General features: G+C 55.6%; 103 protein-coding genes, 3 tRNA genes, 1 other RNA gene and 1 pseudogene (1 of these 108 cut by a window edge). 76 read left to right on the top strand and 32 right to left on the bottom strand.

Going from position 1 to position 114,281, the window contains the following annotated elements:
- The 5 genes from pgk to Q3V30_RS04055 form a co-directional block, all read left to right on the top strand.
- Positions 1-466 carry the 3' end of a phosphoglycerate kinase gene (gene pgk, locus Q3V30_RS04035; RefSeq protein ID WP_306210704.1) on the top strand. It extends 695 nt beyond the left edge of the window, so the window shows 466 of its 1,161 coding nt (coding positions 696-1,161); its start codon lies off the left edge, out of view; its stop codon occupies positions 464-466.
- Between the two features lie 94 nt (positions 467-560).
- Positions 561-1,640, top strand: coding sequence for a class II fructose-bisphosphate aldolase (gene fbaA, locus Q3V30_RS04040; RefSeq protein ID WP_306210706.1), 1,080 nt, complete (start codon positions 561-563; stop codon positions 1,638-1,640).
- Positions 1,641-1,820: 180 nt separating this feature from the next.
- Positions 1,821-2,726 (top strand): small-conductance mechanosensitive channel MscS, encoded by a 906-nt coding sequence (mscS, locus tag Q3V30_RS04045; protein ID WP_306210708.1) that lies wholly within the window; start codon positions 1,821-1,823, stop codon positions 2,724-2,726.
- Between the two features lie 242 nt (positions 2,727-2,968).
- On the top strand, positions 2,969-3,589 hold the full coding sequence (gene argO / locus Q3V30_RS04050; RefSeq protein WP_306210711.1) for an arginine exporter ArgO: 621 nt from the start codon (positions 2,969-2,971) through the stop codon (positions 3,587-3,589).
- Between the two features lie 155 nt (positions 3,590-3,744).
- A complete protein-coding gene (locus Q3V30_RS04055; protein WP_306210712.1) occupies positions 3,745-4,470 on the top strand; it encodes an oxidative stress defense protein in 726 nt (241 codons plus the stop codon).
- Between the two features lie 87 nt (positions 4,471-4,557).
- Here Q3V30_RS04055 and Q3V30_RS04060 read toward each other — a convergent pair whose 3' ends face one another.
- Positions 4,558-5,454, bottom strand: a complete 897-nt coding sequence (locus tag Q3V30_RS04060) for a LysR family transcriptional regulator ArgP (protein ID WP_306210714.1) — start codon at positions 5,452-5,454, stop codon at positions 4,558-4,560.
- A 194-nt stretch (positions 5,455-5,648) separates the two neighbouring features.
- On the opposite strand from Q3V30_RS04060, the gene rpiA reads away from it, so the two are divergent.
- Together rpiA and serA are read left to right on the top strand one after the other, a co-directional pair.
- Positions 5,649-6,308, top strand: a complete 660-nt coding sequence (rpiA, locus tag Q3V30_RS04065) for a ribose-5-phosphate isomerase RpiA (RefSeq protein WP_306210716.1) — start codon at positions 5,649-5,651, stop codon at positions 6,306-6,308.
- A 304-nt stretch (positions 6,309-6,612) separates the two neighbouring features.
- Entirely contained in the window at positions 6,613-7,848 is a 1,236-nt protein-coding gene (gene serA / locus Q3V30_RS04070) for a phosphoglycerate dehydrogenase (protein ID WP_306210718.1), read from the top strand.
- 107 nt (positions 7,849-7,955) lie between these two features.
- On the opposite strand, the gene Q3V30_RS04075 is transcribed toward serA, so the two are convergent.
- The 3 genes from Q3V30_RS04075 to zapA all read right to left on the bottom strand — a co-directional run bounded on the left by Q3V30_RS04075 (position 7,956) and on the right by zapA (position 9,246).
- Positions 7,956-8,543, bottom strand: a complete 588-nt coding sequence (locus Q3V30_RS04075) for a 5-formyltetrahydrofolate cyclo-ligase (protein ID WP_306210719.1) — start codon at positions 8,541-8,543, stop codon at positions 7,956-7,958.
- A gap of 147 nt (positions 8,544-8,690) precedes the next feature.
- A non-coding RNA gene (gene ssrS, locus Q3V30_RS04080) (6S RNA) lies at positions 8,691-8,874 on the bottom strand.
- A gap of 42 nt (positions 8,875-8,916) precedes the next feature.
- Positions 8,917-9,246: a cell division protein ZapA gene (gene zapA / locus Q3V30_RS04085; RefSeq protein ID WP_306210720.1), complete on the bottom strand. Its 330-nt coding sequence runs from the start codon at positions 9,244-9,246 to the stop codon at positions 8,917-8,919.
- A gap of 170 nt (positions 9,247-9,416) precedes the next feature.
- On the opposite strand from zapA, the gene Q3V30_RS04090 reads away from it, so the two are divergent.
- Genes Q3V30_RS04090 through ubiI form a run of 4 tightly spaced genes read left to right on the top strand, consistent with a single transcriptional unit; the run spans position 9,417 to position 13,726 of the window.
- On the top strand, positions 9,417-9,995 hold the full coding sequence (locus Q3V30_RS04090) for a YecA/YgfB family protein (RefSeq protein WP_306210721.1): 579 nt from the start codon (positions 9,417-9,419) through the stop codon (positions 9,993-9,995).
- Between the two features lie 23 nt (positions 9,996-10,018).
- Complete coding sequence (gene pepP / locus Q3V30_RS04095) at positions 10,019-11,332, top strand: Xaa-Pro aminopeptidase (protein WP_306210723.1); 1,314 nt, start codon at positions 10,019-10,021, stop codon at positions 11,330-11,332.
- Positions 11,332-12,510, top strand: a complete 1,179-nt coding sequence (gene ubiH / locus Q3V30_RS04100; protein WP_306210725.1) for a 2-octaprenyl-6-methoxyphenyl hydroxylase — start codon at positions 11,332-11,334, stop codon at positions 12,508-12,510. Before pepP ends, ubiH begins: the two co-directional genes overlap by 1 nt.
- 13 nt (positions 12,511-12,523) lie before the next feature.
- Positions 12,524-13,726, top strand: a complete 1,203-nt coding sequence (gene ubiI, locus Q3V30_RS04105) for an FAD-dependent 2-octaprenylphenol hydroxylase (RefSeq protein WP_306210727.1) — start codon at positions 12,524-12,526, stop codon at positions 13,724-13,726.
- A 28-nt stretch (positions 13,727-13,754) separates the two neighbouring features.
- Here the strand turns inward: ubiI and Q3V30_RS04110 are convergent, their stop codons facing one another.
- Positions 13,755-15,044 carry a hypothetical protein gene (locus Q3V30_RS04110; RefSeq protein WP_306210728.1) on the bottom strand — a complete coding sequence of 430 codons (1,290 nt, stop codon included), beginning with the start codon at positions 15,042-15,044 and terminating at the stop codon, positions 13,755-13,757.
- Positions 15,045-15,450: 406 nt separating this feature from the next.
- Here Q3V30_RS04110 and gcvT point away from each other — a divergent pair, with 406 nt between their 5' ends.
- The 4 genes from gcvT (at position 15,451) to Q3V30_RS04130 (ending at position 20,712) form a co-directional block, all read left to right on the top strand.
- Positions 15,451-16,545, top strand: coding sequence for a glycine cleavage system aminomethyltransferase GcvT (gene gcvT, locus Q3V30_RS04115; protein ID WP_306210730.1), 1,095 nt, complete (start codon positions 15,451-15,453; stop codon positions 16,543-16,545).
- 29 nt (positions 16,546-16,574) lie between these two features.
- Complete coding sequence (gene gcvH / locus Q3V30_RS04120) at positions 16,575-16,961, top strand: glycine cleavage system protein GcvH (RefSeq protein ID WP_306210732.1); 387 nt, start codon at positions 16,575-16,577, stop codon at positions 16,959-16,961.
- A 71-nt stretch (positions 16,962-17,032) separates the two neighbouring features.
- Positions 17,033-19,906, top strand: coding sequence for an aminomethyl-transferring glycine dehydrogenase (gcvP, locus tag Q3V30_RS04125; RefSeq protein ID WP_306210734.1), 2,874 nt, complete (start codon positions 17,033-17,035; stop codon positions 19,904-19,906).
- 62 nt (positions 19,907-19,968) lie between these two features.
- Complete coding sequence (locus tag Q3V30_RS04130; RefSeq protein ID WP_306210737.1) at positions 19,969-20,712, top strand: SDR family oxidoreductase; 744 nt, start codon at positions 19,969-19,971, stop codon at positions 20,710-20,712.
- A 141-nt stretch (positions 20,713-20,853) separates the two neighbouring features.
- Here the strand turns inward: Q3V30_RS04130 and Q3V30_RS04135 are convergent.
- Positions 20,854-21,363: pseudogene (locus tag Q3V30_RS04135) on the bottom strand (family 1 glycosylhydrolase); the annotation flags it as partial.
- A 62-nt stretch (positions 21,364-21,425) separates the two neighbouring features.
- Positions 21,426-22,034 (bottom strand): HD domain-containing protein, encoded by a 609-nt coding sequence (locus Q3V30_RS04140; RefSeq protein WP_306210739.1) that lies wholly within the window; start codon positions 22,032-22,034, stop codon positions 21,426-21,428.
- Positions 22,035-22,282: 248 nt separating this feature from the next.
- On the opposite strand from Q3V30_RS04140, the gene trhA reads away from it, so the two are divergent.
- On the top strand, positions 22,283-22,942 hold the full coding sequence (gene trhA, locus Q3V30_RS04145) for a PAQR family membrane homeostasis protein TrhA (protein ID WP_306210741.1): 660 nt from the start codon (positions 22,283-22,285) through the stop codon (positions 22,940-22,942).
- A gap of 29 nt (positions 22,943-22,971) precedes the next feature.
- Here trhA and ygfZ read toward each other — a convergent pair whose 3' ends face one another.
- Positions 22,972-23,955 carry a tRNA-modifying protein YgfZ gene (ygfZ, locus tag Q3V30_RS04150; protein WP_306210743.1) on the bottom strand — a complete coding sequence of 328 codons (984 nt, stop codon included), beginning with the start codon at positions 23,953-23,955 and terminating at the stop codon, positions 22,972-22,974.
- A gap of 217 nt (positions 23,956-24,172) precedes the next feature.
- On the opposite strand from ygfZ, the gene sdhE reads away from it, so the two are divergent.
- Positions 24,173-24,439: an FAD assembly factor SdhE gene (gene sdhE / locus Q3V30_RS04155; protein ID WP_306210745.1), complete on the top strand. Its 267-nt coding sequence runs from the start codon at positions 24,173-24,175 to the stop codon at positions 24,437-24,439.
- Complete coding sequence (locus Q3V30_RS04160) at positions 24,420-24,818, top strand: protein YgfX (RefSeq protein ID WP_306210747.1); 399 nt, start codon at positions 24,420-24,422, stop codon at positions 24,816-24,818. Before sdhE ends, Q3V30_RS04160 begins: the two co-directional genes overlap by 20 nt.
- 70 nt (positions 24,819-24,888) lie before the next feature.
- Here the strand turns inward: Q3V30_RS04160 and fldB are convergent, their stop codons facing one another.
- The 3 genes from fldB to Q3V30_RS04175 all read right to left on the bottom strand — a co-directional run bounded on the left by fldB (position 24,889) and on the right by Q3V30_RS04175 (position 27,090).
- A complete protein-coding gene (gene fldB, locus Q3V30_RS04165; protein WP_306210750.1) occupies positions 24,889-25,407 on the bottom strand; it encodes a flavodoxin FldB in 519 nt (172 codons plus the stop codon).
- A gap of 70 nt (positions 25,408-25,477) precedes the next feature.
- Positions 25,478-26,524 carry a phage integrase gene (locus Q3V30_RS04170; protein WP_306210751.1) on the bottom strand — a complete coding sequence of 349 codons (1,047 nt, stop codon included), beginning with the start codon at positions 26,522-26,524 and terminating at the stop codon, positions 25,478-25,480.
- Positions 26,521-27,090 carry a phage repressor protein CI gene (locus tag Q3V30_RS04175; protein ID WP_306210754.1) on the bottom strand — a complete coding sequence of 190 codons (570 nt, stop codon included), beginning with the start codon at positions 27,088-27,090 and terminating at the stop codon, positions 26,521-26,523. The genes Q3V30_RS04170 and Q3V30_RS04175 overlap by 4 nt, the downstream gene beginning before the upstream one ends.
- A 141-nt stretch (positions 27,091-27,231) precedes the next feature.
- On the opposite strand from Q3V30_RS04175, the gene Q3V30_RS04180 reads away from it, so the two are divergent.
- The 7 genes from Q3V30_RS04180 to Q3V30_RS04210 all read left to right on the top strand — a co-directional run bounded on the left by Q3V30_RS04180 (position 27,232) and on the right by Q3V30_RS04210 (position 29,918).
- Entirely contained in the window at positions 27,232-27,501 is a 270-nt protein-coding gene (locus Q3V30_RS04180; protein ID WP_306210756.1) for a hypothetical protein, read from the top strand.
- A gap of 31 nt (positions 27,502-27,532) precedes the next feature.
- Positions 27,533-28,042, top strand: a complete 510-nt coding sequence (locus Q3V30_RS04185) for a phage regulatory CII family protein (RefSeq protein WP_306210758.1) — start codon at positions 27,533-27,535, stop codon at positions 28,040-28,042.
- 7 nt (positions 28,043-28,049) lie between these two features.
- Positions 28,050-28,241, top strand: a complete 192-nt coding sequence (locus Q3V30_RS04190; RefSeq protein ID WP_306210760.1) for a phage filamentation protein Fil family protein — start codon at positions 28,050-28,052, stop codon at positions 28,239-28,241.
- Positions 28,205-28,546: a DUF5347 domain-containing protein gene (locus Q3V30_RS04195; RefSeq protein ID WP_306210762.1), complete on the top strand. Its 342-nt coding sequence runs from the start codon at positions 28,205-28,207 to the stop codon at positions 28,544-28,546. The genes Q3V30_RS04190 and Q3V30_RS04195 overlap by 37 nt, the downstream gene beginning before the upstream one ends.
- 66 nt (positions 28,547-28,612) lie before the next feature.
- Entirely contained in the window at positions 28,613-28,840 is a 228-nt protein-coding gene (locus Q3V30_RS04200) for a DUF2732 family protein (RefSeq protein ID WP_306210764.1), read from the top strand.
- The gene (locus Q3V30_RS04205; RefSeq protein WP_306210766.1) at positions 28,840-29,067 is read left to right on the top strand and encodes a TraR/DksA family transcriptional regulator; all 228 of its coding nucleotides are present in this window, start codon (positions 28,840-28,842) and stop codon (positions 29,065-29,067) included. The genes Q3V30_RS04200 and Q3V30_RS04205 overlap by 1 nt, the downstream gene beginning before the upstream one ends.
- The gene (locus Q3V30_RS04210; RefSeq protein ID WP_306210768.1) at positions 29,064-29,918 is read left to right on the top strand and encodes a DNA adenine methylase; all 855 of its coding nucleotides are present in this window, start codon (positions 29,064-29,066) and stop codon (positions 29,916-29,918) included. Before Q3V30_RS04205 ends, Q3V30_RS04210 begins: the two co-directional genes overlap by 4 nt.
- Here Q3V30_RS04210 and Q3V30_RS04215 read toward each other — a convergent pair.
- Positions 29,913-30,509 carry a hypothetical protein gene (locus tag Q3V30_RS04215; RefSeq protein WP_306210770.1) on the bottom strand — a complete coding sequence of 199 codons (597 nt, stop codon included), beginning with the start codon at positions 30,507-30,509 and terminating at the stop codon, positions 29,913-29,915. The two genes, Q3V30_RS04210 and Q3V30_RS04215, sit on opposite strands and share 6 nt — an antisense overlap.
- 20 nt (positions 30,510-30,529) lie before the next feature.
- On the opposite strand from Q3V30_RS04215, the gene Q3V30_RS04220 reads away from it, so the two are divergent.
- From Q3V30_RS04220 to Q3V30_RS04240, 5 genes are all read left to right on the top strand, one after another.
- Positions 30,530-32,809, top strand: a complete 2,280-nt coding sequence (locus tag Q3V30_RS04220; protein ID WP_428979248.1) for a replication endonuclease — start codon at positions 30,530-30,532, stop codon at positions 32,807-32,809.
- 103 nt (positions 32,810-32,912) lie between these two features.
- Positions 32,913-33,101, top strand: a complete 189-nt coding sequence (locus tag Q3V30_RS04225) for a hypothetical protein (protein WP_306210772.1) — start codon at positions 32,913-32,915, stop codon at positions 33,099-33,101.
- Positions 33,102-33,109: 8 nt separating this feature from the next.
- A complete protein-coding gene (locus Q3V30_RS04230) occupies positions 33,110-33,367 on the top strand; it encodes a hypothetical protein (protein ID WP_306210774.1) in 258 nt (85 codons plus the stop codon).
- 225 nt (positions 33,368-33,592) lie between these two features.
- Positions 33,593-34,321: a hypothetical protein gene (locus Q3V30_RS04235; RefSeq protein ID WP_306210776.1), complete on the top strand. Its 729-nt coding sequence runs from the start codon at positions 33,593-33,595 to the stop codon at positions 34,319-34,321.
- Positions 34,322-34,323: 2 nt separating this feature from the next.
- On the top strand, positions 34,324-34,941 hold the full coding sequence (locus Q3V30_RS04240) for a TIR domain-containing protein (protein WP_306210779.1): 618 nt from the start codon (positions 34,324-34,326) through the stop codon (positions 34,939-34,941).
- A gap of 38 nt (positions 34,942-34,979) precedes the next feature.
- On the opposite strand, the gene Q3V30_RS04245 is transcribed toward Q3V30_RS04240, so the two are convergent.
- The gene (locus tag Q3V30_RS04245; protein ID WP_306210781.1) at positions 34,980-36,020 is read right to left on the bottom strand and encodes a phage portal protein; all 1,041 of its coding nucleotides are present in this window, start codon (positions 36,018-36,020) and stop codon (positions 34,980-34,982) included.
- A gap of 69 nt (positions 36,021-36,089) precedes the next feature.
- On the opposite strand from Q3V30_RS04245, the gene Q3V30_RS04250 reads away from it, so the two are divergent.
- The 10 genes from Q3V30_RS04250 (at position 36,090) to Q3V30_RS04295 (ending at position 47,169) form a co-directional block, all read left to right on the top strand.
- Positions 36,090-37,865: a phage tail tape measure protein gene (locus tag Q3V30_RS04250; protein WP_306210783.1), complete on the top strand. Its 1,776-nt coding sequence runs from the start codon at positions 36,090-36,092 to the stop codon at positions 37,863-37,865.
- The gene (locus tag Q3V30_RS04255; RefSeq protein WP_306210785.1) at positions 37,862-38,347 is read left to right on the top strand and encodes a phage tail protein; all 486 of its coding nucleotides are present in this window, start codon (positions 37,862-37,864) and stop codon (positions 38,345-38,347) included. The genes Q3V30_RS04250 and Q3V30_RS04255 overlap by 4 nt, the downstream gene beginning before the upstream one ends.
- Positions 38,344-39,429 (top strand): phage late control D family protein, encoded by a 1,086-nt coding sequence (locus Q3V30_RS04260; RefSeq protein WP_306210787.1) that lies wholly within the window; start codon positions 38,344-38,346, stop codon positions 39,427-39,429. Before Q3V30_RS04255 ends, Q3V30_RS04260 begins: the two co-directional genes overlap by 4 nt.
- Before the next feature lie 78 nt (positions 39,430-39,507).
- A complete protein-coding gene (locus tag Q3V30_RS04265; RefSeq protein ID WP_306210789.1) occupies positions 39,508-39,726 on the top strand; it encodes an ogr/Delta-like zinc finger family protein in 219 nt (72 codons plus the stop codon).
- 210 nt (positions 39,727-39,936) lie between these two features.
- A complete protein-coding gene (gene xerD / locus Q3V30_RS04270) occupies positions 39,937-40,863 on the top strand; it encodes a site-specific tyrosine recombinase XerD (protein ID WP_306213064.1) in 927 nt (308 codons plus the stop codon).
- A gap of 33 nt (positions 40,864-40,896) precedes the next feature.
- On the top strand, positions 40,897-41,607 hold the full coding sequence (gene dsbC, locus Q3V30_RS04275) for a bifunctional protein-disulfide isomerase/oxidoreductase DsbC (RefSeq protein ID WP_306210790.1): 711 nt from the start codon (positions 40,897-40,899) through the stop codon (positions 41,605-41,607).
- Complete coding sequence (gene recJ / locus Q3V30_RS04280; RefSeq protein ID WP_306210793.1) at positions 41,607-43,325, top strand: single-stranded-DNA-specific exonuclease RecJ; 1,719 nt, start codon at positions 41,607-41,609, stop codon at positions 43,323-43,325. The genes dsbC and recJ overlap by 1 nt, the downstream gene beginning before the upstream one ends.
- 180 nt (positions 43,326-43,505) lie before the next feature.
- A protein-coding gene (gene prfB, locus Q3V30_RS04285) for a peptide chain release factor 2 (RefSeq protein WP_306210795.1) occupies positions 43,506-44,604 on the top strand; the annotation gives its coding sequence in 2 pieces (ribosomal slippage) (positions 43,506-43,580 and positions 43,582-44,604; 1,098 coding nt in all).
- A 9-nt stretch (positions 44,605-44,613) separates the two neighbouring features.
- A complete protein-coding gene (gene lysS, locus Q3V30_RS04290; RefSeq protein WP_306210797.1) occupies positions 44,614-46,134 on the top strand; it encodes a lysine--tRNA ligase in 1,521 nt (506 codons plus the stop codon).
- A gap of 396 nt (positions 46,135-46,530) precedes the next feature.
- Positions 46,531-47,169: an acyl-homoserine-lactone synthase gene (locus Q3V30_RS04295; RefSeq protein WP_306210799.1), complete on the top strand. Its 639-nt coding sequence runs from the start codon at positions 46,531-46,533 to the stop codon at positions 47,167-47,169.
- Between the two features lie 6 nt (positions 47,170-47,175).
- Here Q3V30_RS04295 and Q3V30_RS04300 read toward each other — a convergent pair whose 3' ends face one another.
- Complete coding sequence (locus Q3V30_RS04300) at positions 47,176-47,892, bottom strand: LuxR family transcriptional regulator (RefSeq protein ID WP_306210801.1); 717 nt, start codon at positions 47,890-47,892, stop codon at positions 47,176-47,178.
- Between the two features lie 309 nt (positions 47,893-48,201).
- Between Q3V30_RS04300 and Q3V30_RS04305 the strand changes: the two genes are divergently transcribed.
- Positions 48,202-48,714 carry a cupin domain-containing protein gene (locus tag Q3V30_RS04305; RefSeq protein ID WP_306210803.1) on the top strand — a complete coding sequence of 171 codons (513 nt, stop codon included), beginning with the start codon at positions 48,202-48,204 and terminating at the stop codon, positions 48,712-48,714.
- Between the two features lie 7 nt (positions 48,715-48,721).
- Here the strand turns inward: Q3V30_RS04305 and Q3V30_RS04310 are convergent, their stop codons facing one another.
- Positions 48,722-49,345: a serine protease gene (locus tag Q3V30_RS04310; protein WP_306210805.1), complete on the bottom strand. Its 624-nt coding sequence runs from the start codon at positions 49,343-49,345 to the stop codon at positions 48,722-48,724.
- Between the two features lie 476 nt (positions 49,346-49,821).
- Between Q3V30_RS04310 and Q3V30_RS04315 the strand changes: the two genes are divergently transcribed.
- Positions 49,822-50,985, top strand: coding sequence for an MFS transporter (locus Q3V30_RS04315; protein ID WP_306210807.1), 1,164 nt, complete (start codon positions 49,822-49,824; stop codon positions 50,983-50,985).
- On the opposite strand, the gene Q3V30_RS04320 is transcribed toward Q3V30_RS04315, so the two are convergent.
- Positions 50,961-51,902, bottom strand: coding sequence for a LysR family transcriptional regulator (locus Q3V30_RS04320; protein WP_306210809.1), 942 nt, complete (start codon positions 51,900-51,902; stop codon positions 50,961-50,963). The two genes, Q3V30_RS04315 and Q3V30_RS04320, sit on opposite strands and share 25 nt — an antisense overlap.
- A 120-nt stretch (positions 51,903-52,022) precedes the next feature.
- Between Q3V30_RS04320 and lysA the strand changes: the two genes are divergently transcribed.
- Positions 52,023-53,276 (top strand): diaminopimelate decarboxylase, encoded by a 1,254-nt coding sequence (gene lysA / locus Q3V30_RS04325; protein ID WP_306210811.1) that lies wholly within the window; start codon positions 52,023-52,025, stop codon positions 53,274-53,276.
- 154 nt (positions 53,277-53,430) lie between these two features.
- Here lysA and Q3V30_RS04330 read toward each other — a convergent pair whose 3' ends face one another.
- On the bottom strand, positions 53,431-53,739 hold the full coding sequence (locus Q3V30_RS04330; RefSeq protein WP_306210813.1) for a PTS lactose/cellobiose transporter subunit IIA: 309 nt from the start codon (positions 53,737-53,739) through the stop codon (positions 53,431-53,433).
- 189 nt (positions 53,740-53,928) lie between these two features.
- Here Q3V30_RS04330 and Q3V30_RS04335 point away from each other — a divergent pair, with 189 nt between their 5' ends.
- From Q3V30_RS04335 to Q3V30_RS04355, 5 genes are all read left to right on the top strand, one after another.
- On the top strand, positions 53,929-55,263 hold the full coding sequence (locus Q3V30_RS04335) for a PTS sugar transporter subunit IIC (RefSeq protein WP_306210815.1): 1,335 nt from the start codon (positions 53,929-53,931) through the stop codon (positions 55,261-55,263).
- A 9-nt stretch (positions 55,264-55,272) separates the two neighbouring features.
- Entirely contained in the window at positions 55,273-56,700 is a 1,428-nt protein-coding gene (locus Q3V30_RS04340) for a glycoside hydrolase family 1 protein (RefSeq protein WP_306210817.1), read from the top strand.
- Between the two features lie 9 nt (positions 56,701-56,709).
- Positions 56,710-57,027: a PTS sugar transporter subunit IIB gene (locus Q3V30_RS04345; RefSeq protein ID WP_306210819.1), complete on the top strand. Its 318-nt coding sequence runs from the start codon at positions 56,710-56,712 to the stop codon at positions 57,025-57,027.
- 94 nt (positions 57,028-57,121) lie between these two features.
- Complete coding sequence (locus tag Q3V30_RS04350) at positions 57,122-57,895, top strand: FCD domain-containing protein (RefSeq protein WP_306210821.1); 774 nt, start codon at positions 57,122-57,124, stop codon at positions 57,893-57,895.
- A 26-nt stretch (positions 57,896-57,921) separates the two neighbouring features.
- Entirely contained in the window at positions 57,922-58,356 is a 435-nt protein-coding gene (locus Q3V30_RS04355; protein ID WP_306213067.1) for a GNAT family N-acetyltransferase, read from the top strand.
- Between the two features lie 53 nt (positions 58,357-58,409).
- Here Q3V30_RS04355 and galR read toward each other — a convergent pair whose 3' ends face one another.
- Positions 58,410-59,414 (bottom strand): HTH-type transcriptional regulator GalR, encoded by a 1,005-nt coding sequence (gene galR / locus Q3V30_RS04360; RefSeq protein WP_306210823.1) that lies wholly within the window; start codon positions 59,412-59,414, stop codon positions 58,410-58,412.
- A 206-nt stretch (positions 59,415-59,620) separates the two neighbouring features.
- On the opposite strand from galR, the gene Q3V30_RS04365 reads away from it, so the two are divergent.
- From Q3V30_RS04365 to lplT, 8 genes are all read left to right on the top strand, one after another.
- Positions 59,621-61,900 carry a molybdopterin guanine dinucleotide-containing S/N-oxide reductase gene (locus Q3V30_RS04365; protein ID WP_306210825.1) on the top strand — a complete coding sequence of 760 codons (2,280 nt, stop codon included), beginning with the start codon at positions 59,621-59,623 and terminating at the stop codon, positions 61,898-61,900.
- A 339-nt stretch (positions 61,901-62,239) separates the two neighbouring features.
- Entirely contained in the window at positions 62,240-63,961 is a 1,722-nt protein-coding gene (locus Q3V30_RS04370; protein ID WP_306210827.1) for a penicillin-binding transpeptidase domain-containing protein, read from the top strand.
- A 279-nt stretch (positions 63,962-64,240) separates the two neighbouring features.
- Positions 64,241-65,473 carry an MdtA/MuxA family multidrug efflux RND transporter periplasmic adaptor subunit gene (locus tag Q3V30_RS04375; protein WP_306210829.1) on the top strand — a complete coding sequence of 411 codons (1,233 nt, stop codon included), beginning with the start codon at positions 64,241-64,243 and terminating at the stop codon, positions 65,471-65,473.
- Complete coding sequence (locus tag Q3V30_RS04380) at positions 65,470-68,634, top strand: multidrug efflux RND transporter permease subunit (RefSeq protein WP_306210830.1); 3,165 nt, start codon at positions 65,470-65,472, stop codon at positions 68,632-68,634. The genes Q3V30_RS04375 and Q3V30_RS04380 overlap by 4 nt, the downstream gene beginning before the upstream one ends.
- A complete protein-coding gene (locus tag Q3V30_RS04385) occupies positions 68,631-71,723 on the top strand; it encodes a multidrug efflux RND transporter permease subunit (protein ID WP_306210833.1) in 3,093 nt (1,030 codons plus the stop codon). Before Q3V30_RS04380 ends, Q3V30_RS04385 begins: the two co-directional genes overlap by 4 nt.
- A 5-nt stretch (positions 71,724-71,728) precedes the next feature.
- Positions 71,729-73,135 (top strand): efflux transporter outer membrane subunit, encoded by a 1,407-nt coding sequence (locus Q3V30_RS04390; RefSeq protein WP_306213069.1) that lies wholly within the window; start codon positions 71,729-71,731, stop codon positions 73,133-73,135.
- Between the two features lie 215 nt (positions 73,136-73,350).
- Entirely contained in the window at positions 73,351-75,510 is a 2,160-nt protein-coding gene (gene aas / locus Q3V30_RS04395; protein ID WP_306210835.1) for a bifunctional acyl-ACP--phospholipid O-acyltransferase/long-chain-fatty-acid--ACP ligase, read from the top strand.
- Entirely contained in the window at positions 75,503-76,708 is a 1,206-nt protein-coding gene (gene lplT, locus Q3V30_RS04400; RefSeq protein ID WP_306210838.1) for a lysophospholipid transporter LplT, read from the top strand. The genes aas and lplT overlap by 8 nt, the downstream gene beginning before the upstream one ends.
- Before the next feature lie 72 nt (positions 76,709-76,780).
- On the opposite strand, the gene Q3V30_RS04405 is transcribed toward lplT, so the two are convergent.
- From Q3V30_RS04405 to mutH, 4 genes are all read right to left on the bottom strand, one after another.
- A complete protein-coding gene (locus Q3V30_RS04405) occupies positions 76,781-77,821 on the bottom strand; it encodes an NADP(H)-dependent aldo-keto reductase (protein ID WP_306210840.1) in 1,041 nt (346 codons plus the stop codon).
- Between the two features lie 194 nt (positions 77,822-78,015).
- Positions 78,016-78,231 (bottom strand): YgdI/YgdR family lipoprotein, encoded by a 216-nt coding sequence (locus tag Q3V30_RS04410; RefSeq protein WP_306210842.1) that lies wholly within the window; start codon positions 78,229-78,231, stop codon positions 78,016-78,018.
- 167 nt (positions 78,232-78,398) lie between these two features.
- Positions 78,399-79,109, bottom strand: coding sequence for a TerC family protein (locus Q3V30_RS04415; RefSeq protein WP_306210845.1), 711 nt, complete (start codon positions 79,107-79,109; stop codon positions 78,399-78,401).
- 80 nt (positions 79,110-79,189) lie between these two features.
- On the bottom strand, positions 79,190-79,876 hold the full coding sequence (gene mutH / locus Q3V30_RS04420; RefSeq protein ID WP_306210847.1) for a DNA mismatch repair endonuclease MutH: 687 nt from the start codon (positions 79,874-79,876) through the stop codon (positions 79,190-79,192).
- A 686-nt stretch (positions 79,877-80,562) separates the two neighbouring features.
- On the opposite strand from mutH, the gene rppH reads away from it, so the two are divergent.
- From rppH to recD, 12 genes are all read left to right on the top strand, one after another.
- Complete coding sequence (gene rppH / locus Q3V30_RS04425; protein WP_306210848.1) at positions 80,563-81,090, top strand: RNA pyrophosphohydrolase; 528 nt, start codon at positions 80,563-80,565, stop codon at positions 81,088-81,090.
- 12 nt (positions 81,091-81,102) lie between these two features.
- On the top strand, positions 81,103-83,349 hold the full coding sequence (ptsP, locus tag Q3V30_RS04430) for a phosphoenolpyruvate--protein phosphotransferase (RefSeq protein ID WP_306210850.1): 2,247 nt from the start codon (positions 81,103-81,105) through the stop codon (positions 83,347-83,349).
- Positions 83,350-83,490: 141 nt separating this feature from the next.
- Positions 83,491-84,372 carry a prolipoprotein diacylglyceryl transferase gene (gene lgt / locus Q3V30_RS04435; protein WP_306210852.1) on the top strand — a complete coding sequence of 294 codons (882 nt, stop codon included), beginning with the start codon at positions 83,491-83,493 and terminating at the stop codon, positions 84,370-84,372.
- Positions 84,369-85,163, top strand: a complete 795-nt coding sequence (gene thyA / locus Q3V30_RS04440; RefSeq protein WP_306210854.1) for a thymidylate synthase — start codon at positions 84,369-84,371, stop codon at positions 85,161-85,163. The genes lgt and thyA overlap by 4 nt, the downstream gene beginning before the upstream one ends.
- Before the next feature lie 300 nt (positions 85,164-85,463).
- Positions 85,464-85,910: a prepilin-type N-terminal cleavage/methylation domain-containing protein gene (locus Q3V30_RS04445; protein ID WP_306210856.1), complete on the top strand. Its 447-nt coding sequence runs from the start codon at positions 85,464-85,466 to the stop codon at positions 85,908-85,910.
- Complete coding sequence (locus Q3V30_RS04450) at positions 85,901-86,449, top strand: prepilin peptidase-dependent protein (RefSeq protein ID WP_428979235.1); 549 nt, start codon at positions 85,901-85,903, stop codon at positions 86,447-86,449. Before Q3V30_RS04445 ends, Q3V30_RS04450 begins: the two co-directional genes overlap by 10 nt.
- On the top strand, positions 86,446-86,877 hold the full coding sequence (locus Q3V30_RS04455; protein ID WP_306210860.1) for a DUF2509 family protein: 432 nt from the start codon (positions 86,446-86,448) through the stop codon (positions 86,875-86,877). The genes Q3V30_RS04450 and Q3V30_RS04455 overlap by 4 nt, the downstream gene beginning before the upstream one ends.
- Positions 86,855-87,163, top strand: a complete 309-nt coding sequence (locus Q3V30_RS04460) for a prepilin-type N-terminal cleavage/methylation domain-containing protein (protein ID WP_306210863.1) — start codon at positions 86,855-86,857, stop codon at positions 87,161-87,163. The genes Q3V30_RS04455 and Q3V30_RS04460 overlap by 23 nt, the downstream gene beginning before the upstream one ends.
- Positions 87,164-87,247: 84 nt before the next feature.
- Positions 87,248-90,628, top strand: a complete 3,381-nt coding sequence (gene recC / locus Q3V30_RS04465) for an exodeoxyribonuclease V subunit gamma (protein WP_306210865.1) — start codon at positions 87,248-87,250, stop codon at positions 90,626-90,628.
- A 147-nt stretch (positions 90,629-90,775) separates the two neighbouring features.
- On the top strand, positions 90,776-93,661 hold the full coding sequence (gene ptrA / locus Q3V30_RS04470; RefSeq protein ID WP_306210867.1) for a pitrilysin: 2,886 nt from the start codon (positions 90,776-90,778) through the stop codon (positions 93,659-93,661).
- Entirely contained in the window at positions 93,658-97,203 is a 3,546-nt protein-coding gene (gene recB, locus Q3V30_RS04475) for an exodeoxyribonuclease V subunit beta (RefSeq protein WP_306210869.1), read from the top strand. The genes ptrA and recB overlap by 4 nt, the downstream gene beginning before the upstream one ends.
- Positions 97,191-99,029, top strand: a complete 1,839-nt coding sequence (gene recD, locus Q3V30_RS04480) for an exodeoxyribonuclease V subunit alpha (protein WP_306210871.1) — start codon at positions 97,191-97,193, stop codon at positions 99,027-99,029. Before recB ends, recD begins: the two co-directional genes overlap by 13 nt.
- Positions 99,030-99,060: 31 nt before the next feature.
- Here recD and argA read toward each other — a convergent pair whose 3' ends face one another.
- Positions 99,061-100,407: an amino-acid N-acetyltransferase gene (argA, locus tag Q3V30_RS04485; protein WP_306210873.1), complete on the bottom strand. Its 1,347-nt coding sequence runs from the start codon at positions 100,405-100,407 to the stop codon at positions 99,061-99,063.
- A 27-nt stretch (positions 100,408-100,434) separates the two neighbouring features.
- Positions 100,435-100,617, bottom strand: a complete 183-nt coding sequence (locus Q3V30_RS04490; RefSeq protein ID WP_306210875.1) for a hypothetical protein — start codon at positions 100,615-100,617, stop codon at positions 100,435-100,437.
- 25 nt (positions 100,618-100,642) lie between these two features.
- On the opposite strand from Q3V30_RS04490, the gene amiC reads away from it, so the two are divergent.
- Positions 100,643-101,896 carry an N-acetylmuramoyl-L-alanine amidase AmiC gene (amiC, locus tag Q3V30_RS04495; RefSeq protein WP_306210877.1) on the top strand — a complete coding sequence of 418 codons (1,254 nt, stop codon included), beginning with the start codon at positions 100,643-100,645 and terminating at the stop codon, positions 101,894-101,896.
- A gap of 356 nt (positions 101,897-102,252) precedes the next feature.
- Here the strand turns inward: amiC and Q3V30_RS04500 are convergent.
- From Q3V30_RS04500 to Q3V30_RS04510, 3 genes are all read right to left on the bottom strand, one after another.
- Positions 102,253-102,329: transfer RNA gene (locus tag Q3V30_RS04500), tRNA-Met, on the bottom strand.
- Between the two features lie 60 nt (positions 102,330-102,389).
- Positions 102,390-102,466: transfer RNA gene (locus Q3V30_RS04505), tRNA-Met, on the bottom strand.
- A gap of 64 nt (positions 102,467-102,530) precedes the next feature.
- Positions 102,531-102,607 (bottom strand) — tRNA-Met (locus Q3V30_RS04510).
- 204 nt (positions 102,608-102,811) lie between these two features.
- Here Q3V30_RS04510 and mltA point away from each other — a divergent pair.
- Entirely contained in the window at positions 102,812-103,957 is a 1,146-nt protein-coding gene (gene mltA / locus Q3V30_RS04515) for a murein transglycosylase A (protein ID WP_306210879.1), read from the top strand.
- A 51-nt stretch (positions 103,958-104,008) separates the two neighbouring features.
- Positions 104,009-104,809, top strand: a complete 801-nt coding sequence (gene tcdA, locus Q3V30_RS04520) for a tRNA cyclic N6-threonylcarbamoyladenosine(37) synthase TcdA (protein WP_306210881.1) — start codon at positions 104,009-104,011, stop codon at positions 104,807-104,809.
- A 59-nt stretch (positions 104,810-104,868) separates the two neighbouring features.
- Here the strand turns inward: tcdA and csdE are convergent, their stop codons facing one another.
- Entirely contained in the window at positions 104,869-105,312 is a 444-nt protein-coding gene (csdE, locus tag Q3V30_RS04525) for a cysteine desulfurase sulfur acceptor subunit CsdE (RefSeq protein WP_306210883.1), read from the bottom strand.
- Positions 105,313-105,314: 2 nt separating this feature from the next.
- Positions 105,315-106,520 carry a cysteine desulfurase CsdA gene (gene csdA / locus Q3V30_RS04530; protein WP_306210885.1) on the bottom strand — a complete coding sequence of 402 codons (1,206 nt, stop codon included), beginning with the start codon at positions 106,518-106,520 and terminating at the stop codon, positions 105,315-105,317.
- Between the two features lie 214 nt (positions 106,521-106,734).
- Here csdA and Q3V30_RS04535 point away from each other — a divergent pair, with 214 nt between their 5' ends.
- From Q3V30_RS04535 to rlmM, 4 genes are all read left to right on the top strand, one after another.
- Complete coding sequence (locus tag Q3V30_RS04535; RefSeq protein ID WP_306210886.1) at positions 106,735-106,959, top strand: YgdI/YgdR family lipoprotein; 225 nt, start codon at positions 106,735-106,737, stop codon at positions 106,957-106,959.
- A 345-nt stretch (positions 106,960-107,304) separates the two neighbouring features.
- A complete protein-coding gene (gene gcvA / locus Q3V30_RS04540) occupies positions 107,305-108,222 on the top strand; it encodes a glycine cleavage system transcriptional regulator GcvA (protein ID WP_306210888.1) in 918 nt (305 codons plus the stop codon).
- A 58-nt stretch (positions 108,223-108,280) separates the two neighbouring features.
- A complete protein-coding gene (locus tag Q3V30_RS04545) occupies positions 108,281-108,676 on the top strand; it encodes a DUF423 domain-containing protein (RefSeq protein WP_306210890.1) in 396 nt (131 codons plus the stop codon).
- Entirely contained in the window at positions 108,669-109,769 is a 1,101-nt protein-coding gene (rlmM, locus tag Q3V30_RS04550; protein ID WP_306210892.1) for a 23S rRNA (cytidine(2498)-2'-O)-methyltransferase RlmM, read from the top strand. Before Q3V30_RS04545 ends, rlmM begins: the two co-directional genes overlap by 8 nt.
- A gap of 187 nt (positions 109,770-109,956) precedes the next feature.
- Here rlmM and xni read toward each other — a convergent pair whose 3' ends face one another.
- The 3 genes from xni to queF form a co-directional block, all read right to left on the bottom strand.
- On the bottom strand, positions 109,957-110,718 hold the full coding sequence (gene xni, locus Q3V30_RS04555) for a flap endonuclease Xni (RefSeq protein ID WP_306210895.1): 762 nt from the start codon (positions 110,716-110,718) through the stop codon (positions 109,957-109,959).
- A gap of 47 nt (positions 110,719-110,765) precedes the next feature.
- Positions 110,766-112,130 (bottom strand): nucleotide 5'-monophosphate nucleosidase PpnN, encoded by a 1,365-nt coding sequence (ppnN, locus tag Q3V30_RS04560; RefSeq protein WP_306210897.1) that lies wholly within the window; start codon positions 112,128-112,130, stop codon positions 110,766-110,768.
- A 186-nt stretch (positions 112,131-112,316) separates the two neighbouring features.
- Positions 112,317-113,162, bottom strand: a complete 846-nt coding sequence (gene queF / locus Q3V30_RS04565; protein WP_306210899.1) for an NADPH-dependent 7-cyano-7-deazaguanine reductase QueF — start codon at positions 113,160-113,162, stop codon at positions 112,317-112,319.
- A gap of 85 nt (positions 113,163-113,247) precedes the next feature.
- Here queF and syd point away from each other — a divergent pair, with 85 nt between their 5' ends.
- Complete coding sequence (gene syd, locus Q3V30_RS04570) at positions 113,248-113,796, top strand: SecY-interacting protein (protein WP_306210901.1); 549 nt, start codon at positions 113,248-113,250, stop codon at positions 113,794-113,796.
- Positions 113,797-114,281: the final 485 nt, after the last annotated feature.

Genomic DNA, 114,281 nt, shown 5'->3' on the forward strand with positions numbered 1-114,281 from the left:
CTATGAGCCTGATTTTGTTGAAGCAGCGAAAAAACTGCGTGATGAATTCAAAATCCCGGTGCCGACCGACTCCCGCGTAGGCACAGAATTCTCTGAAACTGCCCCCTCTACCGTCAAGAAAGTGAGTGAAGTCAAAGACGACGAAGAGATCATGGACTTCGGTGACGAAACCGCACTGGCGATGGCTAAGCTGTTGAAAGAAGCCAAAACTATTCTGTGGAATGGCCCGGTTGGCGTGTTCGAATTCCCGAACTTCCGTAAAGGAACTGAAATTGTAGCGAAGGCGATTGCAGAGAGCGACGCATTCTCTATCGCCGGAGGCGGTGATACGCTGGCTGCCATCGATCTGTTCGGTATTGAAGATAAAATTTCCTATATTTCTACCGGCGGCGGGGCTTTCCTGGAGTTCGTGGAAGGCAAGAAACTGCCAGCAGTCGCCATGCTTGAAGAGCGTGCGAAACAGTAATCTCTGGGGCGGGAGCGCGTCTCCCGCCGGACTGATTTGCCCCACTAGCGGGCGCAAAATCTCTTAATACGACCGACGAAACAGGACAAAAAACATGTCTAAAATTTTTGATTTCGTAAAACCAGGCGTTGTCACCGGCGACGACGTGCAGAAGATCTTTAAAGTAGCGAAAGAAAACAAATTCGCTCTGCCAGCCGTTAACTGCGTGGGTACTGATTCTATCAACGCCGTGCTGGAAACCGCCGCTAAAGTTAAAGCGCCGGTCATTATCCAGTTCTCTAACGGTGGCGCTGGCTTCATCGCTGGTAAAGGTCTGAAATCCGATAAGCCGCAGGCTGCGGCTATCCTGGGCGCAATCTCTGGCGCGCACCACGTTCACCTGATGGCTGAACAGTATGGCGTGCCGGTTATTCTGCATACCGACCACTGCGCCAAGAAACTGCTGCCGTGGATCGACGGCCTGCTGGACGCGGGCGAAGCACACTTCGAGAAAACCGGTAAGCCACTCTTCTCTTCCCATATGATCGACCTCTCTGAAGAGACGCTGGAAGAGAACATCGAAATCTGTAGCAAGTATCTGGCGCGTATGGCCAAAATTGATATGACGCTGGAAATCGAACTGGGTTGCACCGGCGGTGAAGAAGATGGCGTGGACAACAGCCACATGGACGCTTCTGCCCTCTACACGCAGCCAGAAGATGTTGATTACGCTTACACCAAACTGAACGCTATCAGCCCACGCTTCACTATCGCTGCCTCCTTCGGTAATGTGCACGGTGTATACAAGCCTGGCAACGTTAAGCTGACCCCAACCATCCTGCGTGATTCTCAGGACTATGTGAGCAAGAAACACAATCTGCCACATAACTCTCTGGATTTCGTCTTCCACGGCGGTTCAGGTTCATCAGCAGCTGAGATTGAAGAGTCTATCGGCTACGGCGTGATCAAAATGAACATCGATACCGACACCCAATGGGCAACCTGGGATGGTATCCTGCAGTATTACAAAAAGAACGAAGGCTACCTGCAGGCCCAACTGGGTAACCCGGAAGGCGCAGATAAGCCAAACAAAAAATATTACGATCCGCGCGTCTGGCTGCGTGCATCCCAGTCCTCGATGATCGTGCGTCTGGAGCAGGCTTTCAAAGAACTCAACGACGTTGACGTTCTGTAAGTCGCCATAACATGATGATAAGGCCCCTTAATGGGGCCTTTTTTATGCCCAGAACCGGTAACAAATTGTTAATTTCACGGCTTATTTGGCGGCGCGTGCCATTTTTAGTTACCCTTTGGGTTTGGGCTGTCAGTTTCTTCTGACGATATCACCCATTGAGAACAACAACAGGAAAACGAAATGGAAGATCTTAACGTGGTACACGGCATTAACAACGCCGGCAGCTGGCTGGTTCGCAACCAGGCGCTGCTGTTGAGCTATGCCGTCAACATCGTCGCGGCCGTAGTGATTGCCATCATCGGGATGATCGTCGCGCGAATCATCTCCAATACGCTGAATAAAGTGCTGCGGGCACGTCATATTGATGCCACAGTTGCTGACTTTCTTTCCGCACTGGTGCGCTACGGGGTTATTGCCTTTACGCTGATTGCCGCGCTGGGACGGGTAGGGGTACAGACCGCCTCCGTTATCGCCGTACTGGGTGCCGCAGGTCTGGCTATTGGTCTGGCCTTGCAGGGATCGCTGTCAAACCTGGCTGCGGGCGTGCTGCTGGTTACCTTCCGCCCTTTCCGTACCGGCGAGTTTATTGATATTGGCGTGATGGGAACCGTGCAGAACGTACAGATTTTCTCTACTACGCTGAAAACCGCCGACGGTAAAATCGTCGTTGTACCGAATGGAAAAATCATCGCGGGCAATATCGTTAACTTCTCCCGTGAGCCGGTTCGCCGTAACGAGTTTATTATTGGCGTGGCTTACGATGCCGATGTAGACCAGGTTATCAAGTTGTTGCAGGAAGTATTGGATGCCGAGCCGCGTGTGCTGCAGGATAGGGGTGTGCAGATTGGCCTGCAGGAGATGGCAGCCTCTTCCCTGAACTTTATCGTGCGCTGCTGGAGTAACGCGAGCGAACTGCAGCTTGTGTACTGGGATCTGATGAAGAACTTCAAGCGTACGCTGGACGCGCATGGAATCGGTATTCCTTATCCGCAGATGGATGTTCACCTGCATCAGGTCAAATCCCCTGAAGCGCAGCAGAGCGACGCAGCGCCACAGGCGGCTCAGGCATTGCCTAAGCCAGAGTAAATTTTCAGGAGGTTATTCAGGCGTAGCCGAAAGAAGGATTACTATCCTGACCAATCCCACACTGGCCTGGATCAGATTACCGTTGCAGGTGCCTGAATTCACTCCGCTAATAAGGCGAACTCCGGTTCGCCTTATTTAGTACGGTTATATTAGATAAACTGATATGCCATAAGATTTTTCCATTTCCTCTAATGATGGCTCCCTTATACACTCGGCTGAAATAATCCGGTCGAGGAATATATGTGATATCTATTTTCTTTCAGGGCATGGCGCTGGGCGCTGCGCTAATCCTCCCTTTGGGACCCCAGAATGCGCTGGTGCTGAATCAGGGCGTGCGCCGCCAGTATCATTTGATGACGGCCGGACTCTGTACCTTAAGCGATATTGTCCTGATTTGTGCCGGGGTCTTTGGCGGCAGCGCCTTACTGACTCAGTCGCCGTTACTGCTGAACCTTGTCACCTGGGGTGGCGTGGCATTTTTAGTGTGGTATGGCTGGGGGGCCTTTCGCACCGCTTTTAGCGGCGAGGTGGATCTCGCCTTATCAGCGGCAATGAAGCAGAGCCGGTGGCGAATTTTCGCCACCATGATGGCGGTAACCTGGCTTAATCCTCACGTTTATATCGACACGTTCGTCGTGCTCGGCAGCCTTGGCGGACAGCTACCTGCGGAGGCCCGAAGCTGGTTTGCGCTGGGGTCGGCCAGCGCCTCACTGCTGTGGTTCTTTGGTCTTGCCTCGCTGGCCGCCTGGCTCTCACCCGTGCTCAATACCGCTAAAGCGCAGCGGATAATTAACGCCTTAGTCGGCGTGATGATGTGGGGCATTGCGCTGAAGCTGGCGCTGCAGGCAGTTGGCTGGGCTTAAGGGAACTCACTCCAGGAATTACGGTCATAGCCTGATACCTGAAAACGCAATAACATAGCCCGTTGCGTTTAAACGGAACTCATTCTCTGGCGGTGAACCTTTTCATCGCCAGTTGATTCCCGGATATGACTAGAAGCCCCCCACGGAGGAACCCAGTGAAGCTTACCAAATTGGCTCTGGCCGCACTAATTGGACTTGGAACAGTACCCGCACTCGCCCTGGCAGATGAACTGCCAAATGGCCCGCACGTTGTGACCTCCGGCCAGTCCAGCGTTGACGCCACGCCGGACATCGCCACGCTGGCTATCGAAGTCAGCATTACCGCTAAAGATGCTGCTGAAGCCAAAAAACAGGCTGACGATCGCGTCGCGCAATATTTTGATTTTCTGAATAAGAACGGGATTGAGAAGAAAGATATTGATGCCGCAAATCTCCGTACCCAGCCTGAATATGACTACACCAAAGAGGGCAAAGCGGTTCTGAAAGGGTATCGCGCGGTACGTCAGGTGCAGGTAACGCTGCGCCAGCTGGACAAGCTGAATGAGCTGCTGGACGGCGCGCTGAAATCTGGCCTCAACGAGATCCGCTCTGTGGAGCTGGGCGTGGCAAATCCTGACCAGTATCGTAATAAAGCGCGGCAGGCGGCTATAGATGACGCTACGCAGCAGGCGGGCGAGCTGGCGAAAGGGTTCAACGCCAAGCTGGGTGGGGTTTACAGCATCCGTTATCACGTTGCTAACTATCAGCCGATGCCAGTCGCCAGAATGTATAAGATGGCTGACGCGGCACCGATGACTTCAGCTGCACAGACCTATGAGAAGCAGAGCATTCACTTTGACGATCAGGTAGATGTTGTGTTTGAGCTGCAGCGCAATCAGTAACGGATAACGTTTTACTGATGGCTTATGCTGGCTGTATCAGCATAATGCCAGCAGTTTAAGGGCCTCCTTCGGGAGGCCTTTTGCTGTTTACTCGCTCTGACGCAGTACGCGATGGCCGTGGCCAATCAACGCATCGGTCACTTTACGCATCAGGCGGCTTTCCGGGGCGAAGCGGTGCCAGTAGAGCATCCGCCGCTGGAACAGCCCTGGCGTTAAGTCAATCAGCTCGCCCTCGGCCAGCTCACGTTCTATCTGCAGATGGGGGATCATACAGCAGGTGGTACCCTGTCTGGCCAGCTGCACAAAGGCTTCTGAGGAGTTGACGATGTGGCACGGCACGCTGCCTGGCGACAGGTCAAAGTTCTGCTGCAAAAATGCCTGATGCATATCATCCAGATGGTCAAACGCCACCGCAGGCGCTTTCAGCAGGGCCGAGCGGGTCACGCCGTTGGGAAAGTAGCGTGCAGCGAACTCTTTCGAGCCGACAAACAGGTAATCCAGCGCGCCGAGCCGATCAACCAGGCAACTTGGCAGCGGCTGCGGCTGAATACTCACTGCCCCAACCACTTCCCCGCGACGCAAGCGCTCCTGGGTACGGCTCTCATCCTCTACCTGCAAATTCAGGCGGACCGGAGAGTCCGTTAACACGGTTTTCAGCGCCGGGAGCAGCCAGGTTGCCAGACTGTCGGCGTTGACCGCCAGCGAGAGCAGCAGAGGCGTGGTTCCGCCGTTTTCATCACCCAGCCACTGCTCTTCCAGCAGCTCGACCTGGTGCAGCAGCGCCAGCAGCTTTTGTCCCTGCTCAGTAGGGCGCGGCGGCACGGTGCGCACCAGCAACGGCTGACCAAACATATTTTCCAGCTGTTTGATCCGCTGGGAAACAGCCGACTGAGTAATACAAAGCTTTTGCGCTGCGCGCTCAAAGCCGCGCTCGCGAATGACGGCATCCAGCGCCTGAAGCGTTCGATAATCCGGGCGTTTCATTGTGGGTATAAACTCTCTTTCAGGTGTGGAAACTGCACTATGCCATAAATTTGTCATTTTCCCCCAGGGCAATAAACACTTTATCGCTTTGTGGGCCCGCTTCCAAACTGCCAACAAATGCCGCGTGAAGGCGGTGATTTCTCTCCCGGTTGTTTTATACTGGCGCCACGATCCCATCGGAATTGAAACTGACCATGACACAGGATGAACTGAAAAAAGCCGTTGGCTGGGCCGCGCTGGACTACGTGACCCCAGGTACCATTGTTGGCGTAGGAACGGGTTCCACTGCCGCGCACTTTATCGATGCCTTAGGCTCCATCAGGCATCAGATTGACGGGGCGGTCTCCAGCTCGGAGGCTTCTACCGAAAAGCTGAAAGCGCTGGGTATTCCGGTCTTCGATCTCAATGAGGTTGATTCTCTCGCTGTCTATGTTGATGGCGCGGATGAGATCAACGGCATGATGCAGATGATCAAAGGCGGCGGCGCGGCCTTAACGCGGGAAAAAATCATCTCTGCCGTTGCGGATAAGTTTGTCTGCATCGCCGATGAATCCAAGCAGGTGGATGTGCTGGGCCGTTTTCCTCTGCCGGTAGAGGTGATCCCTATGGCGCGCAGCTATGTGGCGAGAGAACTGGTCAAGCTGGGTGGCCTGCCGGAATACCGCCAGCATGTGCTGACCGATAACGGCAATATCATCCTCGACGTGCATAACCTGAAGATCCTTGATGCAGTTGCGCTGGAAATTGCCATTAATGCGCTGCCCGGCGTGGTGACGGTGGGGCTGTTTGCGGCGCGTTCAGCCGACGTTGCGCTGATCGGCACGGCCAACGGCGTGAAGACCATACAAAAATGATCTTACCGGCGCCGGACCGGTGCCGGCTATTTTCAGCTAAAAAAACATCTTTTATGACAGCGGTGAAATTTGGTGACTTATGTCACATAACAGACCGCCGCAGGGCAATCCTGCTGATCCTACCGCATGCACCGTGATTATCTGCCGAAATGTACTGCCACTCCCCGTCGCCATGCTACCCGCCAGGTAATCGTTTGTATTGCCGCAGGGCGAAAATTTGATATTTTGACAGAAGGCTAACTTATACCCGGGTTAAGAGAGGGATAAGCTGGCACTTCTGAAGTCTGCTAAATAGGGTCGGGAAATGGCAAAAGTATCACTGGAGAAAGACAAGATTAAGTTCCTGCTGGTGGAAGGCGTCCACCAGAGCGCGGTGGAAAACCTGCGTGCATCAGGGTACACCAACATTGAATTTCACAAGGGTGCGCTGGACAGTGAAGCGCTGAAAGAGTCGATCCGCGATGCGCATTTCATCGGTATCCGTTCGCGTACCAACCTCACTGAAGAGATTTTCGCCGCGGCAGAAAAACTGGTGGCGGTAGGCTGCTTCTGTATCGGCACCAATCAGGTTGACCTGAATGCAGCCGCTAAGCGCGGCGTGCCGGTATTCAACGCGCCATTCTCCAATACCCGATCCGTAGCAGAGCTGGTTATCGGCGAGCTGCTGTTGATGCTGCGCGGCGTGCCGGCAGCCAATGCCAAAGCCCACCGCGGCATCTGGAACAAACTGGCGGTGGGATCTTACGAGGCCCGTGGCAAAAAGCTGGGGATCATCGGTTATGGCCATATCGGCATGCAGCTGGGCGTGCTGGCAGAGAGCCTGGGCATGCACGTGTTCTTCTATGATATTGAGAACAAGCTGCCGCTGGGTAACGCCACCCAGGTTCGCTATCTCTCTGACCTGCTGAACATGAGTGATGTGGTCAGCCTGCACGTGCCGGAAACCCTCTCCACCCAGAACATGATGGGCGCAGAGGAGCTGGCGATGATGAAGCCGGGCGCGCTGCTGATCAACGCCTCTCGCGGCACCGTGGTGGATATCCCCGCGCTGTGTAAAGTGCTGGCGGATAAGCATCTTGCGGGCGCAGCGATCGACGTTTTCCCGGAAGAGCCAGCCACCAACAGCGATCCGTTCAACTCGCCGCTGTGTGAGTTTGATAACGTGATCCTGACGCCGCACATTGGCGGCTCAACGCAGGAAGCGCAGGAGAACATCGGGATTGAAGTAGCCGGTAAGCTGGCGAAATACTCCGATAACGGCTCCACGCTCTCTGCCGTTAACTTCCCGGAAGTTTCGCTGCCGATGCATGGCGACCAGAGCCGCCTGCTGCATATCCATGAGAACCGTCCTGGCGTGCTGACGGCCATCAACAACATCTTTGCTGGTCAGGGCATCAACATCGCCGCCCAGTACCTGCAAACGACCCCGCAGATGGGGTATGTGGTGATCGATATCGACGCGCCGCAGGATGTTGCCAATACCGCGCTGCAGCTGATGAAAGCGATCCCGGGGACTATTCGCGCCCGCCTGCTGTTCTAAGCATGAGCGGCAGAAGCTGAATCTGGCTTTCTGGCTGACATAGCCGCTTTATCCGCGCTGGCAGTAAAGCCCCGACAGATTTTCTGCCGGGGCTTTGTTTTATCTGCTTACCACTGCCAGATATGTGAAGGGGTAATAATGGCTGGCAGCGGCACGTCCCACTCTGCCACCGGCAGCTCATCGACCTGCTGACAGTCATGCGCCAGACCCACCGGCAGACAGCCGTGCTGCTGCCAGTTTTGCAGCGTGCGGTCATAAAAGCCGCCGCCCATTCCCAGACGCTGTCCCTGACGGTCAAAGGCCACCAGCGGCACCATCACCAGATCCAGCTCATCCAGCGTCGCCAGATGGCGTATATCCAGCGGCGGCTCAGGAATGTTCAGGCGATTGAGCGTCAGTAGGGTAGTGGGCTCATAGCGGATAAACAGCAGCTGCCCGGCAGAAAAGGGGTGAAGCACCGGCAAATAGACCTGCTGTTTGTGCTGCCACAGTTTGGCAATCAGCGGTCGGGTGCCCAGCTCGCCATCAAAAGAGAGAAACAGCGCGATTTTTTTAGCCTGCTGTAGCGGGGCGAAATTCAGCGCACGTTCAGCGGCCTGCACCGCCGCAGTTTGCTGCTGCTCTGGCGTCAGCGCGCGACGGAGATGGCGCACATGGGTACGGATATCCTGTCGGTCAAAAAGATTGAGGCTCATGCATTCCTCACGTTCAGGCTGGCTAAAAGAGGTTACCAGAAGGGTGCCACAGCTTGATACGGAGTTCGAGTTCTTCAGCAGCAACGGGCTAAAATTCGTAGCGCAAATGGTGTGGATAGAGAGACTAACCGGGATGGAACTGAATGAGGAATCTCCGAGATGCCGCCGCAGGCTGTAACCCTTGAACCCTTGGTTCAAGGTGAGACTGCCGTCGTAGCCATCAGGCTTCTCGGACGAACCGAGCTTGCACACAGGTTACAGAGCGTCAGACTCTGTTGGTATTAAATATCGGCTCAGGGGACTGGCCCGCTTGCAAACATCTCAGAGAATTTTTTTACTCCACCGTTACTCTAGCATGAATAACGATGAGGTGTTATTCGAACTTGCTTCCGGTTCTATCTGTTATGCGACCCTGTTCAAGCAATGCCTGTTCAATGGTCTGCTGCAGCATCCGGATACGCTGCTCCATGTTACTGGCGTAGTCGCGGGTTTTAACTTTTTCCGCAGCCAGTTCATGACAGATATTCAGGGCAGCGATAAAAACCAGCTGCTCGGTATTTGTGACTCTAGTGCGAACTTTTAAATCTTGCAACCGTTGATTGAGATCTTCAGCAGCCATGTTCAGCGCATCTTGCTGTTCTGGCGGACAATTTACTCGTAACGAACGGCCAAAAATTTGAATATCTACCGGTTGTGCAGACATGCCACCATCCTGACTGATTACTCTACCGCCAATCTTCCCACCGCTAGCGGAGTGGGAGGGTAGGCGACTATAACTACGCCTTATAGAAGAAACAACCCCTTTTCTGGAATCGTTGAGGCACCTGGTGGTAGCATAACACGAACTTATCCAGCCAACGATGACCAAAACGTATGTCACTATCAAACACAATGCCGGGCTATGACGCGCTGGCTTCAGCACTGACGCAGCAGGGCGTAGGGATGACACCTGCCGAAATGCACGGGCTACTCAGCGGAATGATCTGTGGCGGCACGAAAGAGAGCGGTTGGCAGACGCTGGTCCATGAGCTGACTAACGAAGGCATGGCTTTCTCCCAGTCGCTGGCTTTGCCGCTGCAGCAGCTGCATGAAGCGATCGGCAACACGCTTGAGGAGGAGGGTTTCCTGTTCCAGCTTTATCTGCCGGATGACGAAGATATCAGCGTGTTTGATCGCGCCGATGCGTTAGCTGGTTGGGTGAACCATTTCCTGCTTGGTCTGGGCGTCTCTCAGCCTAAACTCGACAAGGTAAAAGGCGAGACGGGCGAAGCGATCGACGATCTGCGGACGATTGCGCAATTGGGCTACGATGAAGATGAAGATCAGGAAGAGCTGGAGCAGTCGCTGGAAGAGGTGATTGAGTACGTTCGCGTTGCCGCGCTGCTCTGCCATGATACCTTCACCCACATTGTGCCCACGGCTGTGGAAGTGAAAAAACCGACCCTGCACTAAGCGGGTAACATCAGGAGAGAGGGATGACCCAGCAAGAATTCTTATGTCGTCGGCAGGCGCTGCTGAGCAAAATGGCCCCGGCCACGGCGGCGGTGATCTTTGCGGCCCCGGAAGCCACGCGAAGCAACGACAGCGAATACCCCTACCGTCAGAACAGCGACTTCTGGTATTTCACCGGCTTCAACGAGCCTGAAGCGGTACTGGTGCTGATCAAAAGCGACGAAAGCCATAATCACAGCGTGCTGTTTAACCGCGTGCGTGATCTGACGGCGGAAATCTGGTTTGGTCGCCGTCTTGGGCAGGATGCCGCTCCGGAGAAGCTTGCTGTAGACCGCGCGCTACCTTATGACGACATTGCTGAGCAGCTGCCGCAGCTGTTGAACGGACTGGATGGGGTTTATCACGCGCAGGGGCTGTACGCCGAAGCCGATGCGCTGCTGTTTGCCGCCCTGGAAAAATTGCGGGCCGGTTCCCGGCAGAATCTCAAAGCGCCCGCCTCGGTTACCGACTGGCGTCCCATCGTTCATGAAATGCGTCTCTTCAAGTCCCCCGAAGAGCAGGCCATTTTACGTGAAGCGGGCCGTATCAGCGCGCTGGCGCATACCCGCGCCATGCAGCAGTGCCGCCCCGGCATGTTCGAATATCAGCTGGAAGGGGAGATCCATCACGAATTCAGTCGTCATGGCGCGCGCTATCCCTCCTACAACACCATCGTTGGCGCAGGCGAAAACGGCTGCATCCTGCACTACACCGAGAATGAGAGCCAGATGCGCGAGGGCGATCTGGTGCTGATTGATGCCGGCTGTGAGCTGCAGGGCTATGCGGGCGATATCACGCGAACTTTCCCGGTCAGCGGCAAGTTTACCGCCCCCCAGCGCGCTATTTATGACATTGTGCTCAAGTCACTCAACACGGCGCTTAAATTGTTCCGCCCTGGCACCAGCATCCGTGAAGTGAATGCGGAAGTGGTCCGCATCATGGTCACCGGGCTGGTGAAGCTGGGCGTGATGAAAGGTGAAGTGGAGACACTGATTGCAGAGCAGGCGCATCGCCAGTTCTTTATGCACGGGCTGAGCCACTGGCTGGGGCTGGACGTTCACGACGTAGGTCATTACGGCAGCGATCGTGACCGCGTACTGGAACCTGGAATGGTTATCACCGTCGAGCCGGGCCTCTATATCGCTCCGGATGCGGATGTCCCGGCAGAGTACCGCGGTATCGGGATCCGCGTGGAAGATGACATCATTATCACCGCCGACGGCAATGAAAATCTCACCGACAGCGTGGTAAAAGAGGCGGATGAGATTGAAGCACTGATGGCGGCAGCGAAAGCGTAATGAGCATTGTAATTGCAGGCGGAGGAATGGCTGGCGCCACGCTGGCGCTGGCTGTTTCTCATCTCACGCAGGGAAAAGTGCCGGTCACGCTGGTGGAAGCTACTGCGCCAGCCAGCCGGACGCATCCGGGCTATGACGGCCGGGCGATTGCGCTGGCTGAAGGTACCTGTCAGCAGCTGGCCGCCATTAATCTGTGGCCGTTTCTCCACTCCTGCGCCACGGCGATCACGCACGTACACGTCAGCGATCGCGGGCACGCCAGCTTTGTTTCGCTGGCGGCAGCCGAACATGGCATCTCAGCGCTGGGGCAGGTGGTGGAGCTGCATGATGTCGGCCAGCGCCTGTTCAGCCTGCTTGAGAAAGCGCCCGGCGTGCGGCTGTGCTGCCCGGCTAAAGTCACGCAGGTGATACGTAACCAGCAGAGTACCAGCGTGACGCTGAGCAGTGGCGAAACGCTGGAAGCTCAGCTGCTGGTAGCCGCAGATGGGTCACGTTCTGCCGTTGCGGCCTCCTGTGGCGTACAGTGGCAGTCGCACGATTATCAGCAGATAGCGGTTATCGCCAACGTCTCCACGCAGCAGCCGCACGGTGGACGCGCCTTTGAGCGCTTTACCGAGCACGGTCCGCTGGCCCTGTTGCCGATGTCGGCAGGAAGAAGCTCGCTGGTCTGGTGCCATCCTCTGCAGGAGAAGGCTACCGTTGACGGCTGGAGCGACAGCCAGTTTATGGCGGAGCTGCAGAAAGCTTTCGGCTGGCGGCTGGGTCGTATCACTCAGGTAGGTCAGCGACACAGCTATCCTCTTCAGTTGCAGGCCGCCTCTCAGCATGTTTCTCACCGGCTGGCGCTGGTGGGCAATGCGGCGCAAACGCTGCACCCTATTGCCGGTCAGGGTTTCAATCTGGGGCTCAGGGATGTGATGTCCCTTGCGGAAACCGTGGCCGCATCCTGGCGCACAGGCGAAGATGTGGGGAGCTATGCCACGTTGCAGCGCTATCAGCAGCGTCGCCAGCCGGATGCTGCCGCCACTATTGGCATTACCGACACGCTGGTCAGGCTGTTTGCTAACCGCTATATACCGCTGGTGGCAGGACGCACTCTTGGCCTGATGGCCATGGACGCGCTACCGCCAGTGCGGAATTTGCTTGCCGAGCGCACGTTAGGCTGGGTCGAGCGTTAAGGAGAAAGCAGTAATGCAAACTTATGATCTCATCGTCGCAGGCGGCGGTATGGTTGGACTCGCCGTAGCCTGTGGCCTGCAGGGCACGGGGCTGAAAATCGCCGTGCTGGAACGCGAGCCAGAGCAAGCGTTTACCCTTACAGCAGAGCCCGCGCTACGCGTCTCTGCTATCAACGCCGCCAGCGAGCGCCTGCTTCAGCATCTTGATGTCTGGACCACCATCCTGTCGACACGCGCCAGCGCTTATCATGGCATGGAGGTGTGGGACCGCGACAGCTTCGGGCGCATCGCTTTTGACGATGGCCAGCAGGGCCTGGCCCATCTTGGGCATATCGTAGAGAACCCGGTCATTCACCACGCATTGTGGAAAAAAGCCAGCGAACTCAGCAACGTCACGCTGATTGCCCCCGCTGAACTTCAGCAGGTCGCCTTTGGTGACAACGAAGCGTTTGTGACCCTGAAGGATGGCACCATGATGAGTGCCCGGCTGCTGGTGGCTGCCGATGGTGCCAACTCCTGGTTGCGTAATAAAGCCGATATTCCGCTGGCCTTCTGGGATTACGAGCACCATGCGCTGGTCGCCAACATCCGCACGGAGCAGCCTCATGAGGCGGTAGCGCGTCAGGTCTTCCACGGTGACGGGATCCTGGCCTTCTTACCACTAAACGAACCTGACCTCTGCTCTATCGTCTGGTCCGTTTCTCCGCAGGAAGCGACCCGTTTGCAGTCAATGCCTGCTGAGGTCTTCAATCAGCAGCTTTCCGTGGCGTTCGATATGCGGCTGGGGCTGTGTAAAGTAGAGGGCGAGCGTAAAACATTCCCGCTGATGGGGCGCTATGCGCGTAATTTCGCGGCGCACCGCCTGGCGCTGGTGGGCGATGCCGCGCATACCATTCATCCGCTGGCCGGGCAGGGCGTTAACCTGGGCTTTATGGATGCGGCTGAACTGATAGGCGAAGTAAAACGCCTGAATCAGCAGGGTAAAGATATTGGGCAGCATCTCTACCTGCGTCGTTACGAGCGCAGCCGTAAACAGAGCGCGGCCATGATGCTGGCGGGAATGCAGGGTTTCCGGGAGCTGTTCAGCGGCACTCACCCGGCGAAAAAACTGCTGCGTGACCTTGGCCTGAGTCTGGCCGATAACCTGCCCGGCGTAAAACCCCGCCTGCTGAAACAGGCAATGGGGCTGAACGATCTGCCGGAGTGGCTGCGCTAATCTCTGCCTGCCGATGGGGCGAATGCAGCTATGCCACCCACGCGGCAAGATCCTTGCCGCGTATTTCCTGATTCATCTGTTGCAGTTCGGGCAGAGAGGCCTGGCTTAACGTCACTCCTTTTTCACCCAGGGTTGTTGCCAGCTGCTGTTGAAACCGTCCAAGCTGCTGTGGATCCAGATAGTGTGCTTTCGCCCCTGTATCCATTTTATCCCGCCCGTTAGGATTGATTCGGATCAGGGTATCTGCAGGGATTTTCACCCCTTTTGCCAGACAGGCCAGGCTTAGCGTTGCCAGATCCTGAACAGTATTGAGTTCGATCTCTTTTAATCTGCCCCCCTTCGCCGAGCCTGCCAGAGGATGGTTTTCACTCTGATAGCTGTAGTTCTTCGCTTCTCCCCCCAGCGAGCCTTTTATAGCGTGCGTTTTGAGGTCGTCGATCTTACTGAAGCCAAATACCATGGGAACGATTTTACCGTCATTGATCATCGCCAGCAGCGGTGCTTTACCCGCCTCAAGCTGCTGCTGCAGTGTTTTTGCCGCCTCCGCCAGCATAGGACGCAGCGCCGGGCCATCAAAGCGCTGTTGATGGTGGTCAGAAAAATTGATCGTGACGGACTCAGGAAATTTCAGCAAAGCCACGCTCTGCTCTGCTGGCACATTTTCAAACTTTTTTGCCCCATTGTTGCGTGCGCTGGTCAGCAAGTTCTGTAACCAGTTCGCCGCGACTTCACTAACCTCTTGGTCAGCGCTCGCCTGCAATTGCAGGGCGTTTCCAGTGGAAGGCAGCGGGCGTCCGCTTGCCAGATAACCGCCGATAGCCTGAGTCATACGATGCTGAAAAGCGCGGGCAACGGGGTTGCTGCTGTGCATCCCTCTGCCGTGAGAATAGACGCGGGGGTTGCTCCGAAAATTATTACGGGTGACCTGCTCAGATAATTTTTCGGGGGTACGATCTGAAAAAAAGACCTCTCCCTCCAGCGATTGCGTCCCGCCTTTGGCATCATTGACGCCCCCTCTTAATTCGCCCGATGCCAGAATTTCAAATCCCCACGGAGAACCATGCAGCGCTTCAGGTTTGGTATAGCCTTTTGGCGCTGTTGGATTCATAGAGGAGAGCAGCGCACCGTGCATTTTTTCGCGCAGCGCCACATCGATAGATCGTCGTCTGGAAAGCAGATCAACAGGTGAGAGGTTAGCTTCATTAAGCTGGCTGGCCTTATGTCCTTCCTCTCTCAACTGGGTGATAGCGGCTGGGTCGTGCTGTTCGACCGCCTGGTGAAGCGGAAAGGTATTCACTGAGGTTGATTTGATATCCATAGCCTGTAACCAGAAGAGAGATTGTCACGTTAAGTGTTCATTCTGGTTAAACGGTTCCCGCAGAACGGCTTCATTTGAAAAATTCTAATTTCACCCCTGTTTTCAGATTACTTATTTTCATGCATTAGATGTTTCATCTTGCCGAATTATTTTGGACTCTTTGCAGTAACGCTATTTTTAAACTGGTCTCACCGCCCTTAATTGTCATTTTTGCGTGCTTCTTTACAGATTTATGGTGAAAAATTTCGGAAACTCTCCGCTGGCCCAGGGGGCGATCGGAAATTTTCGACCCCGTTTTACTTATGGTTAATGGCTGCGTTCAGTGGTAAGTTCAGAACCAGGTTATCGTTTGCGTACGGCTCAGAGCCGCAGCAGGACGTCCAACTAATTGCCTCACAGGATTGATATGACTCAGCAAACCCCCTTGTTCGAACAGCATCAGGCATCAGGCGCGCGCATGGTCGATTTTCACGGCTGGATGATGCCGCTGCATTACGGCTCGCAGATGGATGAGCACCATGCCGTGCGTACTGATGCCGGCATGTTCGACGTGTCGCACATGACTATTGTCGATCTCAACGGTGCGCGTACGCGTGAGTTCCTGCGCTATCTGCTCGCCAACGACGTCGCCAAACTCACGCAGCCTGGTAAAGCGCTTTATACCGGGATGCTGAATGCATCCGCTGGCGTAATTGACGATCTCATTGTTTACTTTATGACCGAAGACTTTTTCCGACTGGTGGTCAACTCGGCGACCCGGGAAAAAGATTTGGCGTGGATTGCTGAGCATGCGGCGCCTTACGGCGTGCAGCTGACGCCGCGTGATGACCTGTCGCTGATCGCCGTGCAGGGGCCTCAGGCGCAGGCAAAAGCGCAGACGCTGTTTGATGAGGCGCAGCGTGAGGCAGTTGCCGGCATGAAGCCATTCTTTGGCGTGCAGGCGGGTGAGCTGTTTATCGCCACCACCGGCTATACCGGTGAAGCGGGTTACGAAATTGCGCTGCCGAATGAACAGGCTGCTGATTTCTGGCAGAAGCTGCTGGAGGCAGGCGTTAAACCCGCCGGTCTGGGCGCACGCGATACGCTGCGTCTGGAAGCGGGCATGAATTTATATGGTCAGGAGATGGACGAAGGTGTCTCTCCGCTGGCCGCTAACATGGGCTGGACCGTAGCGTGGCAGCCTGAAGATCGTGATTTCCTTGGTCGTGAGGCGCTGGAAGCGCAACGTGAAAAGGGCACTGACCAGCTGGTGGGTCTGATCATGACGGAGAAAGGCGTGCTGCGAAATGAGTTGCCGGTACGCTTTACCGACAGCGAAGGCAATCTGCGTGAAGGGATCATTACCAGCGGCTCCTTCTCTCCAACGTTAGGTTGCAGCATCGCCCTGGCACGCGTTCCTGCTGGCATTGGCGAGCAGGCCATCGTGCAGATCCGTAACCGGGAAATGCCGGTAAAAGTCACCAAACCTGTTTTTGTTCGCGCCGGAAAACCCGTCGCCTAATAACGATAACTTCTCAGGAGAGCAGGGCTATGAGCAATGTCCCAAATGAACTGAAATACCGCGACAGCCATGAGTGGGTGCGCAAAGAAGCTGACGGAACTTACACCGTGGGCATTACCGAGCACGCGCAGGAGCTGCTGGGCGATATGGTTTTTGTCGATCTTCCTGATGTCGGCAACACCTACAGCCAGGGCGATGACTGCGCCGTAGCTGAATCTGTGAAGGCAGCTTCCGATATCTATGCGCCGATCAGCGGCGAAATTATTGCAGTTAACAGCGCGCTGGATGGCGAACCGGAGCTGGTTAACAGCGCCCCCTACGCCGAAGGCTGGCTGTTCAAAATCAAAGCCAGCGATGAAGCCGAGCTGGATGCGTTGATGGATGCGGATGCTTATAAAGAGAGCATCGACGAATAACTGCTTACGCGGGTGGGGCGGCCTTGACCGTCCCGCCCTGCTTACCCTGCCCGATTCAGGATTTACCGCTAATGACTCAGACTCTCAGCCAGCTTGAACACACCGGTGCGTTTATCGAACGCCACATTGGCCCGTCGCAGGAGCAGCAAACGGCGATGCTCAATGCTACCGGTGCCAGCTCACTCCAGGACCTTATTGCGTCAATTGTGCCCGCAGATATCCAGCTACCGAGCCCGCCTGCGGTAGGGGATGCGCTGACCGAGCATCAGGCGCTTGCGGAGCTGAAGGCGATTGCCAGTCAGAATCTGCGCTATAAATCCTATATCGGCATGGGGTATACCCCGGTACTGACGCCGCCGGTTATCCTGCGCAACATGCTGGAAAATCCGGGCTGGTACACCGCCTATACGCCTTATCAGCCAGAGGTCTCACAGGGCCGTCTGGAAGCACTGCTGAACTTCCAGCAGGTGACGCTGGATCTCACCGGGCTGGATATCGCCTCCGCCTCATTGCTGGATGAAGCTACCGCTGCGGCGGAAGCGATGGCGATGGCAAAACGCGTCAGCAAGCTGAAAAACGCTAACCGCTTCTTTGTGGCGGACGATATTCATCCGCAGACGCTGGATGTGGTGCGTACCCGTGCGGAAACCTTTGGGTTTGAGGTGCTGGTCGACAGCGCAGCAAAAGTGCTCGACCACCAGGACGTTTTTGGCGTGCTGTTACAACAGGTTGGCACCACGGGTGAAGCTCACGACTATACCGATCTGATTGCCGAACTGAAAAACCGCAAGGTCATTGTCAGCGTTGCGGCAGATTTTATGTCTCTGGTGCTGCTGCAGGCACCGGGCAAAATCGGCGCGGATATCGTGTTTGGTTCCGCACAGCGCTTCGGCGTACCGATGGGCTACGGCGGCCCGCATGCGGCCTTCTTTGCTGCGCGTGATGAGCATAAGCGCTCGATGCCGGGACGTATTATCGGCGTTTCGCGCGATGCGGCAGGCAACACCGCCTTGCGTATGGCTATGCAGACCCGCGAGCAGCATATCCGCCGCGAAAAAGCCAACTCCAACATCTGTACCTCGCAGGTGCTGTTAGCCAATATCGCCAGCCTCTACGCCGTGTTCCACGGGCCGGTGGGGCTGAAGCGCATCGCTTCCCGCATTCACCGTCTGACCGATATTCTGGCGGCTGGCCTGCAGAAAGGCGGCCTGACGCTGCGTAATCAGCACTGGTTCGATACGCTGACCGTTGAAGTGGCCGATAAAGCCGCGGTGCTGGATCGCGCCCTGAGCTTTGGTGTGAACCTGCGTACCGATATCCATAACGTGGTAGGGATCACCCTGGATGAGACCACGCTGCGGGAAGATATCACGGCGCTGTTCTCCATCCTGCTGGGTGAAAACCATGGGCTGGATATTGATGCTCTGGATGCCGCCGTTGCCGCAGAAAGCACCTCGGTGCCCGCTGCGCTGCTGCGCCAGGATCCGATTCTGACCCATCCGGTGTTCAACCGTCATCACAGCGAAACCGAGATGATGCGCTATATGCACAGCCTGGAGCGTAAAGATCTGGCGCTGAATCAGGCGATGATCCCGCTGGGATCCTGCACCATGAAGCTGAATGCGGCGGCTGAGATGATCCCGATCACCTGGCCTGAATTCTCGGAACTGCATCCGTTCTGCCCGGCCGACCAGGCGACGGGCTATCTGCAGATGATCGGTCAGCTTTCCCAGTGGCTGGTGCAGCTGACCGGTTATGACGCGCTCTGCATGCAGCCAAACTCTGGTGCGCAGGGTGAGTACGCTGGTCTGCTGGCGATCCGCCGCTATCACGAAAGCCGCAACGAAGGCGGGCGTAATATCTGCCTGATCCCAAGTTCCGCACACGGCACCAACCCGGCTTCAGCTCAGATGGCTGGCATGTCCGTGGTGGTGGTGGCCTGTGACAAGCAGGGCAACATCGACCTGGCCGATCTGCGGGCGAAAGCGGAGCAGACGGGCGATGCGCTCTCCTGCATCATGGTGACCTATCCTTCTACTCACGGCGTGTACGAAGAGACCATCCGCGAAGTCTGCCAGATCGTCCACCAGTTTGGCGGTCAGGTCTATCTGGATGGCGCCAACATGAATGCCCAGGTGGGGATCACTACGCCTGGCTATATCGGCGCGGACGTTTCTCACCTTAACCTGCATAAAACCTTCTGCATCCCGCACGGCGGCGGCGGCCCGGGCATGGGACCCATCGGCGTGAAAGCGCATCTGGCACCGTTTGTGCCAGGGCATAGCGTGGTGCAGATTGATGGCGTACTGACGCAGAATGGCGCTGTCTCTGCCGCACCGTTTGGCAGCGCGTCAATTCTGCCAATCAGCTGGATGTATATCCGCATGATGGGGGCTGAAGGGCTGAAGCAGGCCAGCTCTGTGGCTATCCTCAATGCCAACTACATCGCCACCCGGCTTAAATCTGCTTACCCTATCCTCTACACCGGGCGTGATGGCCGCGTGGCGCATGAATGCATTCTGGATATTCGTCCGCTGAAAGAGCAGACCGGCATCAGCGAGCTGGATATTGCCAAGCGTCTGATTGACTACGGCTTCCATGCGCCAACCATGTCCTTCCCGGTTGCGGGAACGCTGATGGTTGAGCCAACGGAATCTGAAAGCAAAATCGAGCTGGACCGCTTTATTGATGCCATGCTGGCGATTCGCATGGAGATCGATCGGGTTGCGGATGGAGAGTGGCCTGCGGATGACAACCCGCTGGTCAATTCACCCCATACCCAGATGGAAATCGTGGGCGATTGGACGCATCCTTACAGCCGTGAGCTGGCGGTGTTCCCGGCAGGCAGTGACAATAAATACTGGCCGACCGTGAAGCGTCTTGATGACGTTTATGGCGACCGCAATCTCTTCTGTTCCTGCGTACCGATGAGCGAATACGAGTAGTCTGGCGTTTACGGCTAAAGTTAAAAGGGCACAGCAAGTGCCCTTTTTTTATGGAGAAAATGATGAAAATTGCGTTAGTAACCGGTGGCAGCCGGGGAATAGGGCGGGCAACATCGTTACTGCTGGCCCGGCGCGGATACAACGTGGCGGTGAATTATCACCAGAATGTCGCAGCGGCAGCAGAAGTGGTCGCGCTGATTACAGAGCAGGGCGGCAAGGCTTTTGCCGTTCAGGCTGATATTGCCGATGAGCAGCAGGTTGTGGCGATGTTTGAACAGATTGATCGTCAGCCGGGTCAGCTTGGTGCGCTGGTGAATAATGCCGGGATCCTGTTTCAGCAGACCCGCGTGGAGCAGCTGACGGCTGAGCGAATCAATCGGGTCTTTGCCACCAATGTTACAGGCTGTTTTATCTGCTGTCGTGAGGCGGTAAAAAGGATGGCTTACCACCACGGCGGAGAGGGCGGCGCTATAGTCAACGTCTCCTCAGCGGCAGCGCGACTCGGCGCGCCTGGCGAGTATGTTGATTATGCGGCATCAAAAGGGGCGATGGATACGCTGACCACAGGACTTTCGCTGGAGGTAGCCGCTCAGGGGATCAGGGTGAATGGTGTACGTCCCGGCTTAATCTATACGGAGATGCATGCCGATGGCGGCGAACCCGGAAGAGTGGATCGTGTTGCACCCGCCTTACCCATGCAGCGAGGCGGCCAGCCTGAAGAGATCGCTCAGGCTATTTTGTGGCTGCTGAGTGACGAGGCCTCCTATATCACCGGCTCCTTTATTGATGCAGCAGGCGGACGATAGAAACAGACGCCAGGCAATACTGCACAAACATTGCTGGGTATCGCCCGGCTACAGCCTCCAGGCCTGGAGGCTTCCGGCTTTTACCGGGCCAACGCTCTGTACCTTTAAGAGTGATAAAAGGTATCGGTTCAGATCGGGCTACAGCTCTGCCAGCGAATAACGCAGCCCAACGGGATCAATCTGCCAGCCCCAGTCAGAAGCCTTAACGTGCGGATTAGGCACGCTGCCCTCAAATCCTGACACGGCGCTTCCTGTTCCTGCGGCGCTGGCCTGTACGGCGTTACTCATGTAATAGCTCAGGCCAATATAATCGGCGCAACCCTCAAGCAGGATCTCCGCATCGCCCGCCTGCATATCAATCTGGTAACCCTTGCGCGCCCACTCGTTAACGATATAGGAGGGATAATAGCCACGCATATGCACGTCACTAAACAGGTAGCGTTCACGCATCGCTTGCTGGGCAAGCATCACATCATCGGGATGGCAGGACCAGGGATAGAGCGGCACCATCGCAATCATGCAGCCAATTTTCATCTCAGGGTTGATCTCATGCCCGAGCCTGACCACTTTCGCGCTGGCGACAAACTGATGATGCAGCACCTGATACATCGCCTGCTCAGGCTTTTCATGATCGGTAAACACCACGCCAGAGCTGAGAAGCTGCTCGCAAAATGGCGTTCCGGGGCGCAGCAGAATGCACCCCGGCCTGCTCCCTACATTAACCAGCCCCGCTGCTGAGCCTGTTCCAGGTGCTGTTTCAGGTAATGCCAGAGCGCAGGCCACTCTTTTTCAATCGTGGCGTTGCGGCTGATAACCTGTTCCAGACGGATATGGTTCTCTTTCCAGCTCTGTCCCTGGTTATGCAGGTTCTGGATAACGGGCAGGGCGCGATCGAGCATATTCGCAAAGCGTGAATCTGCCGTTTCACCCGCTTCATATTCATCCCAGAGCGCGCGGAATTTTTCACCCAGCGCAGCCGGGAGCAGGGCGAAAATCCGGTCGGCGGCCGCGACTTCCTGGGCATGAATGGCTTCACGGGCCGCGAGGTCATAAACCATCACGTCGCCGGCATCAATTTCCACTACGTCATGCAGCAGCGCCATCTGCACCACGCGCGTCACGTTCACCTCTGAGCCGGAATAGGGGGCCAGGCTCATCGCCGCCACCGCCAGCTGCCAGCTGTGTTCGGCAGAGTTCTCATAGCGGGAGTTGCCGATCAGCCGGGTACGGCGCTCGACGCTTTTCAATTTATCCAACTCCATCAGGAACTGAATAACCTCTGTCATTTCACCGAAATCAACGGCGGATACGCTCTCGGACATGGCTGGCCTCGTGATTTTCCCTGAAAAAAGTTGCCAACCAGTGTAAGGGAAACGATTGCGCAGATCTCGCCTAAAAGTGTGGGTTACACTCGATCACGGTTTATTTTAAGCTTACACCTGTACTCTGAAATTATTCTCAGCTAGGCTGTTCGTGCTCAAGCTACTGGCCTGTCCCCGCTCACCGCAACCATTGTTGAGCGGTTCTTAACTACTATTCAGGCCCGTTCAGGGTACGGAGATAAGGCTTCATGACGGAAAAATCATTATCAGAACATGAACAAGGCTATTCACTGGCTGAAGAGGTGGCGAACAGCATCAGCCACGGCATTGGTTTACTGTTAGGGATTATTGGGCTGGTCCTGCTGCTGACCCAGGCCATAGAGGCAAAGGCCACCACGCTGGCTATTGCCAGTTACAGTCTCTATGGCGGCAGTATTATTCTGCTCTATCTGGCTTCCACGCTCTATCACGCGATCCCTAACCCGCGTGCGAAATTCTGGCTGAAGAGGCTGGATCACTGCGCTATCTATATTTTGATCGCCGGCACCTATACCCCTTTTCTGCTGGTGGGGCTGCAGTCGCCGCTGGCGCATGGATTAATGGTGGTGATCTGGAGTCTGGCGCTGCTTGGCGTGATCTTTAAGCTGGCATTTATTCATCGCTTTGAGGCGCTCTCCGTCATCACCTATTTGCTGATGGGCTGGCTCTCGCTGATTGTGGTCTACCAGCTGGCGATGAAACTCTCTCCGGGCGGGATCTGGCTGCTGGCAGCGGGAGGCATAACCTATTCGCTGGGGGTGATTTTCTATGTCTCGAAGCGCATCCCCTATAACCACGCTATCTGGCATGGGTTTGTGCTCGGCGGCAGCCTCTGCCATTTTCTGGCGATCTATCTCTATGTGATGTGAAAACAGGAGCCGTAAGGCTCCTGTTCTGTTTACTCGCCGAGAGAGTAAGGCAAAGGCTGAATAGCCAGTTTGCCGCCCTCATCTCCCTGCACCCGCAGTTCCGTATCCGGCTCGAGATCGTTGTTTAACACCGCCTGAACCCAGACTTCGCCGTTGTCTAACTGACAGGCAGCAAGAATGGTGCCGGTACGGCGCCAGTTTTCTCCCAGCTTCATCTCCAGGGAGTCATTGGCGGCAGGGACACGCCCGGCGCTGCCGGCGAGCCAGTAGAGCGCGCGCTTATTGGCGCCGCGGAATTTAGCGCGGGCAACCATCTCCTGACCGGTATAACACCCTTTTTTAAAGCTGATCGCATCCAGCGCCTGAAGATTGACGGCCTGGGGAATAAACTGGGCGCTGGTAACGTCATCAATCACCGGCAAACCGGCTTCAATATTCAACGCCAGCCACTGGGTGCTGTCATTCAGCTGCGCTTCGCCTTCCAGCCCCTGACGGATGCTTTGCGCCTGTTCGCGACTGGTCACCAGCAGGAAACGCTCTGCCGGGGTGCCAAACCAGAGCAGGGTGGTCTCGCCCTGTTGCACCACCGGGTTTTCTGCATCCGGCAGCGCTGCAAAGAAGCCGCTGAGCGCAGCGCGGGCCTGAAAACCGGCGACGCCCAGCAGCACAGCCTCTTCATCCGCTTCGATGGTGACTTTGGCAAATACGGCATATTTTTTCAGCTCGCCGATCTGGCTGTCGCGCAGGCTACGGCGCTCCAGATAGGCCAGACCTTCACCACGGTGAAACAGGCGCAGATTACTCCACATTTTGCCTTTGGCATCACAATGGGCAGCAGGCAGATGGCCGTTATCCGCCAGCGTGGCGACGTCCAGCGTCACCTGCCCCTGCAGATAGCTGACGCGGTCAGCGCCGGTCACGTTAACCAGCGCCCACTCTTCCAGAGAGATAAGCGTAAGCGGCAGACGCGAGGCGGCCGTGGGGTGACGAGGGGGAAAAGAGAGTGTTGGCATGCATCCATCCTGAATAGAAGAACTATATTCTTCATGTTAAAAGAGCCCACTGGCTTTGCAACCTGTTTCCGGAAAATCGGGCACAAATCGCCTGGTAACCCTGCAACAAAAGTGGGCGCGTTTAGAGAGAGCGCGCAACCGCCTCATTGCGTCATCAACAAGCGATCAAAAAAGCGCTACACTAGCCGCCATGTTTGACTGACTGACGATGGATAAAATGGATATTAATAACAAAGCTCGGGTTCAATGGGCGTGCCGCCGCGGCATGCTGGAACTGGATATCGCCATCATGCCGTTCTTCAAGTATGAGTATGATTCCCTCACCGACTGGGAGAAACAGCAGTTTATCCGCCTGCTGGAAAGCCCGGATCCGGATCTCTTTAACTGGCTGATGAATCACGGCGAGCCGGATGACGCTGAGCTGAAGCAGATCGTCACCTTGATCCAACAGCGAAACCAGCAACGTGGCCCTGTGGCACTCTGAGCTGCGGGTCTCCTGGCTTGCTCAATGGGTCTCTCTGCTGCTGCATGGCACAGCGATCCTGGCGCTGCTGTTAGCGCCCTGGCCTGCCCGTTTGACCCTGGTGTGGATGCTGTTGCTCACGCTGGTGGTGTTTGAATGCGTGCGCAGCCAGCGCAGGATCCGTGGGCGGGAAGGCGAGATTTCGCTGCTGGAGGCTGGTCAGCTACAGTGGCGACAGAAGCGGTGGCAGATCTGCGGCCGCCCCTGGATGTGTCGGCAGGCTATGCTGCTGGCGCTGCGCTCCTCAGCGGGCGAGAAAGAGAAGCTGTGGCTCTGTCGGGACAGCATGGAAGAAGAGGAGTGGCGTCTGCTGCGCCAGCATCTGCTGCCCGAGGGCTGAAACTACACTCTGCGCCGCCCACGGACTGGCGTACGTCGGCCACATTTCCGCTCTCTGCGCCACTCACGGACTACAGCGCGTCGGCCATCTCGGTGAGGATCTGCTCGCACCACTGGGCGATGCGCTCGTCGGTGGCTTCAAACTGATTGATATCATCCAGCGCCAGGCCGACAAAATGGCTGCCATCCGGCGTCAGCGGCTTGCGGCTGGTGAACTCATAGCCCTGATTGGGCCAGTAGCCAACAAACTTCACCCCTGAAGGCGCCAGCACCTCGTGCAGCATACCCAGCGCGTCTAAAAACCATTCGCTGTATTCGCCCTGGTCGCCCATGCCGTAGAGCGCGACGATTTTGCTCTGAAGATTCAGGCCAGGCAGCTCGGTCCAGATCGCTTCCCAGTCCTCCTGCAACTCGCCGAAATCCCAGGTGGGAATGCCGAGGATCAGCATGTCATACTGCTCCATCAGCTGGGGCGAATCATCTTTCAGGTTGTGCAGCGTAACGAGATCGTCGCCGATAAAATCGCGGATTTTCTCTGCTGCCATTTCGGTGTAGCAGGTGCTGGAACCATAAAAAAGCCCGATATTCATAATAATGTAATCTTTTCAGTTATTTATAGGTAAATCAATAGGTTGAATATCTAATGAAACATATTAAACCCTAATGATAATTAACTTGTGTCGCCATTTTGTCGCCATTCTCTAAGGTGGAGACAGGATTGTGAGTTATCGCAGTTTCAAGGTGTTCAGGTGCAAAATGGGCATACCGCATAGTCATTGAAATATCGCTATGGCCTAGTATTTTCTGGAGCACTAAAATGTTTCCGCCGTTCATCATAAAGTGTGCTGCGAATGAATGCCTTAGGACGTGAGTCATCTGGCCTTTGGGCAGAATTATGGAAGAGGATTTTATTGCCTGCTCAAAATGTCGTAAGCATGGAGGGAAAAGAGGTTCCGTTCGAATATTTGTTAGCGCTTCATAAAGGGCTTTCGAAATGGGTACTGTTCTGTTTTTTCCGCTCTTTGTGTTCGTGTACGTGATCTTAAATGGGATTACCTGAGAACGCTTGAGGTTTTGGGCCTCACTCCATCTTGCCCCTGTGCTCAGGCAGATGCGGATCATCAGGTCTAATGCTTCATTTTTAGCAGTTAACGAAAGCAATTCTCTAACATTATCCTGTGTTAGCCAGGACATTTCTCGCTCAACAGTAGTTAGTTTCCGCAGGCGTTCTAGAGGATTAGGGTGTTTCCACTCCCCAAGTCGCGCCAATTCGTTAAACATTGATGTAAGGTAAGAATGATCCATATTCAATGTTGACTTCGATACGCCATTGGCAAAGCGGCTATCCAAAAATACCTCTCCAGATAATCTTTCCTTACGGTAGTGCGCGAAATCGTTAGCTGTAAAAATTGTCCCTTTGGGATTACCTAGTGCTTCAGCGATATGTAGTAATTTTCTGTATACCATAAGCCCCGCCCTGAGGGATTGGCCATGAAGTGAGTACCAAAGCTCTGCTAGTTCTTTAAGAGTGCGGTTATCAGTTTTTTCGGCAATCCACGGGCGGCTGGCTGCTTCATTCATAATGAACTGCTCGAATGAAATAGCCTCGCCTTTGGTGGGAAATGTTTTACGGACCCGCTGATTTTTACGCCCTTGTGGGTAGCATTCACAAATCCATTTGCCAGTATCTAACTTGCGGACTGTCATGCGTTCTCTTTATGCATCACTAATGACACATAGCCTTTAAGATTTATGTCACTGATAGAGCAATCAAAATTACCAGCTTCATTTGATACTCTTACCTTCTGCTGTGGTAAGCGCATTATGTCGCGAAGTGAAAAGTTACCATCGATATCAACCAGCCAAAGACCATCTACAACATCATCTTTTGCCAAGTCTAAAATATATCGACCTGTACCAACAAAGAGTACGTGAGGGTCGCTGAGGGTTTCCGGGAACAACTCCTTATCGACAAAAAGAAGTTCGCCATTGGACAATGATCCATTTTCAAGGACTAAGCTGGGTAACTTACGTGCAGCATGGTTTTCATTTGAGTACTTCAGCCCTTTCCCCAGTGCAAGCCATTCAATATTTACTCCAGTCTCTATCACTGCCTGGATGACCCAATCTGCTGGAAAAATATCTCTGGAATAGCGCGATGCCATAGTGCTTTTAGATACCCCCAACTGCTCGCAAAGCGCCTGACGAGTACGAAAGCCATAAACCTCTAAAAGTCGATGTACGACTTCCTGCCCACCAGTAGTAAATTCCATGATTCCCCTCGGGTTCTCAAATAGCCTTTGACAAGTACCCAATTTCGGATCTAAAGTTGCGCCTATAGGTTCGAAATCGGGTTCAATACTGTTAAATAGTCTAAATTGGCGCTCCAACGCCAAACTTGAGGATTCTGACTTATGCAGCCAAATATTTCAATTGCTCTTACCGTGCCACACATGACTAAGGAAAAGTACAGTCAGGAAACGGGCATAGATGCGGATACCATCGATCTGATGCTCAAAGATGGCCGCTTATCTTCTTATCGTCATCGTCTCCGTAAAGATGGCAAACGCGAACTTATTCTTATCAATGTTGTAGCTCTCGCCATCGATGCACTTACTGATCACAAAGTAAAGTTCTCAGAGTCAATGTCAGGTACTCAACGGCGTACCTCCCGTAGCGCTTAAGTTCATTATCGGGATTAGAGGGTTAAAAGCGATGTTTGATTTTCAGGTTTCCAAATACCCGCATTTTGATAATGCCTGCCGTGCATTCGCGCTGCGTCACAACTTAACTGATGTTGCTCTAGCGGCAGGTATGAACATTCAGATGCTGCGTAACAAGCTAAATCCTGATCAGAAAAATCAACTGACGTGTGGCGATCTTATGCGCCTTACAGATGTAACTGAGGATGCTGGTTTGCTGGATGCACTGCTGGCTCAAATGCATTGCCTGCCGTCTGTGCCGGTTAATGAAATGACCGCAGACAAATTGGATGTATACGCCTTGAGGGCTACGGCAGAAGTAGGTCAGCTTGCAGCGTTTGCCGCATCGGGCGCGAAAATGACGCCAGGCTGCAAAAGCGCGTTAGTGTCCAGCATTAATTCAGGGGTTCGTTATCTGTCTCTGGCGGCACTGGCGATACAGGCACGGATCCACAGTAACCCCACGCTTTCATCAACCGTTGATGCCGTTAGTGGATTAACTGCATCAATTGGCCTGAGTTGAGGTGACTATGACTTTTTCCGTAGCACCACTTCTGAAGCGTCAGAATCCTTCCCCCGCTTATGGCAATGGCTGGATTATGGGTGAGAACGGCAGGCGCTGGCATCCGTCAAATTCGCAGGTGGAATTGCTGGCAGGGTTAACCAATAACGGGAGTAAGAGTAAATGGCTACCAAAGCTGATCAAGCTATTGTCCCAATGACTGCCGGGGAGCGGGTTAAAGGCTTAAGCCACATCGCCAACATTCGCACCAAAGTTTTCGGTGAAAGTTGCGGTGATGAACTTAAACGGTTTATGAGTGATATGCGTGATAAGCGCGATATGTATTTTGAAAGGAATAAGCGTGCATTAGGCGCAATATTCTTTTTAGCAAACATTAAGTCAGAGCGTCATGAATGTGACTTTGATGAACTGACGAGTGATGAAAAGTACGCACTTATAAATGCAATGAACCATTTTCGTGCAGTCGTGAGTTTATTTCCTAAGAAGTTGTCACTACCGAATTAACTAAACAATCAAATTTATGGCGTAAACCCGCCGGGCATTCTTTTGCCAAAAATCTGGAGAAAGCTAATGAGAAATATTGAAACGAAAGAAATGCAGGCCAGCCCTGAAGTGATTGAGTCTTTACTTAACGCGGCACGTATGGACGAACGTCGCAATCGTGCGGTTGTCTTTTCATCCCGCCTTACTTTCCTTGCGGAAAAAATTGCCAGCGGTGGGGTTAGCACCGTGGAAGCCGCAGAGTTAATCCGTGAGGAAGCTGAAGAAATTCAGCGTCAGGCACAGGAGCTGCATTAATGGCCGATTCAATGGATTTAGCGCAGCAGCGCGAGGCGGAGAATCTGGCCCGCAGTCTTGCAAATGTGATTAATCGTCCGGTGAAAATCAGCGCTTTCTTTTGTGAAGAGTGTGAAGCACCGATCCCCGAAGAGCGCCGCAAGGCTCTCACCGGCGTTACTCTTTGCGTGACCTGCAAAGAAGCTGAGGAACTACACGCCGCGCATTTTAAAGGGGCGTCATTATGAATACCGTCCTGAAATGGCCGGGCAGCAAATCCCGTATCATGCGTGAAATCTCTAAGCACCTGCCTGAAGGTGATCGCCTGGTGGAACCTTTCGCGGGTTCATGCGCTGTGATGATGAAGACGGAATATCCTGCTTATCTGGTGGCAGACGTCAATCCTGATTTAATTAATCTCTATCGCCAGATTAAAGAGGTCCCACAGCAATTTATTGTGCTGGCATGTCGTGCTTTTTCTGATAATCGCTCGGAGGAAAGCTATTACACCGTAAGGGAAAAGTTCAATCATCATCTCGGCCTGCCATTGCTGGAACGGGCCGCTTATTTCCTGTACCTGAACCGCAATGGTTATCGCGGCATGTGCCGCTATAACCAGAAGGGAAATTTTAACGTTCCTTTCGGGAATTACGATGAACCTTATTTCCCTCTGGAAGAAATTAAAGCTTTTGCGGACAAGGCACAGCGTGCCACGTTTATATGCGCTGATTTCACTGAAACGCTGAACATGCTGAAAGCCGGTGACGTGGTTTATTGCGATCCTCCCTACGATGGCACTTTTGCGGAGTATCACGGCGGCGGCTTTGGCAAAGATAAACAGTATGAGCTGGCCTCTGTTTTAGGTGAAGTGGCAAACCATCACCCGGTCATCGCATCCAACAGCAATACCAGCCTGATTAAAAGCCTGTATCGCCAGTTTGACCTTCATCAGATTACCGCCCCTCGCAGCATTGGCGTTGCAGCGGGTAAGAACAAAAGCGCAGAAGAAATTATTGCTGTCAGCCGCCCTGTCGGGACGGCTGTGAAATATGCAAATCCAGAGATTTATCCAGCCCTGACAGCTGAGGTGAATTTATGATGAAGTTGTTCGATGGCTATATATCGGGTACTGGCCATCGCGGCACCCTGGAGTGTCTGCACTATCAACCTGCGCAAGCCACATCGGATTTACATTTCCAGCGACCAGGGAGGCAAGAAACTCGCCAAAGTGCGAGGGAACAAGAAAAATGTCTGTCTGCGCTGGCACAAATCGTAAATCGCCAGGCGCAAAAAGCTTCACGGTCTGAAGTGTCGCACGAACAGCAATGTGAATATCTGACTCTAGAGATCCCTCTGTCACCCACTCAGGAAATCCTTGTATACGGGTGTGCGGGATCGGTTGGAGCACATTACTCAATGCGGTCTGCACTGCTCCTGTCCATTCTTCGGGAGGTATCCACTTTGCTTCAACGGCCCATTGGAAACGACGAGCAATCTCATTTCGACAGGATTTTGAGGGAAGCAAACGTTCAGATTCGTAATTTGTCGTCTGATCCAAAAACGCGTCACATGCAGCATACATGTCGTTCGCTGATAAGAGTCTTACAGCGCCTTGAGGTGCAGACGCGGCCGATAGCATATTCATCTTCTCGTCGTAGTAAGGACGATTGACTGGTGAATAAGACGACATCAGAGGCTCCTTCCGTTGAAATGAGTGGCAACTGTAATGCTGCCGCTGAAATTCAACAAGCATACGCTTACCCTTGGAACATTCCACGGCAGGCTATCGCCAGCCCTTATCTCACCTATGAAGAAATTAACCGCCGTGATCAGCTGATCGCGGCTGTTTCGCATGCGCGAGAGTTACTGGAAGCCCAGCCCGCCCTTGTCCGTATTGATGTTAACCGCCGCCTCAATGAGCTGGAAAAAGAACACGGAGTTCAGCGGGCCAATGCCTACTTAACGAAAACCTTCGTGGAGCGGACATTGCCACGCCTTGAGCTGGTAAACGCGCAATATCGCCTGGGTGAAATGAACCACGGCACATTTACAACACTGACGGAGAATGCCGGAGATAACAGCCGGGCTGCTACCGCTGCCGGTGCGTTATGGGAGTTAATGAGGCGTTTTAACCGCCTGCCGGAAATGGCCCGTGCGGATGTTGATCTGCTGGCTGGCGATGTTGCCAGTTTTCTTTTCGCTGAACTGGTGCAGGCTCATGGCCAGGGCAGCGACGAATCAGATTATAAGTACACTCACCGCATCTACATGATGGCGGCTACCATCACGCGGGAGCTGAAGCAGACCCCGCCGCTTTGGGAAAAAGTCACCTCACGCCTGTTTGACCCGGAAGAAGTCACTCCGGCCATCATGCGGATGCAGACTGAAAAGTGGTGGAAAGGCCGCCTGCGCCGCATTGCCGCCGCATGGCGTGAACATCTTCAGATTGCCCTGGCTAACGTCAGCAAAAAACATACCCCTTACGCCAGCAGCATGACCGTGATCGAATGGCGTGAGCAGAAGCGCCGCACCCGTGAATTCCTTAAAGGAATGGAGCTGGAAGATGAGGAAGGAAACCGCATCAGCCTGATTGAAAAATACGATGGCAGCGTGGCTAATCCCGCCATCCGTCGTTGCGAGCTGATGACCCGTATTCGTGGCTTTGAAAATATCTGCAATGAAATGGGCTTTGTGGGTGAGTTCTACACCATCACCGCCCCATCGCGTTATCACGCCACTATCAAAACTGGCTACCGCAACCGTAAATGGAACGGAGCCAGCCCGGCAGACACCCAGCGTTATCTCTGCAACGTCTGGCAGAAAGTCCGCGCAAAGCTGCACCGTGAAGATATCCGCATTTTCGGCATCCGCGTGGCTGAGCCACATCATGACGCAACCCCGCACTGGCACATGCTGATGTTTATGCTGCCTGAAAATGTGGATCGCGTGCGTCAGATTCTGCGGGATTACGCATATCAGGAAGACAGTAGCGAACTGACTACCGATAAAGCCCGCAAGGCACGCTTTCATGCTGAAGCCATCGATCCGGAAAAGGGGAGTGCCACGGGTTACGTCGCTAAGTACATTTCCAAAAATATCGACGGATACGCCCTTGATGGCGAGCGGGATGATGAAAGCGGCAAAGAGCTGAAAGAGACTGCACCAGCCGTTTCAGCCTGGGCGGCACGCTGGCACATACGCCAGTTTCAGTTTGTTGGCGGCGCGCCGGTGACTGTTTACCGCGAACTGCGCCGCATGGATGACAGCGAAACCGCCCACGGCCTTAGTGTCGAGTTTGCTGCTGCGCATGATGCCGCCGACGCTGGCGACTGGGCTGAATACGTTAATGCGCAGGGCGGCCCGTTTGTTCGTCGTGATGAGTTGGCGGTACGTACCTGGTATCAATCATCGGAAGAGTGCAACGAATACGGAGAGGAAACCTTACGCATTAAAGGCGTCTATGCCACTTCAGTTGGCGAAGATACCCCAATCCTGACTCGCCTCGTACAGTGGAAGATTGTCGCGAAGCGGGCCGTTGATTTGGATGTTGACCTAAAGGGTGCGAATGCGGCCTCTCGGAGTTCTGTCAATAACTGTACGGGGAGATCGGGATCTGAGGATCTGACGCAGCCGGACAGATTGCCTGATTTGGACTTTGGCAGCATGAGCAGAAAGGAACGCCGCAGGCATTTGGCGAAAATACGAGCTGACCAGCCTGATAAAACATCTCGGATATTCAGGCGTTCTGACAAAGCAGAGGCGGCCTGCTCCCGTGTGATAGAACAGCTTCGGGATCTGAGTGGTGAAACGATAAGTCGCGGGCTGGCCTATCGTCTCATTCGTGGTACCGAAACAAAAATTGCCGGGCAATGGTATAGCAGTACAGCCCAGGGCGAACTATTGATGACTAAGAAAAGGCGTGAATCTAAGTCGCTTTTGATGCGTTTCAATGCTTTGGCAAGGAAGCATTCCCGCAATGCTAACCCTTAATCAGATATAAGTTTTTTCCTAATAATTATAAAAAAAGGTTTCACATTGGGGGTAAGATTAGATACTGTATTTATGTACAGTATTAACCGCATGGGGAGGGATTATGCAGGATCGTCTTTTGGAGGAGATTAACCTCCAGCGAATTGATTTTATTCTAAAAAAAGTTGCTTTTAGTTCTTGCGATGAAGAAGAAAAAAGTATGGCTATTGATTGGTTGGTTGAGTTAACTGAAGAGCTTATGTCTAAGGTAAGAGAGCAAGGAAATTTAAGTCCAATGACTGGATCCCACTAACTCAAGTTATGGCAAAGGCTGAAGATAATTATCAGGTGGTCTATCGGAATGAGACACTCTCACGCTTCGTTCCGGGCGGCTGGGTCTTTTTCCAAAGGCCAAAAGAGAACGGGGGAGGTTACTGGTTAGGCCGTACTTTTGATGGTGTGTTTCTCTTTGAGTTTTCAAAGCCGGTTTCACTATTTCAGGGGCTTGTGTACCTGCGCGAACTTGAGAATAAAAACAGCCTTAACCAGCCGACTGATGATGATTTTTTCCTGTCCTGATGTTTTGGCGACAGTGCATGACTATGCCGCATGAATTCGCATGATCCTTTGAGGATCGTTTTAGCCCAGGCCCGCCAGTAATGGCGGGCTTTTGTATGCCTCATGCACTGCATGAAAACTATTACACAAAGCGGGCAGGCGTGGCGGGGGTACGAGCGCGCGCAAGAGCTTTTAAAACACAAAATTTTGCTGTAAATTCGTAAGAAAACTTTACGGATTAATCCTATGTTAAAATACTGGCTTGCCTGGGGTAGCTTGTTTGCACTACTCATGGTTTTCATGGGGTCTATACCCTTTTCACCATTTGAGAAATGGTGGTTTACTGCCAACTTTATGTCCAATGTCGGAATCATAAAGGCATTTTTATCGGTTTTAATTTTATGCTTGGTTGCTTACTTATTAATAATTGGTGCTGCTTATAAACGTTATTCATTCAGAATTGAGCAATTAAATTTTGGAGGAATAAATGTTCTTTTTGATAACTCTGACATTCTGTTCAAAAAAACAATTAAGAATTACCTTGATACTAAAAGAAGCTTATTCAAGTTAGATGCTCATCATGATGCATTTGATGAAGTGCTTAACTCATATTTTGAATGTTATAATTTCATTAGGACCGAAATAAGAATCCTAAACTTGAAAAGGCAACGAGACAGAGAACTATACAACATTGCAAATGAAGCTTTGAAAGTACTGAATGTTTTTCTGACTGAACATCAAAATAATTACAGGCGCTGGCATAAATATGTTTCAGAGAAGGACAGTGTTCTTACTCATGATAAAAACAATAACGGGGATTTCATTTCATTGCCCTACCACTTAACCCCCATAGGTACAGTACAAATTCATTATTACCATTTTAATAAAATATTAGATGGATTTTCTAATGTGAATAAATTTTTTAGTGGTGATTTTGCCATTAAATTTAATGTTAACTTAAAGAAATGGAGTTAGTAATGCATAAAACTTTTTTGAGCTACCATCACGCAAACGAACAAGATTTAAAAGATGAAATAATAGAAAAGTTTGGGGGTGCTAATTTCATAGATAAATCCGTTAGTGATGGGGATATAAGTACGACAATTAGCGAAGAGTCCATTATGAGAAAAATTCGCGAAGACTACCTTGCTGATACGACGGTCACTATAGTGTTAATTGGGAATGAAACGAAAAATAGGCCGTTTGTTAATTCTGAAATACAAGCTTCACTTTGGGGTGACAACTATAATGGATTGATTGGTGTTATTAGAGACGACATTTATGATCATGTTTTTACTCCAGCAACATGTTCAGATGGAGGTTGTGGGTGTGGGCTCAACCTTAGAAAGGTCGGGTGGGGATATGACTATTACTTGCCTTATTTAATAAAAGAAAATCATGTTTACCAAACAACTGTCCCGCATTACAACGACACAGATGTTTTTTGCTCACTAATAAAATACTCTAAATTTATAAAAAATCCGGAGTTTTACATAGATCAGGCTTTTGATAAAAGAAAAGTCATGGAACCTGCAGCTAAAAGAAATGCTGCAGATGTTCCAGCAATTCGCGCAAAATCATTGTTTAGTTGGTAAATTCATAGGGGCATATAAAATATGCCCCTATCTTTATATTATTCAGACTCTAACTCATAACGACTAAATTTTACTACCTCCTCTCCGAGCCAAACGTTAAGTTCTTCAAAACGCTTTTGCAATGGCATCAGTTCATTACGCACAAACACTTTGCTGGCCTTTTCAACATCACCGAACCCGCCAGTGTTGCTGGGAATAATCCCCATCAGCTGCGGCGGCACACGATGCACGGCCAGCATGTCGTCGCGGCTCACGTTTTTGATGTTCAGGAATTCATCCTTCGCCGCCACCTCAGACAGCGGGATGATCTGAATGCCGTCCTTTTTCCCGTTCGGGCTGTACATAAACAGGTTACGGAAGTTGCCAGGGCCCTTCGCGCTTTTCATGGCACCGCGGATATTGTCCACGTCCTGCTGGCTCTGCGCCGGGTCGGTCATGTACATGATGAAACCTGCATGGCTGCCGTTAAGGTAATACTTGCGGCGGAACAGCGTGGCTGATTCATTCAGCAGTGCCGACGGGATGGCAGACAGGTAGCCTGGCAGGCCGTAAATCTCCTGATTGATGTCCGGCTCCATCAGGTGAAACACGCTGCCCTTCTCAAACTCATAGGGTTCCGTGCTGATGCCGTAGTGCGCATACCAGTACGTTTCCAGGTCAAGGCCACGCCGGGTGAACTTCGCCAGCGACGGCTCCAGCTTGAGTGCGTTACCGAGGCGGCTGGTCCGCTTCTCCAGATAGGCATTGCCGAAAATCAGGTAATCCAGCGCAAAGCGGCTGAATGCCTGCTGACTCAGCAGCGGATGCGGGATAAAGGTACTCGCCAGAATATTGCACTTCACGCTGATGGGGGAGCTGTGATGCACGGCGGCGCGGAACGTGCGTGCCAGCCCGTCAACGCTCACGGGCGGTTCATACCAGCGATCATTGATGACGCACTCCACGTAGTCCAGCAGTTCGCGGCGGTCCAGCACCGGGATCGGGTCGCCAAAGGTAAACGCCTCCGACGCTGCCCCGCTGGTCATATTATCCGGCTGAGGCATGGGCTGCGTGCGGGTGCGGTTCCTGCGTTTGCTCATTAATAAATCTCCACAATGTTCTGCGTGTGTGCCGCCTGTCCCTGCAGCGGCTCATTTGCCAGCGCATGCATGGTTGACGGCACGGCACCTGGCGACCTGCTGAGCAATGTCAGCACGGCACTGAATGCGGAGGCCGTGCGCCCTGTGGCGGACCGTGTGACCGTTCAGGGGGCGGAGATTTTCAGTTACCGCGTGGAGGCCAGGCTGCATCTGTTTGACGGCGTGGCGGCAGGGCTTGGCGTGGATCTGGAAACCGCCACGGCAGCGGCGGGCAAGCTGGGTGATGCTGGTATTCAGGGCAGCCAGGCGGGGACCTCGCTGCGTTCCATTCTGGCAAGGCTGGCCTCGCCGCCGAAGGCAGCCGCGGCTGCGCTGGAGCAGCTGAATATCAAAACCAAAGACGCGCGGGGAAATCTGCGTCCGCTGCCTGATTTACTCTCCGAAATCAGCGCCCGTACGCGGAAGATGGGTAATGCGGAGCAGGCAGGGCTGTTCAAGGATATTGCCGGTGAAGAGGCGTTTTCCGGGCTGAATGTCCTGGTAGAACAGGCAGGCTCGGGCCAGCTTCAGCAGCTGGTTGCCGCAGTAAAAGCGGCAAAAGGCGAGGCCGGTAAAGTCGCCGGTACGATGGCAAACAACCTTGATGGTGACCTGAAAAACCTGTCATCCGCCTGGGAAGATATCGGCATCACCCTGTATGACAGCGTGGCCGGTCCGGTCAGGGCCATCACAAAAAACATCACCGCGCTGACGACCTCAGTCGGCAGCTGGATGACTGCACACCCGAAACTGACCGCCGCCATTACCGGCACCGGCATGGCGCTTGGCGTGCTGATTACCGTGATGGGTGCGATAACCCTGACGGCTGCTGCGGTGCTTGGTCCGATGGCGCTGCTGCGCATGAGCTGTAGCGTGCTGGGCATTAAAGCCGTCAGCGCCTTCAGTCTTATCCGGGGCGCGGTCGGACTGATGGGCAACAGCATTATGTGGCTGGGCCGTCTGATGATGGCGAACCCCATTCTGGCCGTGATTGGTCTGATTGCTGCCGGTGCGCTGCTTATCTGGCAGAACTGGGACACGCTGGGACCGAAGTTTGCCGCGTTGTGGGAGGGCATCAGCACGAAGGCCAGCGCCGCGTGGGACAGTATTAGCACGAAAATTAGCGCCGTGTGGGACGCCATCCGCACCTACACCAGCACAAAGTGGAACGAAATTGTGGCGGACGTGCAGGCGCTGCCCGCGCGCTTTCAGGAGGCTGGCTCACAGATGATTGACGGCCTGATGGCGGGTATCAGCCAGAAATGGGAGGGGCTGAAAAGCAAGCTGTCCTCCCTGACCAGCTACCTGCCCGACTGGATGAAGCCGGACGGCGGGACGCCAGCCCTGCCAAAAGCCTCGGGTAGCAGTCCGGCGTCCGCCACCGGCTTTGCCGGGCTGTATGACAGCGGCGGGTTTATTCCGTCCGGCCAGTTCGGGATAGCGGGAGAGAACGGGCCGGAACTGGTGAATGGCCCGGCCCGTATAACCAGCCGCCGCCGTACCGCATCGCTGGCCGCTGCTGCCGCGCTGACGCTGGGAATGGCGGCGGCACCTGCCGCAGCCCGCCCGGTTCACCCCATGAGCCTGCCGGTTAAGGCACCTTCCGCAGCGGTGGCCGTAGGGACAGGATCCGGTCAGCCGCCGGTGATTATGCAGGGGAAATATGAAATCAATATTCATCAGCAGCCGGGGCAGAACGTGCAGGACGTGGCGGATGAAGTGATGCGCAGGATTGAGGCGAAAGAGCGGCAGGCGCAGGCCCGCGCGCGGAGTACATACGCAGACAGGGGAGGATTTGATTCATGATGATGACGTTAGGGCTGTTTGTTTTCATGCTGAAAACGGTGCCTTACCAGCAGCTGCAACATCAGCGCAGCTGGCGCTTCCCCACGAACAGCCGGGTGGGCGTGCGCCCGTCCGTGCAGTTTCTGGGGCCGGATAACGACACGGTAACGCTTTCAGGCGTGCTTCTCCCGGAACTTACAGGCGGACGCCTGACGCTGTTTGCGCTGGAGCAGATTGCAGAGCTGGGCTGTGCGTGGCCGCTGATTGAGGGCAGCGGGGCAATTTACGGGATGTTTGTGATTGAGAGTCTGAGCAAAACCAACACGGAATTTTTCAGTAACGGCGCGTGCCGGCGGATTGAATTCACCCTCACGCTAAAGCGTACGGATGAATCGCTGACGGAAATGCTTGGCAGCATGAGCGATCAGCTTGCTGCCATCAAAAGTGCCGCCACCGGTGCGGCCGGTCAGATGACCACCGCTATCGGAGGGCTGCTGCCATGACGGTAAACGGCGTAGCCAGCGCCCCCGCGTTTCGCCTGACGCTGGAAGGGGCAGACATCACGCAGAAGATAGAAAAGCGGCTGATGAGCCTGACGCTCACGGATAACCGGGGCTTTGAAGCGGATCAGCTGGATATTGAACTGGATGACGCGGACGGCCAGCTGATGCTTCCCCGCCGGGGCGTGGTGCTGACGCTGGCGCTGGGCTGGCAGGGGCAGCCCCTGATCCCGAAGGGCTCGTACACCGTGGATGAAATAGAGCATTCCGGTACGCCGGACAGGCTCACGCTGCGCGCCCGCAGCGCTGATTTCCGCGCAACCCTCAACACCCGCCGTGAAAAGTCATGGCACAAAACGACGGTGGGAGAGATTGCGCGGGAGATTGCCGCCAGGAACAGGCTGAAGCTGGCGCTGGGTGCTGACGTGGAGAAGATGGCGATTGATCACCTGGACCAGACCAATGAATCAGACGCCAGCTTCCTGATGCGTCTGGGGCGCCAGTGTGGGGCGATTGCCTGCGTGAAGGACGGCAGCCTGCTTTTTATCCGGCAGGGGCAGGGAAAGACGGCCAGCGGAAAAGTGCTGCCGGTGATCACCCTTAAGCGGAAAGCGGGGGACAGTCACCGGTTTACTCTGGCAGACCGTGATGCCTATACGGGAGTGATTGCCAGCTGGCTCAACACGCGCGAACCGGCCAGAAAGGACACATCACACGTCAGGCGAAAACGGAAGCGAAAGGAAACGAAGAAGAAAGAGCCGGAGGCGAAACAGGGGGATTACCTGATCGGTACGGATGAAAACGTGCTGGTACTGAGCCGGACCTATGCCAACCGGGGTAATGCGGAGCGGGCCGCGAAAATGCAGTGGGAACGGCTACAGCGGGGCGTTGCAACATTCTTCGTTCAGCTGGCACGGGGACAGGCGGAGCTTTACACGGAGATGCCGGTAAAGGTCAGCGGGTTTAAACAGCAGGTTGACGCAGCGGAGTGGATTATCACCACACTGACCCACAGCCTGGGCGACAGCGGCTTTACCACCAGTCTGGAACTTGAGGTGAAAATAGACAGTCTTGAAATGGAATAAAGCTTTATCATTTTGTACTCATTTGAGTACAATAAGAAAAATCTGTTTGAATATGAGTTTTTACTGTGAGGCTTTAACATGATGAATTGTCCGCTGTGCGGTAACGCTGCGCATACTCGCAGTAGCAATCAAATTTCAACGGAAACTAAGGAGCGATATAACCAATGTCAGAACATAAACTGTGGGTGCACCTTCAAATCTCTTGAGACAATTTCAGCCATTATAATGCGACCGGGCGAGGTGAAGTCTGTGCCACCTCATCCTGGAAGAAATCAGCAGCAGATGCTTTGGCTGTAAAATTTGATTAAACTCGCTCCGGCGGGTTTTTTTATGCCTGCAATTATGTGCCGCCGATCTGTCGCCACTGATAGAATTAATGTTGTATATACTATTGATTTATAAGTATTTATTTTTATGCATATAAATCAGCCCGATATTCATATCCGATAACTCAATTTACTTGGTGCAATGGCGCGGATTATATCAGAATTGAGCCTCTGCGGCGTAATGCGGCGGCCGCAGCCAGCAAAAGGGGATGACGTGCAGGACAGCGATCTGATTGAGCAATTTCTTGATGCCATGTGGATAGAGCGTAATCTGGCCGAAAATACCGTGGCTTCTTATCGCCTGGATTTGATGTCACTGGCGGGCTGGTTAGAGCACAATGCGACAAATTTGTTGCGCGCGGATGCCGTGGATCTGCAGGGTTTTCTGGCAGAAAGGATTGAGGGCGGTTATAAGGCCACCAGCTCTGCCCGGCTGCTGAGCGCCATGCGCCGGCTGTTTCAGTACCTCTACCGTGAAAAGCTTCGCGATGACGATCCCAGCGCGCTGCTGGCTTCGCCAAAGCTGCCCCAGCGTCTGCCGAAAGATCTCAGTGAAGCGCAGATCGACCGCCTGCTGCAGGCGCCCAGCATTGAAGAACCCCTTGAGCTGCGTGACAAGGCGATGCTGGAGCTGCTTTATGCCACCGGACTGCGCGTTACCGAACTGGTCAGCCTGACGTTAAACAATGTCAGCCTGCGCCAGGGCGTGGTGCGGGTGATTGGTAAAGGGGATAAAGAGCGCCTGGTGCCGCTGGGAGAAGAAGCGGTACACTGGCTGGAGCACTATCTGGAATATGGGCGCCCCTGGCTGCTGAACGGCCAGACGCTGGATGTCCTGTTTCCCAGCAGCCGTGCCCGACAGATGACCAGGCAAACTTTCTGGCATCGCATCAAACATTACGCCACACTGGCAGGGATCGACAGTGAGAAGCTTTCGCCGCACGTGTTGCGCCACGCTTTTGCCACCCATTTACTCAATCATGGGGCTGATTTGCGTGTTGTACAGATGCTCTTAGGGCACAGCGATCTCTCCACCACCCAGATTTATACGCATGTCGCCACCGAGCGGCTGCGTCAGTTACATCAACAGCATCATCCTCGCGCCTGAGGCGGGGATTGAGAAAAGGCTAAGGATAACCCGATGAAAAAGCATTACCTGTTACTCACTTTGCTGATGACCGCCGTCAGCGGCCTTGCGCATGCGGATGACGCGGCGATCCAGCAGTCGCTGAAAAAATTGGGTTTACAGCAGACTGAGATCCAACCTTCGCCTCTGCCCGGGATGAAAACCGTGCTGACAGAGAGCGGCGTGCTCTACGTCACTGAAGATGGCAAACAGTTTATCCAGGGACCGCTGTACGATGTCAGCGGTGGCCAGCCGGTCAACGTCACCAACAAACTGCTTGAGAAGAAAGTGGAAGCGCTGAGCAGCGAGATGATCGTCTACAAAGCGCCGAAAGAACAACATGTGATCACCGTGTTCACCGACATCACCTGTGGCTACTGCCGCAAGCTGCACTCGCAAATGGCTGACTACAACGCGTTGGGTATTACCGTGCGTTACCTCGCTTTCCCGCGTGAAGGCATGAATGGCCAGGTTGCAAAAAATATGGAATCCGTCTGGTGCGCCGCAGATCGTAAAAAAGCGTTCAGCACCGCGATGAACGGCGGGGAAGTGTCGCCCATCGACTGCAAAATCGACCTTTCCCAACAGTACAAGCTGGGCATCCTCTACGGCATTCAGGGTACGCCAGCCATTCTGCTGCAAAACGGCATGATGATCCCAGGCTACCAGGGGCCGCAGGAGATGAAACAGCTGCTGGATAGCCAGAAAGCGGGCGGCCAGGGCTAGTGAAGAGTCAAACTGAACTCCGCCGTCGTGTGGCGGTGGAAGGGGCCGAGCTCCCCGACGAACTCCATCCGCTGCTGCGTCGTCTTTATCAGCATCGTGGGGTTCTGCAAGCCAGCGAGCTGGAGCGCGGGGCGAAAAACCTGCATCCTTTTCACTCGCTGTCGGGCATTGAGTTAGCGGCTGAGATCCTGCAAAAAGCGATTGCGGATAACCTCTGCATCATGATCGTGGGGGACTTTGACGCCGACGGCGCTACCAGCACCGCGCTGGCCGTGCTTGCGCTGCGCAGCATGGGCGGACGCAACGTCAAATATCTGGTGCCTAACCGCTTTGATGATGGCTATGGCCTGAGTCCTGAAGTGGTTGAGCAGGCTGCCGCCCGAGGCGCGCAGCTGATTGTGACCGTGGATAACGGCATCTCCTCTCATGCTGGCGTGGCGCTGGCGCACGAGAAGGGCATTGCCGTGGTGGTCACCGATCACCACCTTCCCGGCGAAACGCTGCCGGATGCGGAAGCGATCGTAAACCCCAATCTGGAAGAGTCCGCCTTCCCGTCACGCTCGCTGGCGGGCGTGGGCGTGGCATTCTATCTGATGCTGGCGCTGCGTGCGCGGCTGCGTGACAGCGGGGCAGAAGTGTTGCCTAACCTGGCGGAACTGCTGGATCTGGTGGCGCTGGGCACGGTGGCGGACGTGGTGCCGCTGGATGCCAATAACCGCATTCTGGTCTGGCAGGGGCTGAGCCGCATTCGTGCCGGAAAATGCCGGGCTGGCATTAAAGCGCTGCTGGAAATCGCTAACCGCGATCCCCGTCAGCTGGCCGCCAGTGATTTAGGCTTTGCGATTGGCCCACGGCTGAATGCAGCGGGCAGGCTGGACGATATGTCTGTTGGCGTGGCGCTGCTGCTGAGCGAAGATATTGCTCAGGCCCGCATGCTGGCGAGTGAACTGGATGCGCTGAACCAGACCCGTAAAGAGATTGAGCAGGGCATGCAGCGGGAAGCGCTGGCGCTGTGTGACGCGCTGGAGCGCAGCAGCGAAGCGTTGCCGCTGGGGATTGCGATGTACCATCCCGAGTGGCATCAGGGCGTGGTCGGTATCCTTGCTTCCCGCCTGAAAGAGCGTTTTCACCGGCCGGTTATCGCCTTCGCACCGGCGGGCGACGGCACGCTGAAAGGCTCCGGGCGCTCTGTCTCCGGGCTGCATATGCGTGATGCGCTGGAGCGGCTGGATACGCTCCATCCCGGCCTGATTATTAAATTTGGCGGTCACGCCATGGCCGCTGGCCTGTCGCTTGAAGAGGCGAAATTTGCCGAGTTCCGCCAGCACTTCGGCGATCTGGTCGGTGAATGGCTGGACAAAGAAGCGCTGCAGGGCGTGGTTTGGTCAGACGGCGAGCTGATGGCTCAGGAGCTGACCTTGCCAACGGCGGAACTGCTGCGCGAGGCGGGACCGTGGGGCCAGGCTTTCCCGGAACCGCAGTTTGACGGCAAATTTAAGCTTATCCAGCAGCGGCTGGTAGGCGAGCGCCATCTGAAAGTGATGATCGAACCGCTGGGCGGCGGCCCGCTGCTGGATGGCATCGCCTTTAACGTGGATACTGCGCTGTGGCCAGACCCCAGCGTGAAGCAGGTTGAGCTGGCCTATAAGCTCGACATCAATGAGTTTCGCGGCAACCGCAGCGTCCAGCTGATTATTGAAAAGCTCTGGCCACTGTAGGCCTGCTTTATCCCTTCTTGTTGAATGAAATCCGCCTTTGCGCCGCCCGCTTCAGCTCAGCGGCCTGCTGAGGCGGATCCTCCCCCCTGAGACGCAAATTGCTCCCTTTTCAGCGCTACAATCCGTCGGCAAATTCGGTTAAACTGCTCAGTTACATTCATGTCCTAAAAGATTCTCATCATGTTTGAAATTAATCCGGTAAAGAACCGAATTCAGGATCTCTCTGAGCGCAGTGGCGTTCTCAGGGGGTATCTTTGACTACGATGCCAAGAAAGAACGTTTAGAAGAAGTTAACGCCGAGCTGGAACAGCCGGACGTCTGGAACGAGCCTGAGCGCGCCCAGGCGCTGGGCAAAGAGCGCTCCTCGCTGGAAGCGATCGTCGAAACGCTGGATCAGATGGAGCAGGGGCTGGAAGATGTCTCTGGCCTGCTTGAGCTGGCCGTTGAAGCTGACGATGAAGAGACCTTCAACGAAGCGGTCGCTGAACTCGACCTGCTGGACAAAAAGCTGGGTGAGCTGGAGTTCCGCCGCATGTTCTCCGGCGAGTATGACAGCGCCGACTGCTATATCGACATTCAGGCCGGTTCCGGCGGCACCGAAGCCCAGGACTGGGCGGGCATGCTGGTACGTATGTACCTGCGCTGGGCAGAAGCGAAAGGCTTTAAAACGGAAGTGATTGAAGAGTCCGAAGGCGAAGTGGCCGGCACCAAATCCGCCACGCTGCGCATTATGGGCGATTATGCGTTTGGCTGGCTGCGCACCGAAACCGGCGTTCACCGGCTGGTACGTAAAAGTCCGTTTGACTCCGGCGGCCGCCGTCATACCTCCTTCAGCTCCGCGTTTGTTTACCCGGAAGTGGATGACGATATTGATATCGAAATCAACCCGGCGGATCTGCGTATTGACGTTTACCGTGCTTCGGGCGCGGGTGGTCAGCACGTTAACCGGACCGAGTCGGCGGTGCGTATTACCCACATTCCGACCAATACCGTGACGCAGTGCCAGAACGACCGCTCTCAGCATAAAAACAAAGACCAGGCGATGAAGCAGATGAAGGCGAAGCTGTATGAGCTGGAAATGCAGAAGAAAAATGCTGAGAAACAGTCGCTGGAAGATAACAAATCTGATATCGGCTGGGGAAGCCAGATCCGCTCCTACGTGCTGGATGACTCCCGTATCAAAGATTTGCGTACCGGTGTAGAGACCCGCAACACCCAGGCGGTGCTGGATGGCGATCTGGACCGTTTTATTGAAGCCAGCTTGAAAGCCGGTCTATAAGGAACTGACATGTCTGAACAACAACCGCAGAGCGCTGATGTCGCACTTGAGCTGAACAATGAACTGAAAGCGCGTCGCGAGAAGCTCAGCGCGCTGCGTGAAAATGGCGTGGCGTTCCCTAACGATTTCCGTCGTGACAGCATTTCAGAGCAGCTGCACGCTGAGTTTGATGCCAAAGAGAACGAAGAGCTTGAAGCGCTTGGCGTGGAAGTGAGCGTAGCCGGTCGTATGATGACCCGCCGCATTATGGGTAAAGCCTCATTTGTGACCCTGCAGGACGTTGGTGGCCGCATCCAGCTCTACGTTTCCCGCGACGATCTGGCGGAAGGGATCTACAACGAACAGTTCAAAAAGTGGGACCTTGGCGATATCGTCGGTGCCCGCGGCAAACTGTTCAAAACCAAAACCGGCGAGCTCTCTATCCACTGTAACGAGCTGCGCCTGCTGACTAAAGCCCTGCGCCCGCTGCCGGACAAGTTCCACGGTCTGGCGGATCAGGAGACGCGTTACCGTCAGCGTTATCTGGACCTGATCGCTAACGAAGAGTCGCGTAAAACTTTCAAAATCCGCTCACAAATCATGGCGGGTATCCGCAGCTTTATGGTGGGTCGCGAGTTTATGGAAGTGGAAACGCCGATGATGCAGGTGATCCCTGGCGGCGCCTCCGCACGTCCGTTTATCACCCACCATAATGCGCTGGATATCGATATGTACCTGCGCATTGCGCCGGAACTCTATCTGAAGCGTCTGGTGGTGGGCGGTTTCGATCGCGTCTTCGAAATCAACCGTAACTTCCGTAACGAAGGTATTTCGCCGCGTCATAACCCAGAGTTCACCATGATGGAACTCTATATGGCCTATGCGGACTATCGCGATCTGATCGAACTCACCGAAAGCCTGTTCCGTACCCTGGCGCAGGATGTGCTGGGCACCACCGTAGTCCCTTACGGTGAGCAGGAGTTTGATTTCGGCAAGCCGTTTGAAAAGCTGACGATGACCGAGGCAATTCTGAAATACCGCCCGGAAACCAACCTTGCCGATCTCAAAGATTTTGACAAAGCAGCCGCCATTGCGCAGTCGCTGGGTATCAAAGTTGAGAAGAGCTGGGGCCTGGGCCGCATCGTGACGGAAATCTTCGAAGAGACCGCTGAAAGCCATCTGATCCAGCCGACCTTTATCACCGAATACCCGGCTGAAGTCTCTCCGCTGGCGCGTCGTAACGACGAAAATCCGGAAATCACCGACCGCTTCGAATTCTTTATCGGCGGCCGTGAAATCGGTAACGGCTTCTCCGAGCTGAACGATGCGCAGGATCAGGCTGAGCGTTTCCTGCAGCAGGTGAATGCGAAAGATGCCGGGGATGACGAAGCGATGTTCTACGATGAAGACTACGTGACCGCGCTGGAACATGGCCTGCCGCCAACGGCGGGCCTGGGTATCGGGATTGACCGTATGGTGATGCTGTTCACTAACAGCCACACCATCCGTGATGTGATCCTCTTCCCGGCACTGCGTCCGACCGGCAAGTAAGTTTTTTGCCGTAAGCGTTGAAAAGGGGCGAAGCAATTCGCCCCTTTTATACAACAGCCCCGACACAAAAAGCATCCATAAGAATACTCACTCAAATTTGAGTAAATTCTCTCAGATGATGCCGCTCCTTTAAGACCAAACCGCTTTTCATGCACTTATTTAGATAGCATGATTTTTTCAGGCTGATAAAATTATTTTCAATGCTTTATTTTTATTTGATAATATAGAAACCATCCATTTTATTTCGGTATTATCCTCAATAAGTTTTTTGATATTACTCCCTGAATGCTACCGCTCAGGAGGAAAAAATAATATCATTCTTCAGTCTCGGCATAATGCGTTAAAGCTCACTCCTGTGTTATTTGGCTCTGTCTGAATTCATATACAGGTAACATTATGCTTAAAATTTATTGTACTGATTATGCCACCTTAGATCGTAAGAAATCAGAAGAACTTTTCATGTTAAGAAAACAGGTTTTTAAAGACAGACTGCAGTGGGCTGTCAACTCTACAGATGGAAAGGAAAATGATGAGTTTGATAATGAAAACGCTAAATATATTTATGGCGTAAAAGATGAAAAGATAATTTGTGGGAGTCGAATCATTGAAATGAGAAATGAAAATATGCTGGTTAAAACCTTCTCCTCTTTTTTTGATAAAGTTGAGATACCCGAAGGGAACTATATTGAATCAACCCGCTTTTTCGTTGATAAACAGAGGGCTAAAGTTTTAGCCGGTCACCGTCTTCCTGTAACCAGGATATTATTTATGGCACTGATAAACTATGCCCGGCAGCATCATTACGATGGTGTTATTGCCGTGGCCAGTCATCCTATGATGCAAATTATAAAGAATTCTGGCTGGAAAATTACCCTACTGGAAACGGGACAATCTGAAAAGGATGAGCCGGTGTATCTGGTGCTGGGGCATGTTGATGAAGGCAGTCAGCAGGCAATGAAGGCTGCGATCATTAAAGCAAGCAGCCTGGATGAAGAGGTCTTAAATAGCTGGCCATTGTCTGGTTCAGATTTTTAAAATTAACTAATTAACGGGTCTGACCAGGTTGAGTTCTATGCCGAGACGCACAGCATGCCTTGCGTTTATCACCCCAAGTTTTTTGACAATATTTGACATGTGGAATTTAACAGTTGTCGTTTTGATCCCCAGAATAGTTCCGGTTTCTGAATAGGTTTTTCCCACGCTGGCCCAATAGAGAATTTCATTCTCGCGTGTGGTAAATATATTTTCATTGACGGGGCTGGGTTCACTGTTTTTTGAGAGAGAAATGAGCGCCAGATACTCTTCATGGACTGACGCGAGCAGCAGGTCTAAGGTGCCTTTGTGCAGGTTAATACAGCGTTCTGTCTCTTCTCTTTTACTGGGATCAATAATCAAACTCAGCGTAACCAGATTCTTTTTATAGTCGTGCAAAACAAAAGTATAGCCATTAATTATGCTGTAGAGCTTAGCCTTTTCAAAAATAGTGGAGAAGAACGATTCATTGGCCAGGGTGATTTTTTCATTCCATGAAAAGGGTGTCAGTCGATTCAATGCGGCAATAACAATCGGATCGGTAAACTGCAGATTGTTATCCTGGTAGTACTTCACCCATTCATCAGGATAATTTGTCGCATAAGCAGCAATTGACATGTTGTTTTTTGAAAGAACAACATAAGCCCAGGTAAAATCACCTAATTCGCTTAATTTAGTTTCAAGATGATTTTTAATAACGCTCTTAACATAAAACTCGTTTTCCATAACGGCCTGTCTCCCAGTGAGTCAGTGAATTCGGCGGCGCTGCGACAAGCTGGTCTGTAACCAGTGGCGGGGTGAGGATAAACCTTTGAGGCCAGTCTGCAACAGAGCAGATATCGGGTTTCCCTTCGGGGATAAAAAGTACCGTTTTAAGCCTTCTCTTGCAACCTGTTGGTCGCTCTGAAGTTCTCAGAGCAACAAATGGAGACCCCAGGCAGCACGTTTTCACCAATTTTTCGATGACAGCGGCAGAGCGCAACCGTTAAGGTGGTCTGGTGCTGTAAACCGCAGCTTCAAGCATAAAGGTCTGCCATGAAATCAACACCACGCCCCGACTTTATCCGCCACTGGCAGGAGCTGGAAGGGCCTGACAATGAACACTATACCGGCAGCGATGAACTGATGGCGATTGGTTCGCCGCTTGCCCGCTCGCTGGGGCTGACCCGACTTGGCATTCATCATATCCGACTTTTACCCGGTCGCCGGATGTCCTATCCCCATGCAGAAAGCTCAGAAGAAGAATTTGTATTTGTTGTGGAAGGTACGCCGGATGCATGGATTAACGGTGAACTGCATCCCCTTAAGGCAGGTGATGCCGTGGGCTTCCCGTCAGGCACCGGCCTCTGCCATACCTTTATCAATAACAGCAGTGAAGAAGCACGATTTATCGTGGTAGGGGAGGCGAATAAAGCGGAGAACCGGATCCACTATCCCCTCAACCCTGTTTATGAAGCCACCAGAGAAGATCGTTGGGTAAACCCGCCAGAGCAGCAGTTTGGCGACCACAACGGCCTGCCGGATAAACTCAATAACGGTGATGATTAGCTGAAGATCAGGATTTGATCGCCTCATCCAGCCACGTTTTGAATCGGCCGTAGGGCACGTACAGAGAAACATCTTTATAGAGCAGCTTGCCCGATTTCAAATCGTTGATGCGGCTTGAGTAACCCACAATAACGCCGCCGATGGAATCATCGGAAGCGTTATAAACCGCGCCGCCGGACATGCCTTTTACCACGCCCGCGTCAGAGGCCACCACTACGCAGCTCACCTTATTCCAGTCGTTCTTCAGCCCGGTATTCACCAGATTGGTGCCGCTGGACGCCACGGGCATCGCGGAGATAAAGCTGTAGCCATAAAGATTGATCTTATCGCCGATATGACCGTTGCGGAAATGCGGCGGCGCGACGTTGCCGTTCTTGTGGTAAACCACCGCCAGATCGCATTCAGGATGGTAAGATTTAACGCGATAGAGGGAGAACTTTGCTACGTGCGCGGCGGTCAGGCTGTAGTCAGGCGTGAGCGGAATAGTGGTGCCCAGCGTGCCCACGCCAAGTACCGTAGGAATACCCGTCACCGTCATATCTACGCGCTTTTCCGCTTCCTGGCTGTACTCATATTTTCCCACTGAACAGCCGCCCACGAGCAGGGCCAGCAGGCAGATAGCACGTCGCATCGCTACTCCTCGGTAATGAATGGCTTAAGTACCGCACAAAAAAACGCCCCTTAATCTCTGTTCTGTTATCGGCACCTTAAGGCAAATCTTTAATGATTTTGCCTGAGTCCGGGGGCCGGAAATTATCTGGCATCCCGCTCTGAAGCGGCGCAATGCAGAACGCTGTTAAGAGTAAGAGTTCAGAAAGTATGATGTTTGGGGCATCTGAAGCAAATTTTAGCGGCGAAAGATTTCGTAAAAAAGGCAGCCGTGCCGTTTTCCTGTGCGAAGGGAGGGGATTTCAGGTGCAGATTTTCTCCTTGTTCCGATTTTTGCCTGCGAAGCAATAGTCCTTTGATGCGCGGGCTGTTTCAGCCTGAAGAGAGCTGTGCTTTAATTGCTGATGTGATCTGGATCAAATTTTAACTTCCTTTCAGCACGGCAGAGTTTCTGCTGCGCTGGCTTTCTATTTTGTCGACCTGTCTGGAGAGTCTGACATGCCTGTCTCTTTACTGGCGCTGGCGCTGAGTGCTTTTGCTATCGGCACCACGGAATTTGTCATTATGGGTTTGCTGCCGGAGGTGGCGGGGGATTTGCAGGTCTCTATCCCCTCTGCGGGCTGGCTGATCAGCGGTTATGCGCTGGGCGTGGCGATTGGCGCGCCCATCATGGCGCTGCTGACGGCAAAACTGCCGCGTAAACGCACGCTGATGCTGCTGATGGTGATTTTCATTATCGGCAACGTGCTCTGTGCGCTGGCGTACAGCTACAACCTGCTGATGGCCGCTCGCGTTATTACGGCGCTCTGTCACGGTGCTTTCTTTGGCATTGGGGCCGTGGTGGCAGCCAGCCTGGTGGCACCAGGCAAACAGGCTTCAGCCGTGGCGCTGATGTTCACCGGCCTGACGCTGGCTAACGTACTGGGCGTCCCGCTCGGCACCTGGTTTGGTCAGCTGTTTGGCTGGCGCGCCACCTTCTGGGGCGTCTCTGTGATTGGCATCCTGGCGTTTATCTCGCTGATTGTCAGCCTGCCGACCAATCGGGATGAGAAACCGGTGCATCTTGCCAGTGAAATCAGCGCGCTGGCTAATGGCAAGCTGTGGCTCTCGCTGCTGATGACCGTCTTCTTTGCTGCCGCGATGTTTGCCCTGTTCAGCTACATTGCGCCGCTGCTGCTGCAGGTCACCGGGATCACCGACAAAGGGGTGAGCTGGACGTTGTTCCTGATTGGCGGCGGCCTGACGGTAGGTAATATTCTTGGCGGCAAGCTGGCGGACAGAAAGCTCTCGCTCAGCCTGATCCTCAGCTTCTCGCTTATTGCGGTCTTCTCGCTGATCTTCAGCTGGACCAGCCACGCGCTGTGGCTGGCGGAACTTACGCTGTTCCTGTGGGCGATGGCGACCTTTGCTACCGTGCCTGGCCTGCAGATTAACGTGGTTCGCCACGGCAAAGAGGCGCCGAATCTGGTCTCTACGCTGAATATCTCGGCGTTTAACGTGGGCAACGCTTTTGGTGCCTGGGCTGGCGGCGCGGTGATTGGCAGCGGTTATGGCCTCACGGCCGTACCGGTAGTCGCAGCCATACTGGCGGTGGGCGGGCTGGCAATCTGTCTGATCACCTTCCGGCCTTCCCGTGGTCAGACGCAGCCTGCCAACGCCTGACCCAGCAGCGCATCCAGGCGCTGGTTCACCAGGCTGATATCGGCGTGCAAATGTGCGCAGAACGCCTCAACCAGCGCAGAAGAGGGGCGGTGCCGCGGCCGGACAAGGCTCACCGTAAAAGGCACCGCAATGCTGAACCGCCTGATGGCTACTCCGCTGCCAGCATAATCCAGTGCTGTCAGCGGGTTCACGATCGACACCCCCACGCCTGCCCTCACCATAGAACATACCGATGCCGCGCTGTGCGTCTCCAGCACCATTCTGCGCTGAATGCCCTGCTCCTGAAACAGCGTATCCAACAGCTGACGATAGCTGTCGTTACGTGACAGGCTGATGTAGTCCTGTCCGGCGAAATCGGCCGGGGTGAGGCTGGTTTTTGCCGCCAGCGGATGATCTTCAGGCAGAACGCAAACTTCATTGCCGGTAAACAGCTCAGTGCGCTCGGTGCCGGCAGGCGTCTGACGGGTTTCCGTCAGCCCCAGGTCATAACGCTGCGCAGAGAGCCACTCCTCCAGCAGCGGTGACTCCTGCGGAATAATATTCAGGCTGACCTCAGGATAACGCTGCAGAAAGGGCCGGCAAAAAAGCGGCAGCAGCGACTGCGAGAAGACCGGCAGGCAGGCCACGGAGAGTTCGCCCTGGCGAAACTGCCGCAGCCCCTCTGCGGCGCTGATAATTCTGTCCAGCCCATACCAGGAGCGCTGTACCTCTTCAAAGAGACGCAGCCCCTGTACGGTAGGCTGCAGGCGGCCGCGCACCCGGTCGAACAGCTTCAGACCCACCAGCTTCTCAAAGCGGGCAAGCTCGCGGCTTACCGTGGGTTGCGAGGTATGCAACAGCGCAGCGGCTTCTGTAAGGTTACCGGCGGTGACCACCGCATGGAAAATTTCGATATGTCTTAACGTAATACCCGCCATATGCAGCTCCCGAAGTATAGGTGCATCCATATCATGGATGAATAGACTCGGTTAAAACAGATATTTTTCATGCTTCACTGCTTGTGGCGTAATAAGCCGATATTCTTCAGGAGAGCCTCTATGCCACGCTTACTCAACAATCCCGATACCGCGCTGACCCGCGACAATCTTCTGCCGCTGGCTCAGCACTACGGCGGTCCTGTCTGGGCTTACGATGCCAGCATCATCACTGAGCGCATCGCACAGCTACAGCAGTTTGACGTGGTGCGTTTTGCGCAGAAAGCGTGCTCAAATATTCACATTCTGCGCCTGATGCATGCAGCGGGCGTAAAAGTAGACTCTGTCTCTTTGGGCGAAATCGAGCGTGCGCTGGTGGCTGGTTTTCAGCCTGGCGGCGATGAAATCGTCTTTACCGCCGATGTGATTGATGAGCCTACGCTGGCACGGCTGGCTGAGCTGAAGATCCCGGTTAATGCCGGTTCGGTGGATATGCTGGATCAGCTGGGTGAAGTTTCTGCAGGGCATCCGGTCTGGCTGCGTATTAATCCAGGCTTTGGCCACGGCCACAGCCAGAAAACCAATACCGGCGGCGAAAACAGCAAGCACGGCATCTGGTACACCGATTTGCCGCTGGCGCTGGCGGCGATCCAGCGCCACGGACTGAAGCTGGTTGGCCTTCATATGCATATTGGTTCAGGCGTGGATTATGCTCATCTGGAGCAGGTTTGTGAGGCGATGGTGAGTCAGGTGATCGGCTTTGGCCAGGATCTGGAAGCGATCTCGGCGGGCGGCGGGCTATCAATTCCCTACCGTTTTGGTGAAGAGGCGATCAACACCGACCACTATTACGGCTTGTGGAACGCCGCCCGTGAGCGGGTGGCGCAGCACCTGGGCCATGCGGTGAAGCTGGAGATTGAGCCGGGGCGTTTCCTGGTGGCAGAATCTGGCGTGCTGGTCTCTAAGGTCCGGGCAGTGAAGCAGATGGGCAGCCGTCACTTCGTGCTGGTGGATGCAGGCTTTAACGACCTGATGCGCCCGGCGATGTACGGCAGTTACCATCATATTTCGGCGATGGCAGGCGATGGCCGCGAGCTGGACGAGCAGCATACCCTTGAGAGCGTAGTGGCCGGGCCGCTGTGTGAATCGGGCGATGTGTTCACCCAGCTGGAAGGGGGCAAGGTGGAGACGCGTGCGCTGCCAGCGGTAAAACCCGGTGATTACCTGGTCTTCCATGACACCGGCGCTTACGGTGCTTCCATGTCATCGAACTACAACAGCCGTCCGCTGCTGCCGGAAGTGCTGTTTGAAAACGGTAAGCCGCGCCAGATCCGCCGTCCGCAGACCATTCAGGAGCTGCTGGCGCTGGAGCTGTAAGATCCAGCCTCTTCAGGCGTTACTGGTACTCTTGCTGTAATTCGCCAGCCCCGCCAGGCGCTGGCGCTGGCGTTGTAAAATCCCGTTATCGCCGTGAGCGGGGCTGGCTTTTTATCCTTATCATCAGGCCAGCCCGATTATTTCATCGCCATCCTCAGCCAAACAGCTCTTTTCTCAGCAGCACGATCTCTTCCGCCAGATCCCGGCACAGCATCGCCGTCATCAGATGATCCTGCGCATGCACCAGGATCAATGTCACCGGCACTTTGCCACACCCTTCATCGGCGCCAATCAATTCGGTCTGGATCTTATGCGCTTCTTTAGACGCCTCCAGCGAGGCTGCCAGCGCCTCTTCTGCCTGTAACCACTCCCGTTTACGGGCGAACTGAATGGCGCCCATCGCATGAGAGCGCGCTTCCCCGGCGCTAATCAGCAGCGTCATCATGGTTTGCTCAAAATCCATTACAGCCTCCGTTATTGGTATACCAAATAATAAGTATTCATCCTATCGGAATACCAATATGCAATTCCGGGAGACTTATCACAGAAAATAAGGTGAGTTTCGCTACTTTTGGTATGCCACGAGCAGGGATATTCATCAGGCCACGAAAATACTGGAATGCCTTATCACTTACCTCTGAGGGTATTACGCATGTCTCTACAGGATCGGCTTATTGACTCTTTGGGCAGTTTTGCTACCCAATTCAACAGCTACCGCTACATCATGGCGATTAAAGCTTCCTTCATCACCCTGATGCCGGTGATTATCGTTGGTGCCTTCTCCGTATTGATTTCAAATATGGTGCTGGACAGTAAAAATGGCCTTGCCGGCTTTGCGTCGCTCTCTTTCCTGGCCGAACTGAAGCCGATCACCACCAGTATCAACTACGCAACGCTGAGCTTTCTCAACATCGGCGCGGTATTTCTGATCGGGATTGAGCTGGGCAAAATCAACGGCATCAAAACGCTGTTTCCCGGGCTGTTAGCCATCATCTGTTTTATCGCGGTGACGCCAACCACGCTCACCATGCTGGTTGACGGGCAGATGCATCTGGTCACCGATGTACTGGCCAAGCAGTTTTCCGACACCAAGAGCCTGTTCCTCGGCATGTTTATTGCCATTCTCTCTGTGGAGATCTACTGCAGGCTGGAGAATGTCGAACGGCTGAAAATTAAGATGCCCGACACCGTCCCACCTAACGTTGCAGCCTCTTTCTCGGCGTTGATCCCGGCGATCATTACCGTCTCCGCCATTGCCACCTTTGGCTTTGTCTTCCACCGTTTCACCGGCATGTATCTCTATGATGCCGTCTACAAAGTGGTGCAGGAACCGCTGGAGTCTGTGGTGCAGAGCCTGTGGGGCATTCTGCTGCTGATGTTTGTGGCGCAGCTGTTCTGGGTGATTGGCATCCACGGAAATCAGATGGTTAAGCCTATTCGTGAACCGCTGCTGCTGGGCGCCATTCTGGTCAATATGAATGCGTTTGAGCAGGGGAAAGAGGCGCCCAATATCATCACCATGCCCTTCTGGGATGTCTATATGAGCATTGGGGGATCGGGGCTGACTCTTGGCCTGCTCAGCGCGGTTATGCTGGCGACCAAACGCAAAGAGATGCGCGAGATAGCCAAACTCTCCTTCGGTCCGGGCCTGTTCAATATCAACGAGCCGGTGATCTTCGGCATGCCGATCATGCTTAACCCGATTCTGGCTATTCCTTTCATTATCACCCCGCTGATTACTGGCTCCATCGGGTACTTTGCCACCGTGATGGGCTTTGCCGACAAGGCGGTGGTGATGGTGCCCTGGACTACGCCGCCTCTCATCAACGCCTGGCTTTCAACCGCGGGGTCGATGGGGGCTGTAGTGACGCAAATTATCTGCATCCTGGTCTCGATCCTGATTTACCTGCCGTTTGTGAAAATCGCCGCACGGCGGGCCGAGGCGGCAGAAGCCAAAGCTCTGCAGCCTGAGCTGGTGCAAAATTAAGGAGCCACAATGAGTAAGGTTACCATCGCTATCCCGCAGGACTTTATCCTCGGTGCAGCCGCCTCCGCCTGGCAGACCGAAGGCTGGAGTGGCAAAAAAGAGGGACAGGATTCCTGGCCTGACGCCTGGTACAAGAACGATCGCCACGTCTGGCATGAGGGCTTTGGGCCCGGAGTGGCAACAGATTTTATCAATCGTTATCGGGAAGATGTGGCGCTGATGAAGGCTGCCGGGCTGACGCACTATCGGACCTCCATTAACTGGTCACGGTTTTTAACCGATTATGAAAACGCGATCGTGGATGAGGAGTACGCGAGCTATTACGATGCGCTGATCGCTGAAATGCACGCCCAGGGCATTGAGCTGATGCTTTGCCTGGAGCATTACGAACTCCCCGCCGTGCTGCTGGAGCGCTATGGCGGATGGGGCTCAAAGCATGTCGTTGAGCTTTATCTGCGCTATGCGGAAAAAGTGTTTGCACGCTATGGGGATAAAGTGACCCGCTGGTTTACCTTTAACGAGCCGGTGGTGGTGCAAACCCGGATTTACCTGGATGCGCTGCGCTGGCCTTATGAACAGAACACCACAACGTGGATGCAGTGGAACCATCACAAAAATCTGGCGACCGCCAAAGTCGTTAAATTGTTTCGTGAGCGGGGCTACCCCGGCACGGTAGGAACCATTCTGAATCCTGAAGTGACCTTTCCCCGCTCCAGCGCCCCTCATGATGTGCAGGCGGCAGAGCGGTACGATCTCTTTTACAACCGTGTCTTCCTTGATCCGGCGATCAAAGGGGAGTATCCCGCAGAGCTGCTGGCGCTGCTTGAGAAGCACCAGGTCCACTGGGAATACAGCGACGAAGAGCTGCAGCTTATCGCCCGCTATCGGGTGGATGAGGTGGGCATCAATCTTTACTACCCGCATCGGGTAAAAGCGCCTTCCCGCGCCTGGCACCCCGAGACCCCTTTCCATCCCGCTTATTATTATGAGCCTTTCGAGCTGCCGGGGCGGCGAATGAACAAATCGCGCGGGTGGGAGATCCAGCCCGGCATCATTTATGACATGGCGATGCGGATCAAAAATGAGTACGGCAACATCCCCTGGTTTGTCGCAGAGAGCGGCATGGGCATTGAAAACGAGGCGCAGTTTAAAGATGCCAGCGGCGAAATTCAGGATGACTACCGCATCGCTTTCATTGCCGAGCACCTCTACCAGACGTTGAAAGCGCGTGAAGCAGGCGCTAACTGTCAGGGCTATATGCTCTGGGCCTTTACCGACAACGTCTCGCCCATGAACGCCTTCAAAAATCGTTATGGTTTGATTGAGATCGATCTGGATAACCAGCGCCAGCGGCGGATGAAAAAGTCAGCTTACTGGTACCGCGAACGGCGTGACAGCCGGGAGTTAACCCTCACTCTTGATGATGAAATCAAATAAGGAAAAGCGATGAAACGTATTGTGCTGGCCTGCGCCGCAGGCATGTCCACCTCGATGGTGGTCACGCGGATGGAAAAAGAGGCGGTAGCGCGCGGTCTTGAGTATCAGATCTACGCTATCCCGGAGCAAAATTTGCGGGATGAGCTGCAAAACTACGGTAACGACGTGGTGGTAGTGCTGCTGGGGCCGCAGGTTCGCTTCAAGCTGGAAGAGAACCGAAAGCTCACCGACAGCTATCAGATCCCGCTGGCGGTGATTGATACGCTGGCCTACGGCACGTTGAATGGAGCAAAAGTACTCGATCAGGCGCTGGCTTTGTTAAACTAGGCGGATTAACTCGCCGACGCGGGTCAGATTCTGGCTCCGGTCGGGAAGGCGGCGTGGCCGGCGAGATTATCATTAACGAGCTAAGGGTGAAGACGTGGAAAAGGGCGCGGCTGGTCAAGAGAAAAAGCAGTATCAGGAAATCGGACAGCATCTGCGTCAACAAATTATCGATGGCAACTACCCCGTAGGCTCGCGCCTGCCCCCCGAGCGAAATATTGCCGAAACCTGGGGAGTCAGCCGGACTATCGTGCGGGAGGCGCTGTTGATGCTGGAGCTGGAAGGCACGGTAGATATCCGCCAGAGTTCCGGCGTCTACGTGATGCGCATCCCCTCAGAGAGCAGCGACGAGGAGGAAGCATTTTTCCGTAGCGACGTAGGCCCGTTTGAAATGCTGCAGGCGCGCCAACTGCTGGAGAGCAATATCGCCGCCTTTGCCGCTAAAATGGCCACCAAAGCGGATATTGAAAACCTGAAGCGCATCCTGGAGCAGGAGCAGAAAGCGATAGCGATCAACGATGCGAGTCAGGACAACGACAAAATGTTCCATCTGCTGCTGGCGGGCGCAACGCAAAACCAGATGCTGCTTGATACGGTAACCAGCATCTGGCGTCACCACGAAACCAGCCCGCTGTGGCAGCAGCTGCGCAGCCATATTGAAACCCGCAGCTACCGGCTGAAATGGCTTGGCGATCATCAAACTATCCTGGCGGCCCTGCGCCGCCGCGACGTGATGGGATCCTGGCAGGCGATGTGGCAGCACCTTGAGAACGTCAAAAACTCTTTGCTTGAACTCTCTGATGCAGATGCGCCCGACTTTGATGGTTATCTGTTTGAGTCGGTGCCGATCTTCCAGGGCAAACTGGTGTGAGAGCGTTTCATATTGTGCCGCTGAGCATGGCCCTTCAGCACGTTGAGACGGTGACGGAGTGGCTGACCAACGCGTTTGGTACAGAGAACAGCCGGCCATTTTTTGCCAGCATTCTGCGCGCCAGCCTGAGCGAAGCTGAGTTTCCACTTACCTGGGTTGCGCTTGAGGGCGATCGCGTGGCGGGCACGGTAGGGCTCTGGCGCTGCGATCTGATCAGCCGTCAGGATCTGTTCCCCTGGCTGGCTGCACTCTATGTGGATGAAAGCTATCGGGGAGAGGGGCTGAGCGAACAGCTGCAGCAAACGGTGATAGCGGAATGCCGCCTGCGCGGCTATCCCACTCTCTATCTCTATTCAGAATGCGCGGACTATTACGAGCGCTTCGGCTGGCGCTATATCGGCGATGCGATGGACTACCCGGATAAATCTGTACGGCTTTATCACCGGCATCTGGAAGCGTGATTCCATGGCGATCCCCTGAACGGATAACTGCCCGCCTGTGCAGCGGAGGGTAACTAATTGCCTGGCGAACCTACCGAATGGCGACGAACCAGCGTCGGGCTGAACATATTAGTGATTTCCGGCAGCGGCTGCTCATTGGCCAGCGCCAGCGCCAGTACGGCAGCCTGCTGCGCCATGGTCACGATCGGGTAGCGAACCGTGGTCAGACGCGGGCGCACATAGCGCGAAACCAGCACGTCATCAAAGCCAATCAGCGACATCTCTTCCGGCACGATCACCCCATTATCGCTTAACACGGCCAGCGCACCGGCGGCCATGGAGTCGTTATAGCAGGCGACGGCGGTGAACTGCTTACCGCGCCCCAGCAGTTCGGTCATCGCCTGCTCTCCGCCCACTTCATCCGGCTCTCCCAGCGCCACCAGCCGGTCATTACAGGGCAGATTGTGCTCTTTCAGCGCGTCATAATAGCCCTGCAGCCGATCTTCCGTATCGGAGATAGGGTGAGTGGAGCAGATAAAGGCGATATTCTGATGCCCTTGCTGGATCAAATGGCGGGTAGCCAGCCATGAACCGTAGCGGTCATCCAGCGCAATACAGCGCTTTTCAAAGCCGGGCAGGGCGCGGTTAATCAGCACCATGCCGGGGATCTGTTTCATCAGCGAGATCAGTTCCGCATCGGGGATCTTTTTGGCATGGACCACCAGCGCGCCGCAGCGATGGCGGATCAGTTGCTCGATAGCCTGACGCTCTTTGTGCTCGTTATGGTAACCGTTACCAATCAGTAAAAAGTTGCCGGTCTCATAAGCAACTTGTTCAACCGCTTTCACCAAAGCGCCGAAAAAGGGATCGGAAACGTCGCCCACTACCAGCCCCATCGTTTCGGTCGATTGTTGCGCAAGGGCGCGGGCATTGGCATTAGGATGGTATTGCAGCTGTTCCATAGCGCTGTTAACGGCCAGGCGTGAGTTCTCGCTCGCTTTGGGCGAGTTATTAATAACGCGGGATACCGTTGCCACGGAAACGCCCGCGAGCCTGGCAACATCCTTAATAGTGGCCATTGTTACTGCCTTCCAGGGTAAGCGTTTACATAGCTGTTCAGTGTTGCGGAAATTCCCTGTTACTTCAAGCACACAGAATGCCAGCGGTGTCGCAAAGCTGGAGAATTCAGCCCATTCTGGCTTGGCGGGCCGGGCGGATATATTCAGCTTTGCCAAAAAAGGCTATGCTGGCCTTCCAGAAAATATTTTGCCTGCCGGACCGCTATATGACCGTTAAAAGAGTGCCGCACCTTGCCCATTGGGGCGCCTTCACCGCCGTAGTCGAAGAGGGAAAACTGCGCCGTTGTGAACCCTTTTTCGCCGATCGCGACCCGTCGCCGATGCTCAACACCATTCCCGAGCTGGTCTATTCAGACAAGCGTATCCGCCAGCCAATGGTGCGTCGCTCCTGGCTCAAATCCCGCGAGAAGAGCGATCGCACGCTGCGTGGGCGTGAAGACTTTGTGGCGGTGGACTGGGAGACGGCGCTGGATCTGGTGGCAGAAGAGAACCGTCGGGTGCGTGACCGCTATGGCCCTGCCGCTATTTTCAATGGATCTTATGGCTGGTCGTCGGCAGGGCGGGTGAACCATGCGCGAACGTTAATCCGCCGCTTCTACTTCAACGGCGGCGGCGGTATTGACCAGTTGGGCAACTACAGCTGGGGCGCCGCGCAGTTCTTCCTGCCGTATGTTATCGGCACCTATATGCCGCTGACGGGCCGAGTCACCGACTGGCCAGGTGTGGTGGAGCACTGCGAAATCTTTATCGCGTTTGGCGGACTGGCGCTGAAAAACAGCCAGGTCGCTTCCGGCGGGGCGGGGCAGCACAGCCTGAAGCCCGCTCTGCTTGAGCTGGCCGCGAAAAACACGCCGGTGATTAATATCAGCCCGATGCGTGATGACTGCCCGGAATTTGTGAATGCGGAGTGGATCCCCATTCGCCCGAATACCGACGTGGCGCTGATGCTGGCGCTGGGCTTTGAAATCGAGCGTCTGAACGCCGCAGACAGCGCGTTTCTGCACTCCCACTGCGTGGGCTACCCCCAGCTGCGCAGCTATCTGCTGGGTGAAAGCGACGGCATAGCGAAAACGCCGCAGTGGGCCAGCGAGATTACCGGCATTCCGGCCTTGCGCATTGCACAGCTGGCAAAACAGCTGATCGGCAAACGCAGCTTTATTACCTGTTCCTACTCGGTCCAGCGTGCTCACCGTGGCGAACAGCCTTACTGGATGATGATTGCGCTCTCCTCGATGCTCGGGCAGCCGGGCCTGCCGGGCGCGGGCTTCTCCTTTGGCCACGGGTCGATGAACAGCGTGGGCAACCCGCGTGTGGAAGGGCCTGCGCCGATGATGTCTGCCGGCGTGAACCCGATTGCGGATCGGGCCATTCCGGTGGCACGCATCAGCGATATGCTGCTCCATCCGGGCGAGCCCTATACTTTCCAGGGGCAGACGCACACCTATCCCGATATTCATCTTATCCACTGGGCTGGCGGCAATCCGTTCCACCACCATCAGCAGCTGAACCGGCTGGTTGAGGGGTGGCAGCGTCCCGATACGGTGATCGTCCAGGATATTGTCTGGACGCCAGCCGCGCAGATGGCGGACATCGTTTTGCCGGTCACCACCTCGCTTGAGCGTAATGATATTGGCGGCTCCTCGCGCGACCGCTTTGTGCTGGCGATGCATCAGGCGATCCCGCCTCAGCATCAGGCGCGTAACGACTTCGATATCTTTGCCGATCTGGCCGAACGGCTCGGCTACCGCGACACCTTTACGGAAAATCGCAACGAAGCGCAGTGGATTGAACATCTTTATCAGCAGTGCGCCGTTGCCCATCAGCGCAAAGGCCTCCACTGGCCCGAGTTCCGGCAGTTCTGGGAAGAGGGATTTGTCGAGGTGCCCGAGGGTGATAAGCCCTTTATCTTTATGGAAGATTTCCGGGCGGATCCCGTAGCGAATCCGATCAAAACCGCCAGCGGAAAAATTGAGCTGTTCAGTGAAACTATCGCGGGCTATCAGCTGCCAGACTTTGCGCCTCATCCAGAATGGCAGCCGCCAAAAGAGTGGCTGGGAGCAGAGGTGAGCCAGCGCTTCCCGCTGCATATGATCTCCATTCAGCCCGCCGACCGGCTGCACAGCCAGATGGACGCCACCCCTTCCGTGCAGGCTAACAAAACCGCCGGGCACGAAACGCTCTGGATGCATCCCGACGATGCCGCGCCGCGTGGCATCGCGGATGGCGATGTGATTGAGGTCAGTAACGATCGTGGCCGGATGCTGGCTGGCGTCCGCCTGACTCAGGGGGTCACCTCAGGCGTGGTGCTGATCTCTACCGGTGCCTGGTTTGATCCGGGCTTTGGTAAAGCGTGGAGACCCTACGATCGCGCCGGAAATCCTAACGTGCTTACGCTGGACATTGGCACCTCCTCGCTGACGCAGGGGCCGAACGCCATGAGCTGTCTGGTGGAGATCAAAAAGGCGAAAGATTGCAAAAGTGCATAAGAATCACATGGCTGGTTACATTTTGCGGGTAACTGTTGCGAATAGAGGCTGGCGGGGATTGGCGGCAGATTGCTAAAGTCTAAGTCCCAGAGGTATTGATGGGTGAACATCAAAAAGTATTTATGCTTTGTTTCACCGACCTGCGCAGATGCGCAGGTTTTTTTTGCCTGAAAAAGAGCGGGCCAGCAATAACTTGATGAATTAGCAGGGAATAAGCCGCTTATCGTCGCCTGGTGATGCCGCCTCAATCACGATCTGAAACACAGTTTCCCTGTTATCTCCCCCGCATTTTTTGTATAACCCCCAGACAGTTATCCCGCTTACTCCAGTAGAAGATCCATGTCCCGCTTAAAGAAACTGCTCGCAAAAGACCAGGCTAAATCACCTTTTCATCCTTTTCGTTTCCGTCTGATCTGTCTCGGCGTATTCGGCTGTCTGGTGGTGCTGCTGGCGCGGGTAGGGGATCTGCAGCTGATAAACCACCCTATGCTGGAGAAGGAGGCGGATGAGCGCTCGCTGCGCACCGTTACTCTTCCCACTAACCGGGGAACGCTGCTCGACAGAAATGGTGAAGCGCTGGCGCTGAGCGTGCCTTCGCGGGATATCATCGCCGATCCGCAACGCGTGCTGGAAGCCCATCCCGATTTCACCAGCGCGAAATGGGAATATCTGGCCAATGCGCTTGACCAGCGCCCGGAGCAGATTGCCCAACAGATTAATGCTAACCCCAATCGCCGCTTTCTCTATCTGGGGCGCAAAATTGAGCTGGGGATCGCCAAAGACATTGCCAAATTACATCTCACCGGCATCTCTACCGTTTATGATGACAGCCGTTTCTATCCGATGAGCGACGCTACCGGCCCGCTGCTGGGCATCGTGGGCGCGGATAACACCGGCTTAACCGGGCTGGAGAAAGGCTTTGATAAAGTGCTGCAGGGCACGCCGGGCGTGGAGAAATACCGGCAGGATGCGCACGGCAACATCGTGGCGATGATCAATTATGAACCGCCGCGCCAGCCGCCAACCGTCCAGCTCAGTATCGATAAATTCGATCAGTACACGATGTACTCGAAGCTGCGCGAAGGCGTTTTGTTAAACAAAGCGGATTCTGGCGCCGCCGTGCTGATTAAAATTGATACCGGCGAGATCCTGGGGATGGCCTCTTATCCCTCCTTTAACCCGAACAATTTCGTCAACGTCTCGCCCAACCAGATGCGGAATACGGCGATCAACGACAGCTACGAGCCAGGCTCCACCGTGAAGCCGCTGGTGGTGATGGAAGGGCTGGTGCGTAAGCTGGTCAGACCCGATTCCGTGCTGGATACCACACCTTATCGCGTTAACGGCCATCTTATCCGTGACGTGGGCCACTGGCCGCGCCTGACCATGACCGGTATTTTGCAGAAATCGAGCGACATCGGCGTTTCCCACATCGCCCTGGCGATGCCTGCGGAAGTGCTGGTAAACACGTTCAGCTCGTTCGGGCTGGGCAAACCCACCGGCCTGGGACTCACCGGCGAGAGCGTGGGGTACTTCCCGCTGCACCGCGAGCGCTGGGCCGATATCGAGCGCGCCACCTTCTCCTTTGGCTATGGCCTGCGCGTTACGCCGCTGCAAATTGCCCGTGAGTACGCCACGCTGGGCTCGTTTGGTATTTATCGTCCGCTGTCGATCACCAAGGTGACGCCGCCAGTAATAGGTAAACGCGTGGCTGACGAAGATACCGTCCGCTCCGTGGTGCATATGATGGAGAGCGATGCGCTGCCTGGCGGGAGCGGGGTGCGTGCCGCCGTGCCGGGCTACCGGCTGGCGATCAAAACGGGTACGGCAGAGAAGATGGGCGACAGCGGTAAATATGACGGAGGTTATATTAACTATACCGCCGGCGTGGCGCCAGCCAGCAATCCGCAGGTGGCGCTGGTGATCATGATCAACCACCCGACGGCGGGCGACCACTTTGGTGGCTCGGTAGCCGCGCCGGTATTTGGCAATATCATTGGCCCGGTGTTGAAGCATATGAACGTGGCGCCTGATGCGCTTTATTCCACGCACAGCGGATAACTTTTCCCTGAGACCGCCTGCTGTTCTCGCCTTACAGGGCGGGCAGGCAGGCTGATTCCCCGCCAGAAAACGCTTTGCCGGGTTACTTCCCCGGACAGCCACTAAGCTGTAGTGAAAATCACGAATTCCCTGATTTCCTTACGGAATCCTTACGCTATGCGGATGGAATTTAATCAGCGCTCTCACCCATAATAGCCCCGGGCCAGGTAAACTGGCCTGACCTTTTTCAGGCGGGGGCTGGCGCCCTCGTTGCATCCTCACCTGACTCAACAGAGCCTCATGACCTCAACCATTAAGCAAGCCCCATCTTCCCGACGTAAAAAAATCCTTTTACTGATCCTGGTCATTCTTGTGGCGCTGCTGCTCTGGCGTTTCTGGCCCCACGGCAGCAGTCACTCCGGCGGCCCTGGCGGTATGGGCGGTCCTGGTGGGCCAGGCGGCCCGGGCATGATCTCCGGCGCAGCAACACCGGTGCATGCCGGACAGGTTACCACGGCTGATGTTCCTGTTTACCTGACTGCGCTGGGCACGGTTATCCCCACTGCCACGGTCACGGTTACCAGTCGGGTGGATGGGCAGTTAATGAAGATCTTTTTCACTGAAGGAGAAAAAGTTGAGGCGGGGCAGCTTCTGGCGCAGATCGATCCGCGCAGTTATCAGGCGACGCTGGGGCAGTATCAGGGCGACCTGAATCAGAACCAGGCGCTGCTGAAAAGCGCCAGCCTGACGCTGGCCCGCTACCGTAAGCTGTTTGCCCAGGACTCGCTTTCACGTCAGGATCTGGAGAGCCAGATCGCTACCGTAGGCCAGTATAGCGGTGCCGTAAAAGCAGATGAGGCGCAGATTGCTGCCGCTAAGCTGAACATTGAGTTCTCCCGCATCACCTCACCCATCAGTGGTCGCACCGGGTTACGGCTGGTGGATGCAGGCAATATGGTGCACAGCTCTGACACCACCGGCATTGTCACTGTTACCCAGACCCAGCCTGCTGCCGTGACCTTCAGCGTGCCGCAGAATAATATTCCCACCCTGTTGAAATCGCTGCACAACGGCCAGAGCCTGCCTGCTACCGCGTTCGATCAGGATGGCGACAATGAGCTGGCGCAGGGCAGCGTGCAGTTTATCAGCAACCAGATCGACACCAGCACCGGCACGGTGGAGCTTAAGGCGCTGTTTGCCAACCAGGATGAGGCGCTCTACCCCAATCAGTTTGTGAACCTGCGCCTGCAGACCGGCACGCTGAAACAGGCATTGGTAATCCCGGCGCAGGCGCTGCAGCTCAGCAGCGACGGCAGCTTTGTTTATGTGATCAACAAAGATAAGAGCGTGACGCGCAAAGCGGTCAAAACCGGGCCGACGCTGGGCGAGACGCAGCAGGCCATTCTCTCCGGCGTCAGCGCGGGCGAGCAGGTGGTAACGGAAGGGATCGACCGGCTGAGCAACGGCAGCAAAGTGACCGTTATCAGCGACTCTGAGACCAAAGCCGCCAGCGTGAGCGCGAAAGGGCAATGAATCCTTCGCGCATTTTTATCGAGCGTCCGGTTGCCACGATCCTGCTGATGGTGGCGGTATTACTTTCCGGCATTTTCGCTTACCGTTTTCTCTCCACCTCGGCGCTGCCGCAGGTGGACTATCCCACCATTCAGGTCACCACGCTCTATCCGGGTGCCAGCCCGGACGTCATGGCTTCTTCGGTGACGGCCCCGCTGGAGCGCCAGCTTGGGCAGATGGCGGGGTTGAGCCAGATGGCCTCCAGCAGCTCGGGAGGCTCGTCGGTTATCACCCTGAAGTTCTCCCTGGATCTGTCGCTGGACGTGGCCGAACAGGAGGTGCAGGCTGCCATCAATGCGGCTGACAACCTGCTCCCTTCCGACCTGCCAAATCCGCCAACCTATAAGAAGGTGAATCCGGCCGACACGGCGGTGATCACTCTGGCGGCGAGTTCAGATACGCTGCCGCTGGTCAAAGTGCAGGATCTGGTTAACACGCGCATCGCGTTGAAGCTGTCGCAGATCTCCGGCGTCGGCATGGTGACGCTGGCGGGCGGGCACCAGCCCGCTATTCGCGTGCAGGTAGATCCGAAAGCGCTGGCGGCGCATGGCCTGACGCTGGAGGAGGTCAACACGCTGATCGGCAACAGCAACGTCAACGGATCGAAAGGGGGCTTTGACGGGCAGTATCACTCCGTCACCATCGACGCTAACGATCAGCTGCGCACCGCGGAAGAGTACGGCAACCTGATCCTGACTTACCAGGATGGCGCGGCGCTGAGGCTGCACGATATCGCCCATATTGAGCAGGCGGCGGAGAATATCTTTCAATCCGCCTGGGCCAACCGTTCTCCGGCGATTGTGATTAGCGTACAGCGCCAGCCTGGCGCTAACGTTATCTCCGTGGTGGACGCGATCAAGGCGCAGCTGCCCACGCTGCAGGCCGCACTGCCAGATGGCGTAAAGGTGCAGATTCTTTCCGATCGGACCCAGACGATCCGCGCCTCTATAAGCGACGTACAGTTTGAGCTGATGCTGTCGATAGCGCTGGTGGTGATGGTGACCTTCCTGTTCCTGCGCAACGTCGCTGCCACGTTAATCCCGAGCATTGCCGTACCGCTGTCGCTGGTCGGTACCTTTGGCGTGATGTATCTGGCTGGCTTCAGCCTCAATAATCTGTCGCTGATGGCGCTGACCATTGCCACCGGCTTTGTTATTGATGACGCCATCGTGGTGGTGGAGAACATCTCCCGACGGCTGGAGCAGGGTGAAACGCCAATGCAGGCGGCGCTGAACGGCTCTGCGCAGATTGGCTTCACCATTATCTCCCTGACCTTCTCGCTGATTGCGGTACTGATCCCGCTGCTGTTTATGGGGGACGTGGTAGGACGGCTGTTCCGCGAATTTGCCATCACTCTTGCCGTATCGATTCTGGTGTCGATGGTGGTTTCACTGACGCTGACGCCGATGCTTTGCGCCTCTCTGCTGCGCCATATTCCGCAAGAGCGTCAGAGCCGCTTTTACCGTAAGGGCGGGCAGGTTTTCGACAGGCTGATTGCAGGCTACGATCGGCTGCTGACCCTGGTCCTTAACCATCAGCGTCTGACCCTGCTGGTGGCGCTGGCAACGCTGATCTTTACTGGCCTGCTGTATGTGGTGGTTCCGAAAGGCTTCTTTCCTTCGCAGGATACCGGCCTGATTCAGGGCATAACCGTGGCGTCTCAGGATGTCTCCTTCAGCGAGATGGCGAAGCGCCAGCAGCAGCTCGCCGCTATCGTGCTGAAAAACCCGGCGGTCGCGAGTCTCTCCTCTACTATCGGCATTGATGGCACCAATACCAGCCTGAACAGCGGACGGATAGAGATTAACCTGCGCGCCTTTGACGAGCGTGATGAGCGCGCCGCGACCATTATTGCCGAACTGCAGCAGGCAACGCAGAACGTGCCGGGCATCCAGCTTTACCTGCAGGCTTCGCAGGATCTTACCGTTAACGATCAGGTGACACCGGATCAGTATCAGTTCTCGCTGGACGACGCGGAGAGCGAAAATCTGGTCACCTGGTCGCCAAAGCTGGTGGCGGCGCTGAAAAAACGGCCGGAGTTCAGCTCGGTGGTCAGCAATCTGCAGGATCAGGGGCAGGTGGCTTATGTTGAGCTGAACCGTGAGGCGGCAGCGCGCTACGGCATTACCGCTGCTGACGTCGATACTGCGCTCTATAACGCGTTTGGTCAGCGGCTGGTCTCCACTATTTTCACCCAGTCGAACCAGTATCGTGTGGTGCTGGAAGTGGCGCCGAAATATCAGCGCTCTCCGGCGTCGTTTGATGATATTTATCTTGCCCCGGCCAGCACTTCCACCAGCACCAGCACCAGCAGTTCGTCCGGCAGCACCAGCGACAGCAGTTCAGCGGAAGCGGCGAGCACAGCAGGCATGGTGAAGCTGACATCCATTGCAAAAATCCATCAGCGGATCGGATCGCTGACCCATATGCGGCTGAACCAGTTTCCGGCAGTCACGGTCTCCTTCAACCTGAACCACGGCTACTCGCTGGAGGAGGCGCAAAAAGCGATAGCGGAAACGCAGCAGAGCCTGGCGCTGCCCGCCAGCATCACGCTGCGCTATCAGGGTGAGACGGCGGCGTTCCAGAGCGCTACCAGCAATACTCTGTGGCTGATCCTGGCCGCACTGCTCACCATGTATGTGGTGCTGGGTATTCTCTATGAGAGCTTTATCCATCCGGTAACCATTCTCTCTACGCTGCCTTCTGCCGCTGTTGGCGCCTTACTGACGCTGCTGCTGGCGGGAACCGAGTTCAGCCTGATTGCGCTGATTGGGGTGATCCTGCTGATTGGCATTGTGAAAAAGAACGCCATTATGATGATCGATTTTGCGCTGGAGGCGGAGAAAACGCAGCATCTCAGCCCGCGTGAGGCGATCCATCAGGCCTGCCTGCTGCGCTTCCGGCCGATCCTGATGACCACCATGGCCGCGCTGCTCGGGGCGCTGCCGCTAATGCTCGCTTCTGGTTCCGGGGCCGAGCTGCGTCAACCGCTGGGGCTGGTGATTGTGGGCGGTCTGATCTTCAGTCAGGTACTGACGCTGTTCTCCACGCCGGTTATCTACCTCTGGTTCGATCGTCTGGCAGAAGGCACCCGACGCAGGCTGCGTAAGGCGCGCGGATGAATATCACTCGCCTGTTTATCTTCCGGCCCGTCGCCACGCTGCTATTGACGCTGGCATTGCTGCTGCTGGGCGCTTTAAGCTACCGCCTTTTGCCGGTGGCGCCGCTGCCGCAGGTCGACTTTCCCACCATCATGGTCTCCGCCAGCCTGGCAGGCGCCAGCCCGGAAACCATGGCGGCGACGGTAGCCACGCCGCTGGAGCGATCGCTGGGTCAGATTGCGGGCATCAGCGAAATGACCTCCAGCAGTTCACAGGGTTCCAGCAACATTATTCTGCAGTTTGAGTTGAGCCGTGACATCAACGGGGCCGCGCGTGATGTTCAGGCGGCGATCAATGCCGCCCGCAGCCTGCTGCCCAGCGGCATGGCTTCGCTGCCGACCTACCGTAAGGCGAATCCTTCCGATGCGCCGATCGTTATGCTGGCGCTGACCTCAACCACCCGCAGCAAAGGCGAGCTTTATGATATCGCCGACAGCAAAATCGACCAGAAAATTGCGCAGGTGAAGGGCGTGGGTGACGTCTCGCTGATGGGCAGCGCGCTGCCTGCGGTCAGGATCGACCTGCAGCCACAGAAGCTGACCCACTTTGGCGTTTCGCTGGACAAGGTGCGCGAAGCTATCGCCAACAGCACCACCAATCTGCCAAAGGGCATGCTGCAGGGCGATCGTCAATCCTGGGTGGTGGACGGTAACGGCCAGCTTGAACAGGCCACTCAGTACGCAAAGCTGATAGTCAGCTACCAGGATGGCAAGGCAATCCACCTCAGCGACGTCGCCACGGTCTATGACTCGGTTGAAGATAAGTACAACGTGGGATTTTACAACCAGACGCCATCGGTGATGATTGGCGTAACCCGCCAGGCGGGCGCCAATATGCTGGAAACCATCGACGCCATCAAAGCGCAGCTCCCTGCGCTTGAGAAAGAGCTGCCTGCGGACGTGGCGCTGAAGATTGTCGTTGACCGATCGCCCAACGTGCGTGCCTCGTTGTATGACACGGAAGAGACGCTGCTGATCGCCGTGCTGCTGGTGATTACGGTGGTATTCATCTTCCTGCGCAACGTGCAGGCGGTGCTGATCCCCGCGCTGGCGCTGCCGGTGTCGCTGGTGGGAACCTGTAGCGTAATGTACCTGCTGGGCTACAGCCTGGATAACCTGTCGCTGATGGCGCTGATTATCGCCACCGGCTTTGTAGTCGATGACGCAATTGTGGTGCTGGAGAATATCACCCGCTATATCGAAGAGGGACTGAGCCCGGTGCGCGCTTCGCTGAAAGGCGCGCACGAGGTGAGTTTCACCGTCCTGTCGATGACCCTGTCGCTGGTGGCGGTCTTTATCCCCATTCTGCTGATGGGCAGCATTGTCGGACGCCTGTTCCGCGAGTTCGCGGTAACGCTGACGGTATCGCTGATTATCTCAATGCTGGTTTCCTTGAGCCTGACGCCGATGCTCTGTTCGCGGCTGCTGAAGCGCAGGCCCGCCAGGCGGCCCCATCCGGTTTACCAGTGGATTGAAAATGGCCTGAATCGCCTGCTGGCGGCCTATGCTTCGGCGCTGAACTGGGTGATGCGCCATCAGCGGCTGACGCTGTTCAGCCTGATCCTGACGGTTATCCTTAATCTGTTTCTCTATTCGGTGGTGCAGAAGGGCTTTTTCCCGAATCAGGATACCGGCCTGCTGATGGGCATGCTGCGCGCCGATCAAAACGTCTCTTTCCAGGCGATGAAGCCGAAACTGCAACAATTTGCGAAGATGATCGAACAGGACCCGGCTGTGGATGGCGTCATGTCCTCAATGGGCAGCGGGGCCTTTGGCTCCCGCAACAGCGCGAACTTCTTTGTGCATCTGAAAGAGTTCGATAAGCGTGACGCCACGGCAACCGAGGTAGCGAACCGGCTCAGTGGCAAAGCCGTCACTGTTCCTGGCGTACAGCTGTTTTTGATGGCTGCTCAGGATATTCATATCGGCGGCCGCAGCGCCAACGCCTCTTACCAGTACAGCCTGCAGGCCGACGACCTCGACACGCTGCGGATCTGGACGCCGAAGGTAAAAGCGGCGCTGGAGGCGATCCCGCAGCTGACCAGCGTCGACTCTGACTCGCAAACCGGCGGGCAGGAAGTGATGATCAACATCGATCGCGACCGGGCAAAACGGCTGGGGGTTGATGTGGAGATGCTCGATACCCTGCTGAACAACGCTTTTGCGCAGCGTCAGGTCGCCACGCTCTATAAAACGCTTAACCAGTATCACGTGGTGATGTCATTGCAGGATGCTTACACCCGCGATCCGGAAATGCTGCGAAAAATGTTCGTGGTCAACGACCAGGGGGACCAGGTGCCGGTTTCAGCGTTCGCCAGCTTCAGCGGCGGCAACTCGCCGCTCTCTGTGGCGCATCAGGGGCAGTCGGCAACCAGCACCATCGCCTTTAACCTGGTGGATGGCGTTTCGCTGGAGCAGGCGCAATCGTTGATCAAAACAGCGATGGCAAAAATTGCCCTGCCGGAGACCATTCAGGCCGGATTCCAGGGGACCGCGAAGGCGTTCGCCGAGCTCACCGCTTCCATGCCCTGGCTGATTCTGGCCGCGCTGGCTGCTGTTTATATCGTGCTGGGGGTGCTGTATGAGAGCTATATCCATCCGCTGACCATCCTTTCCACGCTGCCTTCCGCAGGCGTAGGGGCGTTGCTGCTGCTCTTGCTGACCCATACACAGCTGACGGTGATTGCGCTGATCGGCATTTTGTTGCTGATCGGCATTGTGAAAAAGAACGCCATTATGATGATCGACTTTGCGCTGGCCGCCGAACGCAACCAGGGGCTGTCGCCGCAGCAGGCGATTACCCAGGCCTGCCTGATGCGGTTCCGCCCGATTATGATGACCACGCTGGCGGCCTTTTTCGGCGCCCTGCCGCTGGCGCTGGGCAGCGGCGGCGATGCCGATCTGCGCAGCCCGCTGGGGCTGGCCATTGCCGGTGGCCTGGCACTGAGCCAGCTGTTAACCCTGTTCACCACGCCGGTGGTGTACCTCTACCTCGATCGCGCCAGCCGGGCTACCAAACGCCAGTGGTCCCGCCTGCGCCATGCAGAATAATGATGATGACTAAAACCAAACTAACCACCCTGTTACTGGCGCTGCTGCTGAGCGGCTGCGCTGTTGGACCTGATTACCAGCGGCCAGCGGCCAGCGTGCCCGGCCACTATAAAGAGGCGCGGGGCTGGCAGCAGGCCCGGCCGCAGGATGCCGCCAGCAAAGGCGACTGGTGGGCGGTCTATCACGATGCGACGCTGGACGGTCTGCTGCGGCAGGTTGCCATCTCCAACCAGAACGTGGCGCAGTATGAAGCGCAATACCGGCAGGCGAGGGCACTGGTTGCGGAATCGCGTTCCGGCCTGTTTCCCAGCGTAACCGGAACCGGTGCCACCACCCGCAGCGGCAGCACGGGCAGCGTTGCCACCGGCGGCGGCCGTAGCGTCAGTAACAGCCATTCACTGGAAGCCAGCGCCAGCTGGGAGCTGGATATCTGGGGCAAGCTGCGCCGCACGCTGGAAGAGAACCGGGCCAGCGCGCAGGCCAGCGCAGCGGAACTGGCGAATATCACCCTCAGCGCCCAGTCTGAACTGGCACAGGACTATTTCCAGCTACGCATTATGGATCGGCAGATTGCGCTCTATCAGCAAAGCGTGGCAGCGTATCAGCGCTACCTGACGGTCATTAATAATAAATATCAGGCGGGGAGCGAGTCCCGCGCCACGCTGGCTCAGGCGCAGGCACAGCTGGAAAGCGCCCGTGCCTCGGCGCTGGATCTGAGCTGGCAGCGGGCGCAAAACGAACATGCCATCGCCATGCTCATCGGCAAAACGCCAGCCGAATTTAGCCTGCCGGTGGCAGAGCTGACCGCCACGCTGCCCGCTGTTCCGGAAGCGCTGCCTTCTGAACTGCTCCAGCGCCGTCCCGATATTGCCTATGCTGAACGTAACGTAGCCGCCGCCAATGCCGCAGTCGGCGTTGCCATTGCCGGGTACTATCCTGACCTGACGCTAAGCGCAACGGGCGGTTTCTCCAGCTCCACGTTCCATAATCTCTTGTCGCTACCGAACCGCGTCTGGTCGTTAGGGCCTGAGCTGAGCGGTACGCTACTCGACTTTGGCGCCACCTCCTCAAAAGTGGATCAGGCGCGCGCGGCCTATGATGCAGATGTTGCCAGCTACCGTCAGGCGGTGCTGGAAGGCTTCCAGGAAGTAGAGGATTACCTGGTTGAACTCCATACCCTGCAGGAGGAGAGGGTGGTGCAGCAGCGGGCGACGGAGGCGGCAAAAGAGTCTGCCCGCGTCACCTACAATCAGTACCAGGCGGGAATGATCGACTATCTCGATGTGGCGACTACCGAAAACAGCAGCCTGAGTTCCCAGCAGAGCCTGCTGTCGCTGCAAAGCACGCAGTGGGTGGCAAGCGTGGCGCTGATTGTTGCGCTGGGCGGCGGCTGGCAGTCAGCCTCTCTCTGAGCGGATTGCCCGCAGAGCCTCGTCGCGCTTTACCAGAGTACGACGAGCGCCATGCCTGACATTATGTTGTCGATCCTGCCCGCAAAAGAGTAATGAAATGCAGAAAAGGGGCAGATTTGTTCAGATAAACACGGCAATTTGGCGCCGTTGCCATTGAGTTGTTTCACCAGATGCTGCATCGTTATAGCCAACTTTTTTATGCTCAAGGAGTTGGCATGCTCTTTTCCCTGCTTCGGCGGATATTTCGTCTCTGCTTCCGTACCCGCCTGAAGGGCGATCTCTCTGGTTTATATAAAGAAAAGGTGCTGATCGTTCCCAACCATATGTCGTTTCTGGATGGGGTGCTGCTGGCGATCTTTTTACCCGTTAAACCCGTGTTTGCCGTCTACTCTTCAATCAGTGAGCAGTGGTACATGCGCTGGGCGCGCAAGGTCATCGATTTTGTGCCGTTAGATCCCACTAAACCGATGTCGGTGAAGCACCTGGTCAGGGTCATTGGGCAGGGGCGCCCGGTAGTGATCTTCCCGGAAGGACGCATCACGGTGACCGGTTCGCTGATGAAAATCTATGAAGGGGCCGGATTTGTGGCGGCAAAGTCACAGGCGACAGTGGTGCCGCTGCGCATTGAGGGCGCTGAGTTTACCCCTTTTGGTCGCCTGGCGGGGGTCTTTAAACGCCGGCTTTTCCCCACCATCTCTCTGACCGTGCTGCCTTCCACCCTTATCCCGATGCCGGAAGCGCCCAGCGCGCGGGAACGACGCAAGCTGGCGGGAGAGCATCTGCATCATATTATGATGGAAGCCCGTATGGCGGTTCGCCCGCGGGAGACGCTCTGGCAGGCATTTCTGTCGGCCCGCACGCGTTACGGCTTCTTCAAACCCTGCATTGAAGATGTGAATTTCACGCCGGACAGTTACACCAGCCTGGTGAAAAAATCACTGGGCGTGGGGCGGATTCTGGAACGTTATACTGCGCCGGGGGAATATATCGGTCTGCTGCTGCCCAATGCCACGGTGACGGCAGCGGCGATCCTGGGAGCCTCCATGCGTGGGCGCGTTCCCGCTATGCTTAACTACACCTCCGGAGTAAAAGGGGTCAGCAGCGCGTTAACCGCGGCTGAAGTGAAAACCGTCTTTACCTCGCGTCAGTTTCTGGATAAAGGCAAGCTCTGGCACCTGCCGGAAGAGATAACCCAGGTGAAGTGGGTCTTTCTCGAAGATCTCAAAGATACCGTAACCACGCGGGACAAACTCTGGATCCTGGGGCATCTGCTGCTGCCGCGTCTGGCTGAAGTCCAGCAGCAGCCTGAAGCGGCGGCGATGGTGCTCTTTACCTCCGGTTCAGAAGGGCACCCCAAAGGGGTGGTGCATTCGCACAAAAGCCTGCTGGCAAACGTGGAGCAGATCAGAACCGTGGCGGACTTCACCCCGCGGGATCGTTTTATGTCTGCGCTGCCGCTGTTTCACGCTTTCGGCCTGACGGTAGGGCTCTTTACGCCGCTGATGACCGGCGCGCAGGTATTCCTCTATCCCAGCCCGCTGCACTACCGCATCATTCCTGAGCTGGTGTATGACCGCAACTGCACCGTGCTGTTCGGCACCTCAACCTTCCTGGGCAACTATGCCCGCTTTGGTAATCCGTATGATTTCGCGCGGCTGCGCTACGTGGTGGCGGGTGCGGAAAAGCTACAGGAAGCGACGCGGCAAACCTGGATGGAGAAATTCGGCATCCGCATTCTGGAAGGGTATGGCGTGACGGAATGCGCGCCGGTTGTTGCCATTAATGTGCCGATGGCGGCGAAAAATCACACCGTGGGCCGCATTCTGCCCGGCATGGATTCACGCCTGATCTCTGTTCCGGGCATTGAGGAGGGCGGCCTGCTGCAGCTGCGGGGGCCTAACATCATGAAAGGCTACCTGCGCGTTGAGAAACCTGGGGTGCTTGAAGCGCCAGCGGCGGACAACGGAGAAGGCCAGATGGAGGCGGGCTGGTACGATACCGGCGACATCGTGAGCTTTGACGATCACGGCTTCTGCCAGATTCAGGGACGCATGAAACGTTTTGCAAAAATTGCCGGTGAAATGGTGTCGCTGGAGATGGTTGAGCAGATCGCGCTTAAAGCTTCAGCGGAGAAGCAGCACGCTGCCTCAATAAAACCAGACGGCAACCGGGGCGAGGCGCTGGTGCTGTTCACCACCGACAGCGAGCTTACCCGCGACAGGCTGCAGCGCGCCGCCCGCGAGCTGGGCAGTCCGGAGCTGGCCGTGCCCAGAGATATTCGCGTGCTGAAACAGCTGCCGCTGCTGGGCAGCGGTAAGCCTGACTTTGTCACCCTGCGCAGCATGGCTGAAAACCCGGAGAGCAGTAATGAGTAATGCCGACGGTTCGCAAAAGTTGTTATCCCGGGGAATGGTGGCGGTTATCGCCGCGCAGTTCCTTTCTGCCTTTGGCGATAATGCGCTGCTGTTCGCCACGCTGGCCGTGTTAAAGCAGCAGGTTTACCCGGACTGGAGCCAGCCGGTGCTGCAGATGGTGTTTGTCGCCACCTATATTATCCTCGCGCCGTTTGTCGGGCAGATGGCGGACAGTTTCGCCAAGGGCCGGGTAATGATGTTTGCCAACGGCCTGAAGCTGCTGGGGGCGCTGACTATCTGTTTCGGCTTCAACCCGTTCATCGGCTACAGCCTGGTCGGCGCGGGCGCGGCCGCCTATTCACCCGCTAAATATGGCATCCTGGGGGAGATAACCGGCGGAGAGACGCTGGTAAAAGCCAACGGCCTGATGGAGTCCTCCACCATCGCCGCTATTCTGCTGGGCTCTGTAGCGGGAGGCTTCCTTGCTGACCTCAATCTGCTGGCGGCGCTGGTCGCCTGCGTGGTGGCTTACGGTCTGGCGGTAGCTGCCAATATGCTGATCCCTAAACTGGCGGCGGCCCGGCCCGGTCAGCCGTGGCATCCTGGCAAAATGTCCGCCAGCTTCTTCCGCGCCTGCCGCGTGCTGTGGCGGGATGGCGAAACCCGCTTCTCGCTGGTGGGCACCAGTCTTTTCTGGGGCGCAGGCGTGACGCTGCGTTTCCTGCTGGTGCTGTGGGTGCCGGTGGCGCTGGGCATTACCGATAATAAAACGCCAACTCTGCTTAACGCGATGGTAGCGATCGGGATCGTGATTGGCGCCGGGGCCGCAGCCAAACTGGTGACGCTGAAAACCGTGGGGCGCTGTATGCCGGCGGGGGTACTGATTGGTATCGCGGTAGTGTTCTTCTCGCTGCAACATTCTATGGCTGGCGCTTATGCCCTGCTGGTGGCGATTGGCGTATTGGGTGGCTTCTTTGTGGTGCCGCTTAATGCCCTGCTGCAGCTGCGCGGTAAAGAGAGCGTAGGGGCGGGCAATGCGATTGCGGTGCAGAATCTCGGTGAAAACAGCGCAATGTTGATTATGCTGGGGCTCTATTCGCTGGCTGTCAAAGCGGGCGCGCCGCCTGTGGCGACCGGCGTAGGGTTTGGTGCTCTGTTTGCGCTGGCGATTGCGGTGCTCTGGGGCTGGCAGCTGGCGCAAAAGCGCGGCAGGGGCTGAATGGCCTGTTGTGACAGTAAGTCTGCGGGGAGTTTAAAGCGCTTCCCTGCGCTTTCATTTTGTAGCTATCCCTTAAGGCGACGGGAAGGTATAACGGCGATGGATCGCCTCCAGCCCCTGCATTACCTCTTCATCCAGCGTCAGGTTGTAGCTGTCGATATTAATCTGCAGCTGCTCCAGCGTGGTTGCGCCCAGCAGGGTGCTGGCTACAAACGGCTGCTCACGAACAAATGCCAGCGCCATTTGTGACGGATCCAGCCCGTGCCGGTTAGCCAGCGCCACATATTCAGCGATAGCCAGCTGCGCCTGCTCGCCGCTGTAGCGGGTAAAGCGGCTGAAGAGAGTGTTGCGAGCACCTTCCGGTTTTGCCCCGTTCAGGTATTTTCCGCTCAGCGTGCCAAAGGCCAGGCTTGAATAGGCCAGCAGCTCCACCCCTTCCAGATGACTGATCTCCGCCAGACCCACTTCAAAACTGCGGTTTAGCAGGCTGTAGGGATTCTGAATGCTGACTATGCGCGGCAGCTCGTGCTTTTCCGCCAGCTGCAGGTAACGCATCACGCCATAGGGCGTTTCATTTGATACGCCGATATAGCGAATTTTCCCGGCACGGACCTGCTCGTTAAGCGCTTCCAGCGTTTCCAGCAGCGTTACCGTAGCGTTACCCTCACTGTACTCATAGGATAACTTGCCAAAATAGTTGGTTTGACGCTGAGGCCAGTGCAGCTGGTAGAGGTCAAGATAATCCGTATTGAGTCGCTTAAGGCTGGCATCCAGCGCCTCGCGGATATTCTTGCGATCAAGCGCCTGATTGGGGCGGATAGAGGCATCAGCACCGCGAACCGGTCCGGCAATTTTAGAGGCCAGGATCACTTTTTCACGGTTGCCGCGAGCTTTCAGCCAGCTGCCAATATATTTTTCGGTTAAGCCCTGGGTTTCCGGACGCGGAGGCACCGGGTACATTTCAGCGGTATCAATAAGGTTAATACCGGAACGGAGCGCCAGATCTAACTGGGCGTGGGCGTCGGCTTCGCTGTTCTGCTCACCAAACGTCATGGTTCCCAAACCCAGGCTACTGACTTCCAGGGTGCTGTGGGGGATACGGTGATAGTGCATTTGCCGGCTTCCTTTTTTCATTATTAAAAGGTCTGGAATCTGAAGCATGCCCAGTAAGAGGTACGTAGCCTCGCGGTGCGCACTCAGATCCGGCATTTGACTATAACCGCCGTAAGCGGCAGGGGGAAGAGGGGATTTATCGGGAAGTGCGGAGAGAGCCACCCTGGCAGAACAAACGGGTGGCGTAACGTCTCTTAGCGTTCAACAATGGATGAAACTTCATCACCATTAATCTGTAACTCATGGCCGGAACGGTCAGTATATTTCACAAGTCCCGTCTCTTTATCTATTTCAGGTTTTCCCTGAGTCATGATCATATTTCCTTCCTTAGTGGCCATGACGTAATCGCTGCTGCACCCGCTGACCAGTGTGGCCAACATCAGCGCCGCTGCGCCGAACACATACTTCATAATTCGCTCCCTTTAAACTTCAAACTGATGCGTCTGGTTATAGCGCATTTTTTGCAGGGGATCAGCAGAAGAACTCCGAAAATGTGCAGCAAGCACGTGGCGCCATTGACTTTATTCGTAAATTGATATTACAGGGGGGGCAGGCCGGGTGAGCGGCCTGCCTGAGATCAGGCTGTTTTCTTTTTACTGCGCACCAGATTCAAACACTCAACCGCCATGGAGAAGAACATGGCGAAATAGATATACCCTTTGGGCACGTGGACATTGAAGCTTTCCAGAATAAGCGTAAAGCCGACCAGAATAAGGAACGCCAGCGCCAGCATCTTCACGGAAGGGTGACGCTCTACAAACTCCCCAATCGATCTGGCGGCAAACATCATTACGCCAACCGCAATCACCACGGCAGCCATCATAATAATCAGATGATCGGAGAGGCCCACGGCGGTAATGACCGAGTCCAGGCTGAAGATGATATCCAGCAGCATAATTTGTACGATGGCGCCAATAAAGGAATGGACGTTAGTCTTATGCTCCTCTTCACCGCCTTCGATCGTCTCATGGATCTCCACGCTCGATTTCCACAGCAGGAACAGGCCGCCAAAGAGCAGGATCAGATCGCGGGCGGAGAAACTGTGATCCATCAGCGTGAACAGCGGCGTGGTCAGGCGGATAACCCAGGCGATAGAAGCCAGCAGCCCCAGACGCATTAACATTGCGCCGGCCAGACCCATGCGGCGGGCGGCATTCTGCTGATGTTTCGGAAGTTTGGCGACAACCAGAGAGAGAAAAATAATATTATCAATACCCAGAACGATCTCAAGAATCGTCAGCGTACCAAGGGCCAGCCAGGCATTGGGATCTGCAATCCAATCAAACATACTAACATTGCATCCTAAACGAAAAGTAAACGGGGAGTATACGCAACCCTCGTGCTGCCCGCCATCCGCGGCTTTAGCTCCTACAATAAAAAATGGCGGGCCAGCAGCAGGCCTGTAAAAGACTTCTTCAGATAGAAGCCGCGGGGAAGGGTCATAATGGGCTGGCCGTTTTCGCCAATCCCTTCCGTCAGCGCTTTACTGTTGGCCGCTTTAGGGCGAATTTGCAGCACTTCACCATGCCGGGCGGTGATACGCTCTACCTGACCCAGCACAATCATATCCATTAACTCTTCCCAGTCTCGCTGCAGCAGCGCCTCTTCATCTTCACTGGCACTCCATAACAGCGGCGCACCAACCCGACGTTCAGCCAGCGGAATGGCGCGATCCCCCTCAACAGGAACCCACAGTACCCGTTGTAGCTTATGGCGAACATGGCTTGTCTGCCAGGTGACCCCGGAGTTGCCGGTTAACGGGGCCACGCAAACAAAAGTCGTCTCCAGCGGACGGCCCACCGCATCAACCGGTATGGTTTTTAGCTCCACGCCGATCTCCGCAAAATCCTGCTCCGGTTTACTGCCTGCGCTGGCACCCAGATAGCGCTCCAGCAGCATGCCAACCCAGCCTTTATCTCTTCTGAGATCCTGCGGGATCGCCAATCCACCTCGCTCTGCCAGCTCACCCAGCGTATAACCCGCCAGGCGCTGAGCACGTTCCAGCAGAACCTCCTCATTTTCCGGGGAGGACACCGGGATAAAATCACCGCCCATGAATAACTCGTCGTAATTGGTTAAAAAATAACCACTCTTTTGCGCTCTGGTTTAGTCGCAAAAAATGATTGTGTAAAACAGGAATAATAGCATGATAAATCATGCTTTTTTATTTTCCGACGGCGGGAAAATCGCGCGCATCCTTGAGGTTATGCCAAAGTTGTCACCGGCAATGAACAGGATCACACCCCCTGTTATCCACAGAAAAATGGGATAACTCACTTTTTACAACACTACTGTTTCGATTTACAGCCTTGACGGGGCAGGATTACGACTTTTTGCACGATTTATGCTTAACTCAGCGGCATAACCTGTGGATAAAAAGTCCAGTGTTCGATCTTTCACCAGTGGTGCGGCATGGCTCTGTGACAGCAGGATGAAGGTGTCAGGAAGAAGGTACATATCAGGATAAATCCTAACGCTTAGAGCAAGTTAATGAAAAGGCGAGCGCGTAAGCGGCCGCGAGAGGAAAAAGTTTTCCCCAATGGTTAACAGAGTTCTGCACAAAGCTATCCACAGAAAACGTGAATAAGATCGCGCTTTAACGCCTTATTCTGTTTATAACTCGACCCAACAGGGCAAGTTATCCCGTGTTTACCGCGTGCTGAGGGCGTAAAGCAGTGGTTTACCACCTGTAAGGAGTATGAAACAATCAGAACATCCGAGTTTTAGTTTGAGGTAGTCCAGTGATCGATGATGATGGCTACCGCCCGAATGTTGGTATCGTAATTTGTAACAGGCAGGGACAAGTGCTGTGGGCCAGGCGATTTGGTCAGCACTCCTGGCAGTTTCCCCAGGGAGGGATCAATGCTGGGGAGACGGCGGAACAGGCGATGTACCGAGAACTTTTCGAAGAAGTCGGTTTGCACCGCAAAGATGTTCGCATCCTTGCCTCTACCCGAAACTGGTTACGCTACAAGTTGCCAAAACGTTTGGTGCGTTGGGACACAAAGCCGGTTTGTATCGGCCAGAAACAGAAGTGGTTTCTTCTGCAGTTATTGTGCAATGACGCAGATATCAACATGCAGACCAGCAGCACGCCGGAATTTGACGGCTGGCGCTGGGTCAGCTTCTGGTATCCGGTTCGTCAGGTAGTCTCGTTCAAACGCGACGTTTATCGTCGGGTGATGAAAGAGTTTGCCAGCGTGGTGATGCCGCTGCAGGAGAGCACCACACAGCGAAATACGCCTGCTTATCGACGGAAGAGAGGTTAAGCCACGTAGATTATGCTCACACAGCTTCGCGAAATAGTTGAAAAAGTGGCGGGAGCGCCCCGGCTCACTGAGGCGCTCGATATCCTGGTCAATGAGATCTGCCTGGCGATGGAAACCGAAGTCTGTTCGGTCTACCTTGCCGATCACGATCGCCGCTGCTATTACCTGATGGCGACACGTGGGTTGAAAAAACCACGTGGTCGCACTGTCGCACTCGCCTTTGACGAAGGGATTGTCGGGCTGGTGGGCAGGCTGGCTGAGCCAATCAACCTTGCTGACGCGCAGAGTCACCCCAGCTTTAAATATGTCCCCTCCGTAAAAGAAGAGCGTTTCCGCTCGTTCCTGGGCGTACCTATTATCAGCCGTCGACAGCTGTTAGGCGTGCTGGTTGTGCAGCAGCGGGAGCACCGGCAATTCGACGAGAGCGAAGAGTCGTTCCTGGTCACTCTGGCGACGCAGATGGCGACTATCCTGTCGCAATCGCAGCTGAATGCGCTGTTTGGACAATATCGTCAGACGCGGATCCGTGCGCTGGCCGCATCGCCCGGCGTGGCGGTTGCAGAAGGGTGGGTGGATATCACGCAGCCTTCGCTTGAGCAAGTTTTCGCCGCCTCCACGCTTGATACTCATCGTGAGCGTGAGCGCCTCTCGCTGGCGATGGATGAAGCCTCCAGCGAATTCCGCCGCTACAGCAAACGCTTTACCGCCAGCGTGCATAAAGAGAGCGCGGCAATCTTCGATCTCTATTCGCACTTACTCAGCGACAACCGGCTGAAAAAGGATCTCTATGCCGAGATCGATGCGGGTTCGGTTGCCGAGTGGGCGGTGAAGAAGGTCATCGAGAAGTTCGCGGCGCAGTTTGCCAGCCTGCAGGACAGCTATCTGCGGGAGCGCTCTGGCGATCTGCGCGTTCTGGGGCAGCGGCTGCTGTTTCACCTCGACGATACCGTGCAGGGCACCAATACCTGGCCTGAACGGTTTGTGCTGGTGGCCGACGAGCTGACAGCGACCACGCTGGCGGAGCTGCCGCACGACCGGTTATCCGGGGTGGTGGTCAGAGATGGCGCCTCAAACTCGCACGCGGCCATTATGGTGCGCGCGATGGGCATCCCGACGGTAATGGGCGCAGATATTCAGCCCGAGCTGCTGAACGGCAGGTTGCTGATTGTGGATGGCTATCGCGGCGAGCTGCTGGTGGATCCCGAGCCGGTGCTGGTGCAGGAGTACCAGCGGCTGATCAGCGAAGAAAATGAGCTGAGCAAGCTGGCCGAAGATGTGGTTGAGCAGCCCGCACGGCTTAAAAGCGGCGAACTGGTTAAGGTGATGCTGAACGCCGGGCTTAGCGCCGAGCACGAAAAAGCGCAGGGAAGCTGGGTTGATGGCGTCGGGCTCTACCGTACCGAAATCCCCTTTATGCTGCAAAACGGCTTCCCCTCTGAAGAGGAGCAGGTGGCGCAGTATCAGGGCATGCTTCAGCTGTTTCTGGAGAAACCCGTTACGCTGAGAACCCTTGATATAGGAGCGGATAAGCAGCTGCCCTATATGCCTATCTCGGAAGAGAATCCCTGCCTGGGGTGGCGCGGTATTCGCCTGACGCTGGACCAGCCGGAAATTTTCCTGGTGCAGGTTCGGGCCATGCTGCGCGCCAACGTCGCCAGCGATAACCTCAGTATCCTGCTGCCGATGATCACCAGCATCGATGAAATTGACGAAGCGAAACGGCTGATCGATCGTGCCGGTCGTGAAGTGGAAGAGATGCTGGGCTACGCCATCCCCAGGCCCAGGATCGGCGTGATGATCGAGGTGCCATCTATGATCTTTATGATCGGGCATCTCACCGGGCGCGTGGACTTTGTCTCTGTGGGCACCAACGATCTGACGCAGTACCTGCTTGCTGTCGATCGCAATAATACCCGCGTAGCTAATCTGTATGACTGCCTGCATCCTGCCGTGTTGCGAGGTCTGAAAACCATTGCGCTGGAAGCGGAAAAAGCGGATATCGAGCTCTGCCTGTGCGGCGAAATGGCGGGCGATCCGATCTGCGTGGCGGTGCTGGTGGGTCTGGGATATCACCACCTCAGTATGAATGGGCGTAATGTTGCCCGGGTGAAATACCTGCTGCAGCATATCGATTATCAGGAAGCGCGGCAGCTTGCAGAGCAGAGCCTTAAGGCTACGCTGACCAGTGAAGTGCGTCACCAGATCGCCGCTTTTATGGAGCGCCGTGGGCTTGGCGGCCTGATCCGGGGCGGTCGCTAGCACTCTTAACAAAGTTTACAGTTCCGCCGGATCGCAACAATTGCCGCTGTGCTATGATGCGCGCCTTAATGCAGCGCCCTGCGCGCACTGGTACTCATTCCGTCGCCTGCCGGTCAGGACAGACTTTAAAAATGGTGAAAGATGAACAACGGCTATCTGGCTTTCCCTCAATTCGACCCGGTGATCTTCTCGATCGGGCCAATCTCTCTGCACTGGTACGGACTGATGTACCTGGTCGGCTTTATTTTTGCCATGTGGCTGGCGGTACGGCGTGCCAACAAACCCGGCAGCGGCTGGAAAAAGGAAGAAGTTGAGAATCTGCTCTATGCAGGCTTCCTGGGGGTATTTCTGGGCGGCCGTATCGGCTATGTACTGTTCTATAATCTGCCGCTGTTCCTGGATAATCCGCTCTATCTGTTCAAAGTCTGGGATGGCGGCATGTCATTCCACGGTGGCCTGATTGGCGTGATCTGCGTGATGCTCTGGTTTGCCCGTCGCACTAAACGTAACTTCTTCCAGGTTGCTGATTTTATTGCTCCGCTGATCCCCTTCGGGCTGGGCGCGGGCCGCTTGGGTAACTTTATCAACGGTGAGCTGTGGGGCCGCGTGGCACCCGATCTGCCGTGGGCAATGCTCTTCCCTGGCTCACGCAGCGAAGATGTCGCGCTGGCGGCTACCCATCCTGAATGGCAGTCGCTGCTGGCGACCTATGGCGTTCTGCCGCGTCACCCTTCGCAGCTCTATGAGCTGCTGCTGGAAGGGGTGGTGCTGTTTATTATTCTTAACCTCTTTATCCGCAAAAATCGGCCGATGGGTGCGGTTTCCGGCCTGTTCCTGATTGGTTACGGCGCCTTCCGCATCATTGTGGAGTTCTTCCGTCAGCCTGATGCGCAGCTTGGTCTGTTCGACAACGCCATCAGCATGGGACAAATTCTCTCTCTGCCGATGATCCTGGCAGGGGTAATCATGATGGTCTGGGCTTATCGCCGCCAAAGCGCGCAGCAATTACGAGAGGGCAAATGAAACAGTATCTGGCGTTAATGAAGAAAGTGCTGGAAGAGGGCACGCCGAAAAATGACCGTACCGGCACCGGCACGCTGTCGATTTTTGGTCACCAGATGCGTTTCAATTTGCAGGAAGGTTTTCCGCTGGTTACCACTAAAAAGTGCCATCTGCGTTCTATTATCCATGAACTGCTCTGGTTCCTGAACGGCGACACCAATACCGCCTATCTGCAGGAAAACAAAGTCTCTATCTGGGACGAGTGGGCAGATGAAAATGGCGATCTTGGACCGGTTTACGGTAAACAGTGGCGTAGCTGGGGGGCGGCAGACGGCCGTCAGATTGACCAGCTCAGCAACGTTCTCAAGCAGCTGAAAAGCGATCCGGACTCACGCCGGATTATCGTTTCCGCTTGGAACGTGGGCGAGCTGGATGAGATGGCGCTGGCACCTTGCCATGCGTTCTTCCAGTTCTACGTGGCGGACGGCAAGCTCTCGTGCCAGCTCTATCAGCGCTCCTGCGACGTCTTCCTGGGCCTGCCGTTTAACATCGCCAGCTATGCGTTGCTGGTGCATATGGTGGCGCAGCAGTGCGATCTGGAAGTGGGCGATTTCGTCTGGACGGGGGGCGACACGCACCTCTACAGCAACCATATGGATCAGACTCATCTGCAGCTGACCCGCGAGCCGCGTTCGCTGCCGAAGCTGATTATCAAACGCAAGCCAGCCTCGCTGTTTGATTACCGTTTTGAAGATTTTGAGATTGAAGGGTACGACCCGCATCCGCCTATCAAGGCACCGGTCGCTATCTGATGATCAACAGGAGCGGGTAAAACCGCTCCTGCTACGACATCTGATTATGACGGGTGAGCGCACGCGTACACCTCATCAAATATCGTTCCCTTCTTAAGACCTTCCCCTGCAATAATCAGCCTGGCGTGACCCGCATTAACATCTCTGGCAGCGCATTTGCCCACTCTCCGGCCGCATTTTTACGAGAGCCTTCGCAAAAATTCTTCCCGAAGCAGCAACAGAAATTATTCACTGGATTGTGTCTCGCAGGCGCAGATTTTTCCGCTGGACGGCTCCGGCAGAAAAAGCAGAATAGCCGCTATGAAAACGTCGGGATTTACCTTAACCGAGCTGTTAATTGTGATGGTGATCGCCAGCATACTCACTCTGGGCGCAACGGGCGGCTGGCTGCGCTGGCAGCAGCTTCAGCGGTTGAACGACAGCGCACGCCAGGTTCACCATTTTCTTCTGCGGTTACGTGCAGAAGCAAACGAGCAGAACAGCCAGCTTTTGCTGTGGCAGAGCGGGAAGAGAGCCTGGTGCATCGGCAGCGGTCCGCCTCTGCCCTGTGCAACACCATCACGCAAAATAGTCGCTGCGCCCTGGGCGGAGGTTTCACTGCACTCTTTGACGGAGGGGATGGGCTTTTATGGTCGCCGTAACGTGGCGAAACCAGGCCGCATTGTGCTCGCTGGGGCCGCAGGAGAACGGCATATCATTGTCTCCTCCCGCGGTCGGGTAAGAATCTGCGAGGATGAGTGCCCATGAAACAGGGCGGATTCAGCCTGATGGAGATGCTGATTGCGCTGGCCGTCAGCAGCGTGCTGTTAGTGGGTGCCGCCAGAGTGCTGCCGGCGCTGCAACGCCACAATCTGCAGACGCTGATGCGCTTTCAACTGCATGAGGAGATCCAGCTAATGATGGCTACGCTGCAAAAAGCGGTAATCAGAGCGGGCTACTGTAAAGGAGAGTGTGCCGGTGCTGGCCTGCGGATTGCAGAAAGCGGGCGCTGCTTTTTGGTGCGCTGGGATGAAAACAGCAACGGAAGATGGGAAGGGATCGGCAGCGCAGAGAGCGACTTCTACGGTTACCGCTTCCGTCAGGGCAGCCTGGAGACGCAGCGCGGCGTTGAGAGCTGTGAAGGGAGCGGCTGGGAGAAGCTCAACGATCCGGCGACGGTCATCCTTTCTGATTTTCAGATAGTGCAGAATGCCAAACAGATACGACTGACTCTTACCGCTTCTGCCAGAGCCTTTCCACAGCAGCCGATCACCCTTGAGCGCTGGATCACGGCGGGGAATTTATGAAGCAGGCTGGCAGCGCCCTGTTTATGGTGATCGTTCTGCTGGCGCTTTCGGCTGCGCTGCTGGGTGCCACTCGCAGGCAGTTGGATCAGAGCTTAAGCCGGACCGGTGACGAGCAGCACTACCTGCATCAGACCAGTCAGGCCCTCTCTGCACTTGCCTGGGGTAGTCGGCAGGCCTGGCCCGCCAGCGCGGGATGGCAGTGTCGGCAGGAGCGCGCCGCTGGCTGGCGAAGCTGTCTTTATCAGGCGGAAAGTTCTCCTGCGCTGCTGCGTGGGGGGAGTGGAACCGCAACGGTTGCCCTCTATCAATGGGTGAAGTGGAACCGGGAAAGTGGCCGGGTGGCCGCCGTGCCGCATGGCTGGCTGGACTACTGCCCGCTGGCAGAAGAGGGGAGGTGCGAGCCCGATGAGGCAACAGCAGGGTTTTAGTTTAGCGGAGACGCTGGTGGCGCTGGTTCTGTTTGCCAGCAGCCTGGTGGCATTGATGCATTATCAGATCGCGCCGGTAAAAGGGTTTCAGCTGCAGGCAGAGCAAAAAGAGGCCTGGCGATATGCCTGGCAGCGTTTCGAAGGCTATCAGCCGCCGCGCTGGCAAAGCTCGCTGACACAGCAGCCGGCCTCTTCGGGCTGCCAGCTTCTGACGTCAACAGTCGTCAGCCCGCTGGGGCGCAAGGCGAAGCTGACGTTGTTACGCTGCCCGCAGGCTGACGAGTAACCCGGGGATTTTGCAACGGCGTCAGGACGGGGTAAAGTATCGGCGCATCGCGCCATTCAGCAATTCAGCCATTCAGGAGCCACCATGTTTACCGTTTATCACTCTAATCAGCTGGATCTGCTGAAAACGCTGGCGGCCTGGCAGATTGAGAACCAGCCGCTGCGCGATCCGTTCCAGTCTGAAGTGGTGCTGGTACAGAGTCCCGGCATGGCGCAGTGGCTGCAAATGTCCCTTGCGGAGCAGTTTGGCATTGCGGCGAATATTACCTTCCCGCTGCCCGCGAGCTTTATCTGGGATATGTTTGTACGGGTTCTGCCTGATATCCCCAAAGAGAGCGCGTTCAATAAAGCCAGTATGAGCTGGAAGCTGATGACCCTGCTGCCGGAGATGCTCTCACACCCTGAATTTACGCTGCTGGATCACTACCTGACGGATGACGGGGACAAACGCAAGCTGTTCCAGCTGGCTTCCCGCATTGCCGATCTCTTTGACCAGTATCTGGTTTATCGCTCCTCCTGGCTCAACAGTTGGGAGAAAGGGAAGCTGATTGAGGGGCTGGGCGAAGCGCAGCAGTGGCAGGCTCCTCTGTGGGCGGCGCTGGTTGAGTACACACGGGAACTTGGCCAGCCTGAATGGCACCGCGCCAATCTCTACTCACGCTTTATCTCCACACTGGAAAACAGTAGCGTGCGGCCGCCAAATCTGCCCGACAGAATATTTATTTGTGGTATATCGGCTTTGCCGCCCGTCTATCTGCAGGCTCTGCAGGCGCTTGGAAAGCATATCGATATTCATCTGCTGTTCACTAACCCCTGCCGCCACTACTGGGGGGATATTCAGGACTATGCTTTTCTGGCAAAACTGCAAAGCCGTCGTCGTCAGCATTATCAACAGCAGCGGGAAAGCGCGCTGTTTCGTCAGCCTGACGCGGCCGAGCTTTTCAATGAGGCCGGTGAGCAGCAGTTAAGCAATCCGCTTCTCGCCTCCTGGGGAAAGCTGGGCAGGGATAACCTGTTTTTGCTGGCACAGATGGAGTGCCGGGAAATTGATGCGTTTGTTGATATCGAGCCCACCACGCTGCTGCAGAGCCTGCAGCACGATCTGCTGGAGCTGGAAGATAATGCGGTCATAGGCCTGCAGCTTGAAGAGTGGGAAACCAGTCGCCGCAAACGTCTGCTGGATCCTGCAGACAGATCGGTCAGCATTCATCTCTGCCACAGCCCGCAGCGGGAAGTCGAAGTTCTGCAGGACCGCCTGCTGCAAATGATGGCGAGCGATCCCCTGCTTTCTCCGCGTGATGTGATTGTGATGGTAGCGGATATTGATGCCTACACCCCTTTTATTCAGGCCGTGTTTGGCAATGCTCCCGCAGACCGCTATCTGCCTTTTGCTATCTCAGATCGCCGGGCCAGCCAGGCTCACCCGGCGCTACAGGCTTTTATCTCGCTGCTGACGCTGCCAGACAGCCGTTTCACCTCAGAAGAGGTGCTGGCCCTGCTGGAAGTGCCCGCTCTGGCAAACCGCTTTGCTATCAATGAAGAGGGGCTGAAGCGGCTGCGCAGTTGGGTGGAGGAGTCAGGGATCCGCTGGGGGCTGGATGATGAAACCATTCGTAATCTGGAACTCACGCCAACCGGGCAGCATACCTGGCATTTTGGCCTGACCCGCATGCTGCTGGGCTATGCCATCAACAGCGAAAGCGGCCACTGGCAGGGCGTGCTGCCCTATGATGAGTCGAGCGGACTGATAGCCGAGCTGGCGGGGAACCTGGCAGAGCTGCTGATGCGGCTTCGCTACTGGCGGGCTTTATTAAACGAGGAGAGAGCGCTTGAGGAGTGGTTACCTCTCTGTCGGGCGCTGCTTAACGACTTCTTTGCCGGTGATGCCGACACGGAAGCGGCTCTGGCGCTGATTGAAGATCAGTGGCAGCAGGCGATTAACTGCGGTATTCAGGCAAAGTACGATCGGGCTGTGCCGCTTTCGCTGCTGCGTGATGAGCTGGCAGGCCGCCTTGATCAGGAGCGTATCAGCCAGCGCTTCCTGGCGGGTCCCGTTAACTTCTGTACCCTGATGCCGATGCGATCCATTCCCTTCAAGGTGGTTTGTCTGCTGGGTATGAACGATGGGGTCTACCCCCGCACGCTGCCGCCGCTTGGCTTTGATCTGATGAGCCAGAAGCCTGAAAAGGGCGACCGTAGTCGCCGTGATGATGACCGCTATCTGTTTCTTGAGGCGATTAATTCTGCGCAGCAGATGCTCTATATCAGCTATATCGGCCGGACGATTCAGGACAACTCAGAACGCTTCCCTTCGGTGCTGGTGAGTGAACTGGTGGAGTATATCAGCCAGAGTTTCTGCCTGGAGAGGGACCGGATGCTGGATGTGGACAGCAGCGCAAAGGGCGTGGTCGATCATATCCATCATCTGCACAGCCGGATGCCCTTTGCGGCGGAGAACTTCTCTCCCCAGGCGGAGTTCCGCAGTTTTGCGGCCGAGTGGCTGCCTGCCGCCACGGCCAGTGGCGTCCCGCATCCCGCCTTTATGCAGCCGTTACCGCCGCTGGTGGTGGAGGAGCTTAACCTTGAGCAGCTGATGCGTTTCTGGCGTCATCCGGTGCGGGCCTTTTTCAGCCAGCGGCTGGGGGTAAGTTTCGTGCTTGAAGAGACCAGCCTGCCCGATGCAGAACCCTTTTTGATGGATAACCTGAGCCGCTATCAGGTCAACAAACAGCTGCTGAATACGCTGATTGATGAGCAGCCCACCGAGTCGCTTTACGATCTGCAACGGGCTGCGGGGTTGCTTCCTTATGGCGCCTGGGGAGAGCTTTTCTGGCAGTCTCAGCTGGAAGAGATGGCGGAACTCGCCAGCCGGGTACGCGAGCAGCGAACAGAATCAGCGAGCTGGGAAATCGCGCTTCAGGTGGGGGGCGTTCAGCTTCACGGCTGGCTGCCACAGGTTCAGGATGACGGGCTACTGCGCTGGCGTCCCGGCCATCTCAATTTTACCGATGGCCTTTCCTTGTGGCTGGAGCACCTGGTCTACTGCATGCTGGGCGGCCAGGGCAGCAGCAGAATGTTTGGCAAAAAAGAGAGCCAGTGGCGGTTTCCACCGCTGAGCGTTGAACAGGCCGGCTCGTGGCTGGAGCGCTATGTCGATGGCTACCGGCAGGGGATGTGTTCGCCTCTGCTGCTGCTGCCGCGCAGCGGCGGTGCCTGGCTGGAAGCGGCCTGGGATGAAAAGTCCGGGGCGCTGTTGCATGATGAGAGCAGCCAGGCGAAAGCCAGCAGCAAGCTGCTTCAGGCGTGGCAAGGGAACCAGCAGATCGAAGGCGAGGGAAGCGATCCCTATCTGGCACGCCTTTTCCGCACCCTGGATGAGGAAATAGTGCAGCAAATCGCCCGGAATGCGGAAATTTGGCTGTTGCCGCTGTTGCAGATGAATGACACAGGGCGGGACATCCTGTAGTGTTACTTTATAACCATTTGCCGTTTTTTACTTTCTTGTTTCCCTGCCGTCCACAGCCGGCAGGGAAAATATCCAGGGTAAACTTCTGCTGCCCTCCCTGCTGACAGAGAGGGAACAGCCAGAAGAGTAGATCGTCGAGGAGTTTGAATGCGTCGTTATGCAGTCTGGTTCACCCCGTTTTTTCTGCTGTTCTCCCTGATCCCGCTGGCTCAGGCCCAACCTGGCTGGCAGCCCGTTCCCGAAGCGATCCGCAAAAGCGAAAAAGATCCGCGCGACTACCAGGCGATCAAGCTGGATAACGGCATGACGGTGCTGCTGGTCTCCGATCCGCAGGCGACGAAATCGCTTTCTGCGCTCACCCTTCCGGTGGGTTCGTTAGAAAATCCGCGCAATCAGCAGGGACTGGCTCACTATCTTGAGCATATGCTGCTGATGGGCTCTAAGCGCTACCCTCAGCCCGATAATCTGGCCGAATACCTGAAAAAACATGGCGGCAGCCACAACGCCAGCACGGCCTCCTACCGGACCGCTTTTTATCTTGAAGTGGAAAACGCGGCGCTGGAGCCTGCCGTTGACCGGCTGGCCGATGCGATTGCGGCCCCGCTGCTGGACCCGGTTAACGCAGACCGCGAACGTCACGCTGTGAACGCCGAGTTAACCATGGCCCGCTCCCGCGACGGCCTGCGTATGGCTCAGGTCGGCGCGGAGACGCTTAACCCGGAGCACCCCAGCTCACTCTTCTCTGGCGGCAACCTGGATACGCTGAAAGATAAGCCGGGCAGCAAACTGCATGACGCGCTGACGGCATTCTACCAGCGCTACTATTCGGCAAATCTGATGAAGGCGGTGATCTACAGCAACAAACCGATGGCAGAGCTGCAAACTATCGCCGTTAAAACGTTTGGTCGTGTGGAGAATCGCCACGCCACCGTACCGGATATTACGGTGCCGGTGGTGACGGATAAGCAGAAAGGCATCATCATTCATTACGTGCCGGCACAGCCGCGTAAGCAGCTGAAAATTGAATTTCGCATCGATAACAACAGCGACAAATTCCGCAGCAAAACCGACACGCTAATTGGCTACCTGATTGGTAACCGCAGTAAAAATACGCTGTCAGACTGGCTGCAGAATCAGGGGCTGGCTGATTCAGTGGACGCGGGAGCTGACCCGGTGGTTGACCGTAACGGCGGCGTCTTCTCTGTCTCTGTTTCCCTGACCGATAAAGGCCTGGCGAACCGGGATGAGGTCATTGCCGCCGTGTTCAGCTATCTCAACAAGCTGCGTACCGATGGCATTGATAAAAGTTACTTCGATGAAGTAGCCAAGGTGCTGAATCTCGATTTCCGCTATCCGTCAATCACCCGTGACATGGACTATATCGAATGGCTGGCAGATACCATGCTGCGGGTCCCGGTTGCCGATGTGCTGGATGCGCCCTATATTGCCGATCGTTACGATCCGCAGGCCATTCAGGCCCGTCTTGAGGGGATGACGCCGCAAAACGCGCGTATCTGGTATATCAGCCCTGACGAGCCGCATAACAAAGTCGCCTATTTTGTCGAGGCGCCCTATCAGGTGGATACCATCACGCCTGAACATTTCGCGCAGTGGCAGGCAGCCAGCGACAAAATCAGTTTGTCGTTGCCGGTGCTGAACCCCTACCTGCCGAATGATTTCACCTTAATCAAGCCAGGGCGCAAATATCCGCATCCTGAGGAGGTGGTTAATCAGTCTGGCCTGCGGGTGTTCTATATGCCCAGTCAGTTCTATGCTAACGATCCTAAAGCGAGCATCACGCTGGCGCTGCGGAATAAAGAGGCGATGAGTACCGCAAAAAACCAGGTTATGTACGGGCTGAATGATTACCTGGCCGGTCTGGCGCTGGATGAGCTTAATTCGCAGGCTTCCGTGGCCGGGATCGGCTTCTCGACGGGTGAGGATGATGGCGTGACCTTCAACGCCACAGGCTTTACCCAGCATCTGCCGGAGCTGATGAGCGCGCTGCTGAAAAGCTACGCCTCCTACCAGCCGGATCAGCAGCAGCTGGATCAGGCAAAGTCCTGGTATCTGGAGCGGCTGGCCTCAGCCGAGAAGGGCAAAGCGTTTGAGCTGGCTATTCAGCCGGCCCAGATGCTGTCGCAGCTTCCTTATACCCAGCGCAGCGAGCGCAGGGCGCTGGTAGCCGGTATTACGCTGGACGAGCTGAACGCCTATCGTAAAATGCTGCTGGAGAAGTCCACGCCGGAACTGATGGTGGTGGGCAATATGACGGAGGAGAGTGCAAAATCTCTGGCTACCGATCTTAAAACGCAGCTCAGCTGTGAAGGGGAGAGCTGGTGGCACAGCCAGTATCTGGTGATCGACAAGAAAACCTCCGCGAACCTCCAGCAGGCGGGCAGCAGCACCGATTCGGCGCTGGCCGCGCTCTACGTGCCGCTGGGTTATCCCGAGCATGAAAGTATTGCCAGCAGCGCCTTGCTCAGCCAGATTATTCAGCCATGGTTCTATAACCAGCTGCGTACCGAAGAGCAGCTTGGCTATGCGGTCTTCTCCTTCCAGATGCCGGTAGGGCGTCAGTGGGGCATCGGTTTCCTGCTGCAGAGCAACGTGAAGCAGCCTGCTTATCTGCTGAGCCGTTTCCAGGCGTTCTACCCTACGGCGGAAAAGAGATTGCGTGAAATGAGTAAAGAAGATTTTGCCCAGTATCAGATGGCGATGATTAACGAGCTGAAACAGCGTCCCCAGACGCTGGATGAAGAAGCGGGCCGCTTCAGCAAAGATTTCAACCGCGAAAACTATCAGTTTGATACGCGCGAAAAGGTCATTGCGCAGATCCAGGCGCTGACGCCTGAAAAGATGGCCACCTTCTTCCATAAAGCGGTGATTGAGCCGCAGGGGCTGACGCTGCTGTCGCAAATTTCCGGCAGTCAGCACGATCGGGCGGACTATGCGCAGCCAGAGGGCTTTACCAACTGGCAGGAAGTCTCCAGACTGCAGCACTCTTTTCCGGTGAATAGCGATAAACCATGACACAGCTTGCCCAACGTCTTGATCCCCTGACGCTGCCTTTGCAGGGCGAACGGCTTATCGAGGCCTCGGCAGGAACGGGTAAGACCTTTACTATTGGCCTGCTTTATCTGCGTCTGTTGTTAGGGCTGGGGGGCGGCTCGGCTTACTCGCGTCCTCTGTCAGTAGAAGAAATTCTGGTGGTTACCTTTACCGAGGCGGCAACAGCAGAGCTGCGCGGCCGTATCCGGGAGAATATCCATGCCTTACGCATCGCCTGCATCAGGGGCAATACCTCTGACACCATGCTGGCGCAGCTGCTGGAGCAGATCCCCAATCTGACGCAGGCGGCAGCCCTGCTGCTGGCGGCGGAGCGGCAGATGGATGATGCCGGGATTTTCACTATCCACGGCTTTTGCCAGCGGATGCTGAACCTCAATGCCTTTGAGTCCGGCATGCTGTTTGAGCAGCAGCTGATTGAGGATGAACTGCCGCTGCGTCGCCAGGCTATCGCTGATTTCTGGCGGCGTCACTGCTATCCCCTGCCGCTTGCCATTACTCGCGTGATGGCGCAACTGTGGCAGGGGCCGGAACAGCTCCTTGGCACGCTGTCGCCCTGGCTGAACGGCGAGGCGCTTTCGCTGAAGCATCCACCTGATTTGGAAGAAACTTTCACCGAGCGGCATGAGAAGATCATCGCCAGGATCAATCAGCTTAAAGCCGCCTGGGTTGCTGCCGGCGATCTGCACGACCTGATTGCAAAGTCCGGCGTGGACAAGCGCAGCTACAGCAGTAAGCACTTACCTAACTGGCTGGAAAAGCTCTCGCAGTGGGCGGCGGAAGAGACGCAGGATTACAGCTTCCCGAAAGAGCTGGAACGCTTTGGTCAGCGCATACTGCTGGAGAAAACAAAAAAAGGGGAAGCCCCGGCCCATCCGCTGTTTGATGATATCGATCGCTTTCTGGCTGAACCGCTCTCCCTGCGCGAACTGGTTATTGCCCGTGCGCTGAGCGAAGTGCGTTTTGTGACGCAGAAAGAGAAGACGCTGCGTGCGTTGCTGGGGTTTGACGACCTGCTCAGCAGACTCGATAACGCGCTGCAACAGCCCGCTGGCGAAGCGCTGGCTCAGGCGATCCGCACGCGCTATCCGGTTGCGCTAATCGATGAATTTCAGGATACCGACCCGCAGCAGTATCGCATCTTCCGCACGATTTATGGCAAGCAGCCCGAGCATGCGCTGTTACTGATAGGCGACCCGAAGCAGGCTATCTATGCGTTTCGCGGCGCCGATATCTTCACCTATATGAAAGCGCGTAATGAAGTCAGCGCCCACTATACCCTTGAAACCAACTGGCGCTCCTCTCTGGCGATGGTTAACAGCGTTAATCACCTGTTCTCGCAGCTGGAAAACCCTTTTCTGTTTAACGACATTCCCTTTATTAAGGTGCAGCCCGCAGAGGCGAACGCCGCGCTGAGCTTTACGCTGGAAGGCCAGCAGCAGCCCGCGCTGCGTTTCTGGCTGCAGCCGGGGGATGGCGTAGGGGTAAGTGATTACCAACAGTTTATGGCGCGCCAGTGTGCCGCCGAGATTTGTCGCTGGCTGACCGCAGGCCAGCAGGGCAAAGCGCTGATTGGTAAAGCAGAGAAGTGCCGTCCGGTACAGGCATCGGATATCACTATCCTGGTTCGTAGCCGGAACGAAGCCTCGGTGATGCGCGAAGCGCTGAACGGCCTCAACATCCCTTCCGTCTATCTTTCTAACCGCGACAGCGTATTCACTACCCCGGAAGCCCGCGAAATGCTCTGGCTGCTACAGGCAGTGCTGGCGCCGGAGCAGGAAAGGGCGCTGCGCAGCGCGCTGGCAACCAGCATCTTTGGCCTGGACGCGCTGACACTGGATGCGCTGAATCAGGATGAACGCGCCTGGGATGCGCTGGTGGATGAATTTGACCGCTACCGTCAGCGCTGGCTGAAGCGCGGCGTGCTGCCGATGCTGCGCGATCTGATGGTCAACCGGTCGATAGCAGAGAATCTGCTCGCCTCGGAGAGCGGTGAACGACGGCTGACCGATTTCCTGCATCTGGGGGAACTGTTACAGGAAGCCTCTGCTCAGTTGGACAGTGAGCATGCGCTGGTCCGCTGGCTGGCGCAGGAGATCGCTCAGCCCAACGGGCAGTCCGCCAGCCAGCAGCTGCGGCTGGAGAGCGATCGTCATCTTGTGCAGATCGTCACCATCCATAAATCCAAAGGGCTGCAATATCCGCTGGTCTGGCTTCCTTTTGTGGCCAACTACCGCGAGGCAAGCCAGGGGATTTACCATGACCGGCAAAATTTTCAGGCGCTGCTTGATCTGCGGGATGAGGAGGAGAGCGTGGAGCTGGCCGAGCAGGAGCGGCTGGCGGAGGATCTGCGCCTGCTCTATGTGGCGCTGACGCGCTCCATCTGGCACTGCAGCGTGGGTATTGCGCCCCTGGTTAAAGGGAATCGTAAGAAAGAGGGCAATACCGACCTGCACCACAGCGCGCTCGGCTTTCTGGTGCAGAAAGGGGAAGCGGCAGATGCCAGCCAGCTGCTCAGCCATCTGCAGGCATTACAAAATGAGGCGACAGAGGTCGTGCTTGCCGGTACGCCAGAGAGTACGCCCTGGCAGGTGGTCAGAGAGAGTGAGCAAACGCTTACCAGCCAGCAAATTACCCGTGCGCTGCGCGACGAATGGCGAGTCACCAGCTATTCGGGACTGCAGCAGCATGGGCATGCCATGACCCTGGATCTGCTTCCCCGGCTGGATGTGGATGCGGCGGGCGAAAGCCAGCCGCAGCAGATGAGTGAACTGACGCCGCACACCTTCCCGCGCGGTGCCGCGCCGGGGACCTTCCTGCATGGCCTTTTTGAGGATCTGGACTTTACGCAGCCGATCAACGATGAGTGGTTAGCAGAACAGCTGCTGGGACAGGGCCACGATCCTGCCTGGCTGCCGGTGATGAAGCAGTGGCTGGAACGCATTCTGCAAACGCCTCTGGATGACTCTGGCGTCAGCCTCAGCCAGTTGCCAACCGACAAACGCCAGGTGGAGTTACAATTCTACCTGCCTATCCAGCGGATGCTGACGGCTGAGGCGCTTGACCGGCTGATCCGCCGTTACGATCCCCTCTCTGCCGAATGCCCGCCGCTGAATTTTCAGCAGGTTCAGGGTATGCTGAAGGGTTTTATCGACCTCGTATTTCTCTGGCAGGGAAAATATTACCTGCTGGATTATAAATCTAACTGGCTGGGTGCCTCTGCTGAAGATTACACCCCGCAGGCGATGGCTCAGGCGATGCAGTCGCATCGTTATGACCTGCAGTATCAGCTTTACTGCCTGGCTCTGCATCGCTATCTCCGTCACCGGCTGGCGGATTATGACTATCAGCACCATTTTGGCGGCGTGTTCTATCTCTTCCTGCGGGGAGTTGACGGTACGGCGAGTGAAAATGGTATTTACCGAACCCGTCCGGACGCTGCGTTTATTGCAGAGCTGGACGCGCTGTTTGCAGGAAAAGAGCAGGAGGACGCATGTCAGGGATAACCGAATTATTGCAGCAGGCCGCAGAGCTGCGGCTGTTTCGCGCCCTGGATATTCAGTTTGCCCGCATGGTGGCAACGGACGACCAGCCTGGCCTGATGCTGGCTGCGGCCTGCGTCAGTGCTGAAGCGGGAGAAGGACATGTCTGCCTGCCGCTGGTTCAGCTTACGGAACAGTTGCTGTTCGACGGACGGCAGCCAGAGCTTGCCCGTCAGCTCTGGCTGGCCGCCGGAGAACCAGAGTGGCTGGAGCTGCTTCAGGCTTGCGACGCGGTGGGCGATGGAGCGACAGCCACGCCGCTGGTTCTGCATCAGCAGCGGCTCTACCTGCACCGGATGTGGCAATCGGAAGGGCAGGTCGCCAGGTTTATCATCAGTGAAACCACCGTCAGGGCGTTTGAGCCGCTAAACGTCAGGGCCGCGCTGGATAAGCTGTTTGGCCAGCAGCCCGATGACTGGCAGAAAATTGCCGCCGCCGTGGCTATCACCCGGCAAATAGCGGTGATCTCCGGCGGTCCTGGCACCGGCAAAACCACCACCGTCGCCAAACTGCTGGCCACATTGCTGGCGCTTGACGGCACGCTACGCATCCGCCTGGCCGCGCCCACCGGCAAAGCGGCTGCCCGCCTCACCGAGTCGATGGGCAGAGCGATACAGCAGCTGGACGTCAGCGATGAAGAGAAACTGCGGTTTCCGGCGGAGGCGACTACCCTGCATCGCCTGTTAGGCGCGGTGCCCGGCAGCCAGCGTATGCGCTACCACAGCGGCAATCCCTTGCATCTGGATCTGCTGGTGGTGGATGAGGCCTCCATGGTGGACCTGCCGATGATGGCGAACCTTATTGCCGCCTTGCCTCCTCAGGCCAGAGTCATTTTTCTGGGTGACCGCGATCAGCTCGCATCGGTAGAGGCGGGGGCGATACTGGGCGATATCTGCCGTTGTGCCGAGTCAGGATACAGTGCGATCCGGGCGGATGAGCTGACGAGCCTGACCGGATGTCATATTGAAGGTCAGCATGCCCTGGATGCGCCTGCGGTGCGCGACAGCATCTGCCTGCTGCGTAAAAGCTACCGTTTTGATGCGTTGTCCGGCATCGGGCAGCTGGCACTGGCAGTTAATGCCGGAGACACGCGCCGGGTTGAGCAGGTATTCTCAGGCGAGTTCGGGGATATTGCACAATTTTCGCTGAGCAGCAGCGAGGAGTATCAGCAGTTGTTAACGGCCTGCGTGGAAGGCTACCGGGACTATCTGAAGCTGCAGGCAGCGGGCGCGTCAGCACAGGAAGTCCTTGAAGCCTTCAGTCGTTTCCAGCTTTTGTGCGCGCTGCGGGAAGGGCCTTTTGGCGTCGCCGGGCTGAACGAGCGCATTGAGATGTCGCTGCAAAGAGCGGGATTAATTCATCGTCCGCCCGGCTCTGCCGGCAAATGGTATGCTGGTCGTCCGGTGATGATTGCCCGCAATGACAGCGCGCTGGGACTGTTTAATGGCGATATCGGCATCGCAATGTGGGACCCGGAGCGAAACCTGAAAGTCTTCTTTCCGCTGCCTGACGGCAGCATCAAAGCGGTTCAGCCCAGCCGTCTTCCGCCGCACGACACCGCTTTTGCTATGACCGTGCATAAATCTCAGGGATCTGAATTTGAGCACACGCTGCTGGTGCTGCCCACACAGTTTACGCCGGTGCTGACCCGCGAACTGGTTTACACCGCCATCACTCGCGCGAAATCGCGGCTGTCGCTCTATGCGAACCAGAGCGTGCTGAGCAGTGCGGTAAAAATGAGGACGTTACGGCGAAGCGGACTGGTGGAGCGGTTAGCGGAGATCAAATAACCGGGGCGTTTCCCGCCCCGGTTACTGAAACTTAGCTCAGCAGGCGCGCATGGCGCAGATCGGCCATCAGCACTTTTGAACGACGCTGATAGTTATACATCAGCTTTTTACTCTCCGGCAGCACTTCAATATCCACCGGCGTAAAGCCGCGCTCCTGGAACCAGTGAATGCTGCGTGTCGTCAGCACAAACAGTTTTTTCAACCCCATCTGGCGCGCCTGTAGCGCCACGCGCTCCAGCAGCGCTTCACCACGCGATGAGCTGCGGTAATCGGGATGCACGGCCACGCAGGCCATCTCGCCGATCTCCTCTTCCGGGAAGGGATAGAGCGCCGCACAACCGATGGTCAGGTTATCGCGCTCAATGATAGTGAACTTATCGATCTCCATCTCCAGCTGCTCACGCGAACGGCGAACCAGAATGCCCTGCTGCTCCAGCGGGCGAATCAACTCCAGAATCCCCCCTATATCATTGATGGTCGCGCGACGGATCTGCTCTGCGCTTTCCATAACAATCTGCGTCCCGATACCGTCACGAGAAAAGAGCTCCTGCAGCAGAGCGCCATCTTCCTGATAGCTGATGAGATGGCTGCGCCGCACGCCGCTGCGGCACGCTTTCACTGCGCCGCGCAGAAAGCGCACGGTACCCGACAGGTAATCATCCTGCTGTTCCAGCTCCTCAATGCGCTGCTGAGCTTCTTTCGGGAAAAGTTCAGAGATGATGTCGCCTTCGTTGTTGGTCACACCCTGTTCTGAGCAGAAGCCAATCATCTTCTCAGCTTTTAATTTGATAGCCAACTGGGTAGCGACCTCTTCCGAGGTGAGATTAAAGCTCTCACCGGTGACCGAGACGGCAACAGGCCCCATCAGCACAATGGCGCCGCTATCGAGCTGGCGATGGATCGCTTCTTCATCGATACGACGGATACGGCCGCTGTGGCAGTAATCCACGCCGTCATCCACGCCCAGCGGCTGCGCAATGATAAAGTTGCCGCTGACGACGTTGATGTGCGCGCCCTGCAACGGCGTGTTGTTCAGGCTCATGGAGAGGCGGGCGGTGATATCGAGCTGGAGTCGCCCAGCAGCCTGCTTCACCAGCTCAAGCGCGTGCGCGTCGGTTACGCGGGTATGTTTGTGATAGAGAGGTTCCAGCTGATGTTCAGCCAGGTTAGCGTCGATTTGCGGACGCGCACCATAGACCACCACCAGCCGGATCCCCAGGCTGTGCAGCAGGCCAATGTCGTTGACGATGCCAGAAAAGTTCTCATGCTCGATGGCTTCGCCGCCCAGCATAATGACAAACGTTTTACCACGGTGGGCATTGATATAGGGGACGGTATGACGAAAACCCTGAACCAGCTCGGTACTCCGTTCCTTCACGGCAAACCCTCTATGAATTATTATTCGCTAAAAGTGTATTTTTATTCTTTTATGGCCTGGGCGCAAGTGGTAATTTTCTGCGGTTTTTCCTTTTTTAATTTCAGCCATCATGCTAATACGCTGCATTTTATCGCTTTTTCTGGGTGACACCGCTAAAGGGATTCGATAAAGTTTTTGCCCCTGGTAGTCATTTGGCTTTTTTTCAGACACACAACAGTTCTTCTTCTGGAGTCGCATGTCCGATTTACCCTCGCCTGGCCGACGCAGGTGGTTAAAAAGTGCAGGAGCCGTGCTGCTGCTGAGCGTCAGCAAAGTGGGGTTGGCGGCCAGTAGTCATGTGGTGGCTATCCGCATCTGGCCCTCTTCCACCTATTCCCGCCTGACGCTGGAGTCGAACGGCCCGCTTAAATATAAGCAGTTTGCGCTCAGCCACCCTGAACGGGTGGTGATCGATATTGCCAATATCCGGCTCAACCACGCGTTAAAAGGGATCGGTAATCTGGTCCGCCGCGACGATCCCTATATCAAAAATGCGCGGGTAGGGCAGTTTAATGCCAGTACCGTCCGGCTGGTGCTGGAGCTTAAGCAGAACGTAAGCCCTCGCATCTTTACGCTGGCCCCGGTGGCAGGCATCAAAAACCGGCTGGTGCTCGATCTCTATCCAGCCAAAGGCAGCAGCTACGATCACGAAGACGATCCGCTGCTGGCCTTGCTGCAGGACTACAACAAAGGCGATCTGGAAAAAACACAGCCCGCGGCCGCCCCTTTACCGGGTAAAGCGGGGCGGGACCGACCGATTGTGATCATGCTGGATCCCGGCCACGGGGGGGAAGATTCCGGCGCCGTAGGCAAGCATAAAACGCGTGAAAAGGACATCGTGCTGAAGATTGCGCGGCGGCTGAAGTCGTTAATCGATAAAGAGCCCAATATGCGGGCCTATATGACGCGCAACGAAGATGTGTTTATCCCGCTGAAAGTCAGGGTCGCCAAAGCGCGCAAGCAGCGTGCCGATCTGTTTGTCTCTATTCATGCAGATGCATTTACCAGCCGTGCGGCGCGGGGATCTTCGGTCTTTGCGCTTTCCACCAAAGGCGCAACCAGCACCGCAGCCCGCTTTCTGGCCCGGACTCAGAATGAGTCAGATTTGATTGGCGGCGTCAGCATGAGCGGCGACCGCTATCTCGACCACACCATGTTCGATATGGTGCAGAGCCTGACTATCAATGACAGTCTGAAATTCGGCAAAGAAGTGCTTGCCCGCATGGGCAAGGTGAACCATCTGCATAAAAAAACGGTGGATCAGGCGGGGTTTGCGGTACTGAAAGCACCCGATATTCCCTCAATCCTGGTAGAGACCGCATTTATCAGCAATCTGGAAGAGGAGCGTAAGCTGCGCACCACCCGCTTTCAGCATCAGGTAGCGGATTCCATTCTGGCAGGCATCAAGGCCTACTTTGCCAGCGGCGCGTCGCTGGCCCCGAGAAAGTAGCCTGAACGGCAGGGTGAAGTGGATTTGTCCTGCTGTCAGCCGCGACGTTAATAATTTCAGCCGTTGCAGGCACTGGCCGCCGGAAAACACTATTGCGCGTCATTCAGGCGCGCATGTTGGTTTCATTGTCAGTTAACCATTTCAGCCGCAGCGCAATCCCCAGCACTCTGCGGGTAACGAAGTAAAATTCCGATGCGGGAGCTGTGCAGAAGGTGTCTGAAGCGAGCGTTGTGCTGAGGGGATTTAAAGCGTTATCTGCTTAGCGAGTATTTGAGAGGTAATTGTTCAGCGGGATTGGCGTTAAAGAAGGGTTTTCAGACGCCAGAAACAAAAAAACACCCGTTAAGGTGTTAAGTTGGTTGCGGGAGCCGGATTTGAACCGACGACCTTCGGGTTATGAGCCCGACGAGCTACCAGGCTGCTCCATCCCGCGTCCGAAATACTGCTGCTTCCATCACAACAGCTACTGCTGTACTGCACACTTCCTGAGAAGTGGTTGCGGGAGCCGGATTTGAACCGACGACCTTCGGGTTATGAGCCCGACGAGCTACCAGGCTGCTCCATCCCGCGTCCGAAATACTGTTGCTTCCATCACAACAGCTACTGCCTTGTTCACAGACCTTCTCAAAAGAGTTGGTTGCGGGAGCCGGATTTGAACCGACGACCTTCGGGTTATGAGCCCGACGAGCTACCAGGCTGCTCCATCCCGCGTCTGTGGAAGCGCACTATACTCTCAGTGAGTTTGGTTGCAACCCCTTTTTGCAACAAACTCATCAAAATAGCGCTGTCTGCTTAATTCTCACCCATCTTGCCGCGAGATCCCCCCGGGCAACCGATCTTTACCGTTGTGCCGTTTAATTCTCTCAGTGCCTTTGCTATCTTCGGCGAGGAATTCCGCAAAGAGGGCAGTAGAGAATGAAAGGACGTTGGGCGAAGTATGCAGTAACAGGGGCGTTAATTGCCCTGCTGGCGGGATGTTCTTCAAAACCGACCGATCGCGGTCAGCAATATAAAGATGGCAAGCTTGAGCAGCCGCTGGGCCTGGTGAATCAGCCTAACGCTAAGGGGCGTCCGGTCAATGGTAAAGATTTTGGCGATCAGATCAGCGAAATTCAGTACGCTTCGCCCGGCATGTACTCGCGACAGAACAGCACCTACAGCTCGCTGAAAGCCTGGCTGATGGCCGGCGGCGATACCCGCCAGCTGCGCCAGTTTGGCCTGAATGCTTACCAGATGGAAGGCACCGACAACTATGGCAACGTGCAGTTTACCGGCTACTACACGCCGGTTATCCATGCGCGCTACACCCGTCAGGGCGAGTTCCAGTATCCTTTATACAGAATGCCGCCCCGTGCTAAAGGTGGGCGTCTGCCCAGCCGCGCGGATATTTACAGCGGCGCGCTGGGCGAACGTTACATCGTGGGTTACAGCAACTCGCTGATGGATAACTTCATTATGGATGTGCAGGGCAGCGGCTATGTCGATTATGGCGATGGCCGTCCGCTGACGTTCTTTGGCTACGGCGGCAAAAATGGCCACGCCTATCGCAGTATTGGCAAGGTGCTGATCGATCGCGGTGAGGTGAAGCGCGAAGATATGTCGATGCAGGCGATCCGTAAATGGGGGGAAGAGCACAGCCCGGCCGAAGTGCGTGAGCTGCTTGAACAGAACCCTTCCTTCGTCTTCTTTAAGCCAGAGGAGTTCGCTCCGGTGCGCGGCGCCAGCGCCGTGCCGCTGGTGGCAAAAGCTTCGGTAGCGTCCGATCGATCGCTGATCCCACCAGGGACCGCTTTGCTGGCGGAAGTCCCGCTGCTGGACAACAACGGTAAATTTACCGGAAAATATGAGATGCGGATGATGGTCTCGCTGGATGTGGGGGGCGCGATTAAAGGCCAGCACTTCGATATCTATCAGGGCATTGGCGAACAGGCGGGCCATATGGCCGGCTGGTATAACCATTATGGCCGCGTCTGGGTGCTGAAAGCCGCGCCTGGCGCGGGCGCACCGGTTTTCTCTTCCGCACAAAATAGCACGGGTAGCTCCGGCCTGCTCACCCAGTAGCAGGTACCCGCGGGCTGGTTCGCCAGCCCGTCACTGATTCCGAGGTAAGACATGACTTCTCTTTCTGACGCCTGGCTGCAACGCTTTGGCGGGACGGCGCGTTTGTATGGGCAACCGGCGCTGCAACTCTTTGCGGATGCGCACATCTGCGTGGTGGGCATTGGCGGCGTAGGCTCCTGGGCCGCAGAGGCGCTCGCCCGTACCGGCATCGGGGCGATAACGCTGATTGATATGGATGACGTCTGCGTCACCAATACCAACCGGCAGATCCACGCCCTGAAAGCCACAGTAGGGCAGGCGAAAACAGAAGTGATGGCGGAGCGCATTCTGGCGATTAACCCGGAGTGTAAAGTCACCTGTGTGGACGACTTTATTACGCCTGATAACACCGCTGAGTTAATGGGCGCGGGGTTTAGCTACGTCATTGATGCGATTGACAGCGTACGGCCGAAAGCGGCCCTGCTGGCCTGGTGCCGTCGCAATAAAATTCCGCTGGTGACCACCGGTGGCGCAGGGGGGCAGATCGATCCCACGCAGATTCAGGTCGCAGACCTGGCAAAAACCATTCAGGATCCGCTGGCGGCAAAACTGCGTGAACGGCTGAAGCACGACTTCAACATAGTGAAAAACAGCAAAGGCAAGCTGGGGATTGATTGCGTGTTTTCGACTGAGGCGCTGATGTACCCGCAGCCGGATGGATCGGTCTGTGCTTCCCGCAGCACGGCGGAGGGGCCGAAAAGAATGGACTGCGCCTCAGGCTTTGGCGCCGCGACAATGGTCACCGCCACCTTTGGCTTTGTTGCCGTCTCCCACGTGTTGAAGAAAATGATGGCGAAAGCAGCGCGCGCGTGAGAAATAACCTGCTGACCTGCTGACCTGCTGACCTGCTGACCTGCTGCACGCTACTTGTTTTAGCGGTATTCAGCGGCGGCCTTGATTGCCGCCTCCGCCAGTGCATTCAGCCCGGCGCTGCGTGAGGCGCTCAGCTGGGCACGTAACCCCAGCTCGTCGAATAAGGCCAGCGGGTCGCTGTGCAGCAGCGTGGCTGGCTGTTCTCCTTCAACTGCGGTGAGCAACACTGCCAGCAATCCCCGTACGATCCTGCCTTCACTGTCGCCATAGAAGTGCAGCGTGCCGTCGGCTCTCTGCTGATGTCCCAGCCAGACGCGGTTCTCACACCCGCTCAGCTCAATCTCGCTGCTCTTAAGCGCTTCAGGCAGGGCAGGAAGCTGTTTACCCAACAGGATCAGCTGACGATAGCGATCTTCCCACTGGGTAAAGGCCGTGAACTTCTGTTTTAAACCCTCCGGCGTAATAAGTTCACCAAACGGGTGTGGGGCTAATAAAGTTGTCATGTTTACTCTGCAAGCAGCTCCAGTGCGGTGGTCATGCCTCTGACCAGCGCTTCCACATCATCAAGCGTATTATAGGGGGCAAATGAGGCGCGCAAAGTCCCGCTGACGCCTAAAGCCTGTAAAAGCGGCTGCGCGCAGTGCTGACCGGCCCGCAGGGCGATGCCAGATTCCGCCAGCAACGTCACCACATCGCTGTGATGGAGGCCGGCAAAGTCAAAGGAGAGCAGGCTTGAGCGGCTGGCGCGATAGCTACGAAAGCCCGGTAGCAGAGAAAGCTGTTCTTCAGCCCTGTCCGCCAGGCCACAGCTCCAGCTTTCAGCGGCCTGCCACGCCAGGGTTTCAAGCCAGCTCAGGGCGGCACTGAGGCCGATTACGCCAGCAACGTTCGGCGTACCGGCTTCGAAACGCCATGGAACCGGCTGCGGAGTGAAGCCTTCAAAGCTCACGCTGGTCAGCATTTTACCTCCACCCTGCCACGCGGACATCTCCTCCAGCAGCTCTGTCTTGCCGTACAGCGCCCCGATGCCCATCGGGCCATAGAGCTTATGCGCAGAAAAAGCATAGAAATCGATATCCAGCGCGCTGACGTCTGCCGGGTTATGCACCACGCCCTGGGCGCCATCAATCATCACTCTGGCTCCGGCCAGGTGCGCCAGCTTAATGGCCTCTGCCAGCTCCGGGCAACCACCCGTTACGTTAGACATCTGTCCCAGCGCCAGAACTTTCGTTTTCGCCGTCAGCAAAGAGGCTAACAGCGTGGGATCCGGCAACCTGTTAGCATCGATCGGCCACTTTATGACTTTTGCGCCGGTCTGCGAGGCCACCATCAGCCACGGCACGAGGTTGGCATGATGCTCGGCTTCACTCACCAGAATTTCATCACCCGGCTGCAGGCGCGGACGAAAATAGCCCTGAGCCACCAGGTTAATGGCTTCCGTTGTGCCCCTGGTCCAGACTATATCATTCGCGAGCGGGGCGTTAAGCAGGCGTGCAACCTGGCCACGAGCCTGCTCATAGCGGTCGGTCAGCTCGCGCGCTGCGGCAAACTGGCTGCGGTGCACGGTTCCTGCACTCAGGCTGTAAAACCGCTCTGTAGCTTCAATCACTGCCAGCGGTTTTAGCGTGGTCGCCGCACTGTCGAGATAAACACCGGCATCAGCTAAAGCGGGAAAATGTTGGCGAAAGTGGTCAGGGTCAAAAAGGGGCATACCTTCCTCGTGCTTGATGTATTAATGCGGTTTTTTCAGCACCAGTCTGAATTACAGGCATTTTCCTGGCAATGTTGAAAAAGCTGGTTATGCTGAATTATGCAAGGTTTAAACTATTACCCGCAAATAAGCGTTTCTCACAGCGGCATTTTTTGCCCTGAGTTCGTGTTCTGCAGGTGGTTTATCGCATCACAGTCTGCAAGGAGATATAAAGATGAAAAAATTTGCTGCAATTATGGCCGCCTGTGCCATGACATTCGCCCTGGCCGCTTGTTCAAGTAACTATGTAATGCACACCAATGATGGTCGCACCATTGTCGCTGACGGCAAGCCTGTGGTTGATACTGATACTGGCATGATCAGCTACAAAGATGCCAATGGCAACAAACAGCAGATCAATCGTTCTGATGTGAAAGAAATGGTCGAAATGGGCCAGTAAGCTTCAGGCAAAAAAAAGCACCGCAATTTGCGGTGCTACTAATCACTATGGACAGACAGGGTAAATCTACAGGAATAAAAAAGATAGCCAGGCTATCGGATCTGAAAATCGTCAGATCAAATGCAAACACAACATCACGACCACAAGCCAAAAGCCCCTCAAAATCTGGCGTTTCCGCCACTATTTCAAACAACTTTTCGTTCCGGCTCAGGAAGTGCGGCAACTATAGGTATTTGCTGGTACATCCTCAACGGACAAATTATAATGCCTCGGATAAAAAAAACTAATAGTTGATGCGCTTTCAGGCGCGTGACTTCCCATGCTGTTAAAGTGTACCCGGTAACCATGTCGAAACGTCTTCCTCCTTTAAACGCGCTGCGTGTTTTTGATGCAGCGGCGCGCCATCTCAGCTTTACCAAAGCGGCTGAAGAGTTGTTTGTAACTCAGGCTGCCGTAAGCCACCAGATCAAGTCATTAGAGGATTTTCTCGGGCTGAAGCTGTTCAGAAGGCGCAATCGTTCGCTGTTGCTGACCGAAGAGGGGCAGAGTTATTATCTCGATATTAAAGAGATATTTACCTCCCTGAATGAAGCAACACGTAAGCTTCAGGCCCGCAGCGCTAAGGGGGCATTGACGGTGAGCTTGCTGCCCAGTTTTGCCATTCAGTGGCTGGTGCCCAGGCTGACAAGCTTTAACTCAGCTTATCCGGGCATTGATGTGCGTATCCAGGCTGTGGACCGTGATGAGGAAAAACTGGCGGACGATGTCGATGTCGCGATTTTCTATGGGCGCGGCAACTGGCCGGGGCTGAGAGTGGAAAAACTCTATGCGGAATATTTGCTGCCGGTCTGTTCGCCGCTGCTACTTACCGGTGACAAACCTCTTAAGACGCCTGAAGATCTCGCGCGGCAAACTTTGCTGCATGATGCCTCGCGTCGCGACTGGCAATCCTATACCCGCCAGCTTGGCGTCGGACACATTAACGTTCAACAGGGACCAATCTTCAGCCACAGCGCTATGGTGCTGCAGGCGGCGATCCACGGGCAGGGCGTGGCTCTGGCAAACAACGTGATGGCGCAAACGGAAATTGAAGCGGGTCGTCTGGTTTGTCCCTTTAATGACGTTTTAGTGAGTAAAAACGCTTTTTATCTGGTTTGTCATGACAGTCAGGCAGAACTGGGTAAAATAGCCGCCTTTCGGCAGTGGATCCTGGCGAAAGCGGCCAGTGAACAAGAGAAATTCCGCTTTCGTTATGAGAGCTGAGCAATAATTTTTACGCGTGGCCAGCGTGCGGCGTGTGTAACTTCTGAGGATAAAGGAAATGTCGAGTCGTGCGATGCTGATCTTTTCAGCCATTAGCGGATTTGTCTATGTGATGCTGGGCGCGTTTGGTGCGCATGTACTCAGCAAGTCGCTGGGGCCGGCTGAAATGGCCTGGATGAAAACCGGTCTGGATTATCAGGCTTTCCATACCCTGGCCATTCTGGGGCTGGCGGCGGCGATGCTGCGCCGGGCGAATATCTGGTTTTACTGGAGCTCCGCGCTGCTGGCGCTGGGCACGGTGCTGTTCAGCGGCAGTCTCTACTGCCTGGCGCTTTCGCACCTGAAGCTGTGGGTTTATATCACACCAGTGGGCGGCACCTGCTTCCTGATTGGTTGGGTTTTGATGTTGGTTGGCGCGCTGCGTCTGAAAAAAAGGGCAGAACGCCATGAATAAAGTATTACTCTATTGCCGTCAGGGATTTGAGAAAGAGTGTGCGGCAGAGATCACCGCGAAAGCGGCGGCCCGCAATGTGTTTGGTTTTGCGCGGGTAAAGGAAGATTCAGGCTATGTGCTGTTTGAATGCTACCAGGCAGAAGAAGCGGAGAAACTGATTGCCGAACTGCCGTTCAGCGAACTGATCTTCTCCCGTCAGATGATCGTAGTAGGCGAGCTGCTGCGCGACCTGCCGCCGGAAGATCGCGTCACGCCGGTCACCGGCATGCTGACCGGATTTGTTGAGAAGGGCGGCGAACTGCGCGTCGAGGTGCCAGACACCAACGAGAGCAAAGAACTGCTCAAGTTTTGTCGTAAATTCACCGTGCCGCTGCGTTCAAGCCTGCGCTCCGCCGGTATTTTGCTGAAGTATGAAACTGACAAGCGCCCGGTTGTGCACGTGTTCTTTATCGCGCCGGGTCACTGCTATGTCGGTTATTCACTGCCGCAGAATAACTCCCGCTTCTTTATGGGCATACCGCGTCTGAAATTCCCTTCGGATGCGCCAAGCCGCTCCACGCTGAAACTGGAAGAGGCTTTCCACGTCTTTATTCCTGCTGATGAGTGGGACGAGCGTCTGGGCAGCGGTATGTATGCGGTGGATCTGGGCGCCTGTCCGGGCGGCTGGACCTATCAGCTGGTACAGCGCAGCATGATGGTTCACGCCGTCGATAATGGCCCGATGGCTCCCAGCCTGATGGATACCGGGCAGGTTTTCCATCATCGGGAAGATGGCTTTAAATATCGCCCTACGCGCAGCAATATTTACTGGGTGGTGTGCGATATGGTGGAAAAACCGGTTCGTGTAGCAAATCTGATGGCGGACTGGCTGGTAAACGGCTGGTGCCGTGAAGCGATCTTTAACCTGAAGCTGCCGATGAAAAAACGCTTTGAAGAGGTGTCGCAAAATCTGGCGATGATCGATGAAAAGCTGAAGGCTAACGGCATTAATGCGCAGATCCAGGCCCGGCAGCTCTATCACGATCGCGAAGAGGTGACGGTGCATATTCGCCGCATCTGGAGCGGGGCACCCGGTCGCCGGGACGAACGTTAAGGTGAGCAGAGCGGCGCGCTAAGTAACAGCGCGCCGGAACGCAGCGCATAGCCAGGCAGAAGCGTTTAAACGCACTCTGCCAGCCCGAGCGCGGGACCGCTATCACAGCATCACAAAGCGCTTTACCAGCCAGAGTACAGGACTACCTTAAAGCATCCTGCCAGCCCGAGCCCGGGCACCCGCAGATTTATAAGCTGACCGGCAGCCGCAACGCCTTCAGATTCCCTTCAAGATGCAGGTCGGTGCGCAGTGTCGCAACCCTCCGGCAAATCTCTGCCATCTCCTGGTGCTCCTGCAGCTTCTTCTGCCATTTTGGCGGCACCGCAGCGAGCTGTTGATAAATCGCGTCCAGCGATCCAAATGTTGTAAGCAGTTCCGCTGCGCTTTTCGCGCCAATCCCGGCAACGCCCGGAATTTTACTGCTGCTGATACCGGCCAGTCCCCAGTAATCGGTGAGCTGCGCAGGCGTGACGCCAAATTCTGCCGCAATAAAAGGCACATCCAGCCAGCGTTTCTGGAAATAATCCCGAATCTGAATGGTGGGTGCCAGCAGCTGGCAGTAGCCTTTATCGGTGGAAACGATCGTTGCCTGATGGCCACCTGCCGCAACCTTGACGGCGAGCGTAGCCGCCAGATCGTCAGCTTCTTCGCCTTGCGCCTGCCAGCACGCCACGCCTGCGGCCTGAAAAGCGGCGCGCAGCAGCGGCATCTCCTGCCGTAACGTCTCCGGCATCGGCGAGCGGCCAGCCTTATAGCCTGGCAGTAGCTGATGACGCCAGCCTTCATGCCGCTCTTCATCGTCAAATACCGCCACGGCATGCGTGGGGGTACTGTGCCGGATCAGCTGATGCAGCGCGTTAACGCAGGTTTCCTGGCAAGGAGAACCCTGAACCGCATGGATACGACGGATAAGATTCAGGGCATCAACAATCAGTAAATGAACAGTCATAAGATCCACGAAAGCGGAGCGGCGTTGTCGCCGCTCCGGTGAGCAGTTTATTTAATGATTTCGTAGCAGGGGATGTAGGCCGTACCCGGCAGCTTCATGCGGTGCTGAGCCACAAATCCCTGTAATAAATCATCCATTCGGTGCATCATCTCCCGATCGCCGTGCAGCCTATAGGGGCCTTTCTCTTTGATCGCTTTGATCCCCATATCCTTGACGTTGCCAGCCACGATCCCGGAAAACGCGCGCCGCAGCGCAGCGGCCAGCTGCTCGGCAGGCTGATCGGGATAGAGATTCAGATTCGCCATGTTTTCATGGGTAGGCATAAACGGCACCTGCAGATCGGGCGCAATGCGAATCGACCAGTTAAAGCTGTAAGCATCGCCCGTTTCCCGACGGTGCTCTTTAACCTGCGGCATCGCTTTTTTCATCAGGCGAGCCACTTCAGCGGCATCATCAATAATGATGGTGTAGTGCTGGCGGGCAGCCTCGCCCAGCGTGCTGACAATAAACTCATCCAGCACGTTGAAATAGTCTGCACTCTCTTTTGGTCCGGTCAGAATCAGCGGCAGAACCTGATCGTGGTTATGCGGATTCATCAGAATACCCAGCAGGTAGAGCAGCTCTTCTGCGGTCCCTACGCCGCCGGGGAAAATGATGATGCCATGCGCGATACGGACAAAGGCTTCAAGACGCTTCTCGATATCCGGCATAATGATCAGCTCATTCACCAGCGGGTTAGGCGGCTCTGCAGCGATGATCGACGGCTCCGTTAAGCCGATAAAGCGCCCCTCTTTATAGCGCTGCTGCGCGTGGCCGACGGCTGCGCCTTTCATCGGGGCTTCCATTACGCCTGGCCCGCAGCCTGTGCAGATATTCAGCTCGCGCAGGCCCAGCTGCGACCCGACGTTACGGCAATATTGATATTCCACCGCGTTGATCGAGTGGCCACCCCAGCAGACCACGGTATTGGGTTCTTCCCCAACGTGCAGCGCGCGGGCGTTTCTGAGTATTGAGAACACCATGTTGGTGATCTGTACCGAATCTTCAATATTGAGGTGCTGGAAGCGACCGGCGCTGTCGATCTGCCCGTTCACAAACAGAATATCGCGCAGTACGGCAAACAGGTTCGCCTGCAGCGAGCGGATGATCCTGCCATCCACAAACGCCTCTTCAGGCGGGTTGATCAGCTCAAGTTTTACGCCGCGCTCGCGTCGTAGCACGTTGATGTCAAAATTTTCAAAGCGGGAGAGCAGCTCATGGCTGCTGTCGGTCTGACTTCCGGAGTTAAGGACGGCAAGAGAACAGTTACGGAACAGCTGATAGAGGTCGCTGCTGGCCGTCTGCTTCAGCATATCAACTTCCAGTTGAGAGAGCAGATCCATTGAGCCTAAGGGGCTGACATGTGTAATCAAATTAACTCCTTTACACCCGTACGGGTGGTAGTCACTCCATTCGCGACCGTTCAGCCGCAACAGCATGGAGAGTAAAATCCCTGAGCCAGGTGGTTACCTGTGCCCACTCCAGAGTAGCCTTGTCCGTCCTGATTTAACAAGGGATCGCATCCTGCTAATGCGGGATGGTGCGCAAAACCGTGCTGATTACTGCCTTACAAGACGGGAATGGCCCGGCCGGAACGCGCCGTTGCTGCGCCACGGGTTGATATCCAGCCCGCCCCGACGCGTGTAGCGGGCATAAACGCTCAGCTCCTCTGGCTGGCAAAAACGCAGAATATCGTTGAAAATGCGTTCGACACACTGCTCGTGGAACTCGTTGTGATGACGGAAAGAGATCAGATAGCGCAGCAGCGCTTCACGCTGAATGCGCGGCCCACGATAGCTGATCTGCACCGATCCCCAGTCTGGCTGGTTGGTGATCAGGCAGTTGGATTTCAGCAGATGGCTGACCAGCTGCTCTTCCACAATTTCCGGTTGCGTCGCCTGCTGCAGATAATCGGTGGTGAACTGATAGTTATCAATTTCAATATCCTGTTCATCAATGCAGTATCCGGCAAGGTGCCCGATAGGCTGGCCTTCCACTTCCTGTAGGCGGAACAGCGCGACGCTGACCTCCCCCTGCGCGCAGGCGCTGAGATCGCGCTCCAGCGTGCTACGAACGTCGCCCCAGTTGGCAAATTTTGTCTGGTTGAAACTGTTAAGATAGAGTTTGAAACTCTTGGACTCAATCAGGTTCTGGCTCTCTGCTTTCAGCGTAACTTCGCCTACGGCAACCTGCGGCAGGCCTTTCGCATTCAGCCAGGAGAGCTCGTACAGCGTCCAGATATCGTCACCATGAAAAGGCAGGGAGTCCGGATAGAGTCCCAGCGGTTCACGGTTCATGCTGCGCGGTACGGCTTGCAGTAAAGAGGGTTGATACTTATCGTGATACTCTGTGGGTTTTCCCAGTGTCAGGTTGTTTAACGCCTGATGTGGATCCTTAGAAGACATCTTAATTACCTTATGGCCTGCGGCTTGCAGGCGGTAGTGCACAGTTAGCCTTAGTGTAACTCAGGCAACAGAGAGTGAAAAAAGAATGATTGAACAAACGGCCCAGGCCTTGACGGATTTTACCCGTAAATATTGTGATGACTGGATCCGCGAATGCGGCCATCCTCCGGCAAGTGCCGAACTCCTTGGCGTGCCTTCGCCCTGCGTCCAGCAGACAAATGAAGACGATCTCTTCTGGCTGCCACAGCCGTTCACCCTGGCGCAAAATCTGGAAGCGGTCGAGCGGGCGGTGGAGTTACGTATCCAGCCTTCTGTAGTGGCCTGGTATAGCTCGCAGTTTGCCGGAGATATGTCTGCCACCTTTGGCAACCTGAGCTGTACGCTGCTGCAAACCTGGAGCGAGGAAGATTTTCTGCGCGTGCAAGAAAATCTGATTGGGCATCTGGTTATGAAGCGCCGTTTAAAGCAGTCGCCCACTCTGTTTATCGCCACCACCTCGTCTGAACTTGAGGTGATTTCCGTCTGTAACCTCAGCGGAGAAGTGGTGCTGGAGCAACTGGGCACCAAAAAGCGCACCGTTCTGGCGCCCGACCTGGAACAGTTTACCATCGAGCTGGCGGTTGCCTTACCCTGAGCGTTAAACAAGGTCACATCTTGTAAGAGATCTCTCACGTAAGCTGTAAGAGATCGCTTGAAAATAGCCCTCTTAAAGCAAGGGTTATTTTTTTGATTTGATAAAAATCATAAGGTTGCTATTTTTCTGGTGAGATTGCACCACCGTGAGCCTGACATTTCATTGTCAGCCATATTGTTTGCTGATGCGGTTAGGGCAGAATAACGCCATCAAAAGGAAGTGTGGCTTAGCGATAAGTCAGGACCCCTCTGGAAGAGGAAGCAGGGAGAGTCTTCAGGATGAAGGAGGATATCTCAGGATGGGATCAGGGACACCTCCAGGATGGAGATTGTGAGCTGTCAGAAGATGGCGTGACGGGATGCAAGGGATACACCAGGACGGTGAAAGGTAGGGAATACTCAAGGACAAAGTTATCACGGACGAGCAGGGAGCATAAGCGTGGCGGGATAGCTGCAAACGAACCGGGAGCACTGTTTACACAGTGC

Source organism: Erwinia pyri (assembly GCF_030758455.1).
GTDB classification, from domain to species: domain Bacteria; phylum Pseudomonadota; class Gammaproteobacteria; order Enterobacterales; family Enterobacteriaceae; genus Erwinia; species Erwinia pyri.

What these genes read in the sequence shown, in the direction of transcription:
- tcdA (WP_306210881.1), top strand. Translation starts at nt 104,009, where the DNA reads ATGACTTCTCTTTCTGACGCCTGGCTGCAACGCTTTGGCGGGACGGCG.
- Q3V30_RS04445 (WP_306210856.1), top strand. Translation starts at nt 85,464, where the DNA reads ATGAAAACGTCGGGATTTACCTTAACCGAGCTGTTAATTGTGATGGTG.
- mscS (WP_306210708.1), top strand. Translation starts at nt 1,821, where the DNA reads ATGGAAGATCTTAACGTGGTACACGGCATTAACAACGCCGGCAGCTGG.
- dsbC (WP_306210790.1), top strand. Translation starts at nt 40,897, where the DNA reads ATGAAAAAGCATTACCTGTTACTCACTTTGCTGATGACCGCCGTCAGC.
- Q3V30_RS04195 (WP_306210762.1), top strand. Translation starts at nt 28,205, where the DNA reads ATGGCTACCAAAGCTGATCAAGCTATTGTCCCAATGACTGCCGGGGAG.
- Q3V30_RS04330 (WP_306210813.1), bottom strand. Translation starts at nt 53,739, where the DNA reads ATGGATTTTGAGCAAACCATGATGACGCTGCTGATTAGCGCCGGGGAA.
- Q3V30_RS04370 (WP_306210827.1), top strand. Translation starts at nt 62,240, where the DNA reads ATGTCCCGCTTAAAGAAACTGCTCGCAAAAGACCAGGCTAAATCACCT.
- Q3V30_RS04385 (WP_306210833.1), top strand. Translation starts at nt 68,631, where the DNA reads ATGAATATCACTCGCCTGTTTATCTTCCGGCCCGTCGCCACGCTGCTA.
- Q3V30_RS04355 (WP_306213067.1), top strand. Translation starts at nt 57,922, where the DNA reads ATGGCCCTTCAGCACGTTGAGACGGTGACGGAGTGGCTGACCAACGCG.
- fbaA (WP_306210706.1), top strand. Translation starts at nt 561, where the DNA reads ATGTCTAAAATTTTTGATTTCGTAAAACCAGGCGTTGTCACCGGCGAC.
- Q3V30_RS04260 (WP_306210787.1), top strand. Translation starts at nt 38,344, where the DNA reads ATGACGGTAAACGGCGTAGCCAGCGCCCCCGCGTTTCGCCTGACGCTG.
- xerD (WP_306213064.1), top strand. Translation starts at nt 39,937, where the DNA reads ATGCGGCGGCCGCAGCCAGCAAAAGGGGATGACGTGCAGGACAGCGAT.
- rpiA (WP_306210716.1), top strand. Translation starts at nt 5,649, where the DNA reads ATGACACAGGATGAACTGAAAAAAGCCGTTGGCTGGGCCGCGCTGGAC.
- Q3V30_RS04380 (WP_306210830.1), top strand. Translation starts at nt 65,470, where the DNA reads ATGAATCCTTCGCGCATTTTTATCGAGCGTCCGGTTGCCACGATCCTG.
- syd (WP_306210901.1), top strand. Translation starts at nt 113,248, where the DNA reads ATGATTGAACAAACGGCCCAGGCCTTGACGGATTTTACCCGTAAATAT.
- Q3V30_RS04170 (WP_306210751.1), bottom strand. Translation starts at nt 26,524, where the DNA reads ATGACAGTCCGCAAGTTAGATACTGGCAAATGGATTTGTGAATGCTAC.
- trhA (WP_306210741.1), top strand. Translation starts at nt 22,283, where the DNA reads ATGACGGAAAAATCATTATCAGAACATGAACAAGGCTATTCACTGGCT.
- sdhE (WP_306210745.1), top strand. Translation starts at nt 24,173, where the DNA reads ATGGATATTAATAACAAAGCTCGGGTTCAATGGGCGTGCCGCCGCGGC.
- Q3V30_RS04265 (WP_306210789.1), top strand. Translation starts at nt 39,508, where the DNA reads ATGATGAATTGTCCGCTGTGCGGTAACGCTGCGCATACTCGCAGTAGC.
- gcvH (WP_306210732.1), top strand. Translation starts at nt 16,575, where the DNA reads ATGAGCAATGTCCCAAATGAACTGAAATACCGCGACAGCCATGAGTGG.
- gcvT (WP_306210730.1), top strand. Translation starts at nt 15,451, where the DNA reads ATGACTCAGCAAACCCCCTTGTTCGAACAGCATCAGGCATCAGGCGCG.
- Q3V30_RS04335 (WP_306210815.1), top strand. Translation starts at nt 53,929, where the DNA reads ATGTCTCTACAGGATCGGCTTATTGACTCTTTGGGCAGTTTTGCTACC.
- Q3V30_RS04455 (WP_306210860.1), top strand. Translation starts at nt 86,446, where the DNA reads ATGAAGCAGGCTGGCAGCGCCCTGTTTATGGTGATCGTTCTGCTGGCG.
- Q3V30_RS04340 (WP_306210817.1), top strand. Translation starts at nt 55,273, where the DNA reads ATGAGTAAGGTTACCATCGCTATCCCGCAGGACTTTATCCTCGGTGCA.
- Q3V30_RS04415 (WP_306210845.1), bottom strand. Translation starts at nt 79,109, where the DNA reads ATGTTTGATTGGATTGCAGATCCCAATGCCTGGCTGGCCCTTGGTACG.
- Q3V30_RS04320 (WP_306210809.1), bottom strand. Translation starts at nt 51,902, where the DNA reads ATGGCGGGTATTACGTTAAGACATATCGAAATTTTCCATGCGGTGGTC.
- pepP (WP_306210723.1), top strand. Translation starts at nt 10,019, where the DNA reads ATGACCCAGCAAGAATTCTTATGTCGTCGGCAGGCGCTGCTGAGCAAA.
- Q3V30_RS04110 (WP_306210728.1), bottom strand. Translation starts at nt 15,044, where the DNA reads ATGGATATCAAATCAACCTCAGTGAATACCTTTCCGCTTCACCAGGCG.
- Q3V30_RS04405 (WP_306210840.1), bottom strand. Translation starts at nt 77,821, where the DNA reads ATGCACTATCACCGTATCCCCCACAGCACCCTGGAAGTCAGTAGCCTG.
- Q3V30_RS04305 (WP_306210803.1), top strand. Translation starts at nt 48,202, where the DNA reads ATGAAATCAACACCACGCCCCGACTTTATCCGCCACTGGCAGGAGCTG.
- Q3V30_RS04375 (WP_306210829.1), top strand. Translation starts at nt 64,241, where the DNA reads ATGACCTCAACCATTAAGCAAGCCCCATCTTCCCGACGTAAAAAAATC.
- Q3V30_RS04230 (WP_306210774.1), top strand. Translation starts at nt 33,110, where the DNA reads ATGGCAAAGGCTGAAGATAATTATCAGGTGGTCTATCGGAATGAGACA.
- ubiH (WP_306210725.1), top strand. Translation starts at nt 11,332, where the DNA reads ATGAGCATTGTAATTGCAGGCGGAGGAATGGCTGGCGCCACGCTGGCG.
- thyA (WP_306210854.1), top strand. Translation starts at nt 84,369, where the DNA reads ATGAAACAGTATCTGGCGTTAATGAAGAAAGTGCTGGAAGAGGGCACG.
- lplT (WP_306210838.1), top strand. Translation starts at nt 75,503, where the DNA reads ATGAGTAATGCCGACGGTTCGCAAAAGTTGTTATCCCGGGGAATGGTG.
- Q3V30_RS04250 (WP_306210783.1), top strand. Translation starts at nt 36,090, where the DNA reads ATGGTTGACGGCACGGCACCTGGCGACCTGCTGAGCAATGTCAGCACG.
- Q3V30_RS04295 (WP_306210799.1), top strand. Translation starts at nt 46,531, where the DNA reads ATGCTTAAAATTTATTGTACTGATTATGCCACCTTAGATCGTAAGAAA.
- ubiI (WP_306210727.1), top strand. Translation starts at nt 12,524, where the DNA reads ATGCAAACTTATGATCTCATCGTCGCAGGCGGCGGTATGGTTGGACTC.
- Q3V30_RS04130 (WP_306210737.1), top strand. Translation starts at nt 19,969, where the DNA reads ATGAAAATTGCGTTAGTAACCGGTGGCAGCCGGGGAATAGGGCGGGCA.
- serA (WP_306210718.1), top strand. Translation starts at nt 6,613, where the DNA reads ATGGCAAAAGTATCACTGGAGAAAGACAAGATTAAGTTCCTGCTGGTG.
- ptsP (WP_306210850.1), top strand. Translation starts at nt 81,103, where the DNA reads ATGCTCACACAGCTTCGCGAAATAGTTGAAAAAGTGGCGGGAGCGCCC.
- lysA (WP_306210811.1), top strand. Translation starts at nt 52,023, where the DNA reads ATGCCACGCTTACTCAACAATCCCGATACCGCGCTGACCCGCGACAAT.
- queF (WP_306210899.1), bottom strand. Translation starts at nt 113,162, where the DNA reads ATGTCTTCTAAGGATCCACATCAGGCGTTAAACAACCTGACACTGGGA.
- Q3V30_RS04240 (WP_306210779.1), top strand. Translation starts at nt 34,324, where the DNA reads ATGCATAAAACTTTTTTGAGCTACCATCACGCAAACGAACAAGATTTA.
- recD (WP_306210871.1), top strand. Translation starts at nt 97,191, where the DNA reads ATGTCAGGGATAACCGAATTATTGCAGCAGGCCGCAGAGCTGCGGCTG.
- Q3V30_RS04175 (WP_306210754.1), bottom strand. Translation starts at nt 27,090, where the DNA reads ATGGAATTTACTACTGGTGGGCAGGAAGTCGTACATCGACTTTTAGAG.
- Q3V30_RS04060 (WP_306210714.1), bottom strand. Translation starts at nt 5,454, where the DNA reads ATGAAACGCCCGGATTATCGAACGCTTCAGGCGCTGGATGCCGTCATT.
- xni (WP_306210895.1), bottom strand. Translation starts at nt 110,718, where the DNA reads ATGACTGTTCATTTACTGATTGTTGATGCCCTGAATCTTATCCGTCGT.
- csdA (WP_306210885.1), bottom strand. Translation starts at nt 106,520, where the DNA reads ATGCCCCTTTTTGACCCTGACCACTTTCGCCAACATTTTCCCGCTTTA.
- Q3V30_RS04365 (WP_306210825.1), top strand. Translation starts at nt 59,621, where the DNA reads ATGACCGTTAAAAGAGTGCCGCACCTTGCCCATTGGGGCGCCTTCACC.
- gcvP (WP_306210734.1), top strand. Translation starts at nt 17,033, where the DNA reads ATGACTCAGACTCTCAGCCAGCTTGAACACACCGGTGCGTTTATCGAA.
- csdE (WP_306210883.1), bottom strand. Translation starts at nt 105,312, where the DNA reads ATGACAACTTTATTAGCCCCACACCCGTTTGGTGAACTTATTACGCCG.
- Q3V30_RS04225 (WP_306210772.1), top strand. Translation starts at nt 32,913, where the DNA reads ATGCAGGATCGTCTTTTGGAGGAGATTAACCTCCAGCGAATTGATTTT.
- Q3V30_RS04075 (WP_306210719.1), bottom strand. Translation starts at nt 8,543, where the DNA reads ATGAGCCTCAATCTTTTTGACCGACAGGATATCCGTACCCATGTGCGC.
- ygfZ (WP_306210743.1), bottom strand. Translation starts at nt 23,955, where the DNA reads ATGCCAACACTCTCTTTTCCCCCTCGTCACCCCACGGCCGCCTCGCGT.
- recB (WP_306210869.1), top strand. Translation starts at nt 93,658, where the DNA reads ATGACACAGCTTGCCCAACGTCTTGATCCCCTGACGCTGCCTTTGCAG.
- Q3V30_RS04180 (WP_306210756.1), top strand. Translation starts at nt 27,232, where the DNA reads ATGCAGCCAAATATTTCAATTGCTCTTACCGTGCCACACATGACTAAG.
- Q3V30_RS04315 (WP_306210807.1), top strand. Translation starts at nt 49,822, where the DNA reads ATGCCTGTCTCTTTACTGGCGCTGGCGCTGAGTGCTTTTGCTATCGGC.
- ptrA (WP_306210867.1), top strand. Translation starts at nt 90,776, where the DNA reads ATGCGTCGTTATGCAGTCTGGTTCACCCCGTTTTTTCTGCTGTTCTCC.
- Q3V30_RS04460 (WP_306210863.1), top strand. Translation starts at nt 86,855, where the DNA reads ATGAGGCAACAGCAGGGTTTTAGTTTAGCGGAGACGCTGGTGGCGCTG.
- galR (WP_306210823.1), bottom strand. Translation starts at nt 59,414, where the DNA reads ATGGCCACTATTAAGGATGTTGCCAGGCTCGCGGGCGTTTCCGTGGCA.
- Q3V30_RS04345 (WP_306210819.1), top strand. Translation starts at nt 56,710, where the DNA reads ATGAAACGTATTGTGCTGGCCTGCGCCGCAGGCATGTCCACCTCGATG.
- lysS (WP_306210797.1), top strand. Translation starts at nt 44,614, where the DNA reads ATGTCTGAACAACAACCGCAGAGCGCTGATGTCGCACTTGAGCTGAAC.
- Q3V30_RS04090 (WP_306210721.1), top strand. Translation starts at nt 9,417, where the DNA reads ATGTCACTATCAAACACAATGCCGGGCTATGACGCGCTGGCTTCAGCA.
- Q3V30_RS04310 (WP_306210805.1), bottom strand. Translation starts at nt 49,345, where the DNA reads ATGCGACGTGCTATCTGCCTGCTGGCCCTGCTCGTGGGCGGCTGTTCA.
- Q3V30_RS04220 (WP_428979248.1), top strand. Translation starts at nt 30,530, where the DNA reads ATGAGTGGCAACTGTAATGCTGCCGCTGAAATTCAACAAGCATACGCT.
- Q3V30_RS04140 (WP_306210739.1), bottom strand. Translation starts at nt 22,034, where the DNA reads ATGTCCGAGAGCGTATCCGCCGTTGATTTCGGTGAAATGACAGAGGTT.
- amiC (WP_306210877.1), top strand. Translation starts at nt 100,643, where the DNA reads ATGTCCGATTTACCCTCGCCTGGCCGACGCAGGTGGTTAAAAAGTGCA.
- mutH (WP_306210847.1), bottom strand. Translation starts at nt 79,876, where the DNA reads ATGGGCGGTGATTTTATCCCGGTGTCCTCCCCGGAAAATGAGGAGGTT.
- Q3V30_RS04200 (WP_306210764.1), top strand. Translation starts at nt 28,613, where the DNA reads ATGAGAAATATTGAAACGAAAGAAATGCAGGCCAGCCCTGAAGTGATT.
- recC (WP_306210865.1), top strand. Translation starts at nt 87,248, where the DNA reads ATGTTTACCGTTTATCACTCTAATCAGCTGGATCTGCTGAAAACGCTG.
- Q3V30_RS04390 (WP_306213069.1), top strand. Translation starts at nt 71,729, where the DNA reads ATGACTAAAACCAAACTAACCACCCTGTTACTGGCGCTGCTGCTGAGC.
- gcvA (WP_306210888.1), top strand. Translation starts at nt 107,305, where the DNA reads ATGTCGAAACGTCTTCCTCCTTTAAACGCGCTGCGTGTTTTTGATGCA.
- zapA (WP_306210720.1), bottom strand. Translation starts at nt 9,246, where the DNA reads ATGTCTGCACAACCGGTAGATATTCAAATTTTTGGCCGTTCGTTACGA.
- lgt (WP_306210852.1), top strand. Translation starts at nt 83,491, where the DNA reads ATGAACAACGGCTATCTGGCTTTCCCTCAATTCGACCCGGTGATCTTC.
- aas (WP_306210835.1), top strand. Translation starts at nt 73,351, where the DNA reads ATGCTCTTTTCCCTGCTTCGGCGGATATTTCGTCTCTGCTTCCGTACC.
- fldB (WP_306210750.1), bottom strand. Translation starts at nt 25,407, where the DNA reads ATGAATATCGGGCTTTTTTATGGTTCCAGCACCTGCTACACCGAAATG.
- Q3V30_RS04190 (WP_306210760.1), top strand. Translation starts at nt 28,050, where the DNA reads ATGACTTTTTCCGTAGCACCACTTCTGAAGCGTCAGAATCCTTCCCCC.
- Q3V30_RS04300 (WP_306210801.1), bottom strand. Translation starts at nt 47,892, where the DNA reads ATGGAAAACGAGTTTTATGTTAAGAGCGTTATTAAAAATCATCTTGAA.
- Q3V30_RS04255 (WP_306210785.1), top strand. Translation starts at nt 37,862, where the DNA reads ATGATGATGACGTTAGGGCTGTTTGTTTTCATGCTGAAAACGGTGCCT.
- Q3V30_RS04545 (WP_306210890.1), top strand. Translation starts at nt 108,281, where the DNA reads ATGTCGAGTCGTGCGATGCTGATCTTTTCAGCCATTAGCGGATTTGTC.
- Q3V30_RS04245 (WP_306210781.1), bottom strand. Translation starts at nt 36,020, where the DNA reads ATGAGCAAACGCAGGAACCGCACCCGCACGCAGCCCATGCCTCAGCCG.
- mltA (WP_306210879.1), top strand. Translation starts at nt 102,812, where the DNA reads ATGAAAGGACGTTGGGCGAAGTATGCAGTAACAGGGGCGTTAATTGCC.
- Q3V30_RS04235 (WP_306210776.1), top strand. Translation starts at nt 33,593, where the DNA reads ATGTTAAAATACTGGCTTGCCTGGGGTAGCTTGTTTGCACTACTCATG.
- Q3V30_RS04215 (WP_306210770.1), bottom strand. Translation starts at nt 30,509, where the DNA reads ATGTCGTCTTATTCACCAGTCAATCGTCCTTACTACGACGAGAAGATG.
- Q3V30_RS04185 (WP_306210758.1), top strand. Translation starts at nt 27,533, where the DNA reads ATGTTTGATTTTCAGGTTTCCAAATACCCGCATTTTGATAATGCCTGC.
- Q3V30_RS04205 (WP_306210766.1), top strand. Translation starts at nt 28,840, where the DNA reads ATGGCCGATTCAATGGATTTAGCGCAGCAGCGCGAGGCGGAGAATCTG.
- Q3V30_RS04535 (WP_306210886.1), top strand. Translation starts at nt 106,735, where the DNA reads ATGAAAAAATTTGCTGCAATTATGGCCGCCTGTGCCATGACATTCGCC.
- rlmM (WP_306210892.1), top strand. Translation starts at nt 108,669, where the DNA reads ATGAATAAAGTATTACTCTATTGCCGTCAGGGATTTGAGAAAGAGTGT.
- Q3V30_RS04210 (WP_306210768.1), top strand. Translation starts at nt 29,064, where the DNA reads ATGAATACCGTCCTGAAATGGCCGGGCAGCAAATCCCGTATCATGCGT.
- Q3V30_RS04410 (WP_306210842.1), bottom strand. Translation starts at nt 78,231, where the DNA reads ATGAAGTATGTGTTCGGCGCAGCGGCGCTGATGTTGGCCACACTGGTC.